This window comes from Acinetobacter kanungonis (genome assembly GCF_009939195.1).
Classification (GTDB): domain Bacteria; phylum Pseudomonadota; class Gammaproteobacteria; order Pseudomonadales; family Moraxellaceae; genus Acinetobacter; species Acinetobacter kanungonis.
The window spans coordinates 115,344-230,686 of sequence record NZ_JAACKC010000005.1 but is presented as its reverse complement, the minus strand read 5'-3'; the positions used below and the strand labels follow the sequence as shown (position 1 = coordinate 230,686).

The window sequence follows — 115,343 nt, the reverse complement described above, 5'->3', positions numbered from 1 at the left end:
TGCTGTTATCACTTTTTATGTATTCCCTGTGGGTATCAAGGTCATGAAGATGTGCTCATATCATAAACAATTACAGTGGATAAATAAAGTAAACTGATATTTTGTAAAAATTACATTAGCAAAAATGCAGTTTTAAAACCTTTATTCTCACATTTTGATCATTATATAAATTTAAAGCATGAAAAAAATCAGCCTTAAGGCTGATTTTTTTCTGTTTAGGAACGTATAAAGGGCTTATAGACCCGCTTCATAGTCCGCACTTGATAATAATGCATTCACATCATCAAGATTATTTGGCTTGATTTTATAGATCCAGCCTTTGCCGTATGGCTCATCATTAACAAAGTCAGGGTCATCTTCAAGTGCAGTGTTTACTTCAACCACTACACCTGAAACAGGAGCATGAATATCAGAAGCAGTTTTCACTGATTCAACCACGCCAGCCTGTTCGCCAGCTGTAATTTGCTGACCTACTTCTGGCATTTCTACATAAACTAAATCGCCTAAGGCATCCTGCGCATGGTCTGAAATCCCAGTTACAACAAGATCACCTTCAATTTTCACCCATTCATGCGTGCTCGCATACTTCAAATCTGAAGGATGATTCATGATGACTCCTCAAAGTATTCATTTATTTTTGTCATGCTTTATACAGGTTTTTACAGCAAAACAAAAGGCTTATAGGTACGGATCTTTACGCCAATTACTTGGACTGCGTCCACTCCAGCGTTTAAACGCACGACTGAAATTCGCTACATCACTATAGCCTAATTCATCTGCAATTTGTTCAAGCGTGTAATCGGTTCGAGAGAGTAATGAGGTTGCATGCCGATAACGGACTTCATCGACAATAGTTGAAAAGGAAGTGCCTTCGGTCGCAAGCTGGCGCTTTAAGGTTCGGTCTGACATATGCAGACGATAGGCAACATGCTCGATGCTTAAATAATGCTGCTCCGAGTGGGTCAAAATGTCTCGAACTGCCATAGAAAGCCGTCTGCGCTCACCTAAAGCTGAAAGTTCAGCTTCACATTGATTAATGGCAATTTGGCTGGCAATCGGGTCGGCATTGACCATTTTCAGCGCCAAATATTTCTTATCAAAACTCATTAACAAGTGCGGTTGGTCAAAGCGAAATTGATGATTCGGGAACTTGGTAATATAGCGTTCAAAGCCTTCAGGTTGCGGAAAATCAAAGTCTATCTCACCACCTAAATCCGTTACACCCGTAATGGCTTTCGCCATGGAAATAATACCAATGGTCAAAGCAATACAAATTTCTGAACGCAAGGGTTCTATGGTGACATCACTTCGGAGCTGCAAAGTGGCTTTTTCAGCAAAGGTAGAAAAGTAGATTTGTAAGAAAGGTAATCGCAATTGCACAAAACGGTTTGCCAGTACCAAAGCATCGCTAATGTCATGCGCCGTCATAATGGCATAACCGATAAAGCCATGAATGGAGATACGCATTTGCGTACCTAAATGATAGCCCAGCGTCGATTCACCCGTTAAGCTTTTGGCATGTTGAATTAAAGCATTGGCTACGGGAGTAGAAATTCTAAAATCGGGTTCAGCTAATTTTTCACTATCTAGCTGAAATGGAGCAAATAAGGTATCAGCTGTATATCCCCACCGAGATACGACATCTAAAAGTAACAGACCATAGACCCCTGGAATTCCTTGGTCTTGTCTAGACGAAATAGTATTCATGCGCGATCCATTGCACGTTTAATGTTGTTATATCAAGTCAGTTTTTTATATTGGCATGAAACAGAAGCACGTGCCTGATAAATTGTTCGACAAACCGAACAAAGGTGATTCTAAAACCACGCATGGTTTTAGAATCCTGAAAGATTATATTTAGGGTTGATAACTTTTACTAAACACCAGAATTTTGGTATTCCCAAGCAGCACTACTTCACCATGTTGATTTAAGGTTTCAGTTGTATAAGTCACAATTGCTCGATCGGGTTTGGATTTGGAGGGTTTAATCTCGGTAATTTCAACTTCAACATGAATTTGATCGCCGACACGGGTAGGTCTAGGCCAACGGACTTGGGCTTCTGAGCCAATTAAACCATATGCAACAGGAAAACATTCTGTCCATAAGCGCATGGTTACGGCTGAAGTATGCCATCCGCTAGCAGCCATGCCCTTAAAAATAGGGTGTTGAGCAGCTTTAACTTCATCGGTATGAAAAGGCTGCGGGTCAAATTGCTGTGCGAATTGCTTGATTTCATCTAAAGTCATTTCATAAGCACGGCTTACAAAACGGTCTCCGACCTGTAGATCTTCCAAATACAACATTAAGCACTATCCTTTTTGTTTATTTGCTGTTGTTCAATTAAAAAACCACCTGTTTGGCGTTGCCATAACTGAGCGTAAATACCATTTAAGGCGACCAGTTTATCGTGTGTGCCTTGTTCCGCAATTCGTCCTTGATCGAGCACAATTAAACGATCCATTTGCGCAATGGTCGAAAGTCGATGTGCAATCGCAATGACAGTTTTATCTTGCATTAAATCATCTAGACTTGATTGAATTGCCGCTTCAACCTCAGAGTCTAAGGCGCTGGTCGCTTCATCTAAAATAAGAATAGGTGCATCTTTTAAGAAGACACGAGCAATCGCGATACGTTGTCGTTGTCCACCTGAAAGCTTAACGCCACGTTCACCGACATAGGCTTCGTAGCCTTTACGACCACGTAGGTCTGAGAGTTGCGGAATAAAGTCTTCAGCTTTGGCTTTACGCACGGCTTCAAACATTTCTGCATCGCTGGCATCGGGACGTCCGTACTTAATATTTTCCGCAACGGTACGATGCAGCAGTGATGTATCTTGGGTAACAAGGGCAATGCTTTTACGCAAACTGTCTTGGGTGACATCTTGTATATCTTGCCCATCAATTAAAATACGACCTTGGTTAATGCTGTAAAAGTGCAATAACAGCTGAATCAGGGTCGATTTACCTGCACCTGAACGTCCCACAATTCCAATTTTTTCACCTGGGCGAATGGTTAAGTTAAAGTGATCGATGACATTTTTTTCATTGTAAGCAAAGCAGACATCTTCAAACTTAATCTCGCCATGTTTCACTTCCAAAGTGGTGGCATTGGGCTTGTCTTGAATGCTGATTGGGCGCCCTAAAGTTTTCATGCCATCCTGAATGGTGCCGACATTTTCAAATAAAGCAGACGTTTGCCACATCATAAATTCTGCAATACTGTTGAGTTTTAAAATCATTGCGGTGGTTGCCGCAATGATGCCCAGTTCTGCACGACCTTCAATCCAAAGCCATAATGCCGTACCCAGCACGCCAGCATAAAGTACAATACTGAGTGAATTAATGCTCATTTCATAGCCTGAACCCAAACGCATTTGCTTATACACCGTACGCATAAACTCTTGCATGGATGATTTGGCGTACTGACTTTCGCGACCAGCATGGGCAAACAGCTTTACGGTTTGAATATTGGTATAGGCATCGGTCACACGACCCGTCATTACCGCACGAGCATCTGCCTGTTCATTTGAAATTTTGCTGAGTCGTGGAATGAAAAACCATGCCGCAAGTAAAAATAGAGCAAGCCACACCAATAAAGGAATGATTAGAAATGGCGAAATTGAGCCGAGTACAATACTGACCGTAAAAAAGTAAATCAGCACATAAGCTAACATGTCACCCAGAATCATCCAGAATTCACGCACGGCAAGCGCAGTTTGCATCACTTTGGCAGATAGTCGTCCTGCGAAATCATTATGGAAAAAATCTAGGCTTTGCTGGAGCAAAAGATTGTGAAACTTCCAGCGTAATCGCATTGGGAAGCTACTAAACAAAATTTGATGTTTAATGATGGACTGAAAGTTCGCAAAAAAGATATTTGCCAGTAAGATCATGCTCAGCAAGATTAAATTTTGGCGATGTTCAGCCAAAAAAGTATCAGGGTGGCTTTTACTAAGCCAGTTGACCAAATCTCCAATTTTGGCGTAGAGCAATGCTTCAAAACTGGCTGCACCAGCAGTACATAGCACCAAAATTAGTAAATACGGCCGAACGCCTTTAGATGCACGCCAAACAAATGCAAAGAAAGTTGTTGGCAGTGGATCATTCAAACCTTTGCTGGGATAAGGATCTACACGCTTTTCAAACCATCTAAGCATTTGATATTCACCTCTTGGTAAAGTTGCTATATTTTAAAGTATTAGAATTACAATAAGATATATGAAATATTTAAATAAAAAAGCATGAAACTGTATCTTGGTCAGCATCGTACGCAAAGATGAAAATCATGCACAATTTTCTCAGATGACAAGTTTAACATGTGAAACTCTCATCTACTGATTCTCAAAAAGTTTTTCATATTTTGGATTTAAACGACCTGCTTAAGTTTGTTAAGGATTTTTGATCAAACACCGGTACGCTTAATCCTTTTTTTACAACATAAACATGGTTTCTAAAAAAACTTCATACACTTGTCACATTTCTAAATTATAAAAAAAGTAAGCCAAATCTGAGACTTTAAAAGCATATGAACGATTTATCAGTTAAGAAAATAAATAAGTTGATTGAAGAATTTATCCAAAGTGGAAAAATACCAAGCTGTCTAATTTTTGGTTATAAAACTTATGCCATGTTGATGCAAGATGACAAATTTGCCGATCAAATTATTAAAGGCAAAGATGAGCCACTGAGCAGATATTATAAAAAGCTTAAAATTACCTTGGTGACAGATAAGCACTATTTCCAAGTGGGATGAGTGATCAACATTGACTACAAATAGGGTGAAAAAGGCATACTGCTCTTTGACAGTCATGCCTTGAACAGGAATAGTTGTTTAAAAGAATAAAAAATGTGATATCGGTTATAAAAAAATCGTGTTTTTTCTAAAAAAAATGATAATATTTTTATCGATACAGGCAAGTTTAAGTTGTTAAGAACCTGTAATTGTTAACTTAAATAATTGAATGAATAATAAAGGTGACAATATGCGCGGATGTGTAGAACGGTACGATTCCCAAACTCAATTGGGTATGATTCGAGATGAATGTGGTGAGTGGTATTATTTTGCGGTGGAGCAGTGGAATGATCCGAGTAACTTACCAATTGACGGTTTAGTCGTTGATTTTGTCATAGATGGCGCTGATGTGACTTCAGTATGGGAAGTAAAAAATTCACATTAATATTTCCAAGCACTATTCCTATTAGATTTTCAAGAATCATCTATTAAGGTCTACTTTGGTAGACCTTAAACATTTCGGCATTTGCCATCGCCATAAATTTCTTGTCTTAAGAAAGATTTAAGCAACTTTGTAGTACTAAGCGCTTCATGAGCAGCACGACTGTCCCTAAAATCTTATTCAAGTCAGTTTTTAATCAATTTTTTTGTATATGAACTTTCTTGTATGGGTTGAAACATATTAATCTATTCAACATATGTTTTCTTCAAGAAAATGAGTCAGCCATGCTCGAAATACTTATACCTTATACCATCGCGATCATTATTTTGACCATTACACCTGGTCTTGATACCACGCTGATTATCCGCACGGCAACGGTTGAGAATCGTCAAAAGGCTTTTCAAACGGCTTTGGGGATTAACTTTGGCTGCATTATTTGGGGGGTAATTGTTGCTTGTGGTTTAGGCGCGCTTCTTGCGACATCCGAACTTGCCTTTAATTTATTAAAGTGGGTGGGTGCCGCTTATTTGGCATGGCTCGGTTTACAATTGTTAATTAAACCGCGCAGCAGTTTAGATAATAAAATTGATGTTCAAAGTACAACCAATTGGTTTTTAAAGGGGTTTTTCTGCAATATCTTGAATCCTAAAGTTGGTTTGTTTTATGTGACCTTCTTGCCGCAGTTCATTCCAAGTGCTGTAAACCCATTCTTGTGGATTATGGGGCTGGTTGCCATTCACGTTGTATTAGGATTCCTGTGGTCTACAGTCCTGATTTTTATGATGCAACCTATCTCTAAGTTTTTAAAACAGCCTAGAATCGTCAAACGCTTAGACCAAATTACAGGTGCAATTTTCTTGTTATTTGCACTGAAGCTGGTTTTAAGTAAACGCTAAGTCTTGTTTGTACTAAAGTGGTGATGATTAAAAAAGGGCTCATTTTCAAGTTGAGTCCAACAAGAAATTACAACAGCTTCGCATTTTGGCGCTTAAAATAGACCTAAAGCATATAAAACAGGTGCATTATGAAAAAAATTATAATGTGTTGCTGCTTTTTGTATTCTGGAACCTTATGTGCCTCTATGCAGGACAATATCAGCCTATGCGAAGCCATTGCAATTGTCGCAGGCAATGTAATGCAAGAACGACAGGATGAAGTGCCACTGCTTGCTCAAAAACAAATTGCACTTGAATACGATGATGGAGCACGGGACTTATATGAAGCCATCGTAGAGGATGCTTACGATCTACCGATACTTCCAAATGACATTCAAAAGCAACAAGCCGTACAAAGCTTTAAATTAGAGTATTTTGATTATTGTGAGCATGCAGCGGTTAGTGAATGAATGGTGTCATCGCTTAACGAAGATAGAAATATTTGTGACAATACTTAGATATAAAAATCCCCTCAAAGCGAGGGGATTTTTTAATTTAACTATGCGAGGTGGAGCGTTCTACATGATAGTCATGCGTAGCCTGCGCTGTATGCTGTGCCAGTATTTTCATGTCTGAACCAGAAGGGGCTTGATAAATTCTCAAACCAAATTCAGGTAAAATCGCAATCAGATGATCAAAAATATCCGCTTGAATGGCTTCATAGTCTTTCCAGACAGTTGTGTTCGCGAAGCAATAAATTTCCAGTGGTAGACCTTCGCTGGTTGGTTGAAGCTGGCGCACCATAATGGTTTGATGTTGAGAAATACCATGATGTTGCTTTAGATAGAACTCGACATAGGCGCGAAAAGTACCCAAGTTGGTTAAGCGGCGCTGGTTATAAATCGCTTGATTCGAGAGTTGTAAATTAAACTCTTCCAGTTCTTCTTGTTTGGTATCTAAATACTGATCTAAAAGTAAAAAATCTTTTAATTTCTTCTGTTCATCATTACTCATGAAATGAACACTACTTTGATCAATAAAGATGGAACGTTTAATGCGACGTACACCTGCCTGAGCCATACCACGCCAGTTTCTGAAGGTATCGGTCACCAGCTTGTTGGTTGGAATGGTGGTGAAGGTTTTATCGAAGTTCTGAACAGTCACGGTGTGTAGCGACATATCAATTACATCACCATCGGCATTCAAAGACGGCATCTCGATCCAATCGCCAATGCGTACCATGTCATAAGATGAAATCTGAACCGAAGCTACTAAGGACAAAATGGTATTTTGGAACACCAACATGAGGACCGCAGCCATGGCACCAAAACCTGCCAATAGGGTAAACACATCTTTTTTTAAGAATGTGCCTAAGATCATCAGTCCGCAGACAACAAAAATCACCAACTTAACTAGCTGTAAATAACCCTTAATCGGTTTGTTTCTAGACTTTGGATTGCGCTGATATAAGGCATTGAAGATATTAAGACTTTCACCAATTGCAAGGGCAATGGTAAGAAAGATAAAGGCCTGTGATGCCATCTGTACCAAGTTAACAATTTTAACTGAAAGGTGAGGCACAGTCACAATACCGTTCATGATAACGACTGCAGGTACAATATTGGCAATACGGCGAATGACATGGTGTTGAGCAAAAATATCACTATTGGCTGAATTTATTTTTGTAATCAGCTTACGGATACCCCGCACAACAATTTTTTTGGCAATAAAATTAGTTAGAAATGCAATAGCAAGCAAAAGTAAGATCGAAAGAACCATATCCAGCCATGGGAATTGATCTGACCAATCGAGAATATGTTGAAGATAAGCGAGTCGCTCCAAAACCTACCTCAGAGTATAAAAAATAATATAGATATTTTATAAAATATCAGAGTCGACTACTTTTTGAGTAACATTTTCGCAACATTTTAAAGAGTGTATCGCTAACGAATTTAGAAAGGACATAAACTATCAAGGTGATTCTACAGCCCTTAAGGGAAGTGGCTTTTAAAGGCTTGGAGTTCGATGTGAGGGGACAAATCATGGAGCTTTCCATCACGATGTTAACTTCAAATTCAACTTGAATAATATCTTCAATACGACTTACTACACTGCAAGCATAAGTAATTTAACCGTTTCACAAGGGAATGTACGTCAAGCAGTGCTAAAAGCGACCTTGCAGATCTAAATATAATTTTTAGAAAGTAAAAAAAAGGCGTCATAAAGACGCCATTTTTGATTACCACATTAAATCATCTGGAATGACATAAGCTGCATATGGATCTTCCTCATCAGTGACCTGTTCATTCTTTTCAGAATTGTTGACAATGATGAAGCCTGTCATTTTTTCATTAATACGATCTGCTAGCGCTTTTGGCAAATAGGCATAACTTTCTTGATCTTTGGCAATCACTAAACTACCAGACACCAGTGCATTGTAGACTTGCTGTTGTAAATAGACTTTTTTGATTTTGGATTCATCAATAAATTGATAGGCAACATCACCCGCAGCATCTTTAATCTTGTGCTGTTGAATCATTTGTACGATGGCCGCTTTGAGCTCTTTTTCTTGCAAGATGGCTTTCTTTTCTTGCTCTAGCGTATGGTCTTTTTCCATCTTCGCTTGTTGATCTTTGGCAATTTTAGCTTTGATCTCGGCATCGTCATTTCGCCCTGTACGTTGCTCATGCACTGCCTGTTTTGACAGTTTTTTCGCTTTTTTGTTGTCTACCAGACCCGCTTTGAGCAACTGAGCCTGCAATGCATTTTTAACCATAGTAAATTCCGAAAGGGTTAATGATGACGATATTGAAAGTAAATGATCCAGTACACCAGACTTAAGCAGCAACTTAAACCAACAGGAATCAGATAGGCATCTAATTTTAAATAAGGATAAATCAGGCTTGCAACCAATCCACCAATTAGAAAGCCAAATAAAATGAGTAAATGTAAAATTATTCGTTTTTGTCCGACTTTTAAGCCACGCAGTCGATAGCCTAAAGCCAGTCCTAAGTCAGTTAACACACCTGAAAGGTGCGTGGTTCGAATAATGGTGCCTTTGTAGTGACTGACCATGGCATTTTGAATACCCATAGCAGCACATGCCCATAACAACGCATAACGTGGCAAATAAGGCAAAAGCAACCAACAGATAAAAATGAAAAAGGCGACTAGACTCAGTGGAACACCATAGCGGCGTCCCAGTTGGAAATTGCTATTTCCAAGAATCAGTCCGCTATAGCACGACCCAGCCACGTAACACAGGATCACTAGAACTAGATAGAGAATTGTTGCAGGTTGCCATTGCACTAGCGCCATCGACAACATACTCACATTCCCAGTCATATGAGAAACGGACTGGTGCAATACAGTCACCAGTCCGAGTACGTTAATCATGCCCGCATTAATGGCAAGAAAGAATGCCCCGAGTTGCATCCAAAACGGTAAAGTTTGAAATGGCATATCGTGATACAACCATCCAAGAAATGTCTAAATTATTATTTATAAAATAATATTATCGCGACGCGCGATCAACTGCTGCTGTAAATAAAACGTCAGTAGATGAGTTTAAAGCTGTTTCAGTCGAGTCTTGCAATACGCTGATGACCATACCAATGGCAACCACTTGCATCGCGATATCCGAAGAAATACCAAATAAACCACATGCCACAGGAATTAACAGTAAAGAACCACCAGCAACACCAGATGCACCACATGCTGAAACGGATGCCACTACAGATAAAATCACCATCGTAGTAAAATCAACTGAAATACCTAGAGTATGCACAGCAGCTAAGGTAAGCACAGTAATTGTCACTGAGGCACCCGCCATGTTCACAGTTGCACCTAAAGGAATAGCAACACTCGCAGTTGCTTCATTTACGCCTAAGCGTTTAGCCAAGTCTAAATTAACTGGAATGTTGGCAGCAGAACTACGGGTAAAGAAAGCAGTGATCCCACTTTCGCGTAAACATTGTAGTACTAATGGGTACGGATTTTGGCGCGTAGTAAATGCAACTAAAATCGGGTTAATCACCAGTGCAACAAACACCATGGTACCGAGTAATACTGCCAAAAGCTGAGCATAAGCTGAAAGTGTTTTTAAGCCAGCGTCTGCAAATGTCACAGCGACTAAGCCAAAAATACCTACTGGAGCGAAGTTAATTACAATACGAATAACTTGATTCACCGCATTAGCAGCATCTGCAATAAAGACTTTGGTGCTGTCATGTGCATGACGGAAAGCTAAACCAAGTGCAATTGCCCATGCCAAGATACCAATAAAGTTTCCATCGCTAATCGCTGTAACTGGGTTTGCAATAAAACTTAAAAGTAAATTCTTTAAAATCTCTGCCAGATTACCTGGTGGCTGTAAATCAGCTTGTGCAGGAACATCTAAGAATAAGGTACTTGGGAAAGCCAAACTTGCAGCAACTGCACTGAATGCAGCAAGTAACATACCTACAGCATACAAAATCATAATTGGACGAAGGTTTGCACTATGACCAACTTTAAAATTGGAGATGGATGCCATAACCAATACAAAAACTAAAATTGGTGCAACGGACTTAAGTGCCTTAATGAATAAGTCACCTAAAAGGCTTAAATAAGGTGCTGCATTCGGGAAAGTGAAGGCAACAGCCATCCCCAGAATGATGGCAATGAGAATTCGCGTAACTAAACTTAAACGCGCAAAAGCTGAAAACATAGGCTAGCCTTGTCAGTACTACGAGGGCAGAGGTTAAAATTAAGTGTGCAATTCTATACCTAAAATTTACAATGATTAAAAAATATTTTGCTATAAAAACTAAATTATTCATTTTAAAGTTGATATTTTCTGTTTTAAATCGAGAAAAAACCGAATTTTATTGCAAAAAACGGCTTTTCGAGAGATTTATATAAAAATAATAGCTTTGTAATTATTTACTTAGCTTTTCAAGCTGGGCTTAAAAATTCAGGATCTAAGGCTTGTATCGCTTGATAATGGGTGAGGTGAATACGTCCATCTAAACGTTCAAATAATTTGGAATGGATCAGTTTATCCATCACAGGGCCTTTGACCTCAGAGAAGTGCAATTCAACATTTTGTTTTTGCAATTCCGCATCTAGTTCTTCCAGCATTTCCAAAGCGCTGTAATCAATCCGGCTGACACCCGAACAATTCAACACGACATATTTAACGTTTTTCTTTTCACTTAGAGCATTAATAAAGAAGTCTTTGAAACTATTGGCATTCAAAAAATTCAGACTTTCGTCAATGCGCAGTGAGAGAATGGAATCTACCGTTTTTACTGGATAACGTTGCTGGTTGCGGAAATGTTGTGTGCCTTCCACCAATCCAATTACCACCATATGTGGGCGGCTGATGCGCCAAAGCATAAGCAGAAAGGTTGAAATGACGCCTAAAATCAGACCTGTGGAAATATCAATAAAAATAACACCAAAGAAGGTGATCCACATGGCAATACCATCGGCTTTGGAATAGTGCCATGTTTCAAAGAATGGTTTGAAATCTACCAATTTCCAGATTGAAACAATAATGGTGGCAGCAAGTATGGCGAGGGGTAAATTTTGGAAAAAACCAGTAAAAAATAAACTCACGACCACAATAAAACAGGAAGATAGAATACCTGCCATTGGTGTTTTTGCACCTGCATCGGCATTTACAACTGTGCGAGACAGACTGCCTGTGACGGGAAATGCCGAACTGAGACCCGCACTTAAATTTGAAAGTCCTAGGGCAATTAATTCCTGATTACTATGTAATGCACTACGTTGTTGTAAGGCAGTCGCTTGAGCAATAGACAGTGATTCCACAAAACTGATCATCGCGATCATGCTTGCACCAGGCAAGAGTTGAAGTACAAGTGTCCAATTCCATTGCGGTAAGCTCAATGGTGGAAAGCCAGATGGAATTTCCCCTACGGTTTTAATCCCAACACCATCTAACTGAAACAATGAAACCAAAGCAATTGAACAAACAACCAAAATTAAGGGAACGGCTTTAACCAAGAAGCCGGCAAAGCGAAAACGTTGTTGAATATGGCTTAAACCCAATAATTTAGGCAAGTAAACTAAAAACAGGATGGAAGCCAGACCAAACAGTAACGTGCCCCAATGTGTTTGATTTACATAGTGATAAAAGCTAACAATTAGTTCAGGAATGTTATTTGATTGAAGGGGAATATCCAGTAAAAATTTGATTTGCCCTAAAGCAATCAAAAGCGCTGAGGCAATAATAAAACTATGAATCACAGGATGGCTAATCAATTGGATGAGAAAACCAAATTTGAACAGTCCCAGTAAAAAAGAAATGATCCCGACCATGACTGCAAGCAAGCATGCTGCCTGAATATAAGCTTCAGAGCCTGCTGCATAAAATGGTGTGAGTGTAGCAAAGGTCATCATGGAGATAATGGCTACAGGACCAATCGACAGCGTTGGACTACTGCCGAACAGTGCATAGACAATCATCGGCAGAATACTGGCATACAGTCCAGTAATAGGCGGTAATCCAGCCAGCATGGCATACGCCATACCTTGCGGAACCAGCATGGCAATCACAATCAGTGCGGAAAGAAGATCCGATTTGAATTTACTGGCAGTGTAGCCAGTCAACCATGCCGATGCAGGCAAATATTTTAAGACGCTATTTTTTGAATGAGCCATGAGCCGATCTAAATCGCAACTTTAACTCTATTATGCACAAAATTTATGCGGCATAGCTAAAAGTAGGCGAATGATTTTATTTAATTAAATGCAGGCTTGGTGCAGTAAAGTTCATAGAGGGTTTGGAGGACTTGAACTAATTTTTCATCTTTAATGGAGTAAAAAATTTGCTTGCCATCTCGGCGGGTGCTGACGACATCGCTTTTGCGTAGCATCATTAATTGTTGAGAAAGTGTTGGTTGGGTAATATGCGTGATATGTTCAATTTGTGATACGTTCAGTTCTTCTTTCGCTAAATGACATAAAATCAGTAAACGATCTGTATTCGCCAGTGATTTTAAAATACTCACGACATCCTCTGCTGAATTTCGCATAGATGTAATTTCAAAATCATTTTCCATTAGAGCGCCTCACTAAATCAGCGTATTATTATAATAGTAGAAAATGCAGATTACATGTATCAGAGTTTTCATTCTCAATGGTTTTTAATGAAAACAAATATCAGATTTATTTATAAGTAATACTTCACACAGTATGGAAATTGATTTCAATGGACACACTGTGTGAAGAGCTTATGTTAATTCTTTTTCGGCTTTACACTTTCGTAAAAATGTTTCAATTCTTTATCATTAAATTGCATGGCTTTGTTAAATGTTTCTTCATGATCTTGTACATACCAAGCCAGACGACGTTGCATTTGTGGCGCATAGTCTGGTGCTAGTAGCAGGTGCTCACGGGTAACTTCAGCTAAGCCCAATTTTTTCAGTGTTGTTAAATAGCCTTTTAAGGTAGCACTATCAAAATAGTAGCCGTGGGTGATCACTTGATTGTGACTCAATTGTTGTAAAACAGCCTTCGCCATTTTCTCAAAGGCTTTTTCTGAGAATGTTTGGGTATGGGCATATTGAGAGAACAGGCCTTGCATGACCACAAAGTTATTAAGACTACGTTCCGACAATGCTGCAAGGGTTTCTAAGCCAGTAGGGTTGTCTGTGAGTTGTGTGATTCGGTTGTCATGTTGCTCGATCCATTGATCATGCTCGAAACGCTCTAAAATACGCACAACTTGAGCTTCTACTTCATCAGTTTGCCATTTCAAGAAGAATTCTTCTTGAATGAATGGATATAAAGATTGCACTAAGCCAATCAGTTCAGACGTTTCAATTTCTCCAAAGTGTTGAATAATACGGGCAACCAAAGCAGGCAAAATAAAGCAATGCAGAATGTTATTGCTGAAATAGCTCAATAAGATTTTTTGACTTTCTGCAACACGTACCCATGTGACCTGTTCTTGCGTATGAAGCTCGACCTGCTTTAACTTCAAGGCATATTGAATGATTTCAGCACTGGAAAGTTCAGAAATAATCATTCGATCATCATAACGATTTTGCGCAAGCAGTGTTCGATACTGATCAAGGGTGGTCGTTAGCTCGTCTTCCGAGAGTTGATGTTGCGGTGCATTTAACAAAATTAAAGAAATGATGGAAATTGGATTAATCACCACGGCTTTATTGATGTTTTCTAAAATTGATTGTGCCGTTTGATCCACCGTATTTACAACGGTAGGAGGCAATTTGTCATTAAAATTCAGGCTCAGATGTTCAGCATTTTGCTGTTTTAATACATCGTCCAGAAAAACAGGCTCACCAAAGTTGACATAGACTTGACCAAAGACTTTCTCAATTTTGCGTGCTGAACTTAAGATACCCCACAGTGATTCGGCTTCTTTCGGTTTGCCACTCAGCTCATTTAAATAGGAAGTACCTTCCAATAATTTTTCATAGCCAAAGTAGGTTGGAATAAAGGCAATTGGTTTGGAGTTTCCTCTAAGATGGCTTTGAATGGTCATCGATAACATGCCTTTTTTTGCAGGCAGTAATAAACCCGTGCGCGAACGTCCACCTTCAATAAAGTATTCTAAAGGTGTATTACGCATCAGCAGACTGTGTAAATACTCTTTAAATACCGAAGTATAAAGCTCGTTGCCATTAAAACTACGACGGATAAAATAAGCCCCAGCACCACGGAACAATTGACCAACCACTGGAAGGTTGAGGTTAATCCCTGCAGCAATATGCGGCACCATCAAACCACGGTTAAAAATCACATAAGACAATAGTAGGTAATCGATATGACTACGGTGACATGGGGTGTACACAATTTCATAGTCTTGGGCCAGCTCGCGTACCGTATCGAAGTTATGCACCTCAATCCCATCATAGAGTTGTGTCCATAATTTGGTTAAGGCCAGATAACCGAAGCGCAAAGTAGAATATGAAAAATCAGAGGCAATTTCTGTGAGATAGTGACGCGCGCGATTTTCAGCTTCAAACATACTGATATTTTCAGCAATACTTTCTTTACGAATCGCTTGTTTGATGACATCACTGATCATCAAATTGTTAATGACGTTACGACGGTCGGATAAATCGGGGCCTAAAATGGCTTCTTTATATTTGTTAAAGTTGGCATTCAACTGCTTCATGACATAATGCGCAGGCGAGAAGTTAGGACTTAACTCTTTGGCTTCAGTCATGAGCTTACGCAAAGACAGCGGCTTGTGAAATTCAAGGTAATTTTCGCGACCATACAGGGAAATATTCATCGCTTGCTTTAACGGAGAAGGGGTTGACCACGCATCGGCAAACAACGCCTTATACCAAGAATCTTCATATTCAGGCGCACGTCCCCACAACATAGTGACTGGAACCAAATCTAAATCGAATTCTGGATGCTTTTCCAGTAGTTCAATCAAGCGAATGAGTTTGGCTGGATAATGCAATCCCTGTTTCAAATGATTCTTTTCATTCAAAACCAAAATAGAATCTTCTTCTTGTGCCGTGCCTAGCTGTAAGGGTTGATAGACCGAAGGCAATTGTCTTTTTTGGGCTTCATGATCAATCAGCACGGTATTGCTGAGGGACGCATCTTGCAAAACATAGCAAATAGGATTGCCGTTGGCCGAAGCTGAATATTGTTGTTCAAGTTCAGAGGTCGTGCCTAATACTTGTGGACTCACGACTTTATTTAGAATTTTCTGCGTGAGTTGACGATAAAATTGGCGATAACCTTTATTGGACATTGTTATTCCTATGAACCATGTTTCGGAGATTATTTTGTTCAATCTTGCCTAAGAATACAAATGCTTTTGCTGCTAATTAGAACATAAAGCATGTAACAGATCGTATCTGAATCCTACATGGTCATTCGACATCAACCTTGCCGAAACTGACTGAATAAAACCAAGGAAAAGGGAATGGGCATATTTTTTGCTGAATTCAAGCCAATACTTTCCCTATTCAAGGTACATCATCATGCAGTATCAGGTTTTTCCTTCACAAAAATTACACGCTGAATATGTAGTTCTATCTTCAGGTTTAGGCGGACACGGACAATTTTGGACGCCGCAAATTGAAGCGTTACAGCAACATTTTCATGTGGTGATTTATGACCAAGAAGGTTGTCATAAAAATGCGGCAATCCTTGATGAAAACTACACGATGACCCATTTAGCTAATCAGGTCGTAGACTTATTAGCCATATTAAACATCCATGAATTTCATTTTATCGGGCATGCTTTGGGTGGTTTCATTGGTGCAGAACTGGCTGTTTTGCTGGAAAAAACAGAGAAAACCATGTTGTCCTTAACCATCATTAATGGTTGGGCGCATTTAGATGCGCATACAGAGAAATGTTTCAAGACCCGTATCTCATTATTGCAATATGCAGGTGTCGAAGCCTATGTTCGAGCGCAAGCCTTGTTCTTATATCCACCAGCATGGATTTCAGTAAAAATTTCGACTTTATATTTACAGGAAAATCAACAGATTGAAAAGTTTCCACCTTTACTGAATGTCTTCACTCGACTCAAAGCTTTAATGAATTATGAACTGAAGGCTGAAACAATTTCCAGTCTGCATAAGATTCCACTGTATTTAATCGCGACTGAAGATGATTTTCTGGTGCCGTATCAACAAAGTTCTCAATTAAAACAGGTCTTTCCACATGCTGAATTAGATATTCTAGCGCATGGTGCACATGCGGTAACGGTCACACAAGCTGAAACATTCAATGCATTACTCTTGGAAAAACTATTGAAGAAACCTGTTGAAAATTTAGCGGCGAGTTAACAAACCAGATTCATCCATAGCATCAGAAAAATTTATATCAAGATTAAAAAAGGCACGGTTTAGTTAGTGCCTTTTTTATTTTATTTATTTTTCCATTTGGTAAAAAAGTGCACAAATTTAGATCATGGCTCACAAAAAAAGTGCAGATGGAAAATAATAAATTTACCATTAGGTAAAATACATAAATTTTATAATGATTTTAAGCTGTTGATATTATTAATTTATATTAAGTTGGCACACTCCATGCAATCATAAAATCAAGAATTAATGAATTTATTTTCTAAAAATTAGTCGGAAATAAATTTTGAGTTGTTGAATGATTGAATGAGGATGCAATACATGAAAATAGGTGTTTTTTGCCCAATCGGGAACAATGGCTGGTTACTCTCTGAGAATGCACCGCAGTACATGCCGAGCTTTGAACTGAACAAGAAAATTGTACAACGTGCCGAGCATTATGGTTTTGATTTTGCCTTGTCCATGATCAAGCTACGTGGCTTTGGTGGCAAAACTGAATTTTGGGATCATAACCTAGAAACGTTCACACTCATGGCCGGTTTAGCTGCGGTTACCAGCAAAATTAAAATTTATGCGACTGCCGCAACTTTGGTTATGCCGCCAGCAATTGTGGCGCGTATGGCATCGACCATCGATTCTATTTCCAATGGTCGTTTTGGTTTAAATGTCGTGACAGGCTGGCAAGCGCCTGAATATACACAAATGGGCATGTGGCCAGGGGATGAATACTTTGGCAAACGCTATGAGTATTTATCTGAATATGTACAAATTCTTCGTGAACTTTGGGCTACAGGCAAGTCAGATTTCAAAGGTGAGCACTTTGAAATGAATGATTGCCGTGTCAGCCCAACGCCACAAGCAGATATGAAAATTATCTGTGCGGGTCAATCGGATACAGGACTAGCGTTCTCTGCTGAATATGCAGATTACAACTTCGTTTTTGGTAAGGGACTCAATACCCCAACGGCATATGCTGAAATTAATGACCGCTTAAAAGCACATACCGATAAAACTGGACGTGATGTTCAAACATATGTGTTGTTTATGGTGATTGCCGCAGAAACCGATGAAGAAGCATTTGCAAAATGGCAGAGCTATAACGATGGTGCTGACATGGAGGCGATTAACTGGCTGATGAATCAGGGCGGAAAAGACACAACTTCAGGAACCGATACCAATATTCGTCAAATGGCTTCCAGCGTTTCTCCAGTCAATATCAACATGGGAACATTGGTGGGTTCTTATGAAAAAGTAGCCGCGATGCTGGATGAAATTGGTGAAATCAAAGGGACGGAAGGCATTTTATTAACTTTTGATGATTTTGTTCAGGGCGTAGAAGATTTTGGTCAAAAGATCCAACCGCTGATGCAATGTCGTCAGAACGTAGTGATGGATTTAGCGGAACAAGCACCAGTAACAGTTTTGGAGAAATCAGCATGAGCCAAATCAATACCCATACTGTGATTAGTGATTTTACCGAAGCTACAGGTCAAGGCAAAACCTTAAAGGCAGAGCCTGAAAACATTCAGTTTGCACCTGAACAAACTGCCTTAATTGTGATTGATATGCAAAATGCCTATACCTCGATTGGTGGCTATTTGGATTTAGCAGGTTTTGATGTTTCAACGACTCAACCTGTGGTGCAGAACATTAAAAAGGCTGTAGCAGCAGCACATGCAGCCAATATTCAAGTGATTTACTTTAAAAATGGCTGGGATGATCAATATGTCGAAGCAGGAGGACGTGGCTCACCGAATTTCCATAAATCCAATGCGCTCAAAACCATGCGTAAGCAGCCTGAACTTCAAGGCAAATTACTGGCCAAAGGCGGTTGGGACTTTGAGCTGATCGATGAATTACAACCTTTAGCGCAAGATATTGTGATTGAAAAACCTCGCTACAGCGGCTTCTTCAATACCGCGTTGGACAGCATGTTACGCGCCCGTGGTATCCGTAATCTGGTTTTCGTGGGTATTGCGACCAATGTTTGTGTGGAATCGACCTTAAGAGATGGATTTTTCCTCGAGTATTTTGGCGTGGCATTAAAAGATGCCTGTTATCAGGCGGGTCCAGCAGAAATGCAAGCGGCGAGTCTCTACAACATTAAAACCTTTTTTGGCTGGGTGTCAGATACACAAAGTTTTATCGATACCTTTGTTCCTAATACCGACCAACTTGCAAAATCTGCCTAATACGGAGCAATCATCATGCCTAAACAAGTCATTATTCCAGCAGGAACCTCAAAACCTTTAGCGCCGTATGTTCCTGCAACCAAGGCAGACAACATTGTATATGTCTCTGGCACATTGGCTTTTGATGAAAATAACAATGTCGTGCATGTTGGCGATGCCGCAGCACAGGCACGACATATTTTGGAAACCATTCAATCGGTTTTGAAAGAAGCGGGCGGCTGTATGGATGATGTGACTTTCAACCATATTTTTGTCAAAGATTGGAAGGATTATGCCGCGATTAATCAAGTCTATGCCGAGTATTTTCCAGGGGACAAACCTGCACGCTACTGTATACAGGCTGGTTTGGTAAAACCAGATGCCCTCGTTGAAATTGCCAGTGTTGCCCATGTCGCTACGGCTTAGGTCGTAGCGAGATTAGCCCCAACAGGAGAACAAACATGAATGCAGAATTACTGAAAAGTTTGATGAAAGAAGAATGTTTAGAACACATCTATAATACGCAAAAAACCACACATACAGACGTTGATCAAAAAGCGTTTCGCGAAGGCATGTCAAATCTGGGTGCTGCGGTGAATGTGATTACCACTTCTGGACCCGCAGGCGTTGCAGGTTTTACAGCCTCAGCTGTATGCAGTGTGACCGATACACCACCAACTTTGTTGGTCTGTCTGAATCGTTCAGCTTCGGTATTTGAAACCTTTAAAGAAAATAAAGTGTTGTGTGTGAATACCTTAGCTTCACATCAAATGGCACTTTCCAATGTGTTTGGTGGCAAAACACCTATGCCAGAACGCTTTGCTGCGGGGCAATGGGAAACGCTCGCCACGCAGGCACCTGTTTTGCAAGATGCCTTGATTAGTTTCGATTGTGAAATTGTACAAAGCATGAGTGTCGGAAGTCATGATGTTTTGTTCTGTCAGGTCAAAGCAATTCAACACAATCAAGGCTTAAATGCGTTGATGTATTTTAACCGTGCTTATTGTGAACCACACCGTATGTGCTAAAGAACAAATCCTATGAGAAGGAGGGGAAACCCATGCAAGAAAAACAATCGTGGTTTCCAAAATTTAAGCCTTACCAAGGCGACTTAGATACAACCCCTGTTCAAATTGACGAATATCTCCCAGTCGGACGCAGTATCGTGCTTGGCTTACAACATGCCTTCGCCATGTTTGGGGCAACGGTACTGGCTCCCTTGCTGATGGGTTTCGATCCTAACTTAACCATTTTCATTACGGGGATAGGCACCATTTTATTCTTCCTGATGACGGGTGGACGCATGCCGAGTTATCTCGGGTCGAGTTTCGCCTTTATTGGGGCAGTTGCTGCGGCAACAGGATATAGCGGTGTGGGCTCCAATCCCAACTTGGCGCTCGCGCTTGGTGGAACCATTGCCTGTGGTCTGGTGTATGCAGGAATTGGTCTTGTGGTCATGAAAACGGGAACAGGCTGGATTGAAAAGTTGATGCCACCGATTGTGACGGGCGCGATTGTGATGATCATTGGTTTGAACCTCGCACCCATTACCATTAAGAGTGTTTCTGCCAATACATTCGATACCTGGATGGCGGTGATTACCATTGTGTGTATTAGTGCGGTTGCCGTGTTTACTCGTGGCATGGTGCGACGTTTATTGTTGCTGCTTGGGCTTTGTTCTTCCTATTTCGTGTATTTCTTGCTTGCCAATGTGATGGGGTTCGGCAAACCAATTGATTTTTCAATCATTGGCAACGCTGCGTGGTTTGGCCTGCCAACCTTCCATGCACCTGTGTTTAATGCCAATGCTATGTTACTGATTGCACCTGTCGCGATTATTTTGGTTGCTGAAAACTTGGGGCATTTCAAAGCGGTTTCAGCCATGACAGGAAAAAACCTGTCGCCGTATATGGGGCGTGCCTTCTTCGCTGATGGTGTATGTACTTCTTTATCTGCATCGGTTGGTGGTACAGGCATGACCACTTATGCGGAAAATATTGGTGTGATGGCCGTTACTAAAGTGTATTCCACCACCATTTTTGTGGTTGCAGGGATCTTCGCTGTTTTACTGGGCTTGTCACCAAAATTCGGGGCGGTGATCAGCACGATTCCAGTGGCATTATTAGGCGGTGCATCCATTGTGGTCTTTGGTTTGATTACCGTGGCTGGGGCAAAAATCTGGGTGGATAACAAAGTTGATTTCACACAAAACAGCACCTTAATAATTGCAGCCGTAAGTTTAATTATGGGTGCAGGGAATTTCAGCTTACACATTGGTTCATTTGACTTGGGTGGCATTGGTACTGCAACACTGGCGGCAATTCTACTTAACCTGTTCCTGAACCGTGGTGAAGAAACGGTCACCAAGGTGCAAGGCGTAGACAGTGAAGTAAACAGCAGTGTGGCACAAGGCTCTTAATGCGCCTAAATGGAGAAAGAAATTGAGTCAAAGTATTGCTTTTATTGGATTAGGTGCGATGGGTTGGCATATGGCTTCCCATCTGCCAAAACTCGGTTTTCCAGTGTATGTCTGGAACAGAACGACTGAAAAAGCAGAACAGCATGCACAGCAATTTGGTACACACGCTGTGAGTTTAGAACAAGCCGTGCAAGCCGATTTTATATTTTCTTGCTTGCCAACCAGTGCCGATGTCGAACAGTTAATTGCACAATATCCGCCAAAAGCAGGCAGTATCTGGATTGACTGTACCAGTGGTGTGCCAGATTCAGCACGCAAGTTGTCTCAGCAATTAGGGGAAAATCAGGTTGCTTATTTAGATGCACCTGTGTCGGGTCAAACCTTCGGTGCGGAACGTGGCTCTTTAACAGTGATGTTGGGCGGTGATGAGCACGCCTACCAACGCGCATTGCCCATCATTTCAGCATTTTCAGGCGTGGTTGAATATGTCGGCTGTAGCGGTTCAGGCTTTGCGGTGAAAGCCGTGAATAATGTACTGATGGCAACCCATCTATGGGCTTTGGCGGAGGGCTTGACCATTCTGAAGCAACAACAGGTTGATGTTTCAGCGGCGTTGAATTGTATCAATCACTCGAGTGGTAAAAGTACCGTGTCTGATTCCATTATGGCGCAGAAGGTGTTGAACCGTAGTTTTCCCAAAACTTTTGCCTTGAATTTATTGCAAAAAGATATTGGGATTGGCTTGGATTTAGCACAACAACAGGATTCAAACGTGCCGATTTTTGAAAGTATTCAAGCCCTGTTTAAGGAAATCCCGAAAGCGCAAGCGGAGCAGATGGATTTTACTGCGGCGGTATCCGTGCTTGAACAATGGAACCAAACAGTTTTAGAAGCTTAAACTGCAAACGGCATAAGGAAATGCCGAAATCTAGATCTTCAGAGAGAAGGTTTTAAAACGAAATCTACAGAAAATGCTCAGTGCCATCTGTATTTCAGCAAAATTGGTTGTATCATGATTCAGTTATAAATAGTCAATAAACTTAGGGATATAACATGAGTACTGATTCAGCCTTTCCAACACCAAATAATTTAGGTATCGCGGTTTATAGCAATAATGCTGAAGCAATTGGTAACACGCCAATGGTTCGCATTAATCGTGTTATTTCAGGTGGCGCAAATGTGTTTGCCAAAGTTGAAAGCCGTAATCCAGCTTTTTCTGTGAAATGTCGTATTGGTGCAGCACTGATCGCTGATGCTGAAAAGCGTGGTGTATTAAAAGCGGGTATGCATATTGTCGAACCAACCAGTGGGAACACAGGAATTGCATTGGCCTTTGTTGCTGCGGCAAAAGGTTATGACATTACTTTAACCATGCCAGCCAGCATGAGTATCGAACGCCGTAAAGTACTTAAAGCATTGGGGGCAAACTTGGTGCTGACGGAAGCGGCAAAAGGCATGAAAGGCGCGGTTGATGAAGCGGTACGTTTAGCGACTGAACAACCAGAACTTTATTTCCTGCCTCAACAATTTGAAAACCCAGCCAACCCACAAATTCATGAAGACACCACAGGTCCTGAAATTTGGGCAGCTACCAATGGTCAAGTTGATATTTTAGTGGCAGGTGTAGGTACAGGTGGTACCATTTCTGGGATTTCTCGCTTCTTTGAAAAAGTAAAAAACCAGCCAATTTACTCGGTTGCTGTAGAGCCAGCAGAGTCTCCAATTATTAGTCAAACTAAACGTGGCGAAGCAATTACACCGGCACCACACAAAATTCAAGGAATTGGGGCAAACTTCATTCCAAAAAACTTGGATCTTGATTTAGTCGATGAAGTTGTGACGATTACGAGCCAAGATGCGATTGACTGGGCACGTAAAACTGCGACACAAGAAGGTATTTTAGTCGGTATTTCTTGTGGTGCAGCAATGGCAGCAGCGGCACAGTTGGCAGCTCGTCCTGAAAATGCAGGCAAGAATATTGTGGTGATTTTACCTGACAGCGGTGAACGCTATTTATCTTCTGTACTGTTTGAAGATATCTCTGCGGATTAAGCCAGATTTATTTGAATGAGAAAATCAGCCGCTCATTGAGCGGCTGATTTTGTTAGTGGTGGTTCCAGTTCAAGCACAGCGCGTCTGCAAATAAGCATTGGCATAGTTTGAAGGATTATTCCGCTCTAAACGCCGACTGATGTTTTGACTGGCTTGCATCAGGGCTTCAACATTAATGCCTGTCTCAAGGCCCATGCCATTCAGTAAATACAATAAATCTTCAGTACTGACATTTCCTGAAGCCCCTTTGGCATAAGGACATCCACCTAAACCTGCAATCGAAGAATCAAAAATCCGAATCCCTTGTTCAAGAGACTGGTAAATATTGGCAATCGCCATGCCATAGGTGTTATGGAAATGTCCTGCCATGAATTGGGCATCCAATTCACTTAAACAGGCATCCCACATGGTTTTGACTCGATTCGGAGTCGCTGTACCAATGGTTTCACCCAAAGAGACTTCATAACAGCCCATATCAAATAAACGCGTCACCACTTTGCTGACTTGCTTTGGATCAATTGCACCTTCATAGGGGCAATCGACCACACAAGACACATAGCCACGGACTTTGATGTCATGTTCTTTGGCAGTTTTGAGAATATCGGCAAATTTCTCAAAGCTTTCATCAATGGAACAGTTGATGTTCTTTTGCGTAAAGCTTTCAGAAGCTGCGGTAAAAACCGCAACCTCTTTACAGCCTACCGCCAGAGCAGATTCAAAGCCTTTCATGTTTGGGGTAAGCAAACTGAATTGAATATTCGGATCTTTAGGTAATTGTGCATAGAGTTCATCACTAAATGCCATTTGTGGCACCCATTTCGGTGACACGCAAGAACCGACTTCAATCGCTGTGAGACCCGTTTGCATCAAGTCCAGAATCAATTGTTTACGATCTTGAAGCGTAAGCGGAGTTTTCTCGTTTTGAAGCCCATCTCGCGGACCGACTTCAACGATTTTCACAAATTCAGTCATGCCACTTCCTCTGCTAAAGCCTGAAATTCCACCAGTTCATCACCCGCTTTAACTTGGTCGCCTGGTTGGAAATAGGCTGATGTAATCACACCATCGCGTGGCGCACGGATCGCATATTCAATCTTCATGGCTTCCAAAGTGAGCAGGATGTCATCTTTCTTCACTTGTGCATTGGCTTCAACCAACACTTGAGTAATCACACCCGGCATTGGCGCTTTTAAATTACCTTCATTTTGCTGTGCATCCTGATTACCATAAGTTGGACGTACATAGGCAAATTTATGCGTTTGACCATCTTTGAAAACTGTAAGGTGGTCGGTATCAGCACTAAATGCCACTTTGGATTGCTGACCATTCAGATTGAGCTGTGCTAAATGCGCATCCAGCAATTGACCCTGAAGTGGATAGTCCTGACCTTGATAGTGTGCAATAAAGCCGTGATCAATTGCGGTAAAGCGCACTTCGATGGCTTGTTGATTGAGCTGAAATTTTACACTGTATTGAGTCTTCACATTGACACGCCAAAAGGGTGCTGAAGACCAGACTGAATGCGATTTTTGCTGTTGGTGAAAGCGTTTTAATAATTCAAGCAATGCTGCAGAAACAATCGTTTCAGATGAAGCTGCTTCAGCATTCATGAGGAATGCATCTTCACGTTGAATCAGGTTGGTATCCAGTTTGGCATTTTTAAACGAATCACAACGGATAATACGATCCAAGAATGCAATGTTATTGCCTAAACCTTCCACATGAAATTGACCTAAAGCATGATGCATTTGAACTAATGCTGCTTCCCGGTTTTCACCCCAGACGATCAGCTTGGCAATCATCGGATCATAGAAAGTGGTAATTTCATCGCCTTCGACAATACCACTATCCACGCGGACATTTTGGTTTTGATTTGGGTAGTGCAGATAGCTAATTTGACCAATCGCAGGTAAGAAGCCTTTTTCAGGTTCTTCCGCATAAACACGCGCTTCAATGGCGTGACCTTGAATCTGTAATTCATGTTGCTGTTTTGGTAATGGTTCACCATAAGCCACACGTAATTGCCATTCAACCAAATCTTGTCCTGTAATCATTTCAGTGACAGGATGTTCCACTTGCAGACGGGTATTCATTTCCATGAAGTACGCCGTACCATCTTGCTCGACAATAAATTCAACCGTGCCCGCACCAACATAATGAACCGCCCGTGCCGCATCAATGGCAGCTTGACGCATCGCCTCTAGTTTATGCTGTGGCATCAGCGGTGCTGGTGCTTCTTCGAGTACTTTTTGATGGCGACGTTGTACCGAACAATCACGTTCGAACAGATGTACATAGTTGCCATGTGTATCACCAAAAACCTGAACTTCAATATGGCGTGGTTGTATCACATAGCGTTCAATTAACACGTCATCATTGGCAAAGCTGGATTTGGCCTCACTCTTACAAGATGCAAGGGAACTTAAAAAGTCAGCTTCACGTTCCACCAGACGCATGCCTTTACCACCGCCACCTGCGCTGGCTTTAATTAATACGGGATAGCCAATCTGGTCAGCTTGTTGTTTTAAGAAAGCTGCATCTTGATTGGTACCGTGATAACCCGGAGTGAGGGGAACACCCGCTTTTTCCATCAATGCTTTAGACGTGGCTTTTAAGCCCATCGCTAAAATGGCAGCAACAGGTGGACCAATAAAGGTAATGTTGTTTTTTTCACAGGCTTCAGCAAACTGGTCATTTTCAGATAAAAAACCATAACCAGGGTGAATGGCTTGGGCGCCTGTCGTTAGAGCCGCTTGAATAATACGCTCAATCTGTAAGTAACTTTGAGAAGCAGGGGACTCACCAATATAAATGGCTTCATCTGCCTGTTTAACATGCTGAGATTGAGCATCGGCATCTGAATAAACCGCAACCGTTGCAATTCCCAACTTTTTCGCAGTACGGATCACACGGCAGGCAATTTCACCACGGTTCGCAATTAGAATTTTTTCAAACATTGTTCTGTCCTTATTGTTGTTATGCCGTTGCCTTGATCCAAGCTGGGCTATGTTTGTTTAAAAAAGCATTCAGTCCATTTTTTGCTTCTTCGCCTTGGCGCACATGGGCAATATGTTGTGCCGTTTTCAACAGTAGACTTTCATCCACACTTTGCTGATTCACCATCTGAATCAATTGCTTTGATGCTGCTTGAGCTTCAGGTCCACCCAATAATAAGGCTTGTACAATTTCATCCACTTTGGCATCGAGTAATTCAGGCGTGGTGACTTCATGGGCTAAACCAATTTGTAGCGCTTGTTCAGCACTAATACGTTCAGCCGTGAGGAAATAACGTGAAGCCTGACGGGCACCGATGGCACGAATCACATAAGGACTAATGGTAGAAGGCGCTAAACCTAGACGCACTTCTGAGGTTGCAAACTTGGCATCCGTACTTGCGATACAAATATCACAAGCAGAAGCGAGACCCATACCACCGCCAAAGGCAATACCTTGAACACGGGCAATGGTCGGCTGCTTTAAAGTTGCCAAACTTTGCAGCATTTTCGCCAGTTTCAAGGCATCGGCTTCATTGTCTGCTTGAGAGGCTTGTCCAGCCTGTTTCATCCAGTTCAGATCAGCGCCAGCAGAGAAGCTTTTGCCACGACCCGCTAAAATCACCACGCGAATATCATCACGTCCATTTAGCTGTTGAAAGCAGTGGTGGAGTTCTTCAATCACGATAGTGTTGAAGGCATTATGCAGTTCGGCACGATTGATCCAGACGGTTGCCACTTGCTGTTGCTGTTCGAGTTGTAAAAATTGATAGTCCATTTTTCACCCCTTACATGCGGAACACGCCGAACTTGGTTGGTTGAATTGGTGCACTTAATGCTGCTGCCAAACTTAAACCCAGCACTTGACGAGATTGAGCAGGGTCAATGACACCGTCATCCCATAAACGTGCAGAGGCATAATACGGATGACCTTGACGTTCATATTGGTCACGAATGGGTTGCTTGAATTCATCTTCTGCATCGGCAGACCAAGATTCGCCTTTTTGTTCAATTTGATCGCGTTTAATGGTCGAAAGTACGCTTGCCGCTTGTTCGCCACCCATGACTGAAATGCGTGAATTTGGCCAAGTCCATAAGAAGCGCGGAGAATAGGCACGACCGCACATGCCATAGTTTCCTGCACCAAATGAACCACCAATAATCAAGGTCAGTTTAGGCACATTCGCAGTGGCAACCGCCATCACCAGTTTGGCACCGTGTTTGGCAATACCTTCATTTTCATACTGACGACCAACCATAAAACCCGTGATGTTTTGTAAGAACAACAAAGGAATATTGCGTTGTACACACAGTTCAATGAAGTGCGCGCCTTTTTGTGCAGATTCTGAAAAGAGAATACCGTTATTGGCAATAATTCCGACAGGCATTCCATAAATTTTGGCAAAGCCTGTAATTAAAGTGGTACCAAAACGTGCTTTAAATTCATCTAGGCGTGAACCATCGACAATACGGGCAATAATTTCACGCACATCAAATGGTTTACGGGTATCACTTGGCACAATGCCATACAGTTCTTCAGCAGGGAAAAGCGGTGCTTCAATCTCTTCAGCAGTTTTATTGGGTTTGATGTTTAAATTCGCCACGATATTGCGCGCAATTTGAATCGCATGCTCATCGTTTTCTGCCAAATGGTCTGCAACTCCTGAAAGACGAGTGTGCACATCACCTCCACCGAGGTCTTCACTGCTCACGACTTCACCTGTCGCTGCTTTTACTAATGGTGGACCACCCAAGAAAATGGTGCCTTGATTGCGCACAATAATGGTTTCATCCGACATCGCAGGGACATAAGCACCACCTGCAGTACAACTTCCCATCACCACTGCAATTTGGGCAATGCCTAAGCTCGACATACGGGCTTGGTTATAGAAAATACGCCCGAAATGATCGCGATCTGGGAACACTTCATCTTGCATAGGCAAGTACGCACCACCTGAATCGACCAAGTAAATGCAAGGCAAGTGGTTTTGTTCCGCAATTTCCTGCGCACGTAAGTGCTTTTTCACAGTCAGTGGGTAATAAGTACCGCCTTTGACCGTTGCATCATTGGCAACGATCATGCAAGTCACACCATTGACTTGCCCAATGCCTGCCACAACGCCCGCAGCAGGAACATCGTCGGCATAGACTTTATGTGCAGCCAATTGCCCAATTTCCAAGAAAGCTGTACCTGCATCAATCAACTGATCGATTCGGTCACGCGCCAACAATTTGCCACGAGCGATATGTTTTTGACGCGCGCTTTCACCGCCACCTAAGGCAATTTTCTGGCTGATTTGCTTTAAATCCTGCACCAGATTCAGCATAGTCGCCTGATTATTTTTAAACTCATCACTGCGGCTGTTAATTTTGCTTTTGAGCTGATTTAAGTCTGAGCCTTGGCTTGCAAACGTAATGTGCTGATGGGTCTGCTTTGGCATGTGCACCAGATTAAACTCATCGTGATCACTATGCATTTTGTTTTGTAATTGATTCATAGAAACTTCCTTGTATAAATTGGACAAAAGGGATTAAGCAGTTTCGTTAAATAATTCACGACCGATTAACATACGGCGGATTTCCGAAGTCCCTGCACCAATTTCATAAAGTTTCGCATCACGCCATAAACGTCCTGCTGAAAATTCATTGATATAACCATTTCCACCTAAGGCTTGAATGGTTTCACCCGCCATCCACGTGGCTTTTTCCGCAGCATAAAGAATGGCACTGGCAGCATCTTTACGTAGGCTACGGCTATGCTCCGCTTTGTCACATTCAGCGCCCACTGCATATACCAGTGCTTTACACGCCAACCAAGTTGAATACATGTCGGCAATTTTGCCTTGCATGAGCTGGAACTCACCGAGTGCCTGACCAAATTGTTTGCGATCGTGGATATAAGGAATCACGGTGTCCATACACGCATCCATAATGCCAAGTGGACCTGCACTGAGGACTGCACGTTCATAATCTAGACCGCTCATCAGCACTTTTACGCCATTACCCACACCACCCAGAATGTTTTCTTTAGGTACTTTCACGTTGTCGAAAAACAGGGGATAAGTATTTGAACCGCGCATACCCAATTTATCGAGATGGTTACCGTGGCTAAATCCAGGCATATCTTTTTCAATCAGGAAGGCAGTCATGCCTTTAGGACCTGCTTGTAAATCCGTTTTGGCATACACGACTAATACATCGGCATCACCACCGTTGGTGATCCACATTTTTGAGCCGTTTAATATGTAATGATCGCCTTGTTCTTCCGCTTTTAACTTCATGCTCACGACATCCGAGCCAGCATTGGGTTCAGACATGGCCAATGCACCGACAAAATCACCTGAAATAAGCTTAGGTAAGTAACGTTGTTTTTGTTCTTCGTTACCATTTCGCTTAATTTGGTTGATACATAGGTTAGAATGAGCCCCGTAAGACAATCCTATAGCGGCAGATGCACGTGAGATTTCTTGCATAACGATAATATGCGCTAAATAACCGAGGTTCGAACCACCATATTCTTCACTCACTGTTAGACCGTGTAAGCCCATATCACCCATTTTCTTCCAAAGGTGAGCAGGGAAGACATTGTCACGATCTACTTGTTGCGCAATCGGTGCAATTTCCTTTGCACAAAATGCAGCAACTGAATCACGCAGTGCGATCAATGTTTCGTCCAAACCGAAACTTAGGGTTTGTAGACTGAGTTGTAATGGAACGTGTGCGTTCATGCTGTTCATCCTGAGGTTATATTTGTTGTCCAATAAGCATTGTTGTTGTGCTTGTAGTTTTACAATACATCTATTTTTTAAAAAAGTGAACTAAAATTCACAAAATGATTTACAATTCATTTTATCTGGATGAGAATAAGATTATGAGTTATAAAAGATCGACATTGATGCAAGAGCGAATGGAACAAAATCGACAGTCGATTTTGCAATCTGCGCGAGAACTTATTGCTCAAGGGGGATTCAAGGATGCCCAAATTCAGGCGATTTCGGAACGTGCAGGCGTGTCCAGTGGCTTGGTTTACCGCTATTTTGACAATAAAAGTGAAGTCTTAATTGAAGTGTTGTCCGAAGCGATTCAGCATGAGATTCATATTCTGAATACCATTGCGAGTAGCGAAGGATTAACAGCACAGCAAAAATTACATAAGGCAGTCACCACCTTTGTTAAGCGGGCATTGAATAGTCCTCAACTGTCGTATTCACTCATGTTCGAACCTGTAGATCCAATTATTGAACATGAGCGTTTTCGCAGTAAACAATTGATCAAGCAAAGCATTAACGAGATTCTTGCCGAAGGGAAAGTCAATGGCGAGTTTGGTTTTGAAGATTTAAATACGGTGGCGTTATGCATTGTCGGAAGTATGACTTTCGTCGTAATTGAGCCTTTAAATCCATCTCGTAATGTGATGTTTGATCAAAACTACAAAGATTATTTTGTGAAGCAGGTTGCAGATTTTTGTGTACAAGCTGTGCAATTACAGGAGCGTAATTAAATAGTCTTATATGCAAAATAGGGAATCGCGTACAAAGTAATCCGTGTGATCAAAATAAAACAGTAAGAATCAGAATTACAAAGAATCAAGGAGAGTGATTCAAATGACACAGGTACGGTTAAGCTATGCGTATGGAACCAGCAGTCAACCTTTACTGGGCATGACCATTGGTGAAAAATTTGATCAGGCATGTGCACAATATGCAGATCAGGATGCAGTGGTCAGTGTGCATCAGAATGTACGCTTAAGCTACAAAGAGCTACAAGCTCAGGTAAATGCACTGGCTTGTAGCTTATTTAAGCTGGGATTTAAAAAAGGCGATCGCCTGGCCATTTGGTCACCCAATTGTGTGGAATGGACCATTACTCAATTTGCTGCATTTAAAGCAGGCATTATTTTGGTCAACCTAAATACTGCCTATAAAAGCAACGAGTTAGAGTACGTACTGAATAAAGTATCGTGTAAAGGTTTGGTCATTGCCTCGCAATTTAAAACCACAAATTATCAAGAGCTTTTGACTAAGATTGCGCCTGAGCTGCAAGAAGCTGAAGATAAAATCTTAAATGCACTACGCTTACCTCACTTAAAACACGTGATTAAAATTGATGATACTGCACACACAGGGATTCATCGTTTTCAAGATCTTTTGGGACAACCATCAGCCAAGCAACTCGACAGCTTAGAAGCCGTTGCGAGTGAATTGCAGTTTGATGAAACCATTAATATCCAGTTTACTTCAGGCACAACGGGCAACCCGAAAGGCACTATGCTGACTCACAATAATATTTTGAATAATGGTTATTTTGTTGGTGAAGCGATTCATTTAAGTCCGAAAGATCGCGTATGTATTTCAGTACCTTTATTCCATTGTTTTGGTATGGTCATGGGCAATTTGGCCTGCATCACGCATGGCTCAACCATGGTTTATCCATCAGCGGTGTTTAATCCTTTAGATACCTTAAAAGCCATTCAGCAAGAGAAATGTACCGCTGCTTATGGTGTGCCAACCATGTTCATTGCGACCTTAGAGCATGAACAGTTCAATGACTTTGACTTAAGCAGCTTACGCACAGGCATTATGGCGGGTAGTCCGTGTCCGCGTGAAATTATGCAACGCGTCATGGAACGTATGCATATGACAGAAATTACCATTTGCTATGGCATGACCGAAACTGCACCTGTAAGCGCACAAAGCTCGACCAGCGATACAGTTGAACAACGTGTCGGCACCGTAGGTCGCGTACATCCGCATTTAGAAATCAAGATTGTCGATGAAGCGGGTAAAGTCGTACCACGTGGCAAGCTGGGTGAACTCTGTGTACGTGGTTATTCAGTCATGTTGGGCTACTGGGAAGATGGTGAGAAAACCCAAGAAGTCATTGATAATGCACGCTGGATGCATACCGGTGACATCGCAGAAATGGACGATGAAGGTTTTGTAAAAATCAAAGGTCGCATTAAAGATGTGGTGATTCGCGGTGGTGAGAACCTGTTCCCGAAAGAAATTGAAGATTTCTTGTATACCCATCCAGATGTCAGCGATGTACAGGTGATTGGTCTGCCAGATGCACGTTATGGTGAAGAACTCTGTGCCTGCATTATTTTGCATGAACACCATGAAACCACGGAAGAAAGCATTCGTCGTTACTGCGCGGAGCATATTTCACATAACAAAGTGCCACGTTATGTCCGCTTCTTTACTGAGTTTCCAATGACTGCTTCAGGCAAGGCGCAAAAATTCAAATTACGTGAATTTATGCGTAATGAACTGAACTTAGTAGAAGATATTGCATAACGCAATCTTGGTATTGAGCACTTTCCTTTATTCGCCAGTCGGGTAAAGGAAAGAAACTGTCTGAACTACCCAAACAAAAATAAGGAAATCATGATGCAACTTCGTCACGATTGGACTCGCGCAGAAATACAAGACCTGTATCAGCAACCATTTTTAGATTTGGTTTTTCAGGCACAATACATTCATCGCCAAAATTTCAGTGCCAACCAGATTCAGGTCAGTACTTTGCTGTCGATTAAAACAGGAAAATGTCCTGAAGATTGCAAATATTGCTCTCAATCTGCACGTTATGATTCAAAGCTAGAAGCAGAAAAACGCATTGCGGTTGAAAAAGTCATTGAGGAAGCGAAACAAGCCAAAGCTTCGGGTTCTTCACGTTTTTGTATGGGTGCTGCATGGCGGAATCCGCATGAACGCGACATGCCTTATGTATTAGACATGGTGCGTGAAGTCAAAGCCTTAGGTTTAGAAACCTGTATGACACTGGGTATGCTGAATGCATCTCAGGCAGAGCGCTTACAACAGGCGGGATTGGATTATTACAATCACAACTTGGATACTTCCCGCGAACATTATCCCAATATTATCACGACCCGTAGTTTTGATGATCGTTTAGCGACCTTACAACATGTCCGTGATGCAGGGCTAAAAGTCTGTAGTGGCGGTATTGTTGGTTTGGGTGAACAGCGAGCAGATCGTATCGGTTTAATCTTTGAATTGGCGACTTTACCGATTCATCCAGAATCTGTACCAGTCAATATGTTGGTGCCGATTGAAGGTACACCCTTGGCGCAGGAAGACAAATTGGATGTTACCGAGTGGATTCGTACCATTGCGGTTGCACGTATTGTGATGCCTCAAAGTTATATCCGACTTTCAGCAGGACGTGAATCTTTAACCGATAGCGACCAAGCCTTGGCATTTATGGCAGGTGCGAATTCGATTTTCTCGGGTGAAAAACTGCTGACTACGCCAAATGTGGTACAGGGTAAAGATCAACAATTATTTCAAAAATTAGGTTTAACGGTAGAAAAACCCAAACCTTCAATTGCGGAACTGACACTGGATGCAATGTCAGTCGCTTAATTCAACCATAAAGCAGCACGGTACATAAACTTAACCCAGTTTCTTGTCGTATGCAGAACAATTAAAAATAGAGTGCAGCATGGCCAAAGACTTTAACAGCCCACAAGTGGTGGAGGGATATGATGAGCATATCCGTAAACTGATTCCAGGGTATGAATTAACGCATCAACAAGTGGATGCAATTTTGTCACATCATTATGGTGACCAAGAAAATGTGCAGATTTTGGTGGTCGGATGCGGTACTGGATATGAAATTCAGTATCTTGCGCAAAAGCATCCCACTTGGCAATTTACCGCGGTAGATCCATCACATGTGATGTTGTGCAAAGCCAAACAGCATTTGGAAAAACAAGGCGTTTTAGAGCGGATCCGATTTATCCACGGTGACACCAAAAGTCTTGGCGCGACTCAAAGCTTTGATGCAGTGTTGTCCATTTTGGTTGCGCACTTTATTCCTCTAGAATCGAAACAAAACTTTTTTAAAGACATTTTTAGTCAATTAAAACCGAATGGCATGCTGCTGACGTATGACTTGATGAAAGAAACCGAAGCACATGAAATTTTAGTGTTGAAACAGTTCTGTGAAAACAATGGCTTAACAGAGGGTCAGAGTGAAAAAATGGTGGAACGCTTACAACAGGATTTCTTTCTGGTTTCACCGCGAATGGGGCAGCAACTACTTTCAAATGTTGGCTTTAAAAAAGTTAAAACCTATAGCCAAATTATGAATTATTACGGTTTTTGTGCCGTGAAATAACCAACTACACATGGTCATGGACCGATAGAACACAATGTCATGCAACAACAGGATGTCACTATGCCAGCTTATTATCGTTTGATTCAGCGTGAAAATAATGCTGATGGCAGCGTAACTGCACACTATCAATCGAACTTACATGCTCAAGGGGCGTGGAATCCACATGAACAACATATGGCACCAGCATCAGGCGTCATGTGTGCGGAATTGGAACAGTTCTTACCGCGTGATGATATGCGTATCGGACGGATCAGTTTTGATATTTTCGGTCTGATTGCCTTTGGTGATTTTAGCATTACCACACGCATGATTCGGGGCGGTAAAACCATCGAATTGATTGAAAGCGAAATGCAGGCCAATGACAAAACCTGTATTGTGGCACGAGCATGGAAAATGTTGATGCAAGATACGCAGAGCATTGCCGGGCTTGAGGATGAAAAAGTTCAGCATCCAGAGCAATTACCTGTTTGGGAAGGGATGAAGTGTTGGTCAGGTGGATATATTCAAAGTATTGAAACCCGTGCAGAAGCGACACGACGTGCAGGCAAGGGCGTGGTTTGGTTGACCAATCACTGCAACATGGTTGAAGGCAAGACCACCAGTGACTTTGTCAAACTGATGGGCATGGTGGATACCGCAAATGGTGTTGTTCCGCGCCAAGACCCGCAGGCAGGTTGGGCATTTCCAAATTTGGATTTACAAATCCATCTTTATCGTATGCCACAAGGACAATGGCTCGGACTTGAAGTCGAGCAACAGTATGGTACAGATGGCATTGGACTGACCAGTACGGTGTTACATGACACGCATGGACCCTTCGGGCGCAGTGAGCAAATTTTGACTTTGAGAAAACTCTAATTCCAGCCATCACGCAATTAAAGCTGAATGATACATTGCTGACTTAACTGTTTAAGCTCAGCATCATTCATTTGTACCTTGCTCCATTTCTGCATTTGCTGAATTAACCATGCAAAGTCTTCAACTTTGGGGCTGGCACTGCCTTCAATAAAATTACGAATAATATGCTGGATTTTATGAAATTTTTGCACATGCACGCTATCTGAACATTCAAATTGAATCACATCATAGGCATGCAACAATTCCCAAATTTGATTAAAGTCGGACATGACTTTAATTTCAGCCTGCGCTTTTTCAATGGCTTGAGTCATGGCTTTGAGGGTATTGGGATTGGCTGTTGCCCAATCTTGTGTAACCGCTAGCACCTTGTCAGCAATCGCAGGAATCACATCTTCACTCGAAGCGACAATCTGACTAATGCCTAAAATTTCACCTTGGGTATTCCATGGTTCCCCGACACAAAAGCCATCAATCACCTGACTCTTTAACGCTTCCACCATATAAGGCGGCGGTAAAATTCTCAGTTTGATGGAATGTGCTAACTCAGGATTTGCTAGTGCTAACCATTCACGCAAACAGTAGTGATGAATCGAGTTAGCAAACACATGCGCCAGTTGAATATCTTGCCCTTGCTGAATCGCTTGGGTCACTTTTTCTGCAACGTCTTTAGGCGTATCTTCTGCTTGAACATCCAAAGCAAAACAGAGCTTTTGGCTTAAGCTGATATAGGCACGGTTTACACTCAGTACCAAAGGCGTTTGAAAGGGGATGCCAATTTGGTCGGTGCCGATGCTGGCAGCGGGTAAAATACCTGAAAGACAATGTGCTGCATCTAATACACCAAATGCCAGACGATCACGCAGACTCGCCCAAGAGGCTTCTTTAACCAAGGTCACATCGAGACCCAGTTCCTCAAAATAGCCACGATGCTTCGCCCAAAGTAGCGCGATACAATCTAATAAGGGAATATAGCCAAGTTGGATTTGAGTTTTTTCTAATGCAGACATGGCTTAATCCTTCAATTGAGTTTGGAGTAGTTCTTGCGCATCAAGTAGACGGCGCGCCATTTCTCCCATGGTGATACGATGGCTCATCGCATTTTTACGCAACAGTTGGAAGGCCTGATCTTCGGTCAGTTGATGCAGTTGCATTAGCAAGACTTTTGCTTTTTCCACATCTTTACGATCTGCCAATTTGCTTTTGGTTTCTTGTAAATCAGAAAGCAGCTTTTTATGCTTTTTATACTGCTCAATAGAAATTTCTAAAATACTGTCCAGTTTTGCAGGGTCAATACCATCGACGATATAAGCAGTAACCCCCGCATCAATCGCACTTTTAATCATCTCTTTTTGGCTATTTTGCGTGAACAGAACGGTCGGTAAATCAAACTGACTGACACAGCTTTCAATAATGTCTCGATGTGGATGATCCATATCTAATAAAATCACATCTGCCTGTAAGTGTTCTAGTTTGAACATATTCAGATGATCAATGGTCAAACAGGCGACCACATCAAAATCATGCGCGATAAGTGAATCTTGAATATAGTGCGCGCGATCTTGATCATCATCAATCAGGGCAATTTTAAGTTTAAGCTTTGGCATATTGAGCTATCGCTAATGAGATGAGTCTGAATAGACTCGATTTATACTTAAATTTTCTCTAGCAAAAAATATACCACCGACCATTTTTACGATGTATGAATACAAAAAATAACGTTACGCACATACAAGTCGAAGTTACTGCACCACAAGGAAGCAAAATGTGCAATTTGGATGCACTATGCAGATTCGTAACGCAGTCATTATAAAAAAATGACCTTGCTCAGCCTGTGGATGTAAAAAAATATATCCAAAAAGGGAGGAATAAAATATTTTTTAATATAAAAACAGATGTTTAATAATAAATATAAAATATTGGCATACCGTTTGCATTGTTTAATTCGAGTCAAAGACGACTCTAAAAATTTGCAAGACGGCCAACGACGTCCGTTCTGATCGAACTGTTAAACAGCACTCGCTGGATAACAGAACTTTAAATACGTTCAGTTCAGGAAGGAGATGGTTATGTCTTCAAATTTATATGAGAAAAAAGCCACAACAATAAGTCTTTTCAATTTTAAGACTTCAGCGATGCGGGCCTTCCACATGAGTTGGCTCGCCTTTTTTGTCTGCTTTTTTGCATGGTTTGCCTGTGCACCTTTAATGCCTGTGATTGCAGGTGAATTTCATCTCACTAAAAATCAGATTGCCAATATTAATATTGCAGCAGTCGCGATTACCATTCTGGTTCGCCTGATTGTTGGACCTCTGTGTGACAAATATGGTCCACGCAAAACCTATACCGCGTTATTACTCTTAGGCAGCATTCCTGTATTTGGTGTTGCAGCATCGAATAGCTACGAATCTTTTCTGTTCTTTAGACTGTTAATTGGTGCGATTGGCGCAAGTTTCGTCATCACCCAATACCACACCAGCATTATGTTTGCGCCGAATGTGGTGGGTACTGCAAATGCAACCACAGCAGGCTGGGGTAATGCAGGTGGCGGTGCAACACAAGCGCTGATGCCACTGTTACTGTCTGCGATGGTCATGTTTGGTGTAGAACAAGCCATGGGCTGGCGCATTGCATTGTTGGTGCCGGGCATCATGATGCTGATTGTGGGTGGCTTGTATTGGAAATACACCCAAGACTGTCCTCAAGGCAACTTTAAAGAATTACGTGCCCAAGGTGTGCATGTCGGTAGCGATAAGAAAGGTGGTTTGAACATTCTGCTTCATGCCGCACGTAACTACCGCGTTTGGATTCTATTTGCATCATATGCAGCATGTTTCGGTATTGAAATTTTCATTCATAACATTGTGGCAATGTACTACGTCGAAAACTTTGACTTCAGCTTAAAAGAAGCAGGTTTAGCTGCAGGCATCTTTGGTTTACTTGCACTATTTGCCCGTGCTTTGGGTGGCATCATTTCAGATAAAGTTGCTACGAAAAAAGGCTTGGATGGCCGTACCAAAGTTTTGTTCGGCATGATCTTGATGGAAGGTCTGTTCCTGATCTTATTCTCGCAAATGAATACTGCCATGTACGCCATTCTTAGCATGACCGTATTTGCCTTATTTACCCACATGGCATGTGGTGCAACTTATGCCTTAGTGCCGTTTATTGATCGTGATGCTTTGGGTGGCGTAGCAGGCATTATTGGCGCAGGCGGTAATGTCGGTGCCGTTGCAGCAGGCTTTCTCCTTAAAGGTGTCTTGGATATTCAAACCTGCCTCATGGTTTTAGGCGGACTGGTGGTGATTGCCGCAAGTTTTGTCCTCATGATTCGCTTTTCAGTCGAACACAAACAGAAAGAACAACGTCTATTTGAACAAGCCGTGCTTGATCGCAACAACATGGCATAAGTAAAAAAATTAAGGAGAATGAATATGAAACTACTTATGATTGGTCATGGTATGGTTGGGCACAAGTTTATTGAAAGTGTGCTTGAACATGCAGGAGATGAAGTAGAAATTACCATCCTTGCCGAAGAGCCACGACTTGCTTATGACCGCGTACATTTAACCGAATATTTCTCTGGCAAAAGTGCCAAAGACTTATCGCTTGCTCGCGCAGACTTTGCTGATGCCTATGGTATTGATTTACGTCTGAATACCAAAGCGACAGCGATTGATCCAGAAAATAAACTCGTGACCACCAATCATGATGAAACCCTTAGTTATGACAAATTGGTATTGGCAACAGGTTCTTATGCTTTCGTACCGCCAATTCCTGGCAATGACCGCAAGAATTGCTTTGTGTACCGTACCATTGAAGATCTAGATGCCATTAAAGCAGCCAGTTTAAATGCCAAAACAGGTGTGGTGATTGGTGGTGGATTATTGGGTCTAGAAGCAGCCAAAGCATTACGAGATTTAGCACTTGAAACCCATGTGGTTGAGTTTGCACCGCGCTTGATGGCGGTTCAGGTTGATGACTTGGGCGGTAAAGTATTACGCACCAAGATTGAAAATCTTGGGGTTAAAGTTCATACCCAAAAAGCTACCAAAGCCATTGAAGATGGTGAGTCCGCAGTGCATGTGATGAAATTTGGCGATGGTTCTGAACTTGAAACCGATATCGTCTTGTTTTCAGCAGGTATTCGCCCACGTGATGAACTGGCACGCAGTAGCGGTTTAGCGATTGGTGAGCGTGGCGGGATTGTGATTAATGATTACTGCCAAACCAGCCATGCAGATATTTATGCGATTGGTGAATGTGCGCTTTGGAACAATAAGATTTTTGGTTTGGTTGCACCAGGTTATGACATGGCGCGTATTGCAGCCAAACATATGATGCAGCAAGACAGCAATCTGTTTGCTGGTGCAGACATGAGCACCAAACTGAAATTGATGGGGGTAGATGTTGCCTCGGTCGGTGATGCGCATGCGATGACGCCTAATTCACTCAGCTATTTCTATGCCGATGAAGCAGCGCTGGTGTATAAAAAAATTGTGGTCAATGCGGAAAAAACCAAACTCCTCGGTGCAGTACTGGTTGGCGATGCCAAAGAATACAATGACCTACTGCAAATGATGCTAAATGGACTGGCTTTGCCAGAAGTACCAGAAAGCCTGATCATGCCGGGCTTTGCCGACTCAGGTGCCAAAGCAGGCGGTAGTGGTGTTGACTTACTCCCAGACAGTGCCACCATTTGTTCATGTAATAACGTCTCAAAAGCAGATATTTGCCAAGCCATTAGTGATGGTTCAACCTCTTTAGGTGCACTGAAAAAATGTACCAAAGCAGCGACGGCATGTGGCGGTTGTGCACCTTTGGTCACACAGGTTTTAAAATCTGAATTACAACGTCAAGGCGTGACCGTGAACAATCACATTTGTGAACACTTCCCGTACTCACGTCAAGAGTTGTATCACTTGGTCCGTGTCAATGAAATCAAGACTTTTGATGACTTGATTCATCAACATGGGCATGGTTTAGGTTGCGACATTTGTAAACCAACGGCCGCCAATATTCTTGCATCCTGCTGGAATGATTTTGTGCTTAAGCCGAGCCATGCGGGTCTACAAGACAGTAATGACTATTACTTGGGCAACATCCAAAAAGATGGCTCTTACTCGGTAGTGCCGCGTATGGCAGGTGGTGAAGTCACGCCAGACGGCTTAATTGCTGTAGGTCAAATTGCCAAAAAATATAACCTGTACACCAAAATTACAGGTGGTCAACGTGTCGACATGTTTGGGGCACAAATTCATCAATTACCGTTGATTTGGGAAGAACTTAATGCTGCGGGCTTTGAGTCTGGTCATGCTTATGGCAAATCATTACGTACCGTTAAATCCTGTGTCGGCAGTACATGGTGCCGTTATGGAGTGGATGATTCAGTCGGCTTGGCGATTTTCCTTGAAAACCGTTACAAGGGTTTACGCTCACCACATAAACTCAAAATGGCCGTGTCTGGCTGTACCCGTGAATGTGCAGAGGCACAAGGTAAAGATGTCGGGGTGATTGCCACAGAAAAAGGCTGGAACCTTTATGTTTGCGGTAATGGCGGCATGAAACCTCGTCATGCAGAACTGATAGCCTCTGACTTGGATACAGAAACTCTGATTCGCTATATCGACCGTTTCTTCATGTTCTATATTCAAACCGCAGATCGTTTACAACGGACCAGTGTATGGCGCGACAACATGGAAGGTGGTTTGGATTATTTAAAATCCGTCATTGTTGAAGATTCTCTTGGTCTAGCCGCTGAATTAGAGTGCCGTATGCAACACGTTGTTGGCACTTATCAAGATGAATGGCGTACTGCGGTGGAAGATCCTGAAATTCGCAAACGCTTCCAAACCTATATTAATGCAGATGCTGATCAGCAAGCCGATCCACACATTCAATTTACCCAAGTGCGCGATCAAATTCGCCCGCTAAATGATGCTGAACGTGCAGCAGAACGTATTCCAATGGTTGAAGCATAAGAAGGAGAATCAAGATGACCAGTTTAAACAACAAAAATATGCTTCCAGAACAAGAGTGGGTTGATGTCTGTAATTTGAATGACATCACACCCAATACAGGTGTGGGGGCCTTGGTGGGTGGACAAGCTGTTGCACTGTTTCGTGTTGGTACAGAAAAGCGTGTTTATGCACTCAGTAATAAAGATCCGTTCAGCCAAGCCAATGTCATGAGTCGCGGCATTATTGGTGATTTACAAGGTGAGCGCGTGATCGCCTCTCCAATTTATAAACAGCATTTTAGTTTGGCGACTGGGCGCTGTTTGGAGGACAAAGACCAAAAACTGTTAGTTTTCCCAACCAAAATTCTGAATGATCGCGTCATGGTCTGCCCGACAGCACAAAAAACCTATATCACCAACAATGGTATCAGTTCAGAAAAAATGAAACTGGTCTTGGTTGGCAATGGACTCGCAGGGATGCGCTGCCTAGAAGACTTATTGGATATGGCACCCGACCGTTATGAAATTACCGTGATTGGTGAAGAACCATGGGGCAACTACAACCGTATTATGTTGTCACCTGTACTTTCAGGCGATAAAACCATTGAAGATATCATGCTGCATTCACATGCGTGGTACAGCGAAAAAGGAATTCAGTTAATTGCGGATGATCCTGCAATCAAGATTGATCGTCCACGTAAGCAAGTGCATACCCAAAAAGGCATGGTGGTCAATTACGATCGTTTGATTTTAGCGACAGGTTCTAAACCCTTTATTCCACCGATTGCAGGGACGGACTTAAAAGGTGTGATGAGTTTCCGCGACATTTATGATGTCAATCAGATGCTCGAATACAGCAAAAATAAGAAGAATGCCGTGGTGATTGGTGGCGGCTTGCTTGGTCTTGAAGCGGCTTATGGTTTGAAACGCCGTGGTATGAATGTGACAGTGCTACATTTGATGGATCGAATCATGGACCGTCAACTGGACAATCGCGCCAGCCACATGTTACGCCATAGCATTGAAGAAAAAGGCATCAATATTATCACTGAAGCCAATACCGAAGCGTTGTTGGGTGCGGATGGTCATGTCAATCAAATTCGCCTGAAAGATGGAACGCTATTAGATGCGGATTTGGTGGTCTTTGCTGTCGGCATTCGACCAAATATCAGTTTGGCACAAAGCGCAGGCTTAAGAACCCAGCGTGGTGTGATGGTGAATGACACCATGCAAACTTATGACCCAAGTATCTATGCTGTCGGTGAATGTATCGAGCATCGCAGTCAAACCTTTGGTTTAGTTGAACCATTGTGGGGACAAGCGTTTATTTGTGCTTCGCATTTGGCAGAGCATGGCAGTTTAACCTTCAAAGCGCCGACCGTGCCAACGCAACTGAAAGTCAGCGGCGTCGATGTGTTTTCGGCAGGGAATTTCGAACCATCGGAAGATTTTGAAGACATCATCTTGAATGATGAAAAGCGTCAAATTTACAAGCGCATCATTATTCAGCATGACAAAGTCATTGGTGCTGTGTTGTTTGGCGATACCGAAGATGGAGCGTGGTATGCGGAGCTGATTGCAGATGAAACTCCAATCTCGAATATTCGCAATAAATTGCTTTTTGGTCGGGATTTTGCATTAAAAAAAGTAGGCTAATTTTAGGTACAACATTTTCGCTGCCATGGGTTCAAAAGTAATAAAAGGGAGCACCGTATGACCAGTATTCCATTTGTGGAACTTCAAAGCTCGACGACTCCAGTCACTGTGAGCACTAACACAACTTGTCCATACTGTGGGGTCGGTTGTGGCGTGGTTGCACATGTTAAACATACGGCGCAAGGTCAGATGGTCAGCGTAGAGGGGGATGCTTCACATCCCTCCAATTTCGGGAAATTGTGTATTAAAGGCAGTAATTTAGCCGACACCATTGGCTTAGAAACACGCTTATTACAGCCGATGTTAGGTCGAAATACACAGCGTAAAATGGCGACCTGGGATGCTGCCATCAGTCAGGTTGCACAGCAGTTTCAAAGCTGTATCGAGCAATATGGACCTGAAAGTGTTGCTTTTTATGTGTCAGGTCAATTGCTGACTGAAGACTATTATGTGGTGAATAAGTTTGTCAAAGGCTATTTAGGTACAGCAAATATCGATACCAATTCGCGTTTATGTATGTCATCTGCTGTAGCAGCGCATAAACGGGCTTTTGGTGAGGATATTGTTCCCGCCAGTTATCAAGATTTTGAACAGACCGATATGGTGGTATTGGTCGGATCCAATACCGCATGGTGTCATCCAGTTTTATATCAGCGCATTATGCAAGCCAAAGCAGAACGGGATATTTTCGTGGTTGTGGTCGATCCACGTTTTACCAGTACCTGCGAACAGGCAGATTTACATTTGCCAATTTTACCAGGGCAAGACATCGCGCTGTTTAATGGTTTATTGCAATATCTACATCAAAAAGGTTTTGCTGATCAGGCCTTTATTGATGCACATACCCAAGGTGTGGACGCGGCTTTACAAAGCAGCCAAGCTGAACAAGATCCTGAAGATGTCGCCAAGCAAACAGGGATTTCACTGGAAAAACTCCTGCAATTTTATGAGAAATTTGCGCAAACTGAACGGGTGATGACGCTGTTTTCGATGGGTGTCAATCAATCTTCGCAAGGCGTGAATAAAGCCAATGCGATTACCAATTGCCATCTATACAGCGGCAAAATTGGCAAAACGGGTGCAGCACCGTTCTCAATGACAGGTCAACCAAATGCCATGGGCGGACGCGAGGTCGGTGGCTTAGCCAATATGCTGGCGGCGCATTTAGATATTGATAATCCGAAGCATCAACAGTTGGTGCAAAACTTTTGGAAAAGTCCCGTTATTGCCAAATCTGCGGGTTTAAAAGCTGTCGATTTATTTGAGGCGGTGGAAAGCGGAAAAATCAAAGCACTTTGGATTATGGCGACCAATCCTGTGGTGAGCTTACCTAATGCAGATCAGGTCAAACGTGCCTTAGAAACATGTCCTTTTGTTGTCGTTTCGGATATTTGTCAAAATACCGACACCACTGCCTATGCTGATGTATTGCTTCCCGCACTGGGTTGGGGGGAAAAAGATGGCACAGTGACCAATTCAGAACGTCGCATTTCCAGACAACGTGCCTTTTTAGATGCACCCGGCATTGCCAAAGCAGATTGGTGGACGGTTTCACAAGTCGCAAAAAAAATGGGCTTTCTCGGTTTTAACTTCCAAAATGTCAGTGAAATTTTTACTGAACATGCTCAACTTTCAGCCCATGAAAATGTCTCTTTGGCACATCGTGATGAATCAGACACATTCCGCTATTTCAATCTGCAAGGTTTAACTGAACTCACAGCACAAGAGTATGAGGATTTAGCTCCAATTCATTGGCCAGTTTGGGATAAACAGCAGCCTGCTGAAAGCGTGCGACACATTTATGCCAATGGGCAATTTAGCCATGCCAATGGGAAAGCTAAATTTATTGCGGTGGAAAATGTCGCACCAGTGCATGCCTGCAACAGTGAATATCCGTTGGTGTTAAATACCGGTCGTATCCGCGATCAATGGCACACCATGAGTCGCACAGGATTGTCTGCGAACCTAAGTACGCATCGTGCAGAACCGTTTTGTGAGATTCATGCGCAAGATGCGTTGAAGTATGGATTAAAAGAAGGGGACTTGGTTGAGGTTTCATCCGCATGGGGACGTTGTGTACTTAAAACCACTATTTCTCAAGGAATACGCCGTGGTCAAATCTTTGCGCCAATTCATTGGAATGATCAAGTCGCTTCAGATGCACGCATAGGTAAGGTGGTGAATCCTGTGGTGGATGCCATTTCAGGAGAACCCGAATTTAAGCACACGCCTGTCATGCTGCAACCGTTCCATACCCAATGGCAAGGGGTATTTTATGTGCGGAATGAGTTTGCCGCGATGATCAAAGATTCGATTGAAGCTTGTGTTTGGTGGACCAAAGTCACTACCGCCAAAGCAGTGCGCTATGAACTGGCAGACCGTCGCAAATATGACGACATTACCGAACATTTAAAAGCCCTGTTGCCGTTCCAAGATGAAAGTTTTGAATGGCTCAATGTCGATGATCACACAGCTCAAATCAGTCATAGCATTGTGTTAAAAGATGGCATTTTGATTGCGAGCTTATATATCGCACCACGTGCCTTGTTGCCTGATCGTGACTGGGTGGCGGGTTTATTTAAACGTGAACGCTTAAGCGCTATGCATCGTAAAGCTTTGCTGGCAGGTCAGCCCATGTCAATGAGAAATAATGAAGGGCCATTGGTGTGTAGCTGTTTTAAAGTCGGTAAAAACCGCATTATCGAAACCATTAAAGAAAAGAAAATCACCAATGAAAAACAAGTGACAGCGTGTTTAAAAGCAGGTGGTAATTGTGGTTCTTGCTTACCTGAAATTCGCGGCTTAATTAAAGCGTGTCAAACGGAGGATGTGGAATGACGAAACCTTATCCTGAGACCGATCTTGTCATCCTCGCTGGAGGACAGGCTCGACGTATGAATGGGATGAATAAACTTTTACAAACCTTTGATGATCAAATGCAATTGTTAAAAATTCATCAAAGCCTGAAACATCAGGTGAATAGCATCTGGGTGAATAGTCATCGCGACTATTCACTGTACCGTAAAATGGTGCCAAGTATTGCCTATTATCAAGATGATGAGACTGGTTTTTTAGGTCCACTGATGGGAATGAAAAGCGCTTGGCAACATGTCACGGCAGACTATGTCCTGTTTATACCTTGTGATGTGACCTATATTCCATCGCGTGTGATTGAAAAGCTGCATACAACATTGGCCAAAAACATCCATGCGGAAGTGGCTTATGTAGAAATGAATGGTCGGGCACTGTATCCCTTCTGCCTGCTCAAACGTAGTGCATTGTTGCAGATAAATCAGCATATTGATCTAAAACAGTTCAGTTTAAAGCAGTGTTTTGCAGGAATGCACCCTCAAGTTGCACGCTTTAGTAATAAAAATCTATTTTTTCACAGTATTAACTCACTGGATGAACTCCAGCAGTATCAACAATTAAAACTTCTGGGCTAACTTCAGCTTAAGCACAAAGTTGGAACATTTATTGCAGGATAGTTTCTGCACATCGGCACAATTCAAGTGCAAGGTGTAAATCAGCACAGTGATTGTGCGCTAGGTCATTCCCAATCTGGAATCATAAGCATGACAGTATCTATGACAGAAAGCGCTGCTGCATTTACCGATCAATTTGGTCGCAGCAAGCGTAAACTTCGAATTTCAGTGACAGATCGCTGTAATTTTAAGTGTGTCTATTGCATGCCTGAACATCCTGAGTGGATGAAAAAACATCAAATTTTAAGTTTTGAAGCCTTGTTTCAGTTTTGCCAATTTATGGTGCAACGTGGCATTCAACATATTCGCATTACTGGTGGAGAACCATTAATGCGTCAGGGTGTTGTTCATTTTATTGCAGAATTACAACAACTGCGAAAGTTTGGACTTCAGCAAATTTCCATGACCACGAATGGTCACTACTTAAAAAAATATGCACAAGAACTCAAGCTTGCGGGATTAGACAATATCAATGTCAGTCTCGACAGCGTCGATGCAGCAGGGTTCTACCAACTCACCCAAAAACAGCTCTCGCCCGTGCTGGAGGGAATTCAAGCCGCTTTAGCTGTGGGGCTGCCATTAAAAATTAACAGTGTGCTCATTCAAGGACAAAATCACGAGCAAATCATTCCCTTGGTGCAATGGGCAAAAAACCTTGGTGTTCCGTTGCGTTTTATTGAATTTATGCCCTTAGACGGTGATCGTCATTGGACCACAGCACATGTGGTCAGTGAACAGCAGATACTGGATACGCTTGCATCGAAATTTAATGTTCAAGCCATCCAAGAGCAGTCCAGAAGTCCAGCAAGACAGTATTTGGTCGATGGTCATCCGATCGGCATTATTTCCACCATTACCCATGCCTTTTGTGGTGAATGTGACCGAGTTCGATTGACTGCGCAAGGTGAGTTTTATAACTGTTTATTTGCAACGCAAGGTTTGGCTTTAAAAACCGATATTGAACAGCTACAAACCCATATGGACGTATTGCCAAATGAGTTAGCGCAAAAGTTGGAAGCCTATATCTGGAACAAAAAAGCTGGATTTCATGCCATACAGGCGCAGCAGACACACAGAAAAATTAGTATGCATATGATCGGAGGTTAGTATGATGCAAGCCAGTTCAACCATCCAAATTCAAATTGAAGCCTACGGTGCTGTAGAAAAACTACTTCCTTCAAATTTGATGATTCAGACTCCTTTACACACCGATATTGGCGCTGCCTTAAGCCAACTTACGGCATTGTATCCTGAAGCCAAAACTCTGATTGAACGCTGTGCCTGCGCAATTGGTGAAGATATTGTACCGCGTCATACACCCATTCAGCAGGCAATGACTTTGGTGCTGCTATCACCTGTAGCGGGAGGTTAAGCAATGAGCTTAAAGAATTTTCCACGTGTGCAATCTACTGCACTCGACCAAGCCAATTTTGATGGCATTCAGCATTTCCCCGAGTGTGGTGGAATTGGCATCTTCATCGGCACGGTACGCAACCATCACGAAGGTAAAGCAGTCAAAGCCTTGAAATATACGGCTTATGCACCTGTTGCAGAAAAAATGATTCGAGCCATCGAGCAAGAAATCCAAGCCAAATATCAGGTTTCCTATGTCAGAGTGGTACACCGCATAGGTGCTTTAGAGATAGGCGATACCGCGATTATCGCCATGGCTTATGCAGCACATCGCAGAGAAGCTTTTCAAGCCTGTGAAGAAGCAGTTGAACGGGTTAAACATGAAGTGCCTGTATGGAAAGAAGAATTCTATGCAGATGGTAGCAGTCAATATGTAGAAGGCTGTTGTATTCGTAAAGACCATGATTGTGTGGCAAAAACATCTGAGCATTCACATCAGCATGATTGTCAGCATCACCATAATCATACGAAATCAGTAGCCGTATAAAAAATAGAGTTATAGGAATCAGCAATGAAAAATGTAGGCATGAAAGCCGAAAGTTATCGTACAGCCGTGGCAACAGGCATTTTACATGCACCTGCACATTGCATTGAATTACTGCGTAATGGCAATACCGAAAAGGGCGATGCACTGAAAACGGCGCGTATTGCGGGCATTTTGGCTGCGAAACGGACCGATGAACTGATTCCTTTGTGCCATCCTTTACCTATTTACCGTGCCGATGTGGAATATGAACTATTTGAACAACATGTGCTGATCACCGCCACTGTAGAAACCATTGGGCCTACAGGTGTAGAAATGGAGGCATTAACCGCAGTCAGTTTGGCAGGCTTAACTTTATATGACATGCTCAAGCCCCATTGCGAACCTGAAGATTTGTGCTTAGATCAATGTAAGTTGGCACAAAAGAAAGGCGGGAAATCACATTATACCCGTGCACTCAAAGAAGCCATTCCTGCATCTATCATTGTACTTTCCGATACAGTCGCTGCAGGTAAAAAGCCTGATACTGCGGGACTGAATGTACTCGATATTTTAAAAGAGGCAAACTTTAAAGAGATTGCTTATCAAGTCATTCCTGATAGTCCCGAACAGTTATTGGCGTTAATTGAACAACAGAAAAATCATTATCCACTGATTTTGACAGTGGGCGGAACGGGGCTTGGACCTAAAGATTTGACTGTAGAAACCTTACAACCCTTGATGAAACGTGAAATTCCAGGACTTATGGAAGCATCCAGAAGTTTCGGACAAAAACGTACACCCTATGCGGCATTGAGCCGTGGTGTTGCAGGTTATATTGATCAGAGTTTGGTGATTACTTTGCCGGGAAGCCGTCAAGGAGCAAAAGAGTCGCTAATTGCGATTCAACCTGCATTAATTCATCTTTTTGATGTACAGAAAAATATTCCACATGCTGGAGGATACCAATAATGTCAGGGTGTGGTGCAGAAAAAGGCTTAATCAGTGTTGACCAAGCCTTGGCGAAGATAATTGAAACTGTAAAGCCTTTAGCGGGTAAGAAAATTTCGCTACAACACGCACTGCATCACTATCTGGCAACTGACATTTATTCTGAAATCGATTTGCCGCTGTTTAGCCAAAGTGCGGTTGATGGTTATGCGTTATGTAGCCATGAAGCAATCTTAGCTGATGCTCAATTTGAATTGGTGGGTGAAATACGTGCAGGCCAAGACCAAAACCTACAACTAGGACAGGGGCAAGCATTGCGTATTTTTACGGGTGCCAAAATTCCTGAAGGGACAACCACTGTCGCGCGACAAGAAATCGTCAAGGTTTTAGGGTCAAATCAAATCCAGATCGAAACAAATCTGGCAATCCATGCCGATATTCGAGATGTAGGCGAAGAACTCAGTAATGGACAACTGCTGGCAAATCAAGGGCAACATTTAACTGTCGGTACAATTGCAGCACTCAGTATGGCAGGTGTTATAGAGGTTGAAGTTTACTGCTATCCACGTGTTGCTGTGGTGATTACTGGCGATGAAGTTGCTCATAATCTAGAGGATTTTGCAGCAGGCATGATTTTCGATGCCAATGCACCACTTATACAGGCATGGTTTGCAGAACGACAACAACAGGTTCAAATTTTCCATGTAGCAGACACTGAATCTGCTGTGGTGCAACTTATTCAACAATTAAAACATGAATATGATGTGATTCTTACAACGGGTGGAGTCTCGGTTGGGGATTATGACTTTGTTCGCCCCGTTGCTTTGGCTCAAGGCTTTCAGCAAATCTTCTGGAAGGTCAAACAGAAACCTGGCAAACCGATGTTATTTGCTGAATTTCAGCGTTCACCTGAAGAATCATGTTATCTGTTGGGACTTCCGGGTAATCCTGCCGCGGTATTTGTTGGCATGCAAGTTTATACCTCAACTTTGCTTCAGGCACTGCAAGGTCAGGCACAGTTACCGAATTGGTTTACAGCCACACTGACTCAGCCCATTAAAAGTGATGCCAGAGAGCGCTTTTTAAGAATGCATGCATGTTTTGAGCAAGGGCAGTTAAGTGTTAAAAATCTCTCGAAACAACAGTCGCATATGCTGAGTAATTTGATGCAAGCCAACTGTTTGGTGCGAGTACCTGATAATCAGGTGCTGTCAGAAGGCTCCGTAGTACAAGGAATGTTTATTTAGTCGTGTAATGTACATTTTATTAGGGCAAAGTGTGGTGGTGAAATGAAAGTCGTAAATGCAGTCATACTTGGAATCTCGACACTTTTGACAGCAACAGGGCATGCTGGAACGGTAAAAGTTTATGCGGCTGCAAGTTTGACCAATGCCTTAACGGATATTTTAAAACTCTACCAAACCCAATCTCCTGAAACTAAGATTGTTCCTGTATTTGCAGCCTCTTCTGCCTTGGCCAAACAGATTGAAGCAGGTGCCAGTAGCGATATCTATTTTTCTGCTGACCTTGACTGGATGGAGTATCTGGTACTAAAACAGAAAATTCAGCGTACACAGGTCCAACCCTTTTTATTGAATCAATTGGTACTGATTAGTCCGAAGCAATTGAACATTCCATTTCAAGCCAAGCCACAATTTAACTTTTCAGGTTCATTTCAAGGACATCTCTGTACAGGTCAGATGGAATCAGTTCCTGCAGGGAAATATGCCAAACAAAGTTTGATTAAACTGGGCTGGCTGGATGATTTAAAAGGCAGAATTGTTGGCACGGATGATGTCCGTGCAGCATTGGCATTTGTCGAGCGTGGCGAATGTTCCGTCGGAATTGTCTATAAGACCGATGCCTTAATCAGTCAAAAAGTCAAAATCATTGGAACTTTTCCCGCAAATACCCATCACCCCATTATTTATCCAATGGCTTTAACCCAACAAGGGATGCGCAATAAAGAGGCGATACAGTTTGAGCAATATATACGTACGAACAGCAAAGCCAAACAGGTTTTTCAACGCTACGGTTTTGTGTTGAAGTAACAGGACAATGTGATGTTAAGTGCAGAAGAGCTCAGTGCATTATACCTCTCGGCAAAAGTAGCACTGTTCGCCACAATCATTAGCTTGCCATTCGCAATTGCATTGGCGTGGGTACTGGCACGTTATGAGTTTCGACTTAAATTCTTAGTCGAAGCTGTTTTACAAATGCCAATGGTTTTACCCCCAGTCGTTTTGGGTTATTTGCTGTTGATAGTATTTGGTCAGCAGGGCTGGATAGGACGGTATTTAAATCAATTGGGTATTCAAGTTGCATTTAATTGGAAAGGGGCTGTGCTCGCATCCATCATTGTTGCCTTTCCGCTGATGGTGCAGCCGATCAGATTGTCCTTTCAACTGATTAATCAACAATTGGAACAAGTCGCAGCAACCTTGGGGGCAAACCCGCTTCATGTGTTTTGCAGTATCAGTTTACCATTGGCTATTCCCGGGATCATCATTGGAAGTATTTTGTGCTTTAGCAGAAGCTTGGGCGAGTTTGGTGCAACCATTACCTTTGTTGGCAATATTCCTGATGAAACCCGTACCATCCCCATCACCATTTATTCATTTCTTCAGCAACCCAATGGCGAAGAGATGGCAATGCGTCTGGTGATGTTATCGTTGTTGTTGGCGTTTAGTGCTTTAATCGCCAATTATGTCATTTTACAGAAATATCAAAAGCGAATTGGGGGTTAGGCTATGTTGAACTGTAACTTCCATTACCAGCGCGGCGAGTTTAATCTACATATTCAGCTCGAAATGCAGCAACAGATTTTAGGTGTAGTCGGTGCATCGGGGAGTGGCAAAACGACATTTCTAAAAAACCTTGCGGGTTTACTTAAACCGAAGTCAGGTAGTATTTGCCTTGATCAACAGTATTTATTTGATTCTACGCAAAATCTTGATCTTGCTCCCCATCAGCGGCATGTGGCATTGGTGTTTCAGCAAGCTTTATTATTTCCGCATCTCAATGTTCGGCAAAACTTGAAATATGCAGAAAAACTTAAAAATACATCGCAAATCAAGTTTCATTATGAGCAGATTATTCAACTCTTAGAATTAGAGAAACTGATTCAGCGCAAAGCACATCAGCTTTCAGGTGGGGAAGCACAGCGCGTCTGTTTAGGACGCGCATTATTATCTTCGCCAGATTTATTATTGCTGGATGAACCGCTTACAGGCTTGGACATTCAGCTGAAACAACAAATCTTACCCTTTTTAAAGCGCATTAAAGATGAGCTAAATTTGCCCATGATTTATGTCACTCATCATATTGAAGAATTAGAAAGTTTGGATGCGCAAATCTTAACAATGCAAGCGGGGCAATTAGTAGGCTAAAGCTTTAGAAAATACATACAATCACATAAAAAGGTAGAATTTGATATTGGAGATCTTATAAAAAAAAGCGATGATATAAGCCTATTTCAAAAAGAACAGGATTCCAAATTTAGTGTTTGAACTTGACTGTAAATTGCTCAGCATTTTTTTCTACGTGTATAAATTTAAAAGTGTTTCTGTCGCGGCAGAACAACTGTGCATGAGCCAACCTGCAGTGAGTAATAGCCTGAATAAAATCCGTCAGCATTATAACGATCCGCTGTTTTTACGTATTGGCAATGAAATGATGCCAACGGAACTCTCCAAACAGCTATTTCCATTGGTCAGTGAAGCGCTGAACCGTATTGAATTGATTAATAATTTCACCATCGATTTTGATGAAATGAACTCGCATCAGCAATTTAATATTGCGATGACCGATGTCTCGCACTTGGTGTTGTTGCCGAAGATTTCACAGTATTTGAAACAGCATGCACCGCATGTCCGATTGAATGTACGTCCCATTACCTCTGAAACCAGTTACCAAATGGCAAATGGTGAAATTGATCTTGCGATTGGTTTCTTGCCGCATATGGAAAATGGTTTCTATCAACAACTGTTATTTGAACAATATTATGTAGTGATTGCGGCAAAGAATCACCCGCGCTTAACCCCAAATCATTTGACCATCGAACAATATTTGGCAGAGTCACATATTGATATTGATGCGGGTATTGGTAATTATCATATTGAAAACGAACTGTTAAGACTAGACTTAAAACGTAATATTATCATGCGCTTACCTAGTTACTTAGGTGTAGGTTTGGTGGTGCAGGAATCAGATGCGATAGCCACAGTCCCTTATTACTTAAGTGAAGTGCTGTTATCTCGTGGCAATTTACAAATTTTTGATGCACCAATTTCTTTCCCAACCTATAGCGTCAAACAGTTCTGGCATATGTCTTGCCATCACAAGACCAGTCATCAATGGTTAAGACAAATGTGTCATGAAATTTTAGCGCGTTAACATATTTCTAAAGATAAAAAAGAGGTCTACACAGACCTCTTTTTATTTGAGTTTAACACGCAAAATTATTGCTGCGTATCACCTTCATTCAGAATTTGCCCTGTGTGCTTTGGTGTAATTAAAGGTGCAGTCGGACGCGGTCCTGTGTATTGCAAGCCGACACCCGCATAGACATCATCTGCTGCAACTTCGGTTTCAAAACGTTCTTTGTCTCGTTCTCGGATTTCTTGGCTAATTTCTTCAACATCACTCTGGTCAACACCCAATTCTTCTAAAATCGCACCGCCAAATAGCATGGCCGACTCGAAGGTTTCTCGAATCATGTAATCCACATTTTGTTTTGCTAAATGCAGCGCATGCTCACGGTCATAAGAGCGAACCAGTAACTTGGTCAAAGGAAATTCATGTTGCACCAACTCTACAATCTTATTCGTCGTTTCTTTGTGGTCGACGCAAACCACAATTGCTTCAGCCGTATCTGCTCCCGAGGCATGTAAAATATCTAAACGGGAACCATCACCATAATAAATTTTAAATCCAAATCTTTCAGCATTTTGAATCATGTCGATATCATTATCAATGATGGTCACGTCAATGCCTCGAGCAAGCAATAATTGACTTGAGACTTGTCCAAAACGACCGAAACCAATCATCAGGACTTTTCCAGAAAGTCCTTCGGCAATACGGATATTTTCCAAAGAAGTTTGTTCTGTAGTTTGGGTAAAACGTTTAAACAGAATGCCTATGATGGGGGTCAAAATCATCGACAAGACCACAATCGCAGTCAGGTTAGAGCGTTCAACAGCACTAATGACTTGAGCACTCATGGCGGCAGTAAAGAGGACAAAAGCAAACTCACCCCCTTGAGCCATCAGTAATGCGCGATCGAGTGCTTCGGAGTGTGAACTTTTGGTCAGACGTGCAATCAGGTAAATCATGGATGCTTTGACGAACATCAACAGAAGTACAGCACTTAAGATTAACGTCCAGTTATTTTTCACGACGTTAAGGTCTAATGACATGCCTACGCCCAGAAAAAATAACCCGAGCAATATGCCACGAAACGGTTCAATATCCGCTTCAATCTGATGACGAAAAGTGGATTCGGAGAGTAATACCCCTGCAAGGAATGCCCCCATTGCCATTGATAAGCCACTGACTTGCATCAGTAATGCTGCGCCGAGCACCACCAAGAGTGCTGCTGCAGTCATGACTTCACGGGCTTTGGCTGCGGCTAATAAGCGAAATAAAGGGTTAAGCAACCAATAGCCTGCAGCGATTAAACCTGCAATTGAAATTAAACCAATTCCGATGCTCTGCAAACGTGTAGAAGTACTTTCAACAACATGATTCGGTGCGATAAAAGCGACAATTGCCAATAACGGTACAATCAATAAGTCTTCAAACAGCAGGATCGAGACAATTTTTTGTCCTCGTGGTTGAGCAATGTCACCACGATCTCCCAAAAGTTGCATCACAATTGCAGTCGAGGTGAGTACAAAGCCCGCAGCACACACAAAACTCACTTGCCAAGAATAGCCATAAACCAAGCCTACAGCCGTTAACCCCAATGAACAGGCAATGATTTGTAATGTGCCTAATCCAAAAATTTCTTTTCTTAAACTCCATAAATGCGATGGTCGCATTTCTAGTCCAATCACAAACAGATACATCACAATACCAAGCTCAGCGATATGCAGAATAGACGCAGAATCGTAGAAAAATGCCAGACCAAATGGACCAATAATTAATCCTGCAATTAAATATCCCAATACCGAGCTTAGTCCTAGGCGCTTGATTAAGGGGACTGCGATCACTGCAGCCGTGAGCAATATGACAGGGGATAGAAGGCTGATAGATGTGGCTTCTGCACTCATATATTCCTCAGATTGGTATAATTATTTTAAAAAATATTAACTGATTCTGCAGGGCATAAACACCATAATTTTTAGATGGATTTAAGACAAGTTCTTAGACTTAACATTTTGCGTATCTTTATAATTTTTTTAATTTATTGCTACATGATCTTTTGCATCAGTCACCATGCTCAAGCTCTTGGTCACTGATGCAGCATTTTAACAGATCAATTTTTAAATTTGGTGTTTCAGTGGCTTAAGGCATAAAAGCAGAATCGGCATTTACCACAAAAATCACGCAGATACAGAAAAAAGCACAATATAAGAAAAACCAGAGAATCATACGTTTAAAGGCTTTGTCTGAAATGGAGCTGTCTGCATATTTTTCGGGTTTCTTTGCACCGTGATCATCGTTCATTACAAAACTCACTCTGTTAAGATCTGTCATGATTATGCGGTGATAAAAGCAATATCAGTAGATACACTTTTGCGCTAAAAAACTATAACAGTAGATTCATTTATGCACTGTCTGTTATGTTTTGAGGAGCGCTATTCTCGTGACAATTCTATAAGGTTCAACTTGATATTACTCAATCATACTTTTCGGCTTCTCAGGTGCCTGAGTCGACACTGGCCTCATTTTAAGCCATGTATTCCAAGGCAATAATGGCAGCATGATTAGGAAGATCCCCAATATTGTCAGTGAATCTGGCACTTCATTGAACCATATCACACCAATTAAATTGACAAATATAAGCCCTGAGTTCTCTGCTACAGCAATTGTACTCGCGGGTGCCCGCTGATACGCAGCCACAGCCAATCCATTGTAAATCAGTACTAAAGCTGCACTCGCTAAAATCAACAACAGCTGTATGGTGGAAAGAGGTGCCCAGTAGAATAACGCTAGGCTGGCTGATATAGGGAGTGAAAGTAACGATGTCCAAAAGAGCGTGCTGACAAGCGTTTGCTGCTCAGGTAATTTTCTTGCAGTAAGGTTAAATAGCGCTAAAGTTATAGTGGTCAAGAGCGCGAAGATGGCTGCCCACTGAAATTCTAATGGTCTCAACACAACGATAACCCCAATAAAACCTAACAGCGTTGCAGCACTCTGCCCAAGAGTTGGTCTCTCGCGGAGCAGTAGAATGGATAAGGGTAGCATCACCAGCGGTGCTGCATAAAAAACTGCATTAGCCGCTGCAAGCGTTAAGTGTGTTATGGCGACAACCATGCAACCGCTGCCGATGATAATCAGATGTGCTCTAAATAGATTGAGTTTAGGACTATACAGCTTTCGCTGCTGCTTAGACTGCTTCAGCCATAAAGGGCAAATAACCAAAGTAGAAAACAATTGGCGTATAAAAATGTATTGAAAGGTTGAGATTTCACCATTCAGCAACTTTACCGCAACATCAGAAAGTGAAGTGGCAAAGTTACCTATGATGAGAAGAAGTATCGCAATATGAGTTACAGATAAAGGCACGCTTATTTTTCCAACTTCATATCGATATGTGGAATGTCATCTTCCAAATACATCGCCGATGTCGGGATAAATCCATGCTGCTGATAGAATTCTGAAAGGTGCTCTTGAGCGCCAATCTCAATCGATTCTCTAGACCATAACACTCCACATGCATTCAAAGCCTCTTGTACCAGTTGATGCCCCAAGCCACCTCCGCGATGACCTTTTGCAATCGCCACACGACCAATACTGACTGAAGGGTAGCTCACTCCCTTTGGCAATAGGCGCGCGCAGGCAATGAGTTTGTCAGCTTGATAACCCAATAAGTGATGAACATCTTGTAAGTGATCTTTGCCATCCAATTCTGGATAAGGACATTTTTGCTCAACCACAAACACATCAACTCTCAGTTGAAGGAGTTGATAGAGTTGCATTGTGCTCAGTTGGGAAAACAATTTGAGTTGCCAAGTAATCATTCTATTGCTGTCATGCTATAGATGAAGTCTAAAATGTAACAAGGCTTGGTAATCCGAGCATTAACAATTGTTAATTTTAGCTACGCTTTTTGATACGACTTAGACTGATAGAAGTAATGCCAAGATAAGCCGCAATTTGATAATCGTTGAGGCGCTCTAGTAAGTGAGGATAATGTTGGCAGAACAGTTCATAGCGCTGTTCAGGGGTATAGAGCAACATAAAGCGCTCTTTGTTTTCCTTATACATGAGTTGCGTTTCCAGCAACTTCAGATAAATACTGTGCTTTTGCGCACGCCATGTTCTCAATGTTTCAATAGATAGCGACAGAATAGAGCACGGGGTAAGAGATTCGAGCTGATAGGGTGAAGGTTGTTGCTTGATTAGGCTTTCAAAACCAATAATCCAGTCATTTTCCCAATAAAACTGTTTGCTAAACTCTTTACCTTTGTCCGTCAGGTAATTGGCGTGACATATTCCATCTAAGAGAAAGAAAATCTCTTTAGCAACTTCACCTTGATGGAGCAAGATATGCCGCGTCGGTAATTCAATTCGTTTTGCTGAATGCCTTAGTTGCTCTATCTCTAGTTGAGTAAAATCATTTTGTTTTAATTGTTGCTGGAAAGCGTCAAACATGGTGCAAGGTATCTAAGTCAGTTTCTTTAGCTAGTCTATAATAAGATGTTGATAAAACATCTCATGAATGGATCTTTGAATCTACTCTATATACTTTGAGGTACTAAAAGTAGTAATCAATCACCGCCATTTATATCTATTTTGCTTTATCTTTCAATAGATTAAGATTTTTAAAATAACTCTATAATTCAAATTTATTTCCCTTTAAATACAGGTTTTCGTTTCTCAACCATCGCCATCACGCCTTCATGTGCATCTTCCGATTGAAATAATGCAGGCAAATATGAAGCTAAATTTTGCAATGCTTGAGCTGAACCTTTCAAATTCGCTTCTTGTGCAGATTGAATTAAAGCTTGAACTGCTAGTGGCGCTGACTTGCAAATCTCTTGGGCAATTTCTACAGCACGCGTGAACTGCTTACCACGAATGACACTTTCTGAAATCAGGTTTAAATCTAAAGCTGTGGCAGATGTAAAACTTTTCCCCGTTAATAAATAGGGCATGGTTTTTTGCCAGCCTGCGGCTTGAATAAAACGAACGGTTGCGCCACCAAATGGCATAATGCCACGTTGTACTTCCATTTGCGCAAATTTGCAGTCTTCACTGGCAATCACAACATCTGCATTCAACATTAATTCAATTCCTGCAGTAAAACAGGTTCCTTGAACTGCAACCACGACGGGTTTGGTTCTGGGCTTACCACTCACACCCCATGGATCAATTTGGTCTGCACTAAAGTTAAAAATTCCTTGTGCCAATTTATCTTGCAACTCAAGTAAATCTAGCCCTGCGGTAAAGTGTTCCCCATGGGCATAAATGACTGCACAACGTAAAGCTGGATCAGCTTCGTAATCGGTCAAGGCTTGCGATAACGCTAAAATCATATGGCTATCAAAGGCATTTCGTTTACTGACCCGATCTAAACCAATCAGTAAAAGATGGTCTTGGACTTCACGACTTACATTTCCGTTTACTTTATTCATTGTTGCACTCCTTATTATTATGCTGAGTGGGTGCTCTTATTATGGAATGACTCTTTTAAAAAATGAAAGCTTAGAACTGTAGCTAAATAATATAAGCCTCCTTCACTATAAAAAGTGTAAGCAGGCTTATGAATTAAAATAAAACTGTATTTTTTAGTGTGGGATCGATTGCTTTTGCGCTTCTACAACGGCTTTTAAACCCGCCAAAGAGAAGGTTTTAAAGTGTTGTGCCAATTGCTTGGCAGGAATGTAACGCATACTTTGTAATGGACCTGGGACAGCCAAACTGGTCATGATCAGCATTAGGCAAGGTGCAACAACACTAAATATGCAGGGCAATAGGGTCGGGTCATTTTCATCTAGACTGGTAATTTGGCTAATAATACGACGTATAATTTGAAACTTACGCATACCTTCAGTTTCAAAAAAATTTAATAAATGTGCGGAAGGTGAAAATATTTCACGTATAAAAACTTTGCCGTGCCAAACATCGTGTTCGACCAATTTAACCACCAAAGTTTCAAAAAATATGCCCAGTTTTTCTTCAGAATCACATTGCAAATCGGCAATAGCCTGAAGTTCTTGCTCATTCAGATAATGGGCGTGCGCTTCGCTCAGTACCGCTTGATACAAGCCATCACGTCCACCAAAGTGATAATTGATGGCCGCAAGATCAACCTCAGCCAGTTTAACAATTTCCTTGTTACTTGTTTGCGCCCAACCCAATTGGGCAATTAGCTGACCTGCGGCTTCAAGAATCTTCGTCTTTGTTACATCACCATCACTACGTCTTGCTCTGGACATCTTTTCACCCAAATGTATATTAAGATGAAGTATATCTTTGATCCTGCTCTTATGGTAATTTAAATTCAAATTGAATTTAAACTTTGTAGCATAAGCACAATTAGAAAAGGCTAGCACTGATGAAAAAGACAGCTATTGCAGTCATTATTTTAATAGCAGTAATCGTGGGGAGTGTTGGGGCTTGGTTTTATTTTAAACATCGTTCAAGCGAAAGTGACCTAACCCTCTACGGTAACGTAGATATTCGTCAGGTCTCCTTAGCCTTTGAAAATGCAGGTAGAATTAAAACTCTGAATGTGCAAGAAGGTGATCATGTTCAGTTAGGTCAAGTGCTGGCAGAGCTAGATACTTCTGCACTAGACATTCAAGAAAAGCAAGCCGAAGCACAATTAGACATTCAGCAACAGGCGATTTTGACCCAAGATGAAGGAGCGCGACCTGAAGAGATTGTGCAGGCACGTGCACAAATTGCTTCTGCACAAGCAGAGCTAGACAAAACCAGTAAGGCCTTGCAACGTCTGTTGGCTTTAAATTCTAGCAGTGCGGGTAAAGCCATTAGCCAACAAGAAATTGACGCTGCACAAAGCAATAAAAATGCGGCTCAAGCTGCTGTCAAAGAGCGTCAAGCCAATCTGGATTTATTACTGCAAGGCGCACGTAAAGAAGATCGTGAAGCCACCAAAGCCCAATACCAAGCGACAAAAGCCAATTTAGAATATATCCAATATCAACAAAAACAGGCGGTACTTATTGCCCCGAATGATGCGGTGGTGCGTACTCGTCTTCAAGAAGTCGGGGATATGACCAATGCACAAAAAGCAGTCTATACACTTGCACTGACCAATCCGAAATGGGTGCGGGTATATGCCAATGAAGCGCAATTGAATCAGATACATTTGGGAAACTTGGCGCAAATTTATCGGGATAGCTTGCCTGACCAACCGATTCAGGGAAAAGTTGGATATATCGCATCTGTGGCTGAATTCACCCCTAAAACAGTACAAACAAAAGATATTCGTACCAGCTTGGTTTATGAAGTACGTGTTTATGTCGAAGACCCAACCGATCAATTAAAAATGGGACAGCCTGTTACAGTAAAAATCGAGCCATCAGTAAATTCAGCGCAAGAGAAAAAATAACATGAGTGCGAGCTACATTCTTCAGGCGGTCGATTTGAAGCATGTGTTTAAGTCTCAACAAAAACACATTGAAGATACCTGCGCGCTGAATAATATCAATATGCAGATTAAAGCAGGCGAACTCACTGCTTTGGTTGGTCCAGATGGTGCAGGGAAAACCACCTTTCTTCGATTAATTGCAGGTTTATATCAGCCGACAGCAGGACAACTTGACGTATTGGGTTTGAATGTCGCTGAACATTCGCAAGCCATTCAAAACCAAATTAGCTATATGCCACAGCGCTTTGGACTGTATGAAGATTTAAGCATTATTGAAAACCTGAATTTGTATGCAGACTTGCATGGGGTTTCACAACACGTCCGTCAGCAACGTTTCGAACGTTTACTCCGCATTACCGATTTAGCTGCTTTTACCAAGCGATTGGCAGGTCAACTTTCAGGCGGAATGAAGCAGAAATTGGGATTGGCATGTACGCTGGTACGCTCGCCTGAACTTTTATTGCTTGATGAACCTAGTGTCGGTGTAGACCCACTTTCCCGTCGGGATCTTTGGGGCATCATCGAAAAATTAGTTCAGGAAGAAAAGCTGAATGTCATCATTAGCACGGCTTACATGGATGAAGCAGAACGTTGTGATCAAGTCTATGTGATGTATGAGGGACAGGTGATCCAGCAAGGTACACCAAGCCAATTGCGAGAATATGCACAAGGCAGAACATGGCAAGCCGTACCACCAAAACACATGAAAGCACGGGTGTTACAAGCAGCTTTATTAGACAATACGACGCTGTATTGCGATGCTGTACCCAAAGGTGAAGTGGTTCGTTTTATCACCCAAGAAGCTTATGCTGCTTTTCCAGAACAACTGTTGCCGCAAAATATACATGCTGAATCCAGACCCGCTGAATTAGAAGATGCTTTTATGCTGATTTTGCATCAAACACAGCAACAGTCAACACCCAAGGCATTGATTCAAAATAACAAGGAAGATGATCAAACTTCAGAAGCTTTAACATTTGATCAGCCCAATAATAGCGATGAAAAAGTCATCAGCGTGCAAAATCTCGTGCGCAAATTTGGTGATTTTACAGCGGTTGCCAGTACCTCTTTTGATGTGCATCGCGGGGAAATCTTCGGTTTACTGGGACCCAATGGTGCAGGTAAAACCACGACTTTCCGCATGTTATGCGGTTTATTACCTGCCAGTAGTGGGATGCTAGAAGTTGCAGGGGTAAATTTAAGAACTGCACGTGCTCATGCGCGCGCCAAAATTGGTTATGTATCGCAAAAATTTGCCCTATATGGAAATTTGAGTGTGCATGAAAATCTGAAATTCTTTGGCGGGGCTTATGGGCTTTCAGGTAAAAGGCTGAAGCAGCAAATTGAAAAAATGTTGCAGCAGTTCCATTTAAAACCTGAAGCCAAAAGCGGGGACTTGCCCGCGGGATTTAAGCAGCGACTTTCTATGGTGGCTGCACTGTTACATGAACCTGAAATTTTATTCTTGGATGAACCGACCAGCGGGATTGACCCACTGGCACGCCGTGAGTTTTGGCACACCATAGGCGAACTTGCAGACCGTGGTATTACCATTATTGTCACAACCCATTTTATGGAGGAAGCAGAGTACTGTGACCGTATTGCCATTCAAGATGCTGGAAAATTACTGGCACTTGGCTCTCCTCAGGAGGTAAGACAACAAGCAGGACTACATGCTGGCAAAGATATGAACAGTGCTTTTATTGCCATTGTTGAGCAGGCACGGCAGGTTCAGTCAATAGAAAAGGAGAGTGTCTAATGCAGTCTTCTTTCTTGATTCGTTTGATAGCCTTAACGCGTAAAGAGTCGATCCAACTGTTACGAGCCAAAAGTAGTCTCGCGATTGGATTATTATTACCGATTATTCTGATTCTGCTGTTTGGCTATGGCTTGTCTTTTGACTTAAGCAACGGGCGTGTTGCGGTCGTGGTTGAGCAACCCTCTCCTCAGACGCAGCAAATTGTGGCTGGAATTAACGGTAGTCCATATCTAACAGCACAGCAATTTCACAACATGCCTGAAGCCATTTCTGCAATTAAAAATGATGCAGTCGATGCCATTTTAGTGGTTCCTGCTAATTTTGAGGCAGCGCAATTACAAGGGGATGGCAAACTTCAATTACTGACCAATGGACGTTCTACCAGTATTGCTTCGAGCATGCAAAGTTATGTCTCAGGCGCCATTTCCAACAGTTTAAATTTACAAGCTGAACGACAGAATGCAACAGCTAACCAAGCGACGGTGAGCGTAGAACAACGGATGTGGTTTAATGAATCGGCAAACAGTACATGGTTCTTGGTTCCTGGCTTAATTGTTTTGGTGCTGACCTTAATCGGGGCATTTCTGACAGGTTTATTAATTGCCAGAGAGCGGGAACAAGGCACACTGGAAGCTTTGTTTGTCACGCCAGTACGCCCCTTAGAATTGGTGATTGCCAAGCTCATCCCATATTTAGTGGTTGGGTTGATTGATATTGTGATTTGTCTGATCGCATCTTCCGTCTTGTTTGACGTGCCGATGCGCAGTTCAATATTTGCAATTTTAACTGCCTGCTTTCTATATTTATTGGTCTCCTTATTATTGGGGCTAACCATTTCGGGCTTTTCTCAAAGTCAGTTTCAAGCCAGCCAGCTTACACTTTTAGCCAGTTTTATGCCTGCAATGATGCTGTCAGGCTTTGTATTTGATATTCGAAATTTACCTTTTGTGATTCAGATCATTAGCCAGATACTGCCTGCAACACACTTTATGTCACTGATTAAAACCCTATTTCTGGGGGGAGATGATTGGGGATTATGGTTCAAGGAATGCAGTATCCTTATACTTTATGTCGTTGCGCTAATGTTTGCGGCATGTAAATCACTTAAAAAACAGTTGAGATAAAGACATGATTCATCGCTTTTTAGCATGGTTTCAATATCTGGCTGTCTTGGTCAGAAAAGAGTTTCTGGTCATATTTAGTGATCCAGCCAATCGAACCGTATTGTTTGCACCAGTGCTGATTCAGTCTTTATTGTTTGGTTATGCTGCAACGTATGATGTTAATAATGTGGACTATGCCATTCTGGATTTAAGCCATAGCCGTACATCGACAGAACTCATCGCCAAGCTGGATGGTTCAGGCATCTTCCACCGTACAGCCACGCTTGAAAATAGTCAGCAAATTGCTCCGATCATTTATGAGCGTCAAGCTCTGGCCGTAATTACCATTCCCGAAGATTTTGAACAGAAATTGACGCAGCAACAAGCATCACCGATTCAAGTGATTGTCGATGGGCGGAATTCTTCCACCGCGGGAGCAGCAAGTGCCTATATTTCAACGATTGTACAGCAGTTTAATCAACAGTATTTACAAAACAGTCCCGCTTTAACAATAGAAACGCGAACTTGGTATAACCCTAATCATGAGTCACGCTGGGGGATCATGCCATCTTTGATTGCGGCTTTAAGTATGATGCAAACCTTACTGCTATCTTCTTTATCTGTGGCAAGGGAAAGGGAGCAAGGGACATTCGATCAACTTTTAGTGACCCCATATACCCCTGTACAAATTATGATTGGCAAAGCTTTGCCGCCGATCTTTGTTGGCTTAATCCAGTCTACGATTATTTTTCTAATTATCTTGTTTTGGTTTCAAATCCCGATGCAAGGCTCGATTGGCTTGCTGTATTTAGGTTTGGTTAGCTTTAATATTGCGGTTGTGGGGGTTGGGCTGTCTATTTCTGCAATTGCATTGAATATGCAACAAGCCATGTTTTTTACGTTCTTGCTGATTATGCCACTCATGTTGTTGTCTGGACTACTGACACCCGTACAGAATATGCCACAGTTTCTTGAGATTGCGACGTATATCAATCCTTTACGATTTGGCATTGACTTGGTGTTACGTGTGTATTTGGAAGGGGCTGAATTTGCCCAAGTAAAATATGATTTTATTCCAATGATTGTCCTGACCTGTATCACTTTGCCCTTGGCAGCTTGGTTATTTCGCAATCGATTGTCTTAAATGGCATAGAGATGTGCTCAGCCGAGTCTGAGCACATCTCTTTGACTTTAAAAATTAAAGGCGAAATTCAGGTAGAACAATTGCTTCCAGTCCGTATCTTTTGAATCTGCAAAAGCATTCATATCGCCACCAATAAATGCGTCATTCTTTGCCCACATATACTCGGCATTGACCCGCAATTGCTTATAGTCAAATGCCAGTCCCGCAATATTGCGATAGGAGTTTGGCAGGTTGTCTTTTTTCATAAGACCGCTGAGCACCACATAAGGACGGAAGCCAGTCAGGGTTTGAAATTGATCAGGAATTCGATAACCCAGATCCGCCACATAATAATAAGAATTATTAGCAAGGTTATATTCGGAATCAAAAGATCCGAAAGTGGAGTAATTTAAGTCATCTTGCGCATTATCAATCTGTTGATAACCGAAGGTTAAGGTCGAATCAAACCGATCTTTTGTGGTTTTAGCAAAAATATTGCCATTCAAGCGTGAACCTGTTTTATGCGTGTTTTGGTTGTCGAGTTGGGAATACCACAGAGAACTACCGACTTTATAATCTAAGTCTGCATGTTTGTGCTGATAACTGTATTTACCAAAGAGCATATGCTGTTCTTTAATGCGGGTTGTATCGAGTGAACTGCCTTTTACAAAATTAGCACTGTAGCGCGATGCATCTGGACTTGTACCAATATAGTTGCCACCATCGCTGGGGAAATAACCAATACTTAATGCATGTTGCTGAATTTGCTGATCATAACGAAAGCCTAAATTGTGCGTGTCTTGCATACCTAAGGTATACATCATACTTTCATAATAACTGCTGTCCCAATAAGTATCGGCACCAAAAGGAATAGGCTGTAATCCCACCGTGAGCAACTTACTCGGATCAAATTGATAAGAAAAATAGGCATCCGACAACACAGTAAAATCACATAATTCATCGAATTGGTAACAACGTGCGGTCACTGCGCCAGACCATTGATCCTTTTGATAGTTTAAATACAACGTCAGGTCATTAAATTTAGCTTTGCTTTTTTCAGTGGCAGCATATTCTTTATATTGATAGTTGCTATTGACCACCCCAGAAAATTGAAAATTTGCCTCATCAGCCAAGGCCAGTGGTGAATAAAAATAGAAAATAGGTAAACTCGTCAGAGCAGCATATTTTTTAAGCATGTAAGTTTCCTAAACAAGATTAAAAAAGAATAGATAGAGCAAGTGTTATAGAAATGAACTGATGCTGAAAATTCGTTATGGCTTTAAAACAGAAGGATGTAAAACTAGAAAAATTAGTCATTACATCGAAGATTTTAAAAATTAAAATCGAAGAGAAATAAAGAATTGAAAAACAAACGGCATACAGAAATGATCGTAAATGACACTCACAATAAACTAGCGAGTGGGTATGGTAATCAAAACATCATCAATTTTTCAAATTTACAGTCAAATTTAGGCTGTACAGTAACAAAAAAGGAACTTAATGACTAAGTTCCTTTCTCTAATTTTAAATGATTAAATCAGATGCTTAAGCAGACTGTTTAGGGTGCACCATGTTTTGTACAGAAAGAACTTCTGCTAAAACTTTATCTGAAAGCAAGTTTTCAGCTTTGATCAGCGCCAAAATACTTTGACCAGATTCGTTTGCTTCTTTAGCAATACGCGTTGTTGTTTCATAGCCAAGGTATGGGTTTAATACAGTAATGATACCGATTGAGTTGTCGACCAAGTGTTGGCAATGTTCTGCATTAGCTTGGATATTCTCGATACATTTTTGCTGGAACATACGCATAGCTTTACCTAACAAATCAATTGATTCAAAAAGTTTGAATGCAATTAACGGTTCCATGGCATTTAACTGCAACTGACCCGCTTCAGCAGAAAGGGTAATTGCCAAGTCATTTGCAATAATTTGGTAGCAAGCCAAGTTCATTGCTTCTGGAATTACAGGGTTCACTTTACCTGGCATGATTGAACTGCCTGGTTGACGAGGTTCTAAATGAATTTCATTTAAACCTGCACGTGGACCACTCGATAATAAACGAAGGTCATTGGCAATTTTCGCAAGTTTAGTCGCAGTACGTTTTAAGAAACCAGACAATAAAACGAAATCACCCATATCAGAAGTTGCTTCAATTAAGTCAGGCGAACTAGAGATATTCTTTTGTGTAATTTGTGCCAACGCTTCAATGGCATGTAAACGGTATTCAACTTCAGTGTTGATGCCTGTACCAATTGCAGTACCAGCCAAATTCACAACACCCAATGCATTCGGCATGATGCTGTAAAGCATATTCAAGTCATTTTGCAAAGTATTGGCAAATGCACCAAATTCTTGTCCTAAAGTCATAGGCACAGCGTCTTGTAACTGTGTACGACCCATTTTCAAAATATGTGCAAATTCTTCAGATTTTGCACGGAAACTATCAATTAAGTTTTGGAATGGGGTGTTAAGTTGATCTAAAGAAAATAATAGACCGACTTTAATGGCAGTAGGGTATACGTCATTGGTTGATTGTGACATATTAACGTCATTATTCGGGTGTAAATATTTATATTCACCTTTTAAATGACCCATATATTCCAAGCCAATATTTGCAATAACTTCGTTTGCATTCATATTGGTTGAAGTACCAGCACCACCTTGAATCATATCAATTGGGAATTGATCATGATATAAATCATTCATCAACTGTTGGCATGCGTATTGAATCGCATTGTATTTATTTTCTTCAAGTTTATTTAATTTAAAATTCGATACTGCACATGCAGATTTAACCATTGCCAGTGCTTTAATAAAAATAGGGAAATGGCTTAATTTATTAGGACTTAAATTGAAATTTTCTAAAGCTCTAAGCGTTTGTACACCATAGTAGCAATGGAAAGGGACTTCTTTAAAACCGAGTAAGTCTTTTTCAGTCCGTGATTTAATTTCAATATTCATTTAGAGAAGCTCTATATCGGGGTTAAATTTATCTTAGAGCCAGAACCCTCAGGCTGGCTAATGTAAAAAAATATTTATCCATGCAATTTTTGCATAACACTGTATAATTAATAGCACCGTTTAAATTATGGACAACGCAAATGTCATTGGAAATTCGCTGGATTGAAGATTTACTTGCTCTAGAACAAGAGAAGTCAATTTCAAAAGCGGCTGAACTCAGACATGTAACACAATCTGCTTTCACACGCAGAATTCAAGCCATAGAAGATGCACTTGGCTTTCAAATTTTAAAACGCTATAGCAAGAACGTAGACTTTACAGATGCAGGACAAATTTTATTATCTTCCGCAAAAAATATACAAAATCAACTAGATACAACAATTAAGTATTTAGAGAAAAACATCCGAAACAATGAACTTTCAATCAAGTTTGCGGTTTCTCATTCATTAATCACACAGTTTTTCCCAAACTTCATTCACAATTTATATACAGATATTAAAGATCTACAACTTGAAATTATTGCAGCAAACATGAAACAGGGCATGCGATTATTGAAAGAAGGTTCATGTGATTTCTTGATTTGCTATTGTGATGAAGAAACTTTAAAACAATTGGACCATGCAATTTTTGCATTTCATAAAATTGTGAAAATGGAAATATTACCTGTCGCATCTGCACGTGATAAATACGAAAAATACAGTTTAGATCAAAATTTCCCTTTATTATCGTACAGTAAACAAGCATATCTGAGAAAATGTGTTGATCGTGAAATTGAAGATAAACTTGATTATCGAATTTTATATGAAACAGATAATGCGGGTGATCTAAAAGCTTTGGTTTTACAAGGACTAGGCATCGCTTGGCTACCAAAACTTTTAATTGAAGAAGAGATTGCTGAAAATAAATTAAGAGTCTTAGATGATTATCATTTTTTCCAAGATGTTTATATTATTCGCAGTAAAGTAATCTACTCTCAGCGCATGGATTATATCTGGAATACCTTGATTCAATAATCAATTCAGGGATTGTATAAATCACCAATAAAAATCGCTTAAATAGATTTATACAATGCCTATAATATTTTTTATAAATCCCAATTCATTCTAATATATTTATTTTTCTGCTTATCCTAACACTTGATTATTGATCCATCTTATAAAGCTTTAGACAGATTATCAACTCATCTTTTATCAATTTGGTCTTAACAATGTTGGCGCTTGTTCAAGTTTCTGAGCGAGAAACTGGATTAAAACTTTCAGTTTAGGCGGTAAATGCTTCGTGGCTGGGTAAAGGAGCCATGCACCACCACTATAATAGGTTTTGAAATACCAGTCGGGCAGGACTTGAATCAATTGCTTATTTTGCAACGCCTGATTGGCAACAAAGTACGGCAAACTGGCAATACCAATGTGTTGTAAGGCAGCATCTAGCCGCACTCCAGTATGATTGGCTGCATAGCGACCTTTAACATGCACTGAAATATTTTTACTGCCTTGTTGAAATTTCCATTTTGAATCAATGGCTTGTTCGCCTAAATAAATGCAAGAATGCTCCTTTAAATCGTGTGGATGCTGTGGTGTTCCGTGCTCTGCTAAATATTCGGGAGACGCACAGATCACATGATCAATTTCAATCAGTTTTCGCCCCATTAAGCCATTATTCGGCTTTTCCGTAATACGAATTGCAAGGTCAACTTCATCCTCAATTAAATCTACATAGCGATCCTCTAAAAGTAGTTGAATGTCTATTTGGGGATACAGTCTTAAAAACTCAGGTAAATGTGGGTGAATTAAGTAATGCCCAACAGCTTTAGGCACACTCATGCGAATTTGTCCTTGTGGTTCTGCATGAAATTTCTCTGAACTCTCCATCACGGCTTGTGCAGCATTCACCATGTCGAGGCAACGTTCATAGACGGCTTGTCCACTCTCACTCAAACGTAGTTTTCGTGTGGTGCGTTGAATTAATCGCGTACCCAAAGCTTTTTCGAGCCTTGAAATGGCTCGGCTTATTGCAGAAGGAGTAGTCCCCATCTGCCGTGCCGTTTCAGAGAAACTATTGGTTTCTACCACTTTCACAAATGTCACCATTTCATTCAGTAAGTTTAGATTTTGATTTGTGCTCATAAGGCAAAAGTTATTTGATTTTTTAATAGATTATCACGATTAGAACAACGTTATACAATTTTTACATAAGCTGAAATGGATCGTGATTGATGGAAAAAAATCTTTATTTATATGGTATTACCGAACATGAAGTTGAAGTTTTATCATGTGAACAACTTGCGAATGAAAATTTAAAAGTCGTCTTAAATCAAACGCCCTTTCATCCGCAGGGTGGAGGACAGCCGAGTGATGTCGGGACAATTGCAGAGAGCGACGTCATTCATGTTGCATTTGAAAATGGCAACATTATTCATGAGTGCAAACAAGCTATTCCGCTAGGTCTAGCATTTGCAAAAGTAAATCAACAGCAGCAACATTTGCATAGCCGGTTACATAGTGCAGGGCATTTAATCGGACATATTGTAGAGACTCATGGTTGGCAGCCCACTAAAGCACAGCATTGGCCAGATGATGCCAAAGTACAATTTATAGCAACTGAAAACAATGAAGAAATAGATTCTCTGCATCTAAAACACCTTCTTAAACAGGCGATTGATGCTGATCTTCCTGCCAAAATCACGATCAATAATGCGGGCTTTCGTGAAATTGCTTTTGGTCATTTTAATGCCTATCCATGTGGCGGCACACATGTTCAATCACTTGCAGAAATAGGTGAAATTGAGATCCTGAAAATTGAAATGAAGAAAGGAAAACTCACTATACGTTATGGATTAGCTGTAGGCCATGCGGGATGAGTGTTTATAGCCATGAATTTTTAACATTAGCACTTATCCATTTTCTCGCGGTGATTATTCCTGGACCTGACTTTATTGTGACGGTTCGACAAAGCACGCTCTATGGTCATCGTATTGGATGTATAACAGCACTGGGCATAGGCTGTGGTATTTCAGTCCATGTGTTTTATACCCTCATTGGGGTAGGACTGATTCTGTCTCAGAATCAGAGTTTTATGAGCATTTTCCAAATGATAGGTGCCTCATATTTACTCTATTTAGGCTGGAATTGTATTCAAGGGGCATCCAAACCTATTCAGTTGAGCATGGATCAAGCATCCAACTTAGCTGCGATGACCACCCAGAAAGCATTTATGACGGGCTTTCTAACCAATGCTTTGAATCCGAAAGCAACCATTTTCTTTCTCGCAATTTTTACCAGTATTGTGGGTGTGACAACACCTCTAGGTATTCAGATCTTTTATGGAGGATGGATGTGTTTGGTGAATGCGCTATGGTTTGTAGGTGTCAGTTTGATCTTCACACGACCCAACATTCGATCAAGTTTTCTCAAATACAACGCTGTACTTGAAAAAATGCTGGGGGTGTTATTGGCTGGAATTGCATTGCGTTTAATTTGGAGTGTTGTTTTTCATTAAAACTAACGATTAAGCTGGTTGTCAGATCTGTCGCGTTGGATGGTGAATGGCTATACGCAACTGATGAGTAGTCCATACTTTCAACATCTAAATGCCTTCTCATTTTTAGAGAAGGCAAGGATGAGAGGGCTTTAAGGGAATATTTAAAAAGGACTTATGAGATAGTTTTACTTTCTCGCAGAGTTATTGTTCTTTATGAATAAATTGTCTTCAGCAATGGCATCACTGGAAAGAATCGCCTTATAAATAAAAACGGGAATACCATCTTCCACGTCTTGGACTTTAAGTTCTTTGGAACCATCCCGATATTCAAAGATTGCTATCGGGTAGCGGTCTTGATCTGCAATATAAAATCGACGATCTTTAATAATCAACAATTCATGTTGAAACTGATGCTGTAATAAACGCATGAATTTGCTTTCATTTGAAGAGAGTAAATTAAGCTCTCGAATACGATCTGCATCGCTGTAATGTTGAAGTTTGGCGCGTTGTCTTTCGTTATAACTCAGATAGACATTTCGTGTATTGGGTCTGGCTTTAGTATTTGGGGCATTTGTCTCTTTACGTGAATCACCAAATAAATAACCAATAATAAAACCGAGAATCAGACAGAAGATAGCAATACCCATAATCTGTTTAATCCAAATAGTCAGCAAAGTTATACGGCATGAGTTTCCCTCAATTATTATCAAGTCGATGCTTTGCATTCTAACATGAGCAGATCCTGTTAAAAGAATGTGGTTTATATCCATAAAAAATTAATAAAAGAAAGTAACTATGTTTTAGTTGGTAAGGAATAAACTGAAAAGAATCTCAGAAAATAAAGATATCTTATAGAGTTCGCAGCGACTGTATCTAGCTTACATAGTGCCATAGGCGTTAAGAAACGTGACTGAATGATAAAAAGTTAATAACCGTTTTACATTGATAATAATAATGATTACTATTTGCACCAATATTAATATTTACTACTTGGAAATAAAAATGCGCTTGTCACACTTTAGTCTTTGCCTACTTACAACAGCAATTTGCAGCCAACTTTATGCAGACGATTCCGTTGCAATAGGGACTGAAACACAAAATGCCGAAGCGAAGCTTCCTACTATTGTGATGACTGCGACACGTACACCGAAAAGTATTGCTGAAATTGCAGGAACAGTACAAACCATTTCGGCAGCCGAAATTGCTCAACAAGCAGCACCAGGGAAAAAAGTCGCAGATATTCTTGCTCAACTGGTGCCATCTTTAGCACCGAGTAGTGGAACCAGCAGTAATTACGGGCAAACCATGCGTGGACGTAATGTACTGGTGATGATTGATGGGGTTTCTCAAACTGGATCTCGAGATGTCGCACGTCAATTGAATAGTATTAGCCCGAATATGATTGATCATATTGAAGTGGTTTCGGGCGCGACCAGTATTTATGGTTCTGGGGCAACAGGCGGTATTATCAATATTATTACCAAACGTGCAGACAAATCGGAACCTGTCAGTTTCGAAACAAAATTAGGGGTGACATCGGCAGATAATTTTCGGGGTGACAGCTTAGCTTATCAAGTTGGACAAAGTGCTTCATTTTCCAATGATTCAGTCGATGGTTTTTTAGGTGTGGACTATACCAGTCGCGGTTCGCAGTTTGATGGTAATGGAGATCGTATTGCACTAAGCCCATGGCAAGGCAGTACCATGGATACGGATACCATAGATGTAAATGGACGCCTGAATTTTAATTTGACTGATAGCCAAAGTTTAAGTTTTGGTGCGCAATATTATAAAGATGAACAAGATACAGAATATGGTCCAGATTACTCTTATCTACAGACAAACGCAGAACCTTCCTTAAAAGCAGTAAAAGGCTGGAGCTTAGACAAACAGCCATTCACAGAGCGTTATGCCTTCAATACCCAGTATCAAAATCAGAGTTTCTTAGGGCAGGTTTTAAATGTTGAAGCCTATTATCGAAATGAAAAATCCCGTTTCGTTCCTTATGGTTATTCTGCGGACGGTGTAAATGTTAAACAAAGTCAGTCAGATGTGGACTTTGCTGGAATTCGAACAACCCTACAGTCGGACCTAAAAGTTGCCGAACGCGATTTAAAACTGACGTATGGTCTGGATTATGATTGGGAAAAAGACCATCAATGGGCTGAGTTTTATACGCCAAGCAACAATGGTTTGGTGTATACCGCAACGGGGGAAACTCAAGGCTTAGGTCCCGATACTGAAATTCAAAACATTGGAACATTTGTGCAAGGGGATTATGCCTTAACAGATCGGCTCAATGTACAGGCAGGAGTACGCTACCAGTATGTACAGGCAGATACAGACAGTTACTTAACAGCACGTAAGCCTTATACCTTAATGGCAGCCGATTCGACTGACTCGGATAAGTTTCTGTTTAACTTAGGCACAGTGTTTAAATTGACGGATGCACAACAAATCTATGCCAACTTCTCTCAGGGTTATAGCTACCCAGATGTACAGCGTGTATTAAGAGATGTGGCAGCGTATACACTGACCACGTCTGGCATAGAACCAATTACCGTAAACAGTTATGAACTGGGTTGGCGATTCAACCAAGATTCTGGTTTAAATTTGGGTTTAACAGGCTTCTACAATACCTCAGATAAAGTCGTTCAATTTAACTCAGACCGATCTGTGAATATAGTCGATACCGATCAACGTATTTATGGCGCAGAAGCCACTGTGAGTTATCCATTTATGGAGAACTATAAAGTAGGCGGAACTTTGGGTTATACCCGTGGTCAATACAAAGATGCAGCCGACCAATGGCATGAGTTAAATGCTTTCACAATCTCACCGATGAAAGGAACATTATTTGCGGAATGGAGCAATGCTGCGGGTTATGGTCTACGTGCGCAAATGTTGGCTATTCAAGGAACCAATAAAGCCTATAAAGATGACCTAGAGCTTGAAGCTGCTGGACTGAGCGATGGCAATAGTGCAGCAGAAATTAAAGGGTATACAATAATGGATGTATTGGCACACTTCCCACTAGCAAAAGGACGTGTGGACTTTGGAGTTTATAATGTTTGGGGTAAGCAATATAAAACTGTCTTTGCACAACAAGCTGCTGTGACTAATGCCAATTCACTCTTAGCAATTCCAGCAGAAGGACGAACTTTCGCTTTGAGTTACACCATAAAATACTAATTTATTTGAAAAAGTATCCATCATCATGATGGATACTTTTACCTGAATTAAATCGGCATCAATAGAATAGTTAGTTGCAAGGTGAATATACTTACTAAAATATAGTAACTATCTAATAGTTTGTTTTAATTCACTGCTGATGAGGGTTTTATAAAAACCAAAGATTCCGAGTACAGGTCCAATCAGTAGGATCCAAGTTGAATCTAAACCAATGCGATCAAACGCATGAGTGGTCAAAGCAATAGAGATGATGGTAATGGCAAAGCCAATCGAATTTTGCAAAGCAAGCCCTGCACCTAAATTCTCGGGCGGACAAGCAGCAGAGGACAGTGCAGAAAATTGTGGCGAATCGGCAATCACAGATGCGCTCCAAATAATTAGCACGAGCAATATCAACCACTCAGGCAAAGAACGCCAACCAATCGCAAAGATCAGACAGCTTAGACCTGATGTAAATAAAGCCCCAATCGCGACTTTGTCACTGCCATATTTTTTTGACCAATAACCACCTAACAGACAGCCTAAAGCCCCAAAAGCCATAACAAAAAAGGTGGTTAAGGCGAGGTTAGAAAAACGCAGTATGTTTAATACCCCAGAATGAGCAATGAGCAGAGGAAGTACTGTCCAGAAGGCATACAACTCCCACATGTGCCCAAAATATCCCAATGCAGAAGCTCTAAATTTTGGAATTTTAAATACCTGAAATGCTGAGGATTTGTTCACCTTTTTTATTGCTGATTTTGCATTTTGACTGTCACCTAACATGAAAATAAGTGATGCGGCTATTAATGCTAAAATTGAGGATAAGGTGATTACATAATGCCAGTTTAAATTGGCAGATAAGCCATTTAAGGCATGAGGCAGGGCGGAACCCAAGGTCAGCATGGCAACCAAAAGTGCTAAAACCTGCCCAGCTCTTTTAGGTGCCCATTGCACCACTAATTTCATTCCAATGGGGTAGATACCTGCCAGACAAACTCCCACACAAAAGCGATAAATCATGCCATCGACTAAACCGTGTGCAAACCAAGCAAAACACAGGTTAAAAAATGCGCCTAATAATGCTGCAACAGTAAAAATGGAACTCGCCTTGAAGCGATCGGCAAAACCTGTAAATGCAATAAAAAAGGTACCTATGATAAAACCCGCTTGCACTGCATTGGTCAGCCAGCCGATATCTGCGACCGTAATGTGCCATTCTCGGATTAAATCTAGCGCAGCACTATTGGCACTAAACCATAATGATGTACCAAAAAGTTGAGCAAAGGTAATAATTGCAATTGCATGTAATGAGAAGAAAGTAGGTGTATTGCGTTGAGTTTTGAAATCCATTGCCACCATCCCTAGTAAGCTTTTTAGTTTGTCGATTCAGTCTTTCCTGACTTCTATTTTATTGATGTTGCCAAAAGTTTTAATGTTCTTATTCAGTTTATGATGCTTAAGATGAATTAAAAGTTGATTTTTATCATAAAGAATATCAAAAATGCAGCTAAGAAAATACGCAATAATTTGTTAATGCTATCTGTGGAATAACTCTTTGTTTATTTTTATATTGGGTGAAATCAGCTTGATCTGAATGAATACAAATCAAGCTTCTTTTATTTTAAATTTAACCTGCACAGCCACAATCTAAGCTGGTGCCTGCTTGCGCATTTTCACCCGCTGTTTGGTAGCCATCTCGTTTCCACCAATCCAAACCGCCGATAAGCTCTTTGACTTGAAAGCCCAAAGTCGCCATTTTAAGAGCAGTCTTAGTCGAAGCATTACAACCAATTCCATCACAATAAGTAACATACAATACGGACTGATCTAAATGTGCTAAGGATTCAGCGGTAATTCCACGGTGTGGAATATTAATGGCATTGGGTATGTGCTCATGCGCGTATGCCGTTGTACTTCGACCATCGACTACCACTATATTCTGCCCCTGATTTATTGCTTCGAATAAATCCCAAGAGTCCATTTCATAATTCAGTTTGGCTTGATAAAACTCTAATTGTGTCATCATGGCTTCCTACTTTTCACTTATATTTTTTCCAAAAAATTCTATCACTATTTGTTCATTGAAGATTCTAAATTACCTATATGTTTTTAGTACCAAGCCGAATAAGTTTAACAATAGCTTATTCACGAAGATCAGAAGCAATAGCTTAAGTAACGTCTCAAATGCATGACAATATCTGATCAAATTGAAAAAAAACTTTTCAATTTGGAAAAAAATAGAAAAATGGAGTTCATCTTATAAATTTATTTACCCATTTTGATTCTCAATAATAGTGAAAAGTTCAATAGTTTAAGCATAAAAAGATGCACCTTAATGAAGATCTTTTAAGAAACAATGAACTTTTCCTTATAATTTTATTGAGTATTTTCTATGCAAACGACAGATACCGTTTTGATGGTAAGACCTGCGACTTTTTATGGTAATCCGCAAACGTTACAAACTAATTCTTTTCAAAAAAAATGTGAAAAAGATGCTTTGGTAACTCAACAAGCTCAACATGCATTTGATGAATATCACGATGTGCTGCTACGTGCAGGTGTTAATGTTTTAGTAATTCAGGATGCTGAAATTCATGAAACACCTGATTCTATTTTTCCTAATAACTGGATCAGCACCTCTACAGATGCCACGATATTTACTTTTCCAATGGAAGCTTTAAATCGTCGTCGTGAACGACGCCCTGAAATATTGAAGGCGTTACATCAGCAATTTATCTGTAATAAACACATAGACTTATCTCCATACGAAAATCAGGGAATGTATTTTGAAGGTACAGGTGTCTTAATTTTAGAACACGAATATCGTCAAGCTTTTGTTTGTCGCTCATCACGTAGTGCAACATTGGTGGGGGAGGAATTCGCAAAATTGGCAGGCTATGATCTGTTTTGGTTTGATGCGGTTGACCGTACTGGCAATGCCATTTATCACACAAATGTCATGATGAGTGTAGGCAAACGCTTTGCTGTTGTTTGCCTTGAATCTGTGAAAAATAATGAAGAACGCCACGATTTAATTAGCCATTTGGAACGCTGCGGCAAAATGATCATTGATGTTAGTTATAGCCAAATGGAAAATTTCACCTGTAATATCTTAGAGTTAAAGAACAAGAACAATCAACCTGTGTACGCAATGTCTCAACGCGCATGGCAAGCCTTTACACCAGAACAGCAACATCAATTATCCAATTATGCACATATTGCTTTAGCACCTATCGATGTCATTGAAGATTTAGGCGGAGGTGGAGCACGCTGCATGCTGGCTGAAATTTTCCTAACACATCAGACAGCCGATTAACCAAACACAAATTATTAAGATGGCAGCATTCAATACAGTGATTTTAGGAAGTAAATCATTGAGTACTTAATCGCATTTATTATTGGTAAGGGGATGAAATGGAAATCAAATCATCAGATATGACTGTAGTATCTACAGAACAAGAAGTTCATTTACAGAAGAAACTCGAAAACCGTCACATTCAATTAATTGCAATTGGTGGAGCGATTGGAACAGGCTTATTTATGGGATCGGGTAAGACCATTCATTTATCAGGCTCATCCATCATTCTCACCTATACGATAGTCGGCTTTTTTATGTTTATCGTCATGAGAGCCTTGGGAGAGTTACTACTTTCCAATACAAACTATCGTTCATTTGCAGATTTCACAGGTGAATATTTAGGGAATTGGACAGGTTTTTTTATTGGATGGACATATTGGCTCAGTTGGGTTGTTGCCTGTATTGGCGATGTCGTAGTGATAGGCGGATATTTTCAATTTTGGTTTCCAGACATTCCTTTATGGGTCCCCGCATTTTCAGCTTTAACCTTGTTGATTCTGCTCAATGCATTGTCCGTTAAAGCATTTGGCGAAGCCGAATTCTGGTTTGCAATCATTAAGGTTTGTGCCATTGTCCTATTAATTATGGTTGGCTTCTGGATGATTTTTACTGGCTTTAAATCTCCAAATGGCGTACAAGCATCCTTTCACCATGTGATTGAATCTGGAACTATTTTTCCAAATGGAGCACTGGGTTTTATTGCGGGTTTTCAAATTGCTATTTTTTCGTTTATCGGCATTGAGCTGGTCGGTGTAACCGCAGCAGAAACTAAAAATCCTGAACGGAATTTACCTCGAGCCATCAATTCGATTCCGATCCGCATTATGCTGTTTTACGTGCTGTCACTGGTTTGTATTATTTCCGTGACCTCTTGGCATTATATTGCGCCTGATAAAAGTCCATTTGTCGAACTCTTTACACTTTCAGGATTGCCCGCAGCTGCAGCAGTCATCAATTTTGTGGTATTAACTTCTGCATTTTCATCCGCGAATAGTGGTGTTTTCTCCACGAGCCGAATGTTATTTGGCTTAGCTTGGAAGAAACAAGCACCTCAAACTTTTAAAGTATTATCCAAAGCCAATATTCCATTAAGAGGATTGATTATTTCTGGATTTTGTATGTTTTCAGGAGCTGTACTTTTAATTTTTATTCCTAATGTTATGACTTTATTTACCTTATTATCGACACTGTCAGCAATCTTGCTCATTTTTATTTGGTCGTTAATTATTTTGGCGTACTTAGCATATCGCAAGAAACGTCCAGACTTACATTTAAGTTCAATATACAAAATGCCTGCAGGCAAGGTGCTTTCTTGGATGTGTCTGATTTTCTTTGGTTTTGTCTTAATTGCTATTTGTCTTAAACAAGATACGCGTGTCGGACTGTATCTCGCTCCATTTTGGTTTGCTTGGTTAGCGATTGCCTATTTCTATAAAGATAAAATGAATGACTATATTTCAAAAAAATGGTCATAAGTTTTTAAATTTAATGTAAGAATAAATGGGAGTATTCGAAAATTAACTTAGAACGCTTTTAACCTTTAATGCAAATTCTAGGTAGGAAGTATGAATATAACCTACCTAGAAAATATTTAGAAAATTATATGCTTATCATTAGCTTATAAAAATTGCTCACAAAAAAGCTATAACTAAGTCTTAAACGTTGACAGCAAAATACTGGTTTCGCTGTTATATATTCCTGAAATACAACGAATTCTCTCTAAAACCTTATCAAAGTTTTCCAGTGAATCTGCTTGAATCTCGACCAAAATATCCCATTTTCCATTGGTTTTATGCAACCGCTCAACTGCGGAATCTAGGCGTAATTCACTAATCACAGAACGGGCTTTTGTGCCTTCCACCATAATACTCATCCATGCACGGATAATATTTCGATCAACATCTGGACGATAGCGTACGGTATATCCCGTGATAATTCCCGCCGACTCCATATAATCAATTCGACTTTTAATGGTTGGTCGAGATACTCCAGCTTTTTCTGCCAAATCCGTGACAGACATTCGAGCATTTTCTTTAAGCAAACCTAGAATGATTTGATCAATTTCACTCATTTTGCATCCTGCAATTGTCAATTTGGAAAAAAATAATTCATTTTAAAAAAAAGTACAAATTTTTTTACTCATTTTGATTTTGAATAATATAGAAATGCGCTAGGCCTGCGGAAGACTCAGTTTATTTCAAAACTTAAATCCGCATGGGATTCATTCAAGATGAAGTTGATGATCATCTTTCTACGAAGATTCCTAACGCCATGGAAGCTCAAATTGTTAAGGGAAAAATCGATGACCTCAGCTTATAACCATCATGTACAAACGATGATTAAACATCATTTTGCCCTATCTTGGATTTTATTCGGTCTTACAGGATCCGAAACAAATTCTAGTTTTCTATAACAATCCAGCTTCACAGAATTTAGGTGCATTGCACAAAGATATTAGGACTTTTCTTTGGCGATTTTGACAACGCGTTAAAGATAAACAAATTTGGACATATTGAAGAGGAAGCAAAATGAATAACGTCACCGTGAATCGTGCAAATTTTAATGATTGGATGGTTCCAGTTTTTGCACCAGCAAATTTCATCTTGGTTCGTGGTCAAGGCTCTCAAGTTTGGGATCAAAATGACAAACAATATATCGATTTCGCAGGTGGTATTGCCGTAAATGCACTTGGTCACGCACACCCAGTGGCTGTGCAAGCGATGACTGAACAGGCAACTCAACTTTGGCACATTGGCAATGGTTATACCAATGAACCCGTTCTACGTTTAGCAAAACAGTTAGTTGAAAATACATTTGCAGACAAAGTCTTCTTTTGTAACTCAGGTGCAGAAGCCAATGAAGCGGCATTAAAACTTGCACGTAAGGTTGGTTTACTCAGTGGAAATCCGCAGAAAAACCAAATTGTTGCGTTTAAAAATGCCTTTCACGGTCGTACCTTGTTCACCGTAACTGCAGGTGGTCAGCCAAAGTACTCTCAAGATTTCGCACCATTACCAGAAGGTATTCAGCATACGGCGTTTAATGACTTAGAGCAGGCAAAAGCAGTCATCAATGAAAATACCTGTGCGGTGATTGTTGAGCCGATTCAAGGTGAAGGTGGTGTATTACCCGCTGACTTAGAGTTTTTAAAAGGCTTACGCCAACTCTGTGATGAACATGGCGCAGTGCTTATTTTTGATGAAGTACAAACGGGCGTGGGTCGTACAGGTTCATTGTATGCCTACATGAATACAGGGGTTACTCCTGACATTTTAACCACGGCTAAAGCATTGGGCGGTGGTTTCCCGATTGGTGCAATGATTACCACAGACAAATACGCAAACATGTATGCGGTAGGTGATCATGGGACAACATATGGCGGCAACCCATTGGCGTGTGCGGTAGCAAATGCGGTGTTTGAATTCATCAATACAGCAGAAGTTCTAGAAGGCGTTAAGCAACGTTTTGATCATTTTGTCAGTGGTCTCAACAAAATCAATGCCAAATTTAATGTATTTGAGCAAATCCGTGGTCAAGGCTTACTGATTGGCTGTGTGCTTAAAGCTGAACACGCAGGTCAAGCCAAAACCATTGTGAACTTGGCTGGTGAAGAAGGCTTACTAGCACTGGTTGCAGGTCCAAACGTCGTTCGTTTCACACCGTCACTGATTATTCCATTTGAAGATATCGATGAAGGGCTACGCCGTTTTGAACAAGCCCTAGAAAAATTTGCTCAAGAATTGAAGGAGTGTGCATAAATGATGATTATCCGTTATATCCGCGAAGACGATATCAATGATATTTACCAACTTGCTGAAAAAGCAGGCTATGGACTGACATCATTACAGCCAAACTTGGAAATTTTGGCGGCAAAATTGAAACGTGCTTGCGATACCGTGCGCGGTAAACTAAGCAAAGCAGATCAAGGTTATTTCTTTGTTCTGGAAGATACCAGTATTAACAAGGTGGTGGGACTTTGCGGTATTGAAGTTGCACTGGGCTTAAGTGAGCCTTGGTACAACTTCCATGTGGGTACTCAGGTTCATTCTTCAAAAAATTTAAATGTGTATAAAGCGCATCAAACTTTGTTTTTGAGTAATGACCATACCACGTGCAGTGAATTGTGTACCTTGTTCCTTGACCCAGATTATCGTAAAGATATGAACGGAAAATTCCTGTCAAAAATCCGTTTCTTGTTTATTGCGGCATTTAGACATCTTTTTGAAAAGCGCATCGTCGCAGAAATGCGTGGTTATTCAGATGATGTTGGCAATTCACCATTCTGGGATGCTGTCGGACATAAATTCTTCGACATGGAATTTAGAAAGGCAGATTATCTGAGTGGTACAGGGCAGAAGTCATTTATTGCTGAATTGATGCCACGTTATCCGATTTACGTCGATATGTTGCCTGCGGCAGCAAAAGAAGTGATTGGTAAAGTGCATCCAAATACCTTACCAGCCTATAAATTATTGTTGGGTGAAGGTTTACGTTTCCAAGGTTATGTCGACATTTTTGATGGTGGTGCAACCTTAGAAGCAGATGTTGAAAACTTACGTTCAATTAAAGAAAGCTTGGTTCTTCAAGTTGCGATTGTTGAAACAGCAACTTTGAATGAAGCAGAACCTTATCTCATTTCAAACGATCATTACCAAGAGTTCCGCGGAATTTTGGTTCAGCATGATCCAAAGCAAAAAACCATTCAGTTGACTCAAGCACAGGCTGCACAACTTAAAGTGGCGCAAGGTGATGTTGTCCGTGTTTTGTCTCTCAATCCAAAAGAGCACAAAGCATGATTCAGGGTAAGCAATTCATCAACGGGCAATGGTGTGATGGGGATGGTACAGACTGGATCAAAACCGATCCAGTCAGCAACCAAGCACTTTGGACGGCACATGAAGCCAATTCAGCCGATGTAGAAAAAGCCACGCTAGCAGCGCGTGGAGCTTTTCCTGCATGGGCGAAGCGTCCAATCGAACAGCGCATCGAGACAATTGAACGTTTTGCAGCATTGCTTGAGCAAAATAAAAAGCATCTGGCAGAAGTCATTAGCCAAGAAACCAGCAAACCACTTTGGGAAACACTCACGGAAGTACAGTCCATGATTGCCAAAGTGGCAATTTCTGTGCGTGCTTATCATCAAAGAACGGGTGCTAGCGAAACCGTGATGGCAGATGGTGTGGCATCTTTGCGCCATCGTCCACATGGCGTTTTGGCAATCTTTGGTCCGTATAATTTTCCAGGTCATTTACCGAATGGACATATCGTTCCTGCCTTAATTGCTGGAAATACCATTGTATTTAAGCCAAGTGAACTCACGCCGTGGACCGCAGAAGAAACGGTAAAACTATGGCAACAAGCGGGTTTACCTGAGGGTGTGTTGAATCTGGTACAAGGTGGACGTCAAACAGGTGAAGCACTGGCGGCTTCAGCTCAAATTGATGGGTTGCTTTTCACAGGCAGTGCCAATACAGGCTATCACTTGCATAAACAAATGGCGGGTAGTCCAGAGAAAATTCTCGCTTTAGAAATGGGTGGTAATAACGCACTCATTATTGATGAAGTGACTGACCTTGATGCCGTAGTGCATTTAGCGATTCAATCTGCCTTTGTTTCAGCAGGACAACGTTGTACCTGTGCACGACGCATTTTGGTAAAAGAAGGTGCCAATGGCGATGCCTTTGTTCAACGTTTCGTTGAAGCAGCGAGCAAGCTGGTGATTGGTACTTGGAATGCTGAACCTCAACCGTTTATGGGTGGGGTGATTTCATCTCATGCAGCAGATCAGATTCTTATGGCACAAGCTAATCTTGTTTCTTTGGGTGCAAAAACACTGTTAGCAATGACACGTCCACAGAAGGAAAGTTCATTGCTGACTGCTGGCATTCTGGATGTCACTAATGTTGATGTTCCTGATGAAGAATATTTCGGACCATTAACGACTATCTGCCGTTATAAAGACTTCGATGCAGCATTAAACATCGCAAACAATACCCGTTTTGGTTTATCGGTTGGTTTGGTTTCACCAGATCGGGATCTGTTTGAACGTCTGTTAATTGAGGCGCGTGCAGGAATCGTGAACTGGAACAAGCCTTTGACAGGTGCATCGAGTGCTGCACCATTTGGTGGTGTAGGGGCTTCAGGCAATCATCGTGCAAGTGCATTTTATGCAGCTGATTATTGTGCTTGGCCAATGGCTTCACTGGAAAGTGACAAGGTGGTTTTGCCTGAGAAACTTTCACCTGGTATTTGTTTATAAATATTTGAGCATTTGAATGCTCAAATATCTTCAGAATTGGATTGATGGCGATTATTTTAAAGCCATCAATTATTAAAATAAAACACACTAGACTAATGGATAATTGCAACCTTTTTCTGCATATTTTTTAGCTAAACGTTTATTTTAAGCTAAACAAGTGTTCTTAAATTAAGCAAAAATAAAATGCAATTAAACCTAAAAGTTTTAAGTGTGCTGTATGATCCACGCTTTTATTATTTCGGCTAAATATAGTACTGAAAAGCGACTGTTTGGATTAAATCTTTGGCATTCATTTCACCTTCTTATTGGAGTGATTATTGAGTTTTAAATAAAACTTATTTGAGCAATCCCTTTAATAAAGCAGTCAGGCAAGACTTAAAACAAACAATATAAATGGATTTTATTCAGACCTATTTAAATTAACGACGGTTATTAATTTAAATCATTGAGATTATTCATTATGTAAGTTGAGTCGGCATTAAAGGGCTTGTAACAAGTGTTTAAATTGGAGTAGACAACTACATGAGTACGGAAAAGGGAAAGCCATTTCTAGAGGGAGATCTTCTTGGTAGTCAGCATATGACTGAGCAAGAAGAAGAAAAATTGCAACGCTCATTAACCAATCGTCATATTCAGATGATTGCTATTGGCGGTGCAATTGGCACAGGTTTATTTATGGGGTCTGGTAAAACACTGAGTGTTTCTGGGACTTCAATTATCCTCACATATTTAATTATTGGTTTTTTCTTCTTCTTCGTCATGCGTGCGATGGGGGAATTGCTTCTTGCAAATACCAACTTTAAAACGTTTGCCGATTTTGCAACGGCTTATTTAGGTCCTTGGGCGGGATTCTTTCTAGGTTGGTCCTATTGGTGTAACTGGATTATTACGGCAATTGCTGACGTCATTGTTATTGGTGGATACATGCAATTCTGGTATCCAGACATGCCCGTATGGATTCCTGCATTTGCATCGCTCGCCATACTCACCATCTTGAACTTTGTCGCCGTCAGGATATTCGGTGAACTCGAGTTCTGGTTCTCCTTAATTAAAATTACCGCCATTATTCTATTTATTGTTGCAGGTCTTTATTTAATTAGTACCAGCTTTGTGTCGCCAAATGGTGTGACTGCATCTTTCTCACATGTTTTTGAAAGCGGCTCAATGTTCCCATATGGTTTAACTGGTTTCTTGGCAGGTTTCCAAATCGCAATTTTTGCCTTTGTTGGTATTGAATTGGTGGGTACAACTGCGGCAGAAACTAAAGATCCTCATAAATCACTACCGAAAGCCATCAACTCAATTCCATTACGTATTTTGTTGTTCTATGTAGGCTCTCTGATCTGTATTATTGCTGTGACTTCTTGGGCACAGGTTTCTCCAGAAAAGAGTCCATATGTAGAAATGTTTACCCATGTGGGATTACCAATTGCTGCGGGCTTAATTAACTTCGTTGTCGCCACTTCAGCATTATCCTCTGCGAACAGTGGTATTTTCGCGACCAGTCGTATGTTATACGGTTTGTCTTTAGAAAATGATGCACCGAAAAGTTTTAGTAAGTTATCAAAAAGTAAAGTTCCAATCCGTGGTTTAGTGTTTTCTATGGTGTGTGTAACACTTGGAACCTCAATTTTATTTATTGTTCCAAATGTCATGACAGCATTTACCATTATCTCTGCACTGACTTCAATTTTATGTATTTTTACCTTTATGTTAATTGTACTTTCTTACATTGCATATCGTAAAAAGGATCCTGAATTACATCAGCAATCTAACTATAAAATGCCGGGCGGATTATTTATGGCATGGTTCACCCTGTTATTCCTGGCATTCACTATTGTTATTTTAGCATTTGATCACGATACATTGGTGGCGCTGGTGCTTTCTCCAATTTGGTTTATTGGTCTATTTATTGGTTATCGTTATAAAAAGAAAAAATTATTACAACTTAGCCTATTAGATCAGAGTAAAGCAGATTACGTTTAATCCCTGTATTAAACTTAATTTTAAATAGCTAGGATGCATTCATTCTGGCTATTTTATTTTTATGTATTAGAAATATATTAAATAGTTGAAAAGTAAACATTCACACAAAAATAAGGATAAATTTCAATAAGATTTGTTTTATTTAAAATTATTTCAGCGCTTTTTTTTTCGGAAAAAAAAGCTTAGAGTATCTCTATAACAAAAATCTTCTCACGGATTAAGGGGAGTCATAAAATGAAAAATATGTATATAACAATCAGTGCTTTATGCTTCTTCAGTCTTACATCAGCTCTGACACAAGCTGCGACGCCATCCGAACTTGCAGAACTGAATAATATTTCGATAAATGCCAAGGACAGTGCATCAGAAAATTCAAAAGAACAATATCCGACCAATACCTCCATGCTGTCTAGTGCAGCTTTGTCTATAGCTTCAATTTCTGCATTAGCCCAATACGCAGATAGCTCGAATAAAAAGAATGAAAGCCTACAAATTCCACCAGAAATAAAAAATCTGGAAGAAACTAAAGCAAACTCTGCAACATCTGTATTCAAGCGTTATAACTATCAATTAACGGGGCGTTCTGCTGACTATAGTTCTAAAACCAACTATTGGTGGAATTCAAGCAATTCGAGTTGTATTGCAACGGTCACTTACAATGGTCGTATCAACACCATTAATAAAGTGAGTTCATCTGATTGTGAGTAATTTCATACCATTATAAAAGGATGTACCGAATGAATAAAAAGTTGAGTCGTACATGTCTGATCCTTTTGGCATTGTGTAGTTTCAATACGGCACATGCTATCGATGCTAAATACAGAACCAAGTTAGAGCAGTCGGGTTGTACCCAAATGTCTGAAATGATGGGCTGTGATATTAATAAAACGAAAGCTGAGAATGAAAAAGCTGGTTTTGGTGCAGATTCTTATCCTATGCATCATCATGCTTATGCAGGGCAATGGGTGGCAAAAAATGCCAGTACAGGACAAACCGTTGCCACCATACGGGTAGATAACGATGAAAATGTCTGGGTGAATGGCAAAAAAGTTACCGCCAAAAGAAGTGATGGTGGATTAGTCTTTAAGCAAGGGTTTATTCAATATCGGCTAGAAGGCAACTTAATGCATGGGAATGCAGGCTCTTGGTATGATTCTGATGCTCAAACCACAGGTCCAATTAAGTTGGAATAAAGACAGTATGTATTCATTTTTATTCAAAAAAAGAAAGCCAGATTCTTGAATCTGGCTTTCTTTATATCACTCGGCTTACTTTAATGCTTAATATTTCCAGAACATGTCCTGAATTTGCTTGGCATCATTGGTTTTAGTCAGTGCCAATGCCGTTAAAATTCGGGCTTTTTGTGGATTTAAGTCATGTGCTGCAATCCAGCCATATTTGTCATCTGGTTGTTCCGCATTACGAATCACAAAACCTTGAGCCACACGTGACGAACGTACAATCTGAATGCCTTGCTCATCATGCAGTTTTCTTACTTCAGGCACTAGGTAATTCGCCATAGAACCATTGCCTGTACCCGCATGAATAATCGCTTTTACACCAGCTTTGGCAAATGCTTGGTAAGCATCTGGCATCATATTGTCAGAACCATAAACAATCTGCACACTTGGTAACGCATCACCCTGAATTTTCTCAATATTAAATTCAGAGTTATTGGTGTTTTTCTTCACAGAACTTCTGAACCAATAAGGTTTTCCTTCAACTAAAGTCCCCAAAGCACCCCATTGGCTAACAAAAGCACTGGTATGAATATTAATCCCTTTGGTCACATCACGTGCCGCAAAAATAGAATCATTCATCAAGACCATAACGCCTCTATTTTTTGCCTCATCTGAAGAAGCAAGTGCAACCGCGCTATACAGGTTTAATGGACCATCCGCAGATAGGGCAGTTGAAGGGCGCATAGAGCCAACCAATACAATTGGCTTCTCTGTATGTACTACTAAATTCAGGAAAAATGCTGTCTCTTCCATGGTGTCTGTACCGTGGGTAATGACAACACCGTTTACAGAAGGTTTCTTCACTAAATCATTAACTTGACGCGCCAAAGACAACAACTCTTTGTCGGTAATGCTTTCAGATGCAACTTGAAGTGCCTGAATACCCGTCACATTTGCCAGCTCATTAACTTGTGGTACAGCCTTAATCAGTGCATCCACTGGAACTTTAGCTGCGCTATAGGTTGCACTGTTGGTCGAGCTTGCACCCGCGCCAGCAATCGTTCCACCTGTAGCAACCACAACCACATTATTTTTTGCATATAGCGCCATAGAAGATGCGAGGAGAGTAAGTGCCAAGCCGCATGTTTGGAGAGTTTTATTTATCATTAACCAGATCCTAGTTCTTTAAATTCCATAAACAACAATGTTTGATTCCTACAAACATTGGCAATATTTAAGAATCTTTGCAGCTAAGCGTCATTGGCATTTTGTATTAATTCTTAATAATCCCTATGCATTTTTTGCATGAAAAAATACTTTTTTGCATTGTTATTTTTTATAGATATTGGTTAGATTCTGCCAACACCCCTAGGTCAAATAGATATTTGGCGTAGAAGGAAGAAAATCAAAACATCTTATAAAATAATAAGATGTTTTTATGGATTTTAGGGTATTAAAAGGAAATTTTATATGGATCAGAAAAAACTATTAAAATTTATTCTCGTCGCCATGGTGTCTGGAATATTAATTGGTTGGCTTTTTCATAGTAATTTGAGTCCTACTCAAGCTGAAAATATCGCGTCATATTTCAAGATTCTTACAGATATATTCTTAAGATTAATTAAAATGATTATTGCGCCATTGGTATTCGCGACCATCGTTTCTGGTCTGATTTCCATGGGCAAATCATCATCTTTAGGTTCAATCACACTCAAGGCTATGAGTTGGTTTATTGGTGCTTCTCTCATCTCATTATTATTGGGTATGGGTATGGCCAATTTCTTCCAACCAGGCGTAGGAATGAATCTCCCAATTCCTACAGCACCTGTAGATGTAGGCGTAAGTGCGGCTAATCTCAGCATACAAACCTTTATTACGCATATCTTCCCAAAAAGCTTTGCTGAAGCGATGGCGAATAATGAAATCTTACAGATTCTTATTTTCTCGATCTTCTTTGGTTCTGCATTAGCATATGTTCATCATCAGCAAGATGAAGGCACTGTTATTGCTAAAATTATTGATGAATTGTGTCGTATCATGTTCCGTATTACGGACTATGTCATGACATTTTCACCAATTGCTGTATTTGCTGCAATTGCATCGGCAATTACCGTAAAAGGCCCACAAATCATTCTCGACTATAGTGTTTTTATTGGCGAGTTTTATGCAAGCTTGATCATTCTTTGGGTCATTATTATCAGTGTCGGTTATATCTTTCTTAAAAAGGATGTCTTCCGTTTACTTAAAACTGTACGTGAACCTGTCGCTTTAGGCTTTGCCACTGCAAGTAGTGAATCTGCGTATCCAAAGTTAATGGCAGCCTTAGAAAAGTTTGGTGTACCTAAACGCATTACCAGCTTTGTGTTACCTCTCGGTTATTCATTTAACTTAGACGGTTCAATGATTTACATGTCATTTGCAGTGCTGTTCATTGCACAGGCCTATAACATTGAACTGAGCGTTTCTCAACAAATCTTGATGTTATTGACCTTGATGATTACTAGTAAAGGTATTGCAGGGGTATCACGTGCATCATTGGTAGTGATTGCGGCAACATTGGCAATGTTCAAATTACCAGAAGCAGGTATTCTGTTGATTCTTGCAGTTGACCATTTCTTAGATATGGGACGCACAGCAACCAATATTATTGGTAACAGTATCGCAACGGCTGTCGTTGCAAAAACTGAAGGTCATAAAGTTGAGGCTGAAGAAGCTGAATCCGCTTTGGTTCAACCATTAATTCCAAATGACCAGACCACGTATCGTAATTGATCCAAGCTGAATTTCAATTAAAAAACACCGTGAAAGCGGTGTTTTTTTATTTTTGCTTTCTTGAATAAAACACAACAAGGCTCATTATTTCTTCTTGTTATAAAAAAACACCAGTAACACCAGAATGATCAGCAAGATCACAGTAATTATTATTGTTTCCATGGCATGACCTATCTAAAGTAGATTTACTCTAATTTTAACATAGGCTTATAACTTTGAAATGACTCTAGCTATCGGCTGGGGGTTTATTTATATGACTGCTGGATGCTGTTCCAGATGTAATTCGAATAAAAAATATAATCTATTGAATTATATTAAATTATAGATAAAAATAGCACACCCATCATATTGAAGGCTCAATCGCAAAAATTGCTATTATTCATACAATATAGGCTTCTTTTTTGCATGTAGAATTGGTAAATTGGGATAGTTAAGTTGATCACATAATAATCGCAGAGTGAGAGTTATCTTGATAAATATCACAAGGAATGGTGATGTCATGTTCAGTCAACTTAATGTCTAATGTAATTTCAACCGAACAGTAAAATTTTAGTCCATGACTTAGGATATTCCTTATGTCACAATTTCTCATCATAGCCAAAAAGTCTGGCGTAGATGTGTACTATGGCACACGTCATGGTAAGCGGACGATATTGGGTTCTCTACCAGAATGGTTAGAGCAGCTCAGTGCAGGGGATTGTTATTACACGGAACAACGGGCGAAAGAGCTGGTGGTATTACTCGAAGCACACTACAAAGACTCAGCGCTGATTACAGATATTTCAATTAAAGCGATTGAATTAGTTCTATAGCGAAAAACCCTTCTATTCTTCTTTTCAGTTTCTAATTCTCAGCTGATTTACTCTGGAGTTATCTTTTATATTTTTTAAATATTTTTCTCAAAAGTATTCTTTATGAGTCAGCTTAAACACAAAGAATGTCCAAGATCCGATCAATATTTCAGCACTAAAGATCTAAAATGCAATCGACTGGATTACATTTTAGATCAACCCAACAAAACTATTAGACTGTATATCGTTTACTTAAGCCCCAATCTGCCAAAATTCGACGATACATGGTAGAAGAACGGTCTGCTTCAAAATGGGCTTCCATAGTTAAATCCAACGGCAGCTCTTCAGGCTTTTGGGATTCCACCATGTCCTGATCTTCTGCAAAAATTTGTGCATTAAAATCATAGACCTCTTGTAAATCGCCTGTGGTATCGAAGTTACGCGTTAAGGGCACAAACAGTCGGGTTTTATTATGGGATACAGGACAGCAGGCATTTAAAATTTTCAGTAGACCTTGGTTTGGAAACTCAATGCTCAAAATAGCTGAGAATGGTGGATAGATATCAAAAACACGTTTCCATAAAAATCCTTCTGGCGCCAAATGTTGTAGCCCATGCGGATAATTGCTGACATCACTGATATATTCAGTTTGTAAACCATAATCGGTTTTTACTGTGCTGTATTTAGGCACGACAGGGTTTTCACGACTGGCAAATGCCTCATGATGTACCCATGCAAAATGTGCAACATCAATAAAGCCTTCCAGTTGACGACCACTAGAACCATTAATGTCGACATAAGGTGGCAAAATAGACTGATGTTCTGCGGTATCCCACGTATCCAGTACCGGAAAGTTGGCTGTATTCGGGTCGCGGTTTTGAATGCTGGTCCAGATTAAGCCATATTTTTCCACCACGGGGAATTTGGTCAGACTAAAGCGATCAGAAATTCTGGTTAATTCGGGTTGCGCAGGAATCTTGCTACATTTACCTTCCGCGTTATAGCGCAAGCCATGATAAGGACAAATAATCTCTTCACCCTCAACCCAACCTTTGGTTAATGGCACACCACGATGCGGGCAAATATCACGAACCAGATGAATTTGACCAGATTCGGTTTTGTACAATGCCATTTTAATGTCAAGTAAGGTCACTTGCTGCGGTTGCTGCGAGACGTCTTGAATCCGTGCAATCGGATACCAATGCTGTGAAAGAATGTCCCAATCCTGATCTTCAAACTGACTGAAACATGGTTTATTAACTAAATTGATCACGGGGATGGCATTCATGCTGATTTTTCCTAAAAGTTCTTAAATTTGAATTTCAATGTAATTACAATGCAATTTCTAAAACGGCAGATTTGGCTCGCGAACAACACAAAGCGACATATTGCTCGGCGGCATTTTTTTCATTTTCGGTTTGTACGGTATCCTGATGATCAACTTCCCCATGATAAACACGTGTTAAGCAAGCGCCACACATGCCCATTTCACAGGAAACGGGTACAGCAATATTTTGCTCTATCAAAGTTTGTGCAATGCTCTTGTTCGCGGGGACCTCAAAACTTTGTCCAGTCGATCGAAGAATGACCCTGAACTCTGCCGATGCTGGATTTGTCTCTAGAGATTTAGATTGGCTTGGAGCAAAAGCTTCCTGTTGTATCTGATCTGCTGACCAGCCCAATTGCATGGCTTGCAGCTGACAATGTTGCATGAAGGCTTCTGGACCACATAAATACAGTTGTGTATGGGGATTCGCTTGGTGACATATTTCAGGTAGACCATGACGAACACTTTGCTCACGATTACTGAATAAAAGATGGCATCGTCCATGTTTGAAACCTTTCTGCCAACGTTTTTTAAACGCGACATCTTCTAAATCTTTTACATAGTAAAAAAGCTCGAAAGGCGTTTGCTGCGCGTCTAACTGTTCTGCAAAAGCCAACAAAGGCGTAATACCAATGCCAGCAGCCAAAAGGATATAACGCTGTGCGGCAACCAAGGGAAAGGCATTCCGTGGCAATGAAATATTCAGGGTTTGCCCAACTCTTAATTGTTCATGTACATAACGTGAACCACCTCTGGACTGTTGTTCCTTCTTTACACAAATGAGATATTCATTTTGCTCATTGGGGCAACCCGTTAAAGAATATTGACGGATCAACTGATTTGGTAAGAACAGATCAATATGATCACCTGCTTGCCAAGCGGGAAGCGTTTCTTGACCCGCAGGAACAAGGGTCACGGCAAGATTGTTTTTTCCTTGCCGTGAAAGACCATCGACGACCACAGAAAGTTGTTTCATATCATTGTTCCATATACTTCAATTATTGTTGATTCACATTCACTGGCTGAAAAACAGATGGGTTTTAAACCAAGAAAAACTCACCAAAACCTGCTTTTTTCAAACTACGACGCAGCATGATGGAACTCCGATCGGCTGGAATATGCGCTTCAATTGTCAAATCTAAGGGCAGTCGTTCAGGCTTTTGTGTTTCCACCATCAAACGGTCTTCTTCAAAAATTTTTAAGTTGTATTCAATAATGTCTTCGACCTTGTCATTCAAATCGAAGTTTTTCACAATCGGTGCAAACAGACGGGTTTCTTTGGCTGAAACGGGTGAAGCAGCATTCATAATCACCATTTTTGCACCATTACGCAGGTGAATACTTAAGGTTGCAGTAAAGGGCACATGCACTTCAAAGTGACGTAGAATTTTAAAATCTGGCTCCTTTTTAAAGTCATCACTGGCTGGATAGTCACCAACCGTGCTCCAATAATCTGCTGTAAATCCATAATCGGTTTCTTGCGTTGCATAGTCTGGAACCAGTTGATTGTTCGGGTCTGCAAAAGTTCCTGTATGTACCCATGCAAAATGCGCGACATCAATAAATCCTTCCACCTGACGACCTGCAAAAGCGTGAATATCGACAGGTGGACATACGACTTGCTGTACATCTGTTTCATCCCAAAGTGGCATGTGCGGAATCGTTTCATGTTCTGGTGCTAAACACGTCCAGACCAAGCCATAACGAACTTCTGAAGGATAAGTAAAAAGATTTAACTTGGCTGGAATTGCTTGATTTGGACTGGAAGGAATGCGATTGCAGTGACCATGAGCACCAAAACGTAAGCCATGATATGGACACACAACACCTTCACCATCATGTCGCCCTAGAGAAAGTGGCACCCCACGATGTGGGCAAACATCTTTCGCAACCACAATTTGGTTATCTACCCGATAAATCACCAAAGGCTCATCCAACAATGTAGCTTTGACAGGCGCAGCCTGAATATCCTCTACACGCGCAACGGGATACCAATACTTTGCCAGTAACATCCAGTCTTGTGCTGTAAAAGAACAATGTTCAGGGAAATGTAAATTTAAGGTTGAAATAGGAGCATTCATGTTGTTTCAAGTCATAATCTATCTTTGTCTTTACTTTGATTTGCTTTTTGTGTTCTGTCTATTACAATGATTTGAAGACATCATTCTTTTTTTTAGAACACAAATGAGCGTACCCTTTTCAAGATTCAGTGAATATTTCCTTGTCGTGGCTAAATCAGGCAATCTGAGAAAAGCTGCCGACCAACTGTTTATTTCAGCTTCAGCAGTACATCGACAAATTGCACTGGCAGAAGAAGAGCTTGGCGTCTTGCTGTTTGAGCGTTTACCCAATGGACTGAAATTGACCCTTGCTGGAGAATTGCTTTATGCAGATTTACTGCGTTGGCAGAAAGAATTTAAACAGACCTGTGTACGTTTTGATGAAATACAGGGACTGAAACGAGGTTCGATTGAATTTGGACTGATTGCAGCGTTAAGCGAAGGGTTTGTGATTGATGCTTTGACCTCATTACAAACCGACTATCCTTGGCTGACTTTTAATATTCATACCAATGGCAGTGATGAGATTGTCGAAAAAATTATCAATACTGAAATTGATTTTGGACTCATTCTGGATCCGATTTTAAATGCTCAACTGGAAGTCTTATCCTTTATCGAAATTCCACTCGGTTTTGTGATGAGTCCAGAACATCCTCTCGCTAAAAATAAAAAGCTCAACCTATCAGACACCATCGAATACCGACATATCATTGCGGATCGACCACTCGTCATCCATGAACGGGTCATGGCAATTTATAAAAAACAGAGTTTTATCCCTGCTTTTGAGACATCAACCAACGATATCCATTTAATGATCTCAATGCTGAAACGCAACATGGGTATTTCAATCATGAGTTATCTTGATGTTTATTCTGCTGTGAAAAATCAAGATCTGGTTTTCATTCCAATTGTAGATCGAGCGGTACAGCCGCTAACCTTGGCACTTTGTGCAGGTTCACGCCGCCAACTTTCTAGAATATCCAAAGTCCTGATACAGAGCTTGATGCAAAACATGGAAAGTATAAAAGCAGATTTTTAATCATTTGCTCTGTAAAAGGGGATTACTCTAGTACTGAAGTAAGCAAGCGCTAAAAAAGTGCAGTAACGCTGTATGACAAAAACAATTGCTTCATTTTAAATGAATTGATTGGTGTAAACAGGAGCAAAATAATGCAACAAGGTGAGCCTTAAGTCTGCAATTTTAAAATCCAGTATGGCATCAATATTGCTTTAATCATAAAACATAGCAGTGGTATTACCAGTAATACCTCAAACATGATAAGTAATTTTACAAGCGCAATATCAGCATGCAAGTCGTGTATCGAGATTCGTTTCTAAAACATTGAGCCATATATGACACAGCCTAGCCATAACCAAATGTTATCCTTTTTAAGACTTTCCAATGAAGTCGCCAAAAGAGCGAAGTCCTTAGGACATCATCCTTTCGGTGCTGTACTGGTTGCACCAGATCACGAAACTGTTTTACTGACCCAATGTAATATTGATACGGTCAATCATGCCGAATCGACTTTGGCACGTATTGCAGCAAGCAATTACACGCCTGAATATCTTGCGGACTGTACGTTATATACTGCGGTAGAACCGTGTTGTATGTGCTCAGGAACCATTTATTGGGCAAACATTGGTCGAGTGGTTTATGCCATGACTGAAGAAAGATTATTGGCGTGTACTGGCAATCATGGTGAGAACCCGACCATGAGTGTCTCCGCAGAATATGTATTTTCCCATGGGCAGAAAAAAATTGAATTAATCGGTCCAGTGGTAGAATTGGAAGCAGAAACCGTAAAACTCCAACAAGATTTTTGGCACTCTAGATAATGAGTGCTTCGCTTATATTTTCAATTTTTATATTGAAGAATATTTATATTTTAAATAAAAAAATATCCATTTAACCCATCCAAGTAATAATAAGTTTAGAACCCTTGATAATAATTCCATAAATATAAATTTAATTTTAAACTTTTCCACTCTCATAAAAAATCTGAGCAAAATGTATTAAAAATTCCTCTTTATATCTTGACTCTAAACAAGGCATAGTCATTTTTTACGCACCAGATTTAAGCAAATCATCACTTTAAAATGCAGTATATCTACAATTCTTTCATATATTTATAGTTTAACTAAAGGTCAATTTTATAAAAATTAGCAGCACAAGCTACTATCAATCTAATAGTTTATCCAAACACATACATCTGACGCCATAAATCTAAGAATCACATTAATTCATGATTAGGCTTTAAAAATAATGATTTATATTGAACAAAAAAAATAATGAACAGCATGTTCTAAAAATTATTTAGAAAAATAAGCTTATTGTCATTTTTTTAGAAAAACATGGAATAGATGTTGCTAATTAACCTATGAAGAATAATGAGACCGCATTTTGAAGTGTACACATTTCAATGCCTAATCATTGAATACCTAAATTGATTTCATGGAGTGCCATATGGCAAAGCAACATAAAATGGGCAAAAAAACTGTTCTTTCTTTAATTTCATCGGCGCTAATTGGCTTGGTGCTTAGCAGCCAAAGCTTTGCCGCAGATAAAGCAGCTTTTGTTTACATTGGTCCGACCAGCGACCATGGTTGGACTTATTCGCATGATCAAGGTCGTATGAAAGCTGAAAAGGCTTTGGGCGGTAAATTCTCGACTTCGTATATTGAAAATGTCCCTGAAACTGCCGATGCTGAACGCGTCATTCGCAATTTGGCTCAGCAGGGTAATAAAGTCATTTTTGCGACCTCTTTTGGTTATATGAACCAAATGGAAAAAGTCGCTAAGCAGTTCCCCAATACTGTGTTTATGCACTCTACAGGCTATAAACAAGGTAAAAACCTTGGTGTATATGATGTGCGGACCTATGAAGGTGCCTATATGTTGGGTGTAGTTGCTGGTCAGACCACCAAAACCAATACCTTGGGTGTGGTCGCTTCTTTCCCGATTCCTGAAGTGGTACGTAACATTAATGCCTATACGCTGGGTGCACAAAGTGTAAATCCTAAAGTCAAAACCAAAGTGATTTGGGTGAACTCTTGGTTTAACCCAGGCAAAGAACGTGATGCTGCTTTAGCTTTAATTTCACAAAAAGCCGATGTGCTCATGCAAAACACAGATTCCCCAGCAGTGGTTCAAGCTGCACAACAAAAGGGCGTATATGCCTTTGGTTGGGATTCGGATATGACCAAATTTGGTCCTAAAGCGCACTTAGCAGCTTCAGTTTTACACTGGGAAAAAATCTATACGCCTGTGATGCAAAGCGTAGCCAATAAAACGTGGAAACCCTCAGCAATTTGGTACGGCGTACGTCAAGATGCTGTAAAAATTGAAAACTTTGGTCCTGCTGTACCAGCAAAAGTGAAACAGTCTGCCTTAAATGTCCAAAGTGCAATTCACAAGGGCACATTACATCCGTTCCAAGGTCCAATCTATAAACAAGATGGCAGTTTAGCGATTGCGAAAGGCAGCCAAATGAATGACCAAGCCCTTGCAAAAATGAACTTCTATGTAAAAGGGGTTGAAGGTTCATTACCTAAATAAACCGCAATTGGAATTACGTTAATTAAAAGCTGAAGCAAAAGTTAGAGTGTTTAAACGGTTCAGTGCATGAAGAACTCATGTACTGAGCCGTATACAAGTGGAGGGCATAGATGAATAGCCTGCCGAATATGTCGAGCGACATACCCAAAATATCAACGCAGGAACAGAAAAGCTTGCGTCTTGAATTAGTCAATATCAGCAAAAGCTACAATTCACTAAAAGCCAATGATGCCATCCATTTAAAAGTGCAGGCAGGGCAAATTCACGCCATTTTAGGGGAAAATGGTGCTGGAAAAAGCACATTAATGAAAATTATTTATGGTGCGACCAAAGCGGATACTGGGCAAATTGTCTGGAATGGCAAAGAAGTATTAATTGATAGCCCATCCGCAGCACGAAAGCTCGGCATCGGCATGGTGTATCAACACTTTTCGCTGTTTGAAACCATGACTGTTGCTGAAAATATTCTGCTGGGTCTGGACGAAAAAATAGATTTAAAAACCCTAAATGCCAAAATTGTCGCTGTTTCTGAGCAATATGGCTTACCTGTAGATCCACGCCGTGAAGTTTATTCACTTTCTGTAGGTGAACGGCAGCGGGTCGAAATTATTCGATGCTTATTACAAAATCCGTCATTGCTGATTTTAGATGAACCTACTTCTGTATTAACACCGCAGGCAGTTAAACAGTTATTTAAAACCTTGCGACTACTGGCATCACAAGGTGTTTCTATTCTTTATATCAGCCATAAATTGCATGAAATTAAAGAGCTGTGTGACGAAGCAACAATTTTACGTAATGGTAAAGTCACAGGGCAGGTATTACCTGCCGAAAAAAGTACGGCGGAATTGGCTAAATTAATGATTGGAAGGGAACTACCAAGTTATGAGCATCCCGAATATTTAGGCAGTACCGAAACGCTATTTCAAGTGAAGCAGTTAAATTATGTCACCGATGATCCTTTTGGCATTTCACTTTCCGAGATCAATTTATCGCTGAAAGCAGGTGAAATTCTTGGGATCGCGGGAATTTCAGGTAATGGTCAAGCAGAACTCTTGTCGCTACTTTCAGGTGAAGAAACCTGCAAAAAAAACCAGATTTTCATTTTAAATCAGGATATTTCTGAATTATCTGCAGGTAAACGACGTGACCTTGGTTTGGGTTTTGTCCCCGAAGAACGATTAGGTCGCGGTGCAGTGCCTAAGATGCCTCTGACACAAAACATGTTGTTGACCGCGTTCCGCCAAGGCTTAAACAAATGTGGATTTATTCAATTTAATAAAGTCATCCAGCTAACCCAGCAATGCATTGAAAAATTCGGGGTCAAGGCATCAGGTCCTCAAGCCGAAGCCCGTAGTTTATCTGGTGGCAATTTACAGAAATTTATTGTTGGGCGTGAAATTCTACAACAACCCAAAGTCCTGATTATTGCTCAACCCACATGGGGCGTTGATGTGGGTGCTTCAATGTTCATTCGACAAACTCTGATTGATTTATCCCGCCAAGGCGTTGCAATTTTGGTGATTTCGGAAGAACTCGAAGAGTTATTTGAAATTAGTGATCAAATTTGTGTTCTGGCTGCTGGAAAATTATCAGCACCCGTTGCAACGCAACAGACCAACGCCGAACAGATCGGGTTACTGATGTCTGGCATTCAAGTGCCACCGACTTCAGCACAAGCAACACATACTGCACACAATGCACAAGTCCAGTAAAGACGCGAATAAGGTAGAGAAATGTATTTATTAGAACCTAGAGAAAAGCCTTCTCAATTAATGAAGTGGTTATCACCCATTCTCGCACTATTGGCAATGCTTGTGGTTGGTAGTCTATTGTTTTTAATGCTAGGCGTGAATCCAGCCAAAGCGTTATATATCTTCTTTATTGAGCCATTAACCTCACTCTATAACTTAAGTGAATTACTGATTAAAGCCAGTCCATTGATCCTGATTGCCTTGGGTCTGGCAGTCGGCTTTCGCGCACAGTTATTCAACATTGGTGCAGAAGGTCAGTTGACCATGGGGGCGATCTTAGGCGGTGGTATTGCGATCTTGTTCCATGAACAAATGGGCTGGTGGATTCTACCGCTGATGATTGTGATGGGAGCAATTGGAGGCGCAATCTGGGGGCTAATTCCAGCCTTGCTGAAAACGCATTTCAATGCACAAGAAACGCTCACCACACTCATGATGAACTATGTTGCCTTTTTCTTACTGATGTATTTGGTGAATGGTCCATGGCGTGACCCTGATGGCATGAACTTCCCGCAATCTGTGATGTTTAGCGAAAGTGCGACTTTACCTTTGATTATTGAGGGGACTCGCGTCAATGCCTCTATTTTTATTAGCTTGGTTGCAGTGGGGCTGTTCTGGATTTTCATTCGTAAAACTATGTTGGCATATACACTTGAAGTGAGTGGACAAGCACCTCAAGCGGCTAAATACGCAGGATTTTCTGCCAGCAAAGCCATTTGGTTAAGCTTGGGTTTATCTGGGTTAATGGCTGGCATCGCGGGTATTTGTGAAGTCGCAGGACCCATTGGTCAATTGAACCCCAATATTTCGCCCGGTTACGGTTATGCGGCAATTATTGTGGCGTATTTAGGTCGCTTAAATCCCATTGGCATTGTCCTTTCAGGATTTCTGATGGCTCTCATTTACTTGGGGGGCGAACTCGCTCAAATGGAATTACAACTTCCTGTAGCCATTACAGGCGTATTTCAGGGTTTACTTTTATTCTTTTTATTGGCATCCGATGCGTTAATTGAAAACCGTTACCGCTTTTCTAAAAAGAAAAACAAAGCAACTGCCGTAACAACTCAAGTGGCTTCATCATAAGGAACATCATATGAGTATTGAATTAACTGCAATTCTGGCAGGCACAGTCGCTGCTGCAACTCCAATTATTTTTGCAGGTTTAGGGGAACTGGTTGCCGAACGTACAGGGGTGATTAATCTAGGTGTAGAAGGCATGATGCTGGTTGGGGCAATTGCAGGATTTGCTTTTGCAAGTCAGTACGATGCCAGCGTGGCAAGTGCGCTCCTGATTGGTGGTTTAGCGGGTGTATTTATGGCGCTGATTTTTGCCTTTTTTACCTTGTCGATGAGCACCAATCAGTCGGCTTGTGGGCTTGCACTGACCATCTTTGGTATTGGGATTTCTGCATTTATTGGTCAAAGTTATGTCAGTACAACTTTACCGGGTCTGACTAATTTAAATATTCCTGGGCTTTCAGAAATTCCTGTACTGGGTCCTGTGTTGTTCCAGCAAAATTATGTGGTTTATCTTTCAATCTTTGCCTTCATTACGGTCTGGTGGGTGTTAAGCAAAACCCGTTTGGGTCTGTTACTCAAAGCAGTCGGTGAATCACCAGAAAGTGCACATGCTATGGGCTATAACGTGCTGGCAATTCGTTATGGTGCTGTGTTATTTGGCGGCTTGATGGCAGGTATCGGTGGTGCATTTTTATCTACAGTTTACACCCCCATGTGGATTGAAAACATGGTGGCAGGGCGTGGCTGGATTGCAATTGCTTTAGTCGTTTTCGCTGCTTGGAAACCAACACGCCTGATGCTTGGAGCGTATCTGTTTGGTGGCGTGACCATTTTGCAGTTCCATGCTCAGGCTTTAGGTATCGAAATTCCGAATGAGTTTTTATCGGCACTGCCTTATCTCGCGACCATTGTTGTGCTGGTGCTTATTTCACGTGACAAGAAATTATTGAAACTGAATTTACCTGCATCATTGGGCAAAACTTTTAGTCCTTAAGCACTTCGACATGAGAAAAAGTATGAAAATTATCGCCGCAGATTATGTGATGACCATGAATTCAGCCTTGGAGTGTATCAAAGATGGCGCGATTTTAATTGATGGAGCCTATATCCAGCAGGTGGGGACTTTGCAGGAGATCCAGCAACAATATCCGCATGTTGAAGTGACACAATACACAAAGAGTTTACTGATGCCCGGACTGATCAATACACATTGTCATTCAGGCTTATTAAGAGGAACGGCTGAAGGTTTACCAGTTTGGGATTGGCTACAGCAGTTTATCGACCCCATGCACCGCGTACTCACTCCGCATGATGCCAAAATTGCCTCATACTTGTGCTATGCCGAGGCATTACTTTCAGGCACAACCACTGTCGTGGATATGTGGCGTTATATGGATGGTAGTGCTGAAGCTGCAGAAGAACTGGGTATTCGAGCCGTATTGGTGCCGTATGTCGCTGAACATCCTGATCATCACTATTTTGAAACGCTAAATAGTAATGAAAAACTGCTACAAAAATGGCATCAAGCCGCACAAGGGCGTATTCAGGTTTGGGTCGGACTAGAACATCTCTTTTATGCGGAAGAAAAAGCCCTCGCGCGTATTCAAAAACTCTGTAATGAGTATCAGACGGGTTTTCATACCCACAGTAATGAAAGTCAGTTTGATGTAGAGGAAAATATTCGCCGTTATGGCATGCGACCCATTCAGACTCTGGAACATCTTGGGATGTTTGATGTTCCCAAAGCTTTATTAGCACATTGTGTTTGGAGCAACGCTGCCGAAATAGAGATTTTAAAGCATTACAATGTTGGGGTCGCCCATAACCCGATTTCCAATATGAAACTGGCGTCAGGTGCTGCACCCATTATGCAAATGCTGCAACGGGGTATTGCGGTGGGTTTGGGGACAGATGGGGAAAAAGAAAACAATAATCTGGATATGTTTGAAGAAATGAAAACCGCCTCTTTATTGGCGAAGTTTTCTGGACTGGATGCCGCTGCACTTGATGCTTGGTCGGTCTGTCAAATGGCGACCAGTATGGGAGCCAAAGCACTCGGTATGCAACATCAAATTGGTTCACTCGAAGCTGGTAAGCTGGCGGATCTTATTGCTGTCGATATTGCAACACCGCGAATGACCCCGTTGATTGATCAAGGGCGTTTATTTAATGTGCACAGCAATTTAGTCCATGCCGTACAAGGGCAAGATGTGCATATGACCATGGTCAACGGGCAAACAGTGGTTGAAAATCGAAAACTGCTGAATGCCGATCTGCAAGCCTTAATCGAACAGGTCAATCTAGCAGCACCGCAATTATTTAAACGTAGAGATGAATGGATGGCTGAACAAGGTGGTGTGACCATCAATGAGTTACAGCGTTAATTTTGTTCAAGTTCAAAGGTTTTAGTCTTAAAGCCCATCCTATTGAAATGTTGGGCTTTAATCTTTAGAAAGCTAATCGTCTAAAGCTGTGCCTAAAAACTTGAATCACATGATGATTGTATATTTAAAAACGATTAAGCCTCCCAAATTGAGAGGCTTAATCAAAACTTAAGTTAGTTGATTTAGCATGTTAAGAAAGGAGTTTTAACAGGGCTTCTGCAACAGGCGCTGAACTTGCAGGATTTTGACCTGTAACCAACTTACCGTCAGTGACGACATTCGGCATCCAATTTTGTGCTTTCTGGTAGTTCGCACCTAGGCGAATAAACTCATCTTCAATCAAGAAAGGCACCACATCTGTGAGTTGCACATCGGCTTCTTCGCCATTGGTAAAGCCTGTGACATTTCGCCCTTTAATCAAAGCATCGCCAGTCGCTGCTTTCACATGACGCAAAACCCCGGGAGCATGACAAACAAAACCTGTCGGTTTATTCGCAGCAGTAAATGCTTCAATCAATTGAATAGAGTCTGCCAAGTTGGTCAAATCCCACAATGGACCATGACCACCTGGATAAAACACCGCATCAAAATCTTCTGCTTTCACAGTGTCCAATTTCACAGTATTGGCCAGTGCGTTTTGTGCTTCAACATCTTGGTTAAATCTATGTGTTAATTCAGTTTGAAAATCTTCAAGTGCACTTTTAGGATCAATTGGAGGTTGTCCACCTTGTGGCGATGCCAAAACAATCTCTGCACCTGCATCTTTAAAAGTATAGTAAGGTGCGGCAAACTCTTCTAACCAAAAGCCCGTTTTATGTCCTGTATTACCCAGTTCACTATGTGAAGTTAATACCATTAAAATCTTCATCAGTTACTCCTTGTCCCGTTCATCGGGTGGTATATCGTGGATCTGTTTTAATTGTGAAAAAGTGCAGTTAAAGTAGCTTGCTTTTGTTCATATGGAGCGCGTAAACGCAGGTTTGAAGCACCATCCATACTTTGTAACACAACCGCTTTGGCATGGGTAAAACGTCTAAATCCATGAATGCCGTGATATGCGCCCATACCTGAAGCGCCAACACCGCCAAAGGGTAATGTATCAATGGAGGCATGGGTCATAACATCATTGATCACGAGCGCACCCGATGTTGTATGCGTAGCAAAATGTTGCTGTTTTGCTTGATCTTGACCAAAATAATAGGCTGCTAAAGGTCGCGGATGAGCATTGATATAGTCAATTGTCTCTTCAAATTTTTGATAGGTTTTGACAGGCAATAGTGGACCAAATATTTCTTCCTGCATGATCAGCATCTCATCCGTCACATTCAGTATCAGATGTGGGGCAATTTTTCGGGTATTCGCATCAAAATCAGGTTCATCGGCAGGTGCTAAACTGATGATTTCAGCACCTTTACTTCGCGCATCTGATAATAAGGCTAGCAGTCGCTCATAGTGTCTTGAGCTAATAATCGAAGTATAGTCATCATTGTGTTGCACTTTCGGAAAGCTTTCGCTGATGAACTGTTGGGCAGCAGTAATAAAGCCATCTACTTGAGCATCTGGTATAAGCACATAATCGGGTGAAACACAGATTTGTCCTGCATTAAAGGTTTTCACTGTCATAATACGTTGTGCAGCTTGTTGAATATCTGCATCTGCCGCGATAACCACAGGCGATTTGCCACCTAACTCTAATGTGACAGGCACTAAGTTTTCTGCTGCAGCACGCATAATATGTTTACCCACTGTACTGCTCCCTGTGAACACCAAGTGATCGAAAGGTAAAGCACTGAATGCTTGACCAACCTCGGCATCTCCCAGAACCACCACCAATTCATGTGGTTCAAAATAACGCGCCACCAATTCTGCGAGCAGTTCAGAAGTATGTGGTGTCAACTCCGAGGGTTTCAGCATCGCGGTATTCCCCGCAGCGAATATGCCAGCCAGCGGCCCAAAGGCAAGGTTGAGTGGAAAATTCCATGGACTGATAATGCCAACGACGCCTAGAGGTTGCTGTTGAATCCAAGTTTGCATCCCCTCAGCAGGGGCATCTACAACTTCAGCTTGCATCCATTGTTCAACATGTTCTGCGGCAAATTTTAAAGCACCGATACTGCTCATCACATCTGCAAGCAGGGTTTGATAAGCACTCCGATGACCAAAATCTGCAGCAATTGCAGCGGTCAGTGCAATACGATTTTCACTCAGCAATTGAACCGCACGCAGTAAACGATCACGTCGCAAAGCCGCACTGGCTGGTCCATGTTTTAAGTGAGCACGTTTTAAGCTATTTAGTATGCTATATAATTCAGTTTTAGATTGTTGCAAATTCATTGTCATGTCCTTCAAACCTTAGATGGGGTAGTTAGTGCGGTTTAGATCACCAATAATTGGACGTCGATATTGCCGCGCGTAGCGTTTGAGTAAGGACAGACTTGATGTGCCGCAGCCACAAGCGCTTCAGCATCGGCTTTATCGACATTGGGCATTTCAATTTTTAATGTGATTGCCAACCCAAATCCTTGATTTTCTAAAGGACCAATCGCAACTTCTGCGGTGACTTTGGTGTCCTCAGGGACTTTGACAAATTGTGATTTTTGGCTTGCTACAACGGCTTTCATGGCACTTAAAAAGCATGCCGCATAACCTGTGGCAAACAGTTGTTCTGGATTATTGCCGAAATCACGGCCACCCAATGCTTTGGGTGTACCTAACCAGACATGCAGTGAACCATCTTCTGTACGTGCATAACCATCACGGCCACCTGTGGCAGTCGCAGAAGTACGATAAAGCTCTTTCGTCAACATAATAAATTCTCTCATTTTTGGCTGTAATTGATGTTGAGATAAGCTTACGACTTCTTGTTGTGTGAGTAATAATAATGCTATTTTGGTAGGGGTATAAATAAATTTATGGCTACGTATGTCTTTGGTTAGATTGAGAACTTTTATAGAAGTTTATCGGCAACGTTCCATTAGCAGTGCAGCACGTCAGTTAAACCTCACGCAGCCAGCAGTATCACAACATATTGCAGGGCTTGAAGTCGCAATCGGGCGTCCTCTCTTTGAGCGTCAAGTCAGTGGCGTTATCCCTACATCGGCAGCGGAAGAACTCGCAGCAGATATTGGAGATAAATTAGATGCAGCAGAGGCGGCATTGGCTTCTGCACGTGCACGTTCACGCGATGTTGCAGGGGCGCTGCAACTGATTGGTCATGCTGATTTTATGGCTGAAAAACTGGCGCCAGAGTTAGCGCCTTTATTGGAAGCGGGAATTCGAGTCCGAATGCATACGGGCGATGGACCCATGGTGACGCAGATGTTACTAGAAGGTCATTGTGATTTGGGAATCTCTGCCCATCCCGTTACTGATGATCGCCTAAAAAGCGAAACCATTTTAACGGACAAGGTGATTGCCGTCGCAGCCCCTAGCGTAGTTCAACGCATACAACACGCTGAGAATTTTGCGCAAGCGTTACTGCAAGAGCCATTGCTGGCATACAATCTCGAGTTATCACTGGTAGAACCTTGGCTACAACATAATCGGATTGCACTCGCAGAGTTGATGCCTGCCATGGTCGGACAGGATTTACGTGCGCATCGCAGTTTATTGGTAAAGGGAACTGGCTGGTCGGTGATGCCACAATTTCTATGCCAGCAGCAGTTGGACAATGGTGAATTGCAGATCATTCCTCCACCACGTGCGCATACTGAAATTCACTACTATCTGATCTGGATGCCAAGTGCATTACGTCAACCTCGGGTTGCACATGCGCGGCAAACATTGTTATGGCGTTTGCAGCATTCAGATCAGTCGACATAAAAACTTATTGTTCAGTTCGATATAGCTGGAATTCAAAAGATAATGAAGGAATTGACCATGTTTGTAGACTTAAATAGTGATTTGGGGGAAAGTTATGGCTCATGGAAGATGGGCAATGATGACCAAATCTTGCCGCTCGTGACCAGTGCCAATATTGCTTGTGGATTTCATGCAGGCGACCCGCTCGGAATTTTAAACACCGTGCGTAAAGCTGTTGAATTGGGAGTAATAATTGGTGCGCATGTTTCTTATCCAGACTTGGTGGGTTTTGGTCGCCGTAATATGCAACTGTCCCGTGATGAACTGATTGCCGATGTGCTCTACCAAATTTCAGCGCTGGATGGTCTGGCAAAAGTTGCAGGCTCTAAAGTGCACTATGTAAAACCCCATGGCGCACTCTATAACACCATCGCACAAGACGCAGTTCAGGCTGCCGCCGTGATTGATGCCATTAAAATGTACAATCCTGAATTGGTTTTAGTGGCGCTGGCGGGTTCCAACTTGGTAAATCAAGCACGTGAAGCAGGCTTAACTGTGGTGTCCGAAGCCTTTGCTGACCGTGCGTATAACAGTGATGGTTCCTTGGTATCGCGTCGTTTAGACGGTGCTGTGTTACATGATGCTGCAATGGTTGCTTGCCGTGTCGTCTCGATGTTAAAAAATGGTGGCGTAGACTCGATTGATGGTGTCTTTACCCCAATTCAAGCTGACACGATTTGTTTACATGGCGATACTGCTGAAGCGCTGGAAATGGCAATGGCGATTAAAACTGAACTGCAAAAGCATGACATCCAAGTTGGCTCATTTATACAAAAAACGACAGCAGCACATTAACTGAAGAAAGTGACTCAAAGGGCTATACCCATTTCAGACAATTCTCATTACGTGTAGATGGGCGAATTGCGACCCAAGTAGAATTTGAAAGGATACACAAATGCGGTTTTTATCGGTAAACGCAGATTGTTTTTTAATCGAGCTTGCCAGTCTCGAAGAAACTATGGCGTTGTACAATCAATTGCAGAGCAAGCAATTCCAAGGCATTAAAGACTTAATTCCTGCGGCGAAAACCATTTTAGTGTTTTTTAATGAACTGGAGACCAATTTCATAACGCTGATGGCTGGCATTCAGTCATTAACCGTCGATTCTAACTATGAGCTGCATAGCCAAGAGTTCATTATCCCGATTCGGTACACAGGCGAAGATCTTGCTCAAGTAGCTGAGTTACAGGGACTTTCAGTTGCTGAAGTCATTCAAAAACACCAGCAAAGTGTCTGGAATGTTGCCTTTATTGGGTTTGCCCCAGGCTTTGCCTATTTGACCAGTCCTGATCGACCCTTTAGTGATATACCTCGCTTATCGGTTCCGCGTAAAAAAATTCCTGCAGGCGCTTTAGGCTTGGCAGGGCAATACTCAGGTATTTATCCGAAAGACAGCCCCGGAGGCTGGCAACTAATTGGAACGACTTCGGAAAAAATGTGGGATTTGCAACGTCAAAATCCTGCGCTGCTGTTGCCGGGCATGACCGTACATTTTGAAGATGTCACGCATCAGCCAACCACCGTCAGTGTGCCTGAAAAAATTGTGCCAACAATCAAGCCCAAATCTGTTGATGCATTATTCACGGTGACTGCACCTAGCTTACAGATGCTAATCCAAGATGAAGGACGCCTCAACCAAAGCAAGATTGGTGTCGGCAGAGCAGGTGCAATGGATTTATCCTCCATGCATAGTGCCAACCGGATTGTGGGAAATCCGAGTCAAACTGCTGTCATTGAAGTTTTAAACGGTGGCTTAAAAGCCAAAGTGCATCGTGCAACGGTGATTGCCGTTACAGGGGCAATCTCAACCATCCTGATTAAATTTTCGGATGGGCAAACTGCAAACTTTCAAAGTTCTCAAGCCATCGCACTAGATGAAGGCGATGAATTTTTCATTCAAACACCGACCTCTGGATTGCGTAACTACCTTGCTGTTCGTGGCGGACTGGATCTAGAACCTGTACTTCAAAGTGTCTCTTTTGACAGCTTGGCGGTATTGGGACCTGAACCCTTAAAAGTCGGCGATACCCTTTATCAAGGTCAGGTCAAAACAACACACATTAGCGTAACTGAAGTGGCCAAGCTGAATTTGCCTAAAGTTGAGGATGTGGTTGAGCTGGACATTGTGATGGGACCGCGTACCGACTGGTTTGATCTGGACAGTATTGAACGTTTATGCCAGCAAACATGGTTGGTCACCCAAGAAAGCAATCGGGTCGGGCTGCGACTTTTGGGAGAACACCCCTTGGTGCGCAAAATTACCCGTGAACTCGAAAGTGAAGGAACCTGTATAGGTGCCTTACAAATTCCACCGAATGGGCAACCCGTTTTGTTTATGAATGATCACCCGCTTACTGGGGGATATCCCGTTATTGCCAGTGTGGCGAAACACCATTGGGACTTGGTGGCGCAGATTCCCGCAGGTTGCCAAATCAAATTTAGAAAAATTGCCGAATTTACAAATTTAGAGAACAAAGCATGAAGACTGAAAAACTTTTGATTGCCAATCGTGGTGAAATTGCTGTTCGTATTATTCATGCCTGCCGTGATCTGGGTATTACTTCAGTTGCAGTTTATGCAGATGATGATATTGGCAGTATGCATGTGGAACTGGCAGATGAGGCATGGGGTTTAGAAGGAGCCACTGCCACTGAAACTTATTTAAATATTCCTAAAATTTTGGAGATTGCTCAAAAATCCGCAGCAACCATGATTCACCCTGGTTATGGTTTTTTATCTGAACGTGCCGAATTTGCGCAAGCCGTGATTGATGCAGGCTTAAAGTGGGTAGGGCCATCGCCAAGCGCCATTGAAAAATTGGGTGATAAAATTGAAGCACGTAAGATAGCCGCTTCAGTGGGTGCACCTTTAGTGCAAGGTACACAAGACCCTCTAAATAATGCTGATGAAGCACTCGAGTTTGCAAAGCAGTTTGGTTTACCGATTGCCATTAAAGCTGCTTTTGGCGGTGGTGGTCGCGGCTTAAAAGTTGTTTGGAAACTTGACGAAGTAAAAGAGCTTTATGATTCCGCCGTTCGGGAAGCACAAGCAGCCTTTGGACGCGGTGAGTGTTTTGTTGAACAATATTTAGATCAACCCCGTCATGTAGAAGCACAAGTGATTGCCGATCAGCATGGCAACATTGTGGTACTGGGTACACGTGATTGCTCTTTACAACGCCGTAACCAAAAACTGGTTGAAGAGGCACCTGCACCCTTTATCAGTGATGAGATTTATCAGCAAATTCTCAGTTCAGCAAAAAATATCTGTCAGGCAGCCAGCTATATTGGTGCGGGGACAGTGGAATATTTACTAAGCCGAGATGGAAAGCTTTCCTTTTTGGAAGTCAATACCCGCTTGCAAGTCGAGCATCCTGTGACCGAAGAAACAGCTAAGGTCGATTTGGTGGTTGAGCAAATTCGCGTAGCGCAAGGGTATCCGCTCTCGATTACAGAAACACCAAAAGCTCAAGGGCATGCCATTGAGTTCCGTATTAATGCCGAAGACCCAGCACGTGGCTTTATTCCCGCATTTGGGACACTCAGCTTATTTGATGCACCATCTGGACTTGGTGTACGTATAGATACAGGGGTTCGTACAGGATCCTTGGTTTCCAGTCATTTTGACTCACTCATGGCGAAATTGATTGTGACAGGTCCTACACGCGAAGTTGCTATTGCTCGTGCTAAACGGGCGCTTAAACAATTTAAAATCGAAGGCATCGCCTCTGTTTTGGACTTCCATCGTGCGGTATTAAACGAACCTGATTTTACCGATGATTTTAAGGTGCATACCCGCTGGATTGAAAATGACTTTAAGCAAAAGTTAAAGCCATCTCAACGCAGTATTCCCAAGCATCAACAGCCATTGCTCCTGAGCTATATTGAAATTGATGGCAAACTCCATCGTTTAGGTCTACCTGCAAACATGTTTGCACAAAGCCCAGTCAACACGATGCAAACGATGACAACTACTGAACAACACGTACAACCTGAACATTTGCTTGCACCCATTAATGGAATAATTAGCGCATGGAAGGTCAAAAGTGGTGATCAAGTCGAGCAAGGACAAGTGGTCGCCATTATGGAAGCCATGAAAATGGAAGTTCCTGTGCAAGCGCATCAAACTGGAGTATTAGAAATATTGATACAACAGGGCATGAGTTGCCATGCGGAAGATATCATTGCGTCGATTCAGTAATTCTAGAGAGTAAAGCTCAAACCTTTTTCAAGACCTGATTCTGTATAAATTTGAATCAGGTCTTTTTGATATATCCAAATTTTCCAGCTCTAGAATTTGAAATTCGACCATCACATATAAGAGATCTATCGAGCGAATTCGGCTTAAGCGCTTCTGGTTATCAGCAATTTTAAGATATTGAAATCAGCTCAAAATCAATGCCCGCATAGTGCTCTAAACGCTCAATAAGGCGTTGGTCAAACATGGTTGCAGGCGTCCAAAATCCACCACTACGCCCAGTTTTTTGCCCATGCCGATGATGATCGAGCACCAAACTCAGTGCTGCCTGACCAAGCATTTTTCCAGTTGAACCATAGCCCGGATCACGATCTCCAGTCACTTTAATTTGCATGACTTTTCCATCCTTCGATTTACCCATAAAGCGGATATCAAAAAATCCTGAAAGTTGTTGTTCTGGTGTTGGACCTTCACCTGGTTTTGGAAGCATGTAGCGCTCCATAACTTTGCTAATCGGTTTGCTCACTGCACCTAGCATGAAAGCACCTAATCCCGCCACCAAAGAATACGCTTTGGCGCGGCCACGGAAACCCAGACCCATCAGCATCGCTTCATTATAAGAAAACTGATCACCATAGGCTTGATTGGCAAGTGCATTAGAGCGATGTATAACCCGCTCATTAATTGCAGACATCACAAAGGGGGCAATCCAAGCGTTAAAATCTGTATCAAATTCAGCAGTCTTCACATAATGTTGTTTCTTTTGGAAACCATGATTTTCTGGGGCAAGCAAATACGGATTGACTAATTGTTTACGCAGTACAGGATCGGCTGCCGCTTCCTGAATAATATTGATCATGCTGGCAATCGTACCGCCCGAAGCACCACCTTTAAGTGCCTTGACGCGCATTTTGACTTGTGTCGCAGGTGCGTGCCAGTGTTTTTGAGCCTGTTGTTGCAAGAAATAGACCCCCATATCGGATGGTACAGAATCAAAACCGCAGCAATTTACAATGCGTGCACCTGTTTGCTCAGCATGACTCTGGTAACGATCCAGCATTTTTTTAATCCACTGTGTTTCACCAGTCAGGTCACAATAGTCTGTTCCCGTTTCAACACAGGCTTTAACCATGGCTTCACCATACAGTGCATAAGGACCAACGGTAGACACCACCACACGTGTCTGTTCACACAGTGCTTTAATGGCATGGGCATCATTTACATCAGCAATGATGGTGGTTAAATCTTTGGCTGCATTCCCCAATGTTTGTTTTAAAGCATCCAGTTTGCTTTGTGAACGACCTGCAATTGCCCAATGAATTTGTTCACCTGATGCACCTTGCTCGGCAAAATACTGCGTCAGATAAGTTGTTAAAATTTGTCCCACAAAGCTGGTGGCACCAAATACAACCAAATCAAACTGTGCTGTTTCGGTAGCGGTCATTGATATTCTCCTGATAAGTCTTGTTTATTTTGTATGGAGCCTAGGTTTGAAAGGGATACTATAAGATTAAAGTAAACTTGAATGTCAATATGATTTTCAATTCGTCTCAGTCAACTTCAGAAATAGCATAGGGCTAAGCATTCATTTGAATCTTCATCTATGCCATTCATTTTTAATTGATGATGAGTGGATGTCATTCATTCCTATCAGTTTTTAACTTAAAAACATCCTAAATCTAGAAGGTTTTCATATGAAAACAATCCTAAATATCTAATTTACATTAATTTGCTTAATAAATAACAGCGATCCCACATCATTCTTTAAGTGAGTTATTCAGAACATAAAAGCAGAATTTTACCTTTTTGCACATGAATATTTAAAAACCACTTGACCTTAAAGTTTACTTTAAACTTAAAGTACACCTAAGATCAAAAGAGGTGATCAAAATGAGTATTTTCGACACGTTAACATTACCCAACGGAACCACTATTCATAATCGTCTTGCTAAAGCAGCAATGGAAGAAAACATGGCAGATGCTGAGCAAGCACCTTCAGCGGCTTTATTTCAGCTATATCGCGCTTGGGCACAGGGTGGTGTCGGACTGATTATTTCAGGCAATGTCATGGTAGATAGTCGCGCGATGACAGGTCCAGGTGGTGTCGTGCTTGAAGATAACGAACATCTTGCTTTATTTAAACAATGGGCTGAAATTGGTCGGGAAAAAGGTGCACAGTTTTGGTTGCAGATTAATCACCCTGGTCGTCAGATGCAATCGAATATGGGGCAAGACACTTGGGCACCGTCAGCCGTGGCATTAGATTTAGGCAAAATGTCTGATAAATTTGCTACCCCAATTGAAATGACACAAGCAATGATTGATGAAGTCATTCAACGTTTCGCGAATACCGCTATTCTGGCTGAACAAGCAGGTTTCACAGGTGTTGAAATTCATGCTGCACATGGCTATTTGCTCAGCCAATTCCTGTCGCCACTCAGCAACCAACGTATAGACCTATGGGGTGGATCACTCGAAAATCGGGCTCGAATTTTAATCGAAATTGTCAAAGCGGTACGTGCTGTCGTTTCAAAAAAATTTGCGGTGGCTGTAAAACTAAATTCAGCTGACTTTCAACGAGGCGGTTTTAGCGCAGACGATGCCAAACAAGTGGTCGAAATGTTGAATGATTTAGCGGTCGATCTGGTCGAACTTTCGGGTGGTAGTTATGAAGCACCTGCAATGCAAGGTCAGGCACGGGATGGAAGAACGCTTGCCCGTGAAGCATATTTCTTAGAGTTTGCTACCGAAATTCGCAAAATTGCAAAAATGCCTATTATGGTGACAGGCGGCATTCGTCGACAACACGTTGCAGAGCAGGTGGTGCAAAGTGGTGTGGAAATGGTGGGGATAGCAACTGCACTCGCAATTGAACCGAATTTACCTCATGCTTGGAAAGCAGGTAAACCGATTGCACCTGAACTTAAACCGATTCAATGGGACAATAAAGCACTTGCTTCAGTCGCGAATATGTCTACGGTCAAATATCAATTGCGTAAATTGAGTCAAGGAAAACTGACAAATCCGAAAATCTCTCCAGTACTGGCGTTGCTTTTACAGCAGTTTGCGATGGTAAAACGGACAAAACAGTATCGCAAACGTATGCAAAAACGTGCTCAAGCTGCTTAAGTTCATGTGATTGAAGCAAATCATAAAATATCGATTTAATCTTTCTTGAACGAGTGCCTCTATCGGCACTCTTTTTTATGTCGTAAATACGCTCAAATCACACGATCTTTGAAAGTATAGTTCGTTGTTAAAAAGTCAATATTTTATAGCTTGATCAAAGGGCGAAATTTTAGGATTTAGAATACTTTTTTATTCCAGCCTTTTCTGATTCCACGAATATTCAACGTGATAATCGAAATTATCACGTTGAATGTTTTACGATTAAGCGGAATAAAGCTCTCGATTATTCTGTAGAATTTTGCTTATTCCATGCATCAATTGGTTTCGGCATATGCAAAGCCAATTGTGCATCTTTTACCACATCCATTCTCAAAATTTTCTGTGCACCCAATTGGTCAAGCAGTTTACTCACAGGACCACCATTTCGGATTAACGTCACATCACGTGGGAAAAAGTCTTGATGAAAGGTTAAGTTGTTCGCTTGGACGTAGGAGCTGTACCAAATGCCATCCACCTGATTCAGCATGGTCTTTTTCTCAAGTCGCGATTGGTTTGAAACGGTCTTAAATTTTGGTGTTTTGGCGCTCAAGCTAACATCAATTTTACCCTGCGTATCGTACAAGTTGGCTTGAATACGATCCGTGATATTCAGGTCAATTGCGGTCAGCCATTTTGGTAAACTGTAGCCATATACACCACGTACTCGCGCAATTTCAGTATCGACAGGAAGGGCGAGCACATAACCATAATAATCTCGGCGCTTGATGGATTGTATTAACTCCTTGAGCTGAGAACCTGCGGCATCTGGACGACGTACAACCACTGCCACCGAAACTTCATCATAAGGATCGTTATCACAAACGTCATAGGCAAAGAAGGTGAGCGAAACCAGTCCATA

At 41.3% G+C, this 115,343-nt stretch carries 102 protein-coding genes (1 of these 102 only partly in view); 61 read left to right on the top strand and 41 right to left on the bottom strand.

Annotated features, from left to right (window positions below; translation table 11 throughout):
• Positions 1–234: 234 nt before the first annotated feature.
• The 4 genes from gcvH to GWK51_RS11915 form a co-directional block, all read right to left on the bottom strand.
• The gene (gene gcvH / locus GWK51_RS11930) at positions 235–609 is read right to left on the bottom strand and encodes a glycine cleavage system protein GcvH (RefSeq protein ID WP_161933873.1); all 375 of its coding nucleotides are present in this window, start codon (positions 607–609) and stop codon (positions 235–237) included.
• A gap of 69 nt (positions 610–678) precedes the next feature.
• Positions 679–1,707 carry a helix-turn-helix domain-containing protein gene (locus tag GWK51_RS11925; RefSeq protein ID WP_142768709.1) on the bottom strand — a complete coding sequence of 343 codons (1,029 nt, stop codon included), beginning with the start codon at positions 1,705–1,707 and terminating at the stop codon, positions 679–681.
• A gap of 150 nt (positions 1,708–1,857) precedes the next feature.
• Positions 1,858–2,304 (bottom strand): MaoC family dehydratase, encoded by a 447-nt coding sequence (locus GWK51_RS11920; RefSeq protein WP_161933872.1) that lies wholly within the window; start codon positions 2,302–2,304, stop codon positions 1,858–1,860.
• The gene (locus GWK51_RS11915) at positions 2,304–4,157 is read right to left on the bottom strand and encodes an ABC transporter ATP-binding protein (RefSeq protein ID WP_161933871.1); all 1,854 of its coding nucleotides are present in this window, start codon (positions 4,155–4,157) and stop codon (positions 2,304–2,306) included. Before GWK51_RS11915 ends, GWK51_RS11920 begins: the two co-directional genes overlap by 1 nt.
• Positions 4,158–4,525: 368 nt before the next feature.
• Here GWK51_RS11915 and GWK51_RS11910 point away from each other — a divergent pair, with 368 nt between their 5' ends.
• The 4 genes from GWK51_RS11910 (at position 4,526) to GWK51_RS11895 (ending at position 6,519) form a co-directional block, all read left to right on the top strand.
• Positions 4,526–4,753 (top strand): hypothetical protein, encoded by a 228-nt coding sequence (locus GWK51_RS11910; RefSeq protein WP_161933870.1) that lies wholly within the window; start codon positions 4,526–4,528, stop codon positions 4,751–4,753.
• Between the two features lie 229 nt (positions 4,754–4,982).
• Entirely contained in the window at positions 4,983–5,177 is a 195-nt protein-coding gene (locus tag GWK51_RS11905; protein WP_158293813.1) for a hypothetical protein, read from the top strand.
• 281 nt (positions 5,178–5,458) lie between these two features.
• Complete coding sequence (locus GWK51_RS11900) at positions 5,459–6,070, top strand: LysE family translocator (RefSeq protein ID WP_161933869.1); 612 nt, start codon at positions 5,459–5,461, stop codon at positions 6,068–6,070.
• Between the two features lie 128 nt (positions 6,071–6,198).
• Complete coding sequence (locus tag GWK51_RS11895; RefSeq protein ID WP_161933868.1) at positions 6,199–6,519, top strand: hypothetical protein; 321 nt, start codon at positions 6,199–6,201, stop codon at positions 6,517–6,519.
• A gap of 85 nt (positions 6,520–6,604) precedes the next feature.
• Here the strand turns inward: GWK51_RS11895 and GWK51_RS11890 are convergent, their stop codons facing one another.
• The 7 genes from GWK51_RS11890 to plsB form a co-directional block, all read right to left on the bottom strand.
• A complete protein-coding gene (locus GWK51_RS11890) occupies positions 6,605–7,891 on the bottom strand; it encodes a mechanosensitive ion channel family protein (protein ID WP_161933867.1) in 1,287 nt (428 codons plus the stop codon).
• Between the two features lie 397 nt (positions 7,892–8,288).
• Positions 8,289–8,825 (bottom strand): DUF2058 domain-containing protein, encoded by a 537-nt coding sequence (locus GWK51_RS11885; RefSeq protein ID WP_161933866.1) that lies wholly within the window; start codon positions 8,823–8,825, stop codon positions 8,289–8,291.
• A 17-nt stretch (positions 8,826–8,842) separates the two neighbouring features.
• Entirely contained in the window at positions 8,843–9,511 is a 669-nt protein-coding gene (locus GWK51_RS11880; protein WP_100240843.1) for a YoaK family protein, read from the bottom strand.
• A gap of 52 nt (positions 9,512–9,563) precedes the next feature.
• Entirely contained in the window at positions 9,564–10,757 is a 1,194-nt protein-coding gene (sstT, locus tag GWK51_RS11875; RefSeq protein ID WP_161933865.1) for a serine/threonine transporter SstT, read from the bottom strand.
• 227 nt (positions 10,758–10,984) lie between these two features.
• Positions 10,985–12,718 carry a SulP family inorganic anion transporter gene (locus tag GWK51_RS11870; protein WP_161933864.1) on the bottom strand — a complete coding sequence of 578 codons (1,734 nt, stop codon included), beginning with the start codon at positions 12,716–12,718 and terminating at the stop codon, positions 10,985–10,987.
• Positions 12,719–12,798: 80 nt separating this feature from the next.
• Positions 12,799–13,119 carry an ArsR/SmtB family transcription factor gene (locus GWK51_RS11865; RefSeq protein ID WP_100240840.1) on the bottom strand — a complete coding sequence of 107 codons (321 nt, stop codon included), beginning with the start codon at positions 13,117–13,119 and terminating at the stop codon, positions 12,799–12,801.
• A gap of 176 nt (positions 13,120–13,295) precedes the next feature.
• Positions 13,296–15,800 carry a glycerol-3-phosphate 1-O-acyltransferase PlsB gene (gene plsB, locus GWK51_RS11860; RefSeq protein WP_161933863.1) on the bottom strand — a complete coding sequence of 835 codons (2,505 nt, stop codon included), beginning with the start codon at positions 15,798–15,800 and terminating at the stop codon, positions 13,296–13,298.
• Positions 15,801–16,032: 232 nt separating this feature from the next.
• Here plsB and rutD point away from each other — a divergent pair, with 232 nt between their 5' ends.
• The 8 genes from rutD (at position 16,033) to cysK (ending at position 23,508) form a co-directional block, all read left to right on the top strand.
• Complete coding sequence (rutD, locus tag GWK51_RS11855; protein WP_161933862.1) at positions 16,033–16,848, top strand: pyrimidine utilization protein D; 816 nt, start codon at positions 16,033–16,035, stop codon at positions 16,846–16,848.
• A gap of 339 nt (positions 16,849–17,187) precedes the next feature.
• Positions 17,188–18,306 (top strand): pyrimidine utilization protein A, encoded by a 1,119-nt coding sequence (rutA, locus tag GWK51_RS11850; protein WP_161933861.1) that lies wholly within the window; start codon positions 17,188–17,190, stop codon positions 18,304–18,306.
• On the top strand, positions 18,303–19,058 hold the full coding sequence (rutB, locus tag GWK51_RS11845; protein WP_100240836.1) for a pyrimidine utilization protein B: 756 nt from the start codon (positions 18,303–18,305) through the stop codon (positions 19,056–19,058). The genes rutA and rutB overlap by 4 nt, the downstream gene beginning before the upstream one ends.
• 15 nt (positions 19,059–19,073) lie before the next feature.
• Positions 19,074–19,463, top strand: coding sequence for a pyrimidine utilization protein C (gene rutC / locus GWK51_RS11840; RefSeq protein WP_161933860.1), 390 nt, complete (start codon positions 19,074–19,076; stop codon positions 19,461–19,463).
• Between the two features lie 62 nt (positions 19,464–19,525).
• The gene (gene rutF / locus GWK51_RS11835) at positions 19,526–20,065 is read left to right on the top strand and encodes an NADH-dependent FMN reductase RutF (RefSeq protein ID WP_228151383.1); all 540 of its coding nucleotides are present in this window, start codon (positions 19,526–19,528) and stop codon (positions 20,063–20,065) included.
• 32 nt (positions 20,066–20,097) lie between these two features.
• A complete protein-coding gene (gene rutG / locus GWK51_RS11830) occupies positions 20,098–21,456 on the top strand; it encodes a pyrimidine utilization transport protein G (protein WP_100240833.1) in 1,359 nt (452 codons plus the stop codon).
• A gap of 22 nt (positions 21,457–21,478) precedes the next feature.
• Positions 21,479–22,354, top strand: coding sequence for an NAD(P)-dependent oxidoreductase (locus tag GWK51_RS11825; protein WP_161933859.1), 876 nt, complete (start codon positions 21,479–21,481; stop codon positions 22,352–22,354).
• Positions 22,355–22,509: 155 nt separating this feature from the next.
• Positions 22,510–23,508: a cysteine synthase A gene (gene cysK / locus GWK51_RS11820; protein ID WP_100240831.1), complete on the top strand. Its 999-nt coding sequence runs from the start codon at positions 22,510–22,512 to the stop codon at positions 23,506–23,508.
• Positions 23,509–23,577: 69 nt separating this feature from the next.
• On the opposite strand, the gene GWK51_RS11815 is transcribed toward cysK, so the two are convergent.
• From GWK51_RS11815 to GWK51_RS11795, 5 genes are all read right to left on the bottom strand, one after another.
• A complete protein-coding gene (locus GWK51_RS11815; protein WP_161933858.1) occupies positions 23,578–24,480 on the bottom strand; it encodes a hydroxymethylglutaryl-CoA lyase in 903 nt (300 codons plus the stop codon).
• The gene (locus GWK51_RS11810; protein WP_161933857.1) at positions 24,477–26,465 is read right to left on the bottom strand and encodes an acetyl/propionyl/methylcrotonyl-CoA carboxylase subunit alpha; all 1,989 of its coding nucleotides are present in this window, start codon (positions 26,463–26,465) and stop codon (positions 24,477–24,479) included. Before GWK51_RS11810 ends, GWK51_RS11815 begins: the two co-directional genes overlap by 4 nt.
• A gap of 19 nt (positions 26,466–26,484) precedes the next feature.
• Entirely contained in the window at positions 26,485–27,279 is a 795-nt protein-coding gene (locus GWK51_RS11805; protein ID WP_161933856.1) for an enoyl-CoA hydratase/isomerase family protein, read from the bottom strand.
• Positions 27,280–27,289: 10 nt separating this feature from the next.
• On the bottom strand, positions 27,290–28,942 hold the full coding sequence (locus tag GWK51_RS11800) for a carboxyl transferase domain-containing protein (protein ID WP_161933912.1): 1,653 nt from the start codon (positions 28,940–28,942) through the stop codon (positions 27,290–27,292).
• A gap of 90 nt (positions 28,943–29,032) precedes the next feature.
• Positions 29,033–30,229: an isovaleryl-CoA dehydrogenase gene (locus GWK51_RS11795; RefSeq protein WP_161933855.1), complete on the bottom strand. Its 1,197-nt coding sequence runs from the start codon at positions 30,227–30,229 to the stop codon at positions 29,033–29,035.
• 143 nt (positions 30,230–30,372) lie between these two features.
• Here GWK51_RS11795 and GWK51_RS11790 point away from each other — a divergent pair, with 143 nt between their 5' ends.
• From GWK51_RS11790 to GWK51_RS11770, 5 genes are all read left to right on the top strand, one after another.
• A complete protein-coding gene (locus tag GWK51_RS11790) occupies positions 30,373–31,002 on the top strand; it encodes a TetR/AcrR family transcriptional regulator (protein WP_161933854.1) in 630 nt (209 codons plus the stop codon).
• A gap of 103 nt (positions 31,003–31,105) precedes the next feature.
• Positions 31,106–32,797 carry an AMP-binding protein gene (locus GWK51_RS11785; protein ID WP_161933853.1) on the top strand — a complete coding sequence of 564 codons (1,692 nt, stop codon included), beginning with the start codon at positions 31,106–31,108 and terminating at the stop codon, positions 32,795–32,797.
• Between the two features lie 93 nt (positions 32,798–32,890).
• Positions 32,891–33,883: a biotin synthase BioB gene (bioB, locus tag GWK51_RS11780; RefSeq protein ID WP_161933911.1), complete on the top strand. Its 993-nt coding sequence runs from the start codon at positions 32,891–32,893 to the stop codon at positions 33,881–33,883.
• Positions 33,884–33,962: 79 nt separating this feature from the next.
• Positions 33,963–34,640 (top strand): class I SAM-dependent methyltransferase, encoded by a 678-nt coding sequence (locus tag GWK51_RS11775; RefSeq protein ID WP_161933852.1) that lies wholly within the window; start codon positions 33,963–33,965, stop codon positions 34,638–34,640.
• A 60-nt stretch (positions 34,641–34,700) separates the two neighbouring features.
• Entirely contained in the window at positions 34,701–35,498 is a 798-nt protein-coding gene (locus GWK51_RS11770) for a thioesterase family protein (protein WP_161933851.1), read from the top strand.
• A 17-nt stretch (positions 35,499–35,515) separates the two neighbouring features.
• On the opposite strand, the gene GWK51_RS11765 is transcribed toward GWK51_RS11770, so the two are convergent.
• Together GWK51_RS11765 and GWK51_RS11760 are read right to left on the bottom strand one after the other, a co-directional pair.
• Positions 35,516–36,505 (bottom strand): ABC transporter substrate-binding protein, encoded by a 990-nt coding sequence (locus GWK51_RS11765; protein ID WP_161933850.1) that lies wholly within the window; start codon positions 36,503–36,505, stop codon positions 35,516–35,518.
• A 3-nt stretch (positions 36,506–36,508) separates the two neighbouring features.
• Positions 36,509–37,102 carry an ANTAR domain-containing response regulator gene (locus GWK51_RS11760; protein ID WP_100240821.1) on the bottom strand — a complete coding sequence of 198 codons (594 nt, stop codon included), beginning with the start codon at positions 37,100–37,102 and terminating at the stop codon, positions 36,509–36,511.
• A 462-nt stretch (positions 37,103–37,564) separates the two neighbouring features.
• Between GWK51_RS11760 and GWK51_RS11755 the strand changes: the two genes are divergently transcribed.
• From GWK51_RS11755 to GWK51_RS11690, 14 genes are all read left to right on the top strand, one after another.
• The gene (locus GWK51_RS11755; RefSeq protein ID WP_161933849.1) at positions 37,565–38,905 is read left to right on the top strand and encodes an MFS transporter; all 1,341 of its coding nucleotides are present in this window, start codon (positions 37,565–37,567) and stop codon (positions 38,903–38,905) included.
• 24 nt (positions 38,906–38,929) lie between these two features.
• Entirely contained in the window at positions 38,930–41,476 is a 2,547-nt protein-coding gene (gene nirB, locus GWK51_RS11750) for a nitrite reductase large subunit NirB (RefSeq protein ID WP_161933848.1), read from the top strand.
• A gap of 14 nt (positions 41,477–41,490) precedes the next feature.
• A complete protein-coding gene (gene nirD / locus GWK51_RS11745; RefSeq protein ID WP_161933847.1) occupies positions 41,491–43,110 on the top strand; it encodes a nitrite reductase small subunit NirD in 1,620 nt (539 codons plus the stop codon).
• 57 nt (positions 43,111–43,167) lie between these two features.
• Entirely contained in the window at positions 43,168–45,948 is a 2,781-nt protein-coding gene (locus GWK51_RS11740; protein WP_161933846.1) for a nitrate reductase, read from the top strand.
• The gene (gene mobA, locus GWK51_RS11735; RefSeq protein ID WP_161933845.1) at positions 45,945–46,556 is read left to right on the top strand and encodes a molybdenum cofactor guanylyltransferase; all 612 of its coding nucleotides are present in this window, start codon (positions 45,945–45,947) and stop codon (positions 46,554–46,556) included. The genes GWK51_RS11740 and mobA overlap by 4 nt, the downstream gene beginning before the upstream one ends.
• Before the next feature lie 129 nt (positions 46,557–46,685).
• Positions 46,686–47,702: a GTP 3',8-cyclase MoaA gene (moaA, locus tag GWK51_RS11730; protein WP_161933844.1), complete on the top strand. Its 1,017-nt coding sequence runs from the start codon at positions 46,686–46,688 to the stop codon at positions 47,700–47,702.
• A gap of 1 nt (position 47,703) precedes the next feature.
• Entirely contained in the window at positions 47,704–47,967 is a 264-nt protein-coding gene (locus GWK51_RS11725; RefSeq protein WP_407925980.1) for a MoaD/ThiS family protein, read from the top strand.
• A gap of 3 nt (positions 47,968–47,970) precedes the next feature.
• Positions 47,971–48,495, top strand: a complete 525-nt coding sequence (locus tag GWK51_RS11720; protein WP_161933843.1) for a molybdenum cofactor biosynthesis protein MoaE — start codon at positions 47,971–47,973, stop codon at positions 48,493–48,495.
• A gap of 24 nt (positions 48,496–48,519) precedes the next feature.
• A complete protein-coding gene (gene moaCB, locus GWK51_RS11715; RefSeq protein WP_161933842.1) occupies positions 48,520–49,443 on the top strand; it encodes a bifunctional molybdenum cofactor biosynthesis protein MoaC/MoaB in 924 nt (307 codons plus the stop codon).
• The gene (locus tag GWK51_RS11710) at positions 49,443–50,669 is read left to right on the top strand and encodes a molybdopterin molybdotransferase MoeA (protein ID WP_161933841.1); all 1,227 of its coding nucleotides are present in this window, start codon (positions 49,443–49,445) and stop codon (positions 50,667–50,669) included. Before moaCB ends, GWK51_RS11710 begins: the two co-directional genes overlap by 1 nt.
• A gap of 42 nt (positions 50,670–50,711) precedes the next feature.
• Positions 50,712–51,473 (top strand): molybdate ABC transporter substrate-binding protein, encoded by a 762-nt coding sequence (modA, locus tag GWK51_RS11705; RefSeq protein WP_161933840.1) that lies wholly within the window; start codon positions 50,712–50,714, stop codon positions 51,471–51,473.
• A gap of 12 nt (positions 51,474–51,485) precedes the next feature.
• Positions 51,486–52,169, top strand: a complete 684-nt coding sequence (gene modB / locus GWK51_RS11700; protein ID WP_161933839.1) for a molybdate ABC transporter permease subunit — start codon at positions 51,486–51,488, stop codon at positions 52,167–52,169.
• Between the two features lie 3 nt (positions 52,170–52,172).
• Positions 52,173–52,811 carry an ATP-binding cassette domain-containing protein gene (locus GWK51_RS11695; protein WP_161933838.1) on the top strand — a complete coding sequence of 213 codons (639 nt, stop codon included), beginning with the start codon at positions 52,173–52,175 and terminating at the stop codon, positions 52,809–52,811.
• A gap of 112 nt (positions 52,812–52,923) precedes the next feature.
• On the top strand, positions 52,924–53,817 hold the full coding sequence (locus tag GWK51_RS11690; protein WP_100240809.1) for a LysR substrate-binding domain-containing protein: 894 nt from the start codon (positions 52,924–52,926) through the stop codon (positions 53,815–53,817).
• Positions 53,818–53,882: 65 nt separating this feature from the next.
• Here GWK51_RS11690 and GWK51_RS11685 read toward each other — a convergent pair whose 3' ends face one another.
• From GWK51_RS11685 to GWK51_RS11660, 7 genes are all read right to left on the bottom strand, one after another.
• Entirely contained in the window at positions 53,883–55,694 is a 1,812-nt protein-coding gene (locus tag GWK51_RS11685) for a monovalent cation:proton antiporter-2 (CPA2) family protein (protein WP_161933837.1), read from the bottom strand.
• A 235-nt stretch (positions 55,695–55,929) separates the two neighbouring features.
• Positions 55,930–56,091: a hypothetical protein gene (locus GWK51_RS16485; protein ID WP_171334027.1), complete on the bottom strand. Its 162-nt coding sequence runs from the start codon at positions 56,089–56,091 to the stop codon at positions 55,930–55,932.
• 168 nt (positions 56,092–56,259) lie between these two features.
• Positions 56,260–57,153: a DMT family transporter gene (locus GWK51_RS16765; RefSeq protein WP_161933836.1), complete on the bottom strand. Its 894-nt coding sequence runs from the start codon at positions 57,151–57,153 to the stop codon at positions 56,260–56,262.
• A gap of 2 nt (positions 57,154–57,155) precedes the next feature.
• A complete protein-coding gene (locus tag GWK51_RS11675) occupies positions 57,156–57,566 on the bottom strand; it encodes a GNAT family N-acetyltransferase (protein ID WP_235941136.1) in 411 nt (136 codons plus the stop codon).
• Between the two features lie 118 nt (positions 57,567–57,684).
• Positions 57,685–58,242, bottom strand: a complete 558-nt coding sequence (locus tag GWK51_RS11670) for a Crp/Fnr family transcriptional regulator (protein ID WP_161933834.1) — start codon at positions 58,240–58,242, stop codon at positions 57,685–57,687.
• 194 nt (positions 58,243–58,436) lie between these two features.
• Positions 58,437–59,225, bottom strand: a complete 789-nt coding sequence (locus tag GWK51_RS11665; RefSeq protein ID WP_161933833.1) for a crotonase/enoyl-CoA hydratase family protein — start codon at positions 59,223–59,225, stop codon at positions 58,437–58,439.
• 153 nt (positions 59,226–59,378) lie between these two features.
• A complete protein-coding gene (locus GWK51_RS11660; RefSeq protein WP_161933832.1) occupies positions 59,379–60,029 on the bottom strand; it encodes a CerR family C-terminal domain-containing protein in 651 nt (216 codons plus the stop codon).
• Positions 60,030–60,148: 119 nt separating this feature from the next.
• On the opposite strand from GWK51_RS11660, the gene GWK51_RS11655 reads away from it, so the two are divergent.
• From GWK51_RS11655 to GWK51_RS11640, 4 genes are read left to right on the top strand one after another with little or no spacing between them, the layout of a single operon-like run.
• Complete coding sequence (locus GWK51_RS11655; RefSeq protein ID WP_161933831.1) at positions 60,149–61,168, top strand: HlyD family efflux transporter periplasmic adaptor subunit; 1,020 nt, start codon at positions 60,149–60,151, stop codon at positions 61,166–61,168.
• A gap of 1 nt (position 61,169) precedes the next feature.
• Positions 61,170–62,966: an ATP-binding cassette domain-containing protein gene (locus GWK51_RS11650; RefSeq protein ID WP_161933830.1), complete on the top strand. Its 1,797-nt coding sequence runs from the start codon at positions 61,170–61,172 to the stop codon at positions 62,964–62,966.
• A complete protein-coding gene (locus GWK51_RS11645) occupies positions 62,966–64,090 on the top strand; it encodes an ABC transporter permease (protein ID WP_161933829.1) in 1,125 nt (374 codons plus the stop codon). The genes GWK51_RS11650 and GWK51_RS11645 overlap by 1 nt, the downstream gene beginning before the upstream one ends.
• Positions 64,091–64,094: 4 nt before the next feature.
• Positions 64,095–65,213 (top strand): ABC transporter permease, encoded by a 1,119-nt coding sequence (locus tag GWK51_RS11640; protein ID WP_161933828.1) that lies wholly within the window; start codon positions 64,095–64,097, stop codon positions 65,211–65,213.
• Positions 65,214–65,260: 47 nt separating this feature from the next.
• Here the strand turns inward: GWK51_RS11640 and GWK51_RS11635 are convergent, their stop codons facing one another.
• Together GWK51_RS11635 and GWK51_RS11630 are read right to left on the bottom strand one after the other, a co-directional pair.
• A complete protein-coding gene (locus tag GWK51_RS11635) occupies positions 65,261–66,388 on the bottom strand; it encodes a hypothetical protein (RefSeq protein WP_161933827.1) in 1,128 nt (375 codons plus the stop codon).
• 349 nt (positions 66,389–66,737) lie between these two features.
• A complete protein-coding gene (locus GWK51_RS11630; protein WP_161933826.1) occupies positions 66,738–68,153 on the bottom strand; it encodes an aspartate ammonia-lyase in 1,416 nt (471 codons plus the stop codon).
• A gap of 140 nt (positions 68,154–68,293) precedes the next feature.
• Between GWK51_RS11630 and GWK51_RS11625 the strand changes: the two genes are divergently transcribed.
• Entirely contained in the window at positions 68,294–69,166 is an 873-nt protein-coding gene (locus GWK51_RS11625; protein ID WP_142768756.1) for a LysR substrate-binding domain-containing protein, read from the top strand.
• Between the two features lie 177 nt (positions 69,167–69,343).
• Here the strand turns inward: GWK51_RS11625 and GWK51_RS11620 are convergent, their stop codons facing one another.
• Positions 69,344–70,279, bottom strand: a complete 936-nt coding sequence (locus tag GWK51_RS11620) for a LysR family transcriptional regulator (RefSeq protein ID WP_161933825.1) — start codon at positions 70,277–70,279, stop codon at positions 69,344–69,346.
• Between the two features lie 89 nt (positions 70,280–70,368).
• Here GWK51_RS11620 and GWK51_RS11615 point away from each other — a divergent pair, with 89 nt between their 5' ends.
• Positions 70,369–71,013 (top strand): alanyl-tRNA editing protein, encoded by a 645-nt coding sequence (locus tag GWK51_RS11615; RefSeq protein WP_161933824.1) that lies wholly within the window; start codon positions 70,369–70,371, stop codon positions 71,011–71,013.
• Positions 71,010–71,651 (top strand): LysE family translocator, encoded by a 642-nt coding sequence (locus GWK51_RS11610; protein ID WP_161933823.1) that lies wholly within the window; start codon positions 71,010–71,012, stop codon positions 71,649–71,651. Before GWK51_RS11615 ends, GWK51_RS11610 begins: the two co-directional genes overlap by 4 nt.
• 167 nt (positions 71,652–71,818) lie before the next feature.
• Here GWK51_RS11610 and GWK51_RS11605 read toward each other — a convergent pair whose 3' ends face one another.
• Entirely contained in the window at positions 71,819–72,280 is a 462-nt protein-coding gene (locus GWK51_RS11605; RefSeq protein WP_161933822.1) for a hypothetical protein, read from the bottom strand.
• A 355-nt stretch (positions 72,281–72,635) separates the two neighbouring features.
• Here GWK51_RS11605 and GWK51_RS11600 point away from each other — a divergent pair, with 355 nt between their 5' ends.
• Positions 72,636–74,825, top strand: a complete 2,190-nt coding sequence (locus GWK51_RS11600; protein ID WP_161933821.1) for a TonB-dependent receptor — start codon at positions 72,636–72,638, stop codon at positions 74,823–74,825.
• 108 nt (positions 74,826–74,933) lie between these two features.
• On the opposite strand, the gene GWK51_RS11595 is transcribed toward GWK51_RS11600, so the two are convergent.
• Positions 74,934–76,157 (bottom strand): MFS transporter, encoded by a 1,224-nt coding sequence (locus tag GWK51_RS11595; protein ID WP_161933820.1) that lies wholly within the window; start codon positions 76,155–76,157, stop codon positions 74,934–74,936.
• Between the two features lie 277 nt (positions 76,158–76,434).
• The gene (locus GWK51_RS11590; RefSeq protein ID WP_216071762.1) at positions 76,435–76,833 is read right to left on the bottom strand and encodes a rhodanese-like domain-containing protein; all 399 of its coding nucleotides are present in this window, start codon (positions 76,831–76,833) and stop codon (positions 76,435–76,437) included.
• Between the two features lie 366 nt (positions 76,834–77,199).
• Between GWK51_RS11590 and ctlX the strand changes: the two genes are divergently transcribed.
• Both ctlX and GWK51_RS11580 read left to right on the top strand, forming a co-directional pair.
• Positions 77,200–78,123 carry a citrulline utilization hydrolase CtlX gene (ctlX, locus tag GWK51_RS11585; RefSeq protein ID WP_161933819.1) on the top strand — a complete coding sequence of 308 codons (924 nt, stop codon included), beginning with the start codon at positions 77,200–77,202 and terminating at the stop codon, positions 78,121–78,123.
• 98 nt (positions 78,124–78,221) lie between these two features.
• A complete protein-coding gene (locus GWK51_RS11580) occupies positions 78,222–79,640 on the top strand; it encodes an amino acid permease (protein ID WP_100240788.1) in 1,419 nt (472 codons plus the stop codon).
• A 173-nt stretch (positions 79,641–79,813) separates the two neighbouring features.
• Here the strand turns inward: GWK51_RS11580 and GWK51_RS11575 are convergent, their stop codons facing one another.
• Positions 79,814–80,236 carry an Lrp/AsnC family transcriptional regulator gene (locus GWK51_RS11575; RefSeq protein WP_100240787.1) on the bottom strand — a complete coding sequence of 141 codons (423 nt, stop codon included), beginning with the start codon at positions 80,234–80,236 and terminating at the stop codon, positions 79,814–79,816.
• Between the two features lie 457 nt (positions 80,237–80,693).
• On the opposite strand from GWK51_RS11575, the gene GWK51_RS11570 reads away from it, so the two are divergent.
• The 6 genes from GWK51_RS11570 to GWK51_RS11545 all read left to right on the top strand — a co-directional run bounded on the left by GWK51_RS11570 (position 80,694) and on the right by GWK51_RS11545 (position 87,603).
• Positions 80,694–81,923 (top strand): aspartate aminotransferase family protein, encoded by a 1,230-nt coding sequence (locus GWK51_RS11570; protein ID WP_161933818.1) that lies wholly within the window; start codon positions 80,694–80,696, stop codon positions 81,921–81,923.
• Complete coding sequence (gene astA, locus GWK51_RS11565) at positions 81,924–82,961, top strand: arginine N-succinyltransferase (RefSeq protein ID WP_161933817.1); 1,038 nt, start codon at positions 81,924–81,926, stop codon at positions 82,959–82,961.
• Complete coding sequence (gene astD / locus GWK51_RS11560) at positions 82,958–84,424, top strand: succinylglutamate-semialdehyde dehydrogenase (RefSeq protein WP_161933816.1); 1,467 nt, start codon at positions 82,958–82,960, stop codon at positions 84,422–84,424. The genes astA and astD overlap by 4 nt, the downstream gene beginning before the upstream one ends.
• 522 nt (positions 84,425–84,946) lie before the next feature.
• A complete protein-coding gene (locus GWK51_RS11555; RefSeq protein WP_216071761.1) occupies positions 84,947–86,410 on the top strand; it encodes an amino acid permease in 1,464 nt (487 codons plus the stop codon).
• A 234-nt stretch (positions 86,411–86,644) separates the two neighbouring features.
• Positions 86,645–87,118 carry a hypothetical protein gene (locus GWK51_RS11550; RefSeq protein WP_161933815.1) on the top strand — a complete coding sequence of 158 codons (474 nt, stop codon included), beginning with the start codon at positions 86,645–86,647 and terminating at the stop codon, positions 87,116–87,118.
• Positions 87,119–87,147: 29 nt separating this feature from the next.
• The gene (locus tag GWK51_RS11545; protein WP_100240781.1) at positions 87,148–87,603 is read left to right on the top strand and encodes a hypothetical protein; all 456 of its coding nucleotides are present in this window, start codon (positions 87,148–87,150) and stop codon (positions 87,601–87,603) included.
• Between the two features lie 87 nt (positions 87,604–87,690).
• Here the strand turns inward: GWK51_RS11545 and GWK51_RS11540 are convergent, their stop codons facing one another.
• The gene (locus tag GWK51_RS11540) at positions 87,691–88,758 is read right to left on the bottom strand and encodes an asparaginase (RefSeq protein WP_161933814.1); all 1,068 of its coding nucleotides are present in this window, start codon (positions 88,756–88,758) and stop codon (positions 87,691–87,693) included.
• Positions 88,759–89,061: 303 nt separating this feature from the next.
• On the opposite strand from GWK51_RS11540, the gene GWK51_RS11535 reads away from it, so the two are divergent.
• Entirely contained in the window at positions 89,062–90,363 is a 1,302-nt protein-coding gene (locus tag GWK51_RS11535; protein ID WP_100240779.1) for a dicarboxylate/amino acid:cation symporter, read from the top strand.
• Positions 90,364–90,938: 575 nt separating this feature from the next.
• The gene (locus tag GWK51_RS11530; protein WP_142768770.1) at positions 90,939–91,175 is read left to right on the top strand and encodes a hypothetical protein; all 237 of its coding nucleotides are present in this window, start codon (positions 90,939–90,941) and stop codon (positions 91,173–91,175) included.
• 211 nt (positions 91,176–91,386) lie between these two features.
• On the opposite strand, the gene GWK51_RS11525 is transcribed toward GWK51_RS11530, so the two are convergent.
• From GWK51_RS11525 to GWK51_RS11515, 3 genes are all read right to left on the bottom strand, one after another.
• Entirely contained in the window at positions 91,387–92,442 is a 1,056-nt protein-coding gene (locus GWK51_RS11525) for an aromatic ring-hydroxylating oxygenase subunit alpha (RefSeq protein WP_161933813.1), read from the bottom strand.
• A 43-nt stretch (positions 92,443–92,485) separates the two neighbouring features.
• Positions 92,486–93,457, bottom strand: coding sequence for a PDR/VanB family oxidoreductase (locus tag GWK51_RS11520; RefSeq protein ID WP_161933812.1), 972 nt, complete (start codon positions 93,455–93,457; stop codon positions 92,486–92,488).
• A gap of 64 nt (positions 93,458–93,521) precedes the next feature.
• On the bottom strand, positions 93,522–94,562 hold the full coding sequence (locus tag GWK51_RS11515; RefSeq protein WP_161933811.1) for an aromatic ring-hydroxylating oxygenase subunit alpha: 1,041 nt from the start codon (positions 94,560–94,562) through the stop codon (positions 93,522–93,524).
• A gap of 103 nt (positions 94,563–94,665) precedes the next feature.
• On the opposite strand from GWK51_RS11515, the gene GWK51_RS11510 reads away from it, so the two are divergent.
• The 7 genes from GWK51_RS11510 to GWK51_RS11480 all read left to right on the top strand — a co-directional run bounded on the left by GWK51_RS11510 (position 94,666) and on the right by GWK51_RS11480 (position 103,258).
• Complete coding sequence (locus GWK51_RS11510; RefSeq protein ID WP_161933810.1) at positions 94,666–95,580, top strand: LysR family transcriptional regulator; 915 nt, start codon at positions 94,666–94,668, stop codon at positions 95,578–95,580.
• 314 nt (positions 95,581–95,894) lie between these two features.
• Positions 95,895–96,380 (top strand): nucleoside deaminase, encoded by a 486-nt coding sequence (locus GWK51_RS11505; RefSeq protein WP_161933809.1) that lies wholly within the window; start codon positions 95,895–95,897, stop codon positions 96,378–96,380.
• Between the two features lie 628 nt (positions 96,381–97,008).
• Positions 97,009–98,100, top strand: a complete 1,092-nt coding sequence (locus tag GWK51_RS11500) for a BMP family ABC transporter substrate-binding protein (protein ID WP_161933808.1) — start codon at positions 97,009–97,011, stop codon at positions 98,098–98,100.
• A gap of 128 nt (positions 98,101–98,228) precedes the next feature.
• The gene (locus tag GWK51_RS11495; protein ID WP_235941138.1) at positions 98,229–99,815 is read left to right on the top strand and encodes an ABC transporter ATP-binding protein; all 1,587 of its coding nucleotides are present in this window, start codon (positions 98,229–98,231) and stop codon (positions 99,813–99,815) included.
• A gap of 21 nt (positions 99,816–99,836) precedes the next feature.
• Positions 99,837–100,937, top strand: coding sequence for an ABC transporter permease (locus tag GWK51_RS11490; protein WP_161933806.1), 1,101 nt, complete (start codon positions 99,837–99,839; stop codon positions 100,935–100,937).
• Between the two features lie 10 nt (positions 100,938–100,947).
• Complete coding sequence (locus GWK51_RS11485) at positions 100,948–101,868, top strand: ABC transporter permease (RefSeq protein ID WP_161933805.1); 921 nt, start codon at positions 100,948–100,950, stop codon at positions 101,866–101,868.
• 22 nt (positions 101,869–101,890) lie between these two features.
• On the top strand, positions 101,891–103,258 hold the full coding sequence (locus tag GWK51_RS11480) for an amidohydrolase family protein (protein WP_161933804.1): 1,368 nt from the start codon (positions 101,891–101,893) through the stop codon (positions 103,256–103,258).
• A gap of 190 nt (positions 103,259–103,448) precedes the next feature.
• Here GWK51_RS11480 and GWK51_RS11475 read toward each other — a convergent pair whose 3' ends face one another.
• Genes GWK51_RS11475 through GWK51_RS11465 form a run of 3 tightly spaced genes read right to left on the bottom strand, consistent with a single transcriptional unit; the run spans position 103,449 to position 106,068 of the window.
• Complete coding sequence (locus tag GWK51_RS11475) at positions 103,449–104,126, bottom strand: type 1 glutamine amidotransferase domain-containing protein (RefSeq protein WP_161933803.1); 678 nt, start codon at positions 104,124–104,126, stop codon at positions 103,449–103,451.
• Between the two features lie 47 nt (positions 104,127–104,173).
• Complete coding sequence (locus GWK51_RS11470) at positions 104,174–105,592, bottom strand: coniferyl aldehyde dehydrogenase (protein ID WP_161933802.1); 1,419 nt, start codon at positions 105,590–105,592, stop codon at positions 104,174–104,176.
• A 41-nt stretch (positions 105,593–105,633) separates the two neighbouring features.
• Positions 105,634–106,068, bottom strand: a complete 435-nt coding sequence (locus tag GWK51_RS11465) for an organic hydroperoxide resistance protein (protein WP_328703739.1) — start codon at positions 106,066–106,068, stop codon at positions 105,634–105,636.
• 112 nt (positions 106,069–106,180) lie between these two features.
• Here GWK51_RS11465 and GWK51_RS11460 point away from each other — a divergent pair, with 112 nt between their 5' ends.
• The 4 genes from GWK51_RS11460 (at position 106,181) to GWK51_RS11445 (ending at position 111,319) form a co-directional block, all read left to right on the top strand.
• Positions 106,181–107,080 carry a LysR family transcriptional regulator gene (locus GWK51_RS11460; RefSeq protein WP_161933800.1) on the top strand — a complete coding sequence of 300 codons (900 nt, stop codon included), beginning with the start codon at positions 106,181–106,183 and terminating at the stop codon, positions 107,078–107,080.
• 57 nt (positions 107,081–107,137) lie between these two features.
• Positions 107,138–107,914 carry a LamB/YcsF family protein gene (locus GWK51_RS11455; RefSeq protein WP_161933799.1) on the top strand — a complete coding sequence of 259 codons (777 nt, stop codon included), beginning with the start codon at positions 107,138–107,140 and terminating at the stop codon, positions 107,912–107,914.
• A 100-nt stretch (positions 107,915–108,014) separates the two neighbouring features.
• Positions 108,015–109,601, top strand: coding sequence for a 5-oxoprolinase subunit B/C family protein (locus tag GWK51_RS11450; RefSeq protein ID WP_161933798.1), 1,587 nt, complete (start codon positions 108,015–108,017; stop codon positions 109,599–109,601).
• Positions 109,598–111,319 carry an acetyl/propionyl/methylcrotonyl-CoA carboxylase subunit alpha gene (locus GWK51_RS11445; protein ID WP_161933797.1) on the top strand — a complete coding sequence of 574 codons (1,722 nt, stop codon included), beginning with the start codon at positions 109,598–109,600 and terminating at the stop codon, positions 111,317–111,319. The genes GWK51_RS11450 and GWK51_RS11445 overlap by 4 nt, the downstream gene beginning before the upstream one ends.
• A 169-nt stretch (positions 111,320–111,488) precedes the next feature.
• Here GWK51_RS11445 and GWK51_RS11440 read toward each other — a convergent pair whose 3' ends face one another.
• Positions 111,489–112,760, bottom strand: coding sequence for a saccharopine dehydrogenase family protein (locus tag GWK51_RS11440; protein WP_161933796.1), 1,272 nt, complete (start codon positions 112,758–112,760; stop codon positions 111,489–111,491).
• Between the two features lie 446 nt (positions 112,761–113,206).
• Between GWK51_RS11440 and GWK51_RS11435 the strand changes: the two genes are divergently transcribed.
• The gene (locus GWK51_RS11435; protein WP_161933795.1) at positions 113,207–114,445 is read left to right on the top strand and encodes an NADH:flavin oxidoreductase/NADH oxidase family protein; all 1,239 of its coding nucleotides are present in this window, start codon (positions 113,207–113,209) and stop codon (positions 114,443–114,445) included.
• Positions 114,446–114,728: 283 nt separating this feature from the next.
• Here the strand turns inward: GWK51_RS11435 and GWK51_RS11430 are convergent, their stop codons facing one another.
• A protein-coding gene (locus GWK51_RS11430; protein ID WP_407925984.1) for an acetoacetate decarboxylase family protein crosses the window boundary here: on the bottom strand, positions 114,729–115,343 show its 3' portion. 345 nt of this gene lie beyond the right edge of the window; the window shows 615 of its 960 coding nt (coding positions 346–960); the start codon falls outside the window, past its right edge; it ends in the stop codon at positions 114,729–114,731.

Coding starts and splice junctions, on each gene's coding strand:
- GWK51_RS11630 (WP_161933826.1), bottom strand. CDS start 68,153: ATGAATATTGAAATTAAATCACGGACTGAAAAAGACTTACTCGGTTTT.
- GWK51_RS11795 (WP_161933855.1), bottom strand. CDS start 30,229: ATGAACGCACACGTTCCATTACAACTCAGTCTACAAACCCTAAGTTTC.
- GWK51_RS11595 (WP_161933820.1), bottom strand. CDS start 76,157: ATGGATTTCAAAACTCAACGCAATACACCTACTTTCTTCTCATTACAT.
- GWK51_RS11435 (WP_161933795.1), top strand. CDS start 113,207: ATGAGTATTTTCGACACGTTAACATTACCCAACGGAACCACTATTCAT.
- GWK51_RS11650 (WP_161933830.1), top strand. CDS start 61,170: ATGAGTGCGAGCTACATTCTTCAGGCGGTCGATTTGAAGCATGTGTTT.
- GWK51_RS11755 (WP_161933849.1), top strand. CDS start 37,565: ATGTCTTCAAATTTATATGAGAAAAAAGCCACAACAATAAGTCTTTTC.
- GWK51_RS11485 (WP_161933805.1), top strand. CDS start 100,948: ATGAGTATTGAATTAACTGCAATTCTGGCAGGCACAGTCGCTGCTGCA.
- GWK51_RS11710 (WP_161933841.1), top strand. CDS start 49,443: ATGTCAGGGTGTGGTGCAGAAAAAGGCTTAATCAGTGTTGACCAAGCC.
- rutC (WP_161933860.1), top strand. CDS start 19,074: ATGCCTAAACAAGTCATTATTCCAGCAGGAACCTCAAAACCTTTAGCG.
- GWK51_RS11775 (WP_161933852.1), top strand. CDS start 33,963: ATGGCCAAAGACTTTAACAGCCCACAAGTGGTGGAGGGATATGATGAG.
- GWK51_RS11725 (WP_407925980.1), top strand. CDS start 47,704: ATGATGCAAGCCAGTTCAACCATCCAAATTCAAATTGAAGCCTACGGT.
- GWK51_RS11615 (WP_161933824.1), top strand. CDS start 70,369: ATGGAAAAAAATCTTTATTTATATGGTATTACCGAACATGAAGTTGAA.
- GWK51_RS11655 (WP_161933831.1), top strand. CDS start 60,149: ATGAAAAAGACAGCTATTGCAGTCATTATTTTAATAGCAGTAATCGTG.
- GWK51_RS11625 (WP_142768756.1), top strand. CDS start 68,294: ATGTCATTGGAAATTCGCTGGATTGAAGATTTACTTGCTCTAGAACAA.
- GWK51_RS11635 (WP_161933827.1), bottom strand. CDS start 66,388: ATGCTTAAAAAATATGCTGCTCTGACGAGTTTACCTATTTTCTATTTT.
- GWK51_RS11760 (WP_100240821.1), bottom strand. CDS start 37,102: ATGCCAAAGCTTAAACTTAAAATTGCCCTGATTGATGATGATCAAGAT.
- GWK51_RS11470 (WP_161933802.1), bottom strand. CDS start 105,592: ATGAATTTGCAACAATCTAAAACTGAATTATATAGCATACTAAATAGC.
- GWK51_RS11810 (WP_161933857.1), bottom strand. CDS start 26,465: ATGTTTGAAAAAATTCTAATTGCGAACCGTGGTGAAATTGCCTGCCGT.
- GWK51_RS11640 (WP_161933828.1), top strand. CDS start 64,095: ATGATTCATCGCTTTTTAGCATGGTTTCAATATCTGGCTGTCTTGGTC.
- GWK51_RS11575 (WP_100240787.1), bottom strand. CDS start 80,236: ATGAGTGAAATTGATCAAATCATTCTAGGTTTGCTTAAAGAAAATGCT.
- GWK51_RS11910 (WP_161933870.1), top strand. CDS start 4,526: ATGAACGATTTATCAGTTAAGAAAATAAATAAGTTGATTGAAGAATTT.
- GWK51_RS11605 (WP_161933822.1), bottom strand. CDS start 72,280: ATGGGTATTGCTATCTTCTGTCTGATTCTCGGTTTTATTATTGGTTAT.
- mobA (WP_161933845.1), top strand. CDS start 45,945: ATGACGAAACCTTATCCTGAGACCGATCTTGTCATCCTCGCTGGAGGA.
- sstT (WP_161933865.1), bottom strand. CDS start 10,757: ATGTTTTCAGCTTTTGCGCGTTTAAGTTTAGTTACGCGAATTCTCATT.
- GWK51_RS11610 (WP_161933823.1), top strand. CDS start 71,010: ATGAGTGTTTATAGCCATGAATTTTTAACATTAGCACTTATCCATTTT.
- GWK51_RS11740 (WP_161933846.1), top strand. CDS start 43,168: ATGACCAGTATTCCATTTGTGGAACTTCAAAGCTCGACGACTCCAGTC.
- plsB (WP_161933863.1), bottom strand. CDS start 15,800: ATGTCCAATAAAGGTTATCGCCAATTTTATCGTCAACTCACGCAGAAA.
- GWK51_RS11580 (WP_100240788.1), top strand. CDS start 78,222: ATGGAAATCAAATCATCAGATATGACTGTAGTATCTACAGAACAAGAA.
- GWK51_RS11520 (WP_161933812.1), bottom strand. CDS start 93,457: ATGAAACAACTTTCTGTGGTCGTCGATGGTCTTTCACGGCAAGGAAAA.
- GWK51_RS11475 (WP_161933803.1), bottom strand. CDS start 104,126: ATGAAGATTTTAATGGTATTAACTTCACATAGTGAACTGGGTAATACA.
- GWK51_RS11450 (WP_161933798.1), top strand. CDS start 108,015: ATGCGGTTTTTATCGGTAAACGCAGATTGTTTTTTAATCGAGCTTGCC.
- GWK51_RS11480 (WP_161933804.1), top strand. CDS start 101,891: ATGAAAATTATCGCCGCAGATTATGTGATGACCATGAATTCAGCCTTG.
- nirD (WP_161933847.1), top strand. CDS start 41,491: ATGACCAGTTTAAACAACAAAAATATGCTTCCAGAACAAGAGTGGGTT.
- GWK51_RS11925 (WP_142768709.1), bottom strand. CDS start 1,707: ATGAATACTATTTCGTCTAGACAAGACCAAGGAATTCCAGGGGTCTAT.
- GWK51_RS11645 (WP_161933829.1), top strand. CDS start 62,966: ATGCAGTCTTCTTTCTTGATTCGTTTGATAGCCTTAACGCGTAAAGAG.
- bioB (WP_161933911.1), top strand. CDS start 32,891: ATGCAACTTCGTCACGATTGGACTCGCGCAGAAATACAAGACCTGTAT.
- astD (WP_161933816.1), top strand. CDS start 82,958: ATGATTCAGGGTAAGCAATTCATCAACGGGCAATGGTGTGATGGGGAT.
- GWK51_RS16485 (WP_171334027.1), bottom strand. CDS start 56,091: ATGAACGATGATCACGGTGCAAAGAAACCCGAAAAATATGCAGACAGC.
- GWK51_RS11460 (WP_161933800.1), top strand. CDS start 106,181: ATGTCTTTGGTTAGATTGAGAACTTTTATAGAAGTTTATCGGCAACGT.
- GWK51_RS11455 (WP_161933799.1), top strand. CDS start 107,138: ATGTTTGTAGACTTAAATAGTGATTTGGGGGAAAGTTATGGCTCATGG.
- rutA (WP_161933861.1), top strand. CDS start 17,188: ATGAAAATAGGTGTTTTTTGCCCAATCGGGAACAATGGCTGGTTACTC.
- GWK51_RS11675 (WP_235941136.1), bottom strand. CDS start 57,566: ATGCAACTCTATCAACTCCTTCAACTGAGAGTTGATGTGTTTGTGGTT.
- GWK51_RS11905 (WP_158293813.1), top strand. CDS start 4,983: ATGCGCGGATGTGTAGAACGGTACGATTCCCAAACTCAATTGGGTATG.
- rutD (WP_161933862.1), top strand. CDS start 16,033: ATGCAGTATCAGGTTTTTCCTTCACAAAAATTACACGCTGAATATGTA.
- GWK51_RS11765 (WP_161933850.1), bottom strand. CDS start 36,505: ATGTCTGCATTAGAAAAAACTCAAATCCAACTTGGCTATATTCCCTTA.
- moaA (WP_161933844.1), top strand. CDS start 46,686: ATGACAGTATCTATGACAGAAAGCGCTGCTGCATTTACCGATCAATTT.
- GWK51_RS11685 (WP_161933837.1), bottom strand. CDS start 55,694: ATGAGTGCAGAAGCCACATCTATCAGCCTTCTATCCCCTGTCATATTG.
- modA (WP_161933840.1), top strand. CDS start 50,712: ATGAAAGTCGTAAATGCAGTCATACTTGGAATCTCGACACTTTTGACA.
- GWK51_RS11805 (WP_161933856.1), bottom strand. CDS start 27,279: ATGGACTATCAATTTTTACAACTCGAACAGCAACAGCAAGTGGCAACC.
- GWK51_RS11445 (WP_161933797.1), top strand. CDS start 109,598: ATGAAGACTGAAAAACTTTTGATTGCCAATCGTGGTGAAATTGCTGTT.
- GWK51_RS11550 (WP_161933815.1), top strand. CDS start 86,645: ATGAAAAATATGTATATAACAATCAGTGCTTTATGCTTCTTCAGTCTT.
- GWK51_RS11920 (WP_161933872.1), bottom strand. CDS start 2,304: ATGTTGTATTTGGAAGATCTACAGGTCGGAGACCGTTTTGTAAGCCGT.
- rutG (WP_100240833.1), top strand. CDS start 20,098: ATGCAAGAAAAACAATCGTGGTTTCCAAAATTTAAGCCTTACCAAGGC.
- GWK51_RS11600 (WP_161933821.1), top strand. CDS start 72,636: ATGCGCTTGTCACACTTTAGTCTTTGCCTACTTACAACAGCAATTTGC.
- GWK51_RS11815 (WP_161933858.1), bottom strand. CDS start 24,480: ATGACTGAATTTGTGAAAATCGTTGAAGTCGGTCCGCGAGATGGGCTT.
- GWK51_RS11515 (WP_161933811.1), bottom strand. CDS start 94,562: ATGAATGCTCCTATTTCAACCTTAAATTTACATTTCCCTGAACATTGT.
- GWK51_RS11665 (WP_161933833.1), bottom strand. CDS start 59,225: ATGAATAAAGTAAACGGAAATGTAAGTCGTGAAGTCCAAGACCATCTT.
- rutF (WP_228151383.1), top strand. CDS start 19,526: ATGAAAGAAGAATGTTTAGAACACATCTATAATACGCAAAAAACCACA.
- GWK51_RS11900 (WP_161933869.1), top strand. CDS start 5,459: ATGCTCGAAATACTTATACCTTATACCATCGCGATCATTATTTTGACC.
- GWK51_RS11790 (WP_161933854.1), top strand. CDS start 30,373: ATGAGTTATAAAAGATCGACATTGATGCAAGAGCGAATGGAACAAAAT.
- GWK51_RS11545 (WP_100240781.1), top strand. CDS start 87,148: ATGAATAAAAAGTTGAGTCGTACATGTCTGATCCTTTTGGCATTGTGT.
- moaCB (WP_161933842.1), top strand. CDS start 48,520: ATGAAAAATGTAGGCATGAAAGCCGAAAGTTATCGTACAGCCGTGGCA.
- GWK51_RS11695 (WP_161933838.1), top strand. CDS start 52,173: ATGTTGAACTGTAACTTCCATTACCAGCGCGGCGAGTTTAATCTACAT.
- GWK51_RS11505 (WP_161933809.1), top strand. CDS start 95,895: ATGACACAGCCTAGCCATAACCAAATGTTATCCTTTTTAAGACTTTCC.
- GWK51_RS11785 (WP_161933853.1), top strand. CDS start 31,106: ATGACACAGGTACGGTTAAGCTATGCGTATGGAACCAGCAGTCAACCT.
- cysK (WP_100240831.1), top strand. CDS start 22,510: ATGAGTACTGATTCAGCCTTTCCAACACCAAATAATTTAGGTATCGCG.
- GWK51_RS11590 (WP_216071762.1), bottom strand. CDS start 76,833: ATGATGACACAATTAGAGTTTTATCAAGCCAAACTGAATTATGAAATG.
- GWK51_RS11510 (WP_161933810.1), top strand. CDS start 94,666: ATGAGCGTACCCTTTTCAAGATTCAGTGAATATTTCCTTGTCGTGGCT.
- astA (WP_161933817.1), top strand. CDS start 81,924: ATGATGATTATCCGTTATATCCGCGAAGACGATATCAATGATATTTAC.
- GWK51_RS11720 (WP_161933843.1), top strand. CDS start 47,971: ATGAGCTTAAAGAATTTTCCACGTGTGCAATCTACTGCACTCGACCAA.
- modB (WP_161933839.1), top strand. CDS start 51,486: ATGTTAAGTGCAGAAGAGCTCAGTGCATTATACCTCTCGGCAAAAGTA.
- gcvH (WP_161933873.1), bottom strand. CDS start 609: ATGAATCATCCTTCAGATTTGAAGTATGCGAGCACGCATGAATGGGTG.
- GWK51_RS11800 (WP_161933912.1), bottom strand. CDS start 28,942: ATGCCAAAGCAGACCCATCAGCACATTACGTTTGCAAGCCAAGGCTCA.
- GWK51_RS11500 (WP_161933808.1), top strand. CDS start 97,009: ATGGCAAAGCAACATAAAATGGGCAAAAAAACTGTTCTTTCTTTAATT.
- GWK51_RS11620 (WP_161933825.1), bottom strand. CDS start 70,279: ATGAGCACAAATCAAAATCTAAACTTACTGAATGAAATGGTGACATTT.
- rutB (WP_100240836.1), top strand. CDS start 18,303: ATGAGCCAAATCAATACCCATACTGTGATTAGTGATTTTACCGAAGCT.
- nirB (WP_161933848.1), top strand. CDS start 38,930: ATGAAACTACTTATGATTGGTCATGGTATGGTTGGGCACAAGTTTATT.
- GWK51_RS11570 (WP_161933818.1), top strand. CDS start 80,694: ATGAATAACGTCACCGTGAATCGTGCAAATTTTAATGATTGGATGGTT.
- GWK51_RS11660 (WP_161933832.1), bottom strand. CDS start 60,029: ATGTCCAGAGCAAGACGTAGTGATGGTGATGTAACAAAGACGAAGATT.
- GWK51_RS11865 (WP_100240840.1), bottom strand. CDS start 13,119: ATGGAAAATGATTTTGAAATTACATCTATGCGAAATTCAGCAGAGGAT.
- GWK51_RS11535 (WP_100240779.1), top strand. CDS start 89,062: ATGGATCAGAAAAAACTATTAAAATTTATTCTCGTCGCCATGGTGTCT.
- GWK51_RS11540 (WP_161933814.1), bottom strand. CDS start 88,758: ATGATAAATAAAACTCTCCAAACATGCGGCTTGGCACTTACTCTCCTC.
- GWK51_RS11525 (WP_161933813.1), bottom strand. CDS start 92,442: ATGAATGCCATCCCCGTGATCAATTTAGTTAATAAACCATGTTTCAGT.
- GWK51_RS11495 (WP_235941138.1), top strand. CDS start 98,229: ATGTCGAGCGACATACCCAAAATATCAACGCAGGAACAGAAAAGCTTG.
- GWK51_RS11870 (WP_161933864.1), bottom strand. CDS start 12,718: ATGGCTCATTCAAAAAATAGCGTCTTAAAATATTTGCCTGCATCGGCA.
- GWK51_RS11670 (WP_161933834.1), bottom strand. CDS start 58,242: ATGTTTGACGCTTTCCAGCAACAATTAAAACAAAATGATTTTACTCAA.
- ctlX (WP_161933819.1), top strand. CDS start 77,200: ATGCAAACGACAGATACCGTTTTGATGGTAAGACCTGCGACTTTTTAT.
- GWK51_RS11770 (WP_161933851.1), top strand. CDS start 34,701: ATGCCAGCTTATTATCGTTTGATTCAGCGTGAAAATAATGCTGATGGC.
- GWK51_RS11915 (WP_161933871.1), bottom strand. CDS start 4,157: ATGCTTAGATGGTTTGAAAAGCGTGTAGATCCTTATCCCAGCAAAGGT.
- GWK51_RS11530 (WP_142768770.1), top strand. CDS start 90,939: ATGTCACAATTTCTCATCATAGCCAAAAAGTCTGGCGTAGATGTGTAC.
- GWK51_RS11880 (WP_100240843.1), bottom strand. CDS start 9,511: ATGCCATTTCAAACTTTACCGTTTTGGATGCAACTCGGGGCATTCTTT.
- GWK51_RS11490 (WP_161933806.1), top strand. CDS start 99,837: ATGTATTTATTAGAACCTAGAGAAAAGCCTTCTCAATTAATGAAGTGG.
- GWK51_RS11440 (WP_161933796.1), bottom strand. CDS start 112,760: ATGACCGCTACCGAAACAGCACAGTTTGATTTGGTTGTATTTGGTGCC.
- GWK51_RS11885 (WP_161933866.1), bottom strand. CDS start 8,825: ATGGTTAAAAATGCATTGCAGGCTCAGTTGCTCAAAGCGGGTCTGGTA.
- GWK51_RS11895 (WP_161933868.1), top strand. CDS start 6,199: ATGAAAAAAATTATAATGTGTTGCTGCTTTTTGTATTCTGGAACCTTA.
- GWK51_RS11555 (WP_216071761.1), top strand. CDS start 84,947: ATGAGTACGGAAAAGGGAAAGCCATTTCTAGAGGGAGATCTTCTTGGT.